The organism is Cohaesibacter sp. ES.047 (assembly GCF_900215505.1).
In the GTDB taxonomy this organism is placed as follows: Bacteria; Pseudomonadota; Alphaproteobacteria; order Rhizobiales; family Cohaesibacteraceae; genus Cohaesibacter.
This window is the reverse complement of the sequence record NZ_LT907844.1, coordinates 1,269,301-1,383,341: the sequence shown is the minus strand read 5'-3', so window position 1 is coordinate 1,383,341 and position 114,041 is coordinate 1,269,301. Positions and strand designations below refer to the sequence as shown.

General features: G+C 55.3%; 109 protein-coding genes, 1 tRNA gene, 1 other RNA gene, 4 pseudogenes and 1 riboswitch (2 of these 116 only partly in view). Of the genes and pseudogenes, 55 read left to right on the top strand and 60 right to left on the bottom strand.

The genetic code is table 11. The annotated features are described in order from the left end of the window. From CPH65_RS06230 to CPH65_RS06185, 11 genes are all read left to right on the top strand, one after another. A protein-coding gene (locus CPH65_RS06230) for an iron ABC transporter permease (protein WP_157747537.1) crosses the window boundary here: on the top strand, positions 1–378 show its 3' end. 696 nt of this gene lie to the left of the window's left edge; the window shows 378 of its 1,074 coding nt (coding positions 697–1,074); the start codon falls outside the window, past its left edge; its stop codon occupies positions 376–378. A 29-nt stretch (positions 379–407) separates the two neighbouring features. Then, positions 408–1,385 carry an ABC transporter substrate-binding protein gene (locus tag CPH65_RS06225; RefSeq protein ID WP_096172659.1) on the top strand — a complete coding sequence of 326 codons (978 nt, stop codon included), beginning with the start codon at positions 408–410 and terminating at the stop codon, positions 1,383–1,385. Further along, complete coding sequence (locus CPH65_RS06220; protein ID WP_096172657.1) at positions 1,382–2,173, top strand: ABC transporter ATP-binding protein; 792 nt, start codon at positions 1,382–1,384, stop codon at positions 2,171–2,173. The genes CPH65_RS06225 and CPH65_RS06220 overlap by 4 nt, the downstream gene beginning before the upstream one ends. After that, on the top strand, positions 2,170–2,958 hold the full coding sequence (locus CPH65_RS06215) for a trans-aconitate 2-methyltransferase (protein WP_096172656.1): 789 nt from the start codon (positions 2,170–2,172) through the stop codon (positions 2,956–2,958). The genes CPH65_RS06220 and CPH65_RS06215 overlap by 4 nt, the downstream gene beginning before the upstream one ends. A gap of 173 nt (positions 2,959–3,131) precedes the next feature. Then, positions 3,132–3,479: a hypothetical protein gene (locus CPH65_RS06210; RefSeq protein ID WP_096172655.1), complete on the top strand. Its 348-nt coding sequence runs from the start codon at positions 3,132–3,134 to the stop codon at positions 3,477–3,479. Between the two features lie 195 nt (positions 3,480–3,674). Then, positions 3,675–4,199 (top strand): copper chaperone PCu(A)C, encoded by a 525-nt coding sequence (locus CPH65_RS06205; RefSeq protein ID WP_096172654.1) that lies wholly within the window; start codon positions 3,675–3,677, stop codon positions 4,197–4,199. Between the two features lie 27 nt (positions 4,200–4,226). Next, a complete protein-coding gene (locus CPH65_RS23770) occupies positions 4,227–4,382 on the top strand; it encodes a hypothetical protein (RefSeq protein ID WP_157747536.1) in 156 nt (51 codons plus the stop codon). A gap of 131 nt (positions 4,383–4,513) precedes the next feature. Then, positions 4,514–4,723, top strand: a riboswitch (cobalamin riboswitch). 206 nt (positions 4,724–4,929) lie between these two features. After that, a complete protein-coding gene (locus CPH65_RS06200; protein WP_096172653.1) occupies positions 4,930–5,931 on the top strand; it encodes an ABC transporter substrate-binding protein in 1,002 nt (333 codons plus the stop codon). Between the two features lie 56 nt (positions 5,932–5,987). Further along, entirely contained in the window at positions 5,988–7,169 is a 1,182-nt protein-coding gene (locus tag CPH65_RS06195; protein WP_096172651.1) for an iron ABC transporter permease, read from the top strand. After that, positions 7,166–7,939 carry an ABC transporter ATP-binding protein gene (locus CPH65_RS06190; RefSeq protein ID WP_096172650.1) on the top strand — a complete coding sequence of 258 codons (774 nt, stop codon included), beginning with the start codon at positions 7,166–7,168 and terminating at the stop codon, positions 7,937–7,939. Before CPH65_RS06195 ends, CPH65_RS06190 begins: the two co-directional genes overlap by 4 nt. A gap of 114 nt (positions 7,940–8,053) precedes the next feature. Next, positions 8,054–9,120 (top strand): IS630 family transposase gene (locus CPH65_RS06185; protein WP_096171592.1). Its coding sequence is split into 2 segments (ribosomal slippage): positions 8,054–8,558 and positions 8,558–9,120, totalling 1,068 coding nucleotides; the frame shifts between segments, so codons are not numbered across the junction. Here CPH65_RS06185 and CPH65_RS06180 read toward each other — a convergent pair. The 7 genes from CPH65_RS06180 to CPH65_RS06150 all read right to left on the bottom strand — a co-directional run bounded on the left by CPH65_RS06180 (position 9,079) and on the right by CPH65_RS06150 (position 16,185). Next, a complete protein-coding gene (locus CPH65_RS06180; protein WP_157747535.1) occupies positions 9,079–9,498 on the bottom strand; it encodes a hypothetical protein in 420 nt (139 codons plus the stop codon). The genes CPH65_RS06185 and CPH65_RS06180 overlap by 42 nt on opposite strands. A gap of 92 nt (positions 9,499–9,590) precedes the next feature. Next, positions 9,591–10,640 carry an NAD(P)-dependent alcohol dehydrogenase gene (locus CPH65_RS06175; protein ID WP_096172648.1) on the bottom strand — a complete coding sequence of 350 codons (1,050 nt, stop codon included), beginning with the start codon at positions 10,638–10,640 and terminating at the stop codon, positions 9,591–9,593. A 112-nt stretch (positions 10,641–10,752) separates the two neighbouring features. Then, entirely contained in the window at positions 10,753–11,529 is a 777-nt protein-coding gene (locus CPH65_RS06170; RefSeq protein ID WP_096172647.1) for an SDR family NAD(P)-dependent oxidoreductase, read from the bottom strand. Positions 11,530–11,558: 29 nt separating this feature from the next. Next, entirely contained in the window at positions 11,559–12,512 is a 954-nt protein-coding gene (locus CPH65_RS06165) for an ABC transporter permease (RefSeq protein WP_096172645.1), read from the bottom strand. Beyond that, positions 12,509–14,014, bottom strand: a complete 1,506-nt coding sequence (locus CPH65_RS06160) for a sugar ABC transporter ATP-binding protein (protein ID WP_096172643.1) — start codon at positions 14,012–14,014, stop codon at positions 12,509–12,511. The genes CPH65_RS06165 and CPH65_RS06160 overlap by 4 nt, the downstream gene beginning before the upstream one ends. Then, complete coding sequence (locus CPH65_RS06155; RefSeq protein WP_244574550.1) at positions 14,011–15,018, bottom strand: ABC transporter permease; 1,008 nt, start codon at positions 15,016–15,018, stop codon at positions 14,011–14,013. Before CPH65_RS06155 ends, CPH65_RS06160 begins: the two co-directional genes overlap by 4 nt. Positions 15,019–15,102: 84 nt before the next feature. Further along, entirely contained in the window at positions 15,103–16,185 is a 1,083-nt protein-coding gene (locus CPH65_RS06150) for a sugar ABC transporter substrate-binding protein (protein ID WP_096172642.1), read from the bottom strand. Positions 16,186–16,414: 229 nt separating this feature from the next. Here CPH65_RS06150 and CPH65_RS24965 point away from each other — a divergent pair. The 3 genes and pseudogenes from CPH65_RS24965 to CPH65_RS06140 form a co-directional block, all read left to right on the top strand. Next, positions 16,415–16,558: pseudogene (locus CPH65_RS24965) on the top strand (LacI family DNA-binding transcriptional regulator); the annotation flags it as partial. Positions 16,559–16,609: 51 nt separating this feature from the next. Continuing rightward, positions 16,610–17,437 carry a substrate-binding domain-containing protein gene (locus CPH65_RS06145; RefSeq protein WP_244574549.1) on the top strand — a complete coding sequence of 276 codons (828 nt, stop codon included), beginning with the start codon at positions 16,610–16,612 and terminating at the stop codon, positions 17,435–17,437. Positions 17,438–17,685: 248 nt separating this feature from the next. Then, entirely contained in the window at positions 17,686–17,931 is a 246-nt protein-coding gene (locus CPH65_RS06140) for a hypothetical protein (protein ID WP_096172639.1), read from the top strand. 100 nt (positions 17,932–18,031) lie between these two features. Here CPH65_RS06140 and CPH65_RS06135 read toward each other — a convergent pair whose 3' ends face one another. From CPH65_RS06135 to CPH65_RS06110, 6 genes and pseudogenes are all read right to left on the bottom strand, one after another. Continuing rightward, on the bottom strand, positions 18,032–18,604 hold the full coding sequence (locus CPH65_RS06135; protein WP_096172637.1) for a GNAT family N-acetyltransferase: 573 nt from the start codon (positions 18,602–18,604) through the stop codon (positions 18,032–18,034). Between the two features lie 91 nt (positions 18,605–18,695). Continuing rightward, positions 18,696–18,884 (bottom strand): annotated as a pseudogene (locus CPH65_RS24470) (transposase); the annotation flags it as partial. A gap of 95 nt (positions 18,885–18,979) precedes the next feature. Then, a complete protein-coding gene (locus CPH65_RS06125; protein ID WP_096172635.1) occupies positions 18,980–19,888 on the bottom strand; it encodes an amidohydrolase in 909 nt (302 codons plus the stop codon). Next, a complete protein-coding gene (locus CPH65_RS06120) occupies positions 19,885–21,360 on the bottom strand; it encodes a tripartite tricarboxylate transporter permease (RefSeq protein ID WP_096172634.1) in 1,476 nt (491 codons plus the stop codon). The genes CPH65_RS06125 and CPH65_RS06120 overlap by 4 nt, the downstream gene beginning before the upstream one ends. Next, on the bottom strand, positions 21,357–21,815 hold the full coding sequence (locus CPH65_RS06115; RefSeq protein WP_096172633.1) for a tripartite tricarboxylate transporter TctB family protein: 459 nt from the start codon (positions 21,813–21,815) through the stop codon (positions 21,357–21,359). The genes CPH65_RS06120 and CPH65_RS06115 overlap by 4 nt, the downstream gene beginning before the upstream one ends. 60 nt (positions 21,816–21,875) lie before the next feature. Beyond that, positions 21,876–22,844 (bottom strand): tripartite tricarboxylate transporter substrate binding protein, encoded by a 969-nt coding sequence (locus CPH65_RS06110; protein WP_096172631.1) that lies wholly within the window; start codon positions 22,842–22,844, stop codon positions 21,876–21,878. Between the two features lie 85 nt (positions 22,845–22,929). Between CPH65_RS06110 and CPH65_RS06105 the strand changes: the two genes are divergently transcribed. Continuing rightward, positions 22,930–23,271 carry a hypothetical protein gene (locus CPH65_RS06105; RefSeq protein WP_157747533.1) on the top strand — a complete coding sequence of 114 codons (342 nt, stop codon included), beginning with the start codon at positions 22,930–22,932 and terminating at the stop codon, positions 23,269–23,271. Positions 23,272–23,313: 42 nt separating this feature from the next. On the opposite strand, the gene CPH65_RS06100 is transcribed toward CPH65_RS06105, so the two are convergent. Beyond that, positions 23,314–24,396, bottom strand: a complete 1,083-nt coding sequence (locus tag CPH65_RS06100) for a 4-hydroxythreonine-4-phosphate dehydrogenase PdxA (RefSeq protein ID WP_096172629.1) — start codon at positions 24,394–24,396, stop codon at positions 23,314–23,316. 416 nt (positions 24,397–24,812) lie between these two features. Here CPH65_RS06100 and CPH65_RS06095 point away from each other — a divergent pair, with 416 nt between their 5' ends. Beyond that, positions 24,813–25,190, top strand: a complete 378-nt coding sequence (locus CPH65_RS06095; protein WP_096172628.1) for a transposase family protein — start codon at positions 24,813–24,815, stop codon at positions 25,188–25,190. 279 nt (positions 25,191–25,469) lie between these two features. Here CPH65_RS06095 and CPH65_RS06090 read toward each other — a convergent pair whose 3' ends face one another. The 3 genes from CPH65_RS06090 to CPH65_RS06080 form a co-directional block, all read right to left on the bottom strand. Continuing rightward, positions 25,470–27,017 carry an IS66 family transposase gene (locus CPH65_RS06090; RefSeq protein ID WP_096172627.1) on the bottom strand — a complete coding sequence of 516 codons (1,548 nt, stop codon included), beginning with the start codon at positions 27,015–27,017 and terminating at the stop codon, positions 25,470–25,472. Positions 27,018–27,085: 68 nt separating this feature from the next. Then, the gene (gene tnpB, locus CPH65_RS06085; protein ID WP_096172626.1) at positions 27,086–27,439 is read right to left on the bottom strand and encodes an IS66 family insertion sequence element accessory protein TnpB; all 354 of its coding nucleotides are present in this window, start codon (positions 27,437–27,439) and stop codon (positions 27,086–27,088) included. Then, positions 27,436–27,840, bottom strand: a complete 405-nt coding sequence (locus tag CPH65_RS06080; protein ID WP_096172625.1) for a transposase — start codon at positions 27,838–27,840, stop codon at positions 27,436–27,438. Before CPH65_RS06080 ends, tnpB begins: the two co-directional genes overlap by 4 nt. A 423-nt stretch (positions 27,841–28,263) precedes the next feature. Here CPH65_RS06080 and CPH65_RS06075 point away from each other — a divergent pair, with 423 nt between their 5' ends. Further along, positions 28,264–28,599 (top strand): hypothetical protein, encoded by a 336-nt coding sequence (locus CPH65_RS06075; protein WP_157747531.1) that lies wholly within the window; start codon positions 28,264–28,266, stop codon positions 28,597–28,599. Between the two features lie 330 nt (positions 28,600–28,929). On the opposite strand, the gene CPH65_RS06070 is transcribed toward CPH65_RS06075, so the two are convergent. The 6 genes from CPH65_RS06070 to CPH65_RS06040 all read right to left on the bottom strand — a co-directional run bounded on the left by CPH65_RS06070 (position 28,930) and on the right by CPH65_RS06040 (position 34,157). Then, complete coding sequence (locus CPH65_RS06070) at positions 28,930–29,433, bottom strand: type II toxin-antitoxin system VapC family toxin (protein ID WP_096172622.1); 504 nt, start codon at positions 29,431–29,433, stop codon at positions 28,930–28,932. Between the two features lie 6 nt (positions 29,434–29,439). Then, on the bottom strand, positions 29,440–31,929 hold the full coding sequence (locus CPH65_RS06065) for a class I SAM-dependent DNA methyltransferase (RefSeq protein WP_096172621.1): 2,490 nt from the start codon (positions 31,927–31,929) through the stop codon (positions 29,440–29,442). Then, complete coding sequence (locus CPH65_RS06060; protein WP_157747529.1) at positions 31,926–32,408, bottom strand: hypothetical protein; 483 nt, start codon at positions 32,406–32,408, stop codon at positions 31,926–31,928. The genes CPH65_RS06065 and CPH65_RS06060 overlap by 4 nt, the downstream gene beginning before the upstream one ends. A 641-nt stretch (positions 32,409–33,049) precedes the next feature. Beyond that, positions 33,050–33,448 carry a type II toxin-antitoxin system VapC family toxin gene (locus CPH65_RS06050; RefSeq protein WP_096172618.1) on the bottom strand — a complete coding sequence of 133 codons (399 nt, stop codon included), beginning with the start codon at positions 33,446–33,448 and terminating at the stop codon, positions 33,050–33,052. Then, the gene (locus CPH65_RS06045; RefSeq protein ID WP_096172616.1) at positions 33,448–33,684 is read right to left on the bottom strand and encodes a type II toxin-antitoxin system Phd/YefM family antitoxin; all 237 of its coding nucleotides are present in this window, start codon (positions 33,682–33,684) and stop codon (positions 33,448–33,450) included. The genes CPH65_RS06050 and CPH65_RS06045 overlap by 1 nt, the downstream gene beginning before the upstream one ends. A gap of 125 nt (positions 33,685–33,809) precedes the next feature. Then, positions 33,810–34,157 carry a hypothetical protein gene (locus CPH65_RS06040; RefSeq protein WP_157747528.1) on the bottom strand — a complete coding sequence of 116 codons (348 nt, stop codon included), beginning with the start codon at positions 34,155–34,157 and terminating at the stop codon, positions 33,810–33,812. Positions 34,158–34,195: 38 nt separating this feature from the next. Here CPH65_RS06040 and CPH65_RS06035 point away from each other — a divergent pair, with 38 nt between their 5' ends. From CPH65_RS06035 to CPH65_RS24960, 7 genes and pseudogenes are all read left to right on the top strand, one after another. Further along, on the top strand, positions 34,196–34,657 hold the full coding sequence (locus CPH65_RS06035) for a ribbon-helix-helix protein, CopG family (RefSeq protein WP_157747527.1): 462 nt from the start codon (positions 34,196–34,198) through the stop codon (positions 34,655–34,657). Positions 34,658–34,745: 88 nt separating this feature from the next. After that, positions 34,746–36,773, top strand: a complete 2,028-nt coding sequence (locus CPH65_RS06030; protein WP_172891467.1) for a relaxase/mobilization nuclease domain-containing protein — start codon at positions 34,746–34,748, stop codon at positions 36,771–36,773. Between the two features lie 141 nt (positions 36,774–36,914). Further along, positions 36,915–37,463: a hypothetical protein gene (locus CPH65_RS06025; RefSeq protein WP_096172612.1), complete on the top strand. Its 549-nt coding sequence runs from the start codon at positions 36,915–36,917 to the stop codon at positions 37,461–37,463. Between the two features lie 103 nt (positions 37,464–37,566). Further along, on the top strand, positions 37,567–37,977 hold the full coding sequence (locus tag CPH65_RS06020) for a hypothetical protein (RefSeq protein WP_096172611.1): 411 nt from the start codon (positions 37,567–37,569) through the stop codon (positions 37,975–37,977). 133 nt (positions 37,978–38,110) lie between these two features. Next, positions 38,111–38,590 carry a hypothetical protein gene (locus tag CPH65_RS06015; protein WP_096172609.1) on the top strand — a complete coding sequence of 160 codons (480 nt, stop codon included), beginning with the start codon at positions 38,111–38,113 and terminating at the stop codon, positions 38,588–38,590. 582 nt (positions 38,591–39,172) lie between these two features. Then, complete coding sequence (locus tag CPH65_RS06010; protein WP_157747525.1) at positions 39,173–39,397, top strand: hypothetical protein; 225 nt, start codon at positions 39,173–39,175, stop codon at positions 39,395–39,397. Continuing rightward, positions 39,394–40,431: pseudogene (locus CPH65_RS24960) on the top strand (recombinase family protein); the annotation flags it as partial. The gene CPH65_RS06010 and the pseudogene CPH65_RS24960, both read left to right, overlap by 4 nt. A gap of 567 nt (positions 40,432–40,998) precedes the next feature. Here CPH65_RS24960 and CPH65_RS05985 read toward each other — a convergent pair. Both CPH65_RS05985 and CPH65_RS05980 read right to left on the bottom strand, forming a co-directional pair. After that, positions 40,999–41,073, bottom strand: a tRNA-Glu gene (locus tag CPH65_RS05985). A 75-nt stretch (positions 41,074–41,148) separates the two neighbouring features. Further along, entirely contained in the window at positions 41,149–41,538 is a 390-nt protein-coding gene (locus CPH65_RS05980) for a hypothetical protein (protein ID WP_096172604.1), read from the bottom strand. Here CPH65_RS05980 and CPH65_RS05975 point away from each other — a divergent pair. The 3 genes from CPH65_RS05975 to CPH65_RS05965 all read left to right on the top strand — a co-directional run bounded on the left by CPH65_RS05975 (position 41,537) and on the right by CPH65_RS05965 (position 44,335). Beyond that, positions 41,537–42,559, top strand: a complete 1,023-nt coding sequence (locus CPH65_RS05975) for an RluA family pseudouridine synthase (protein WP_096172602.1) — start codon at positions 41,537–41,539, stop codon at positions 42,557–42,559. The genes CPH65_RS05980 and CPH65_RS05975 overlap by 2 nt on opposite strands. A gap of 126 nt (positions 42,560–42,685) precedes the next feature. Further along, positions 42,686–43,576: an RNA polymerase sigma factor RpoH gene (rpoH, locus tag CPH65_RS05970; protein ID WP_096172601.1), complete on the top strand. Its 891-nt coding sequence runs from the start codon at positions 42,686–42,688 to the stop codon at positions 43,574–43,576. A gap of 144 nt (positions 43,577–43,720) precedes the next feature. Further along, complete coding sequence (locus CPH65_RS05965; protein ID WP_096172599.1) at positions 43,721–44,335, top strand: TetR/AcrR family transcriptional regulator; 615 nt, start codon at positions 43,721–43,723, stop codon at positions 44,333–44,335. A 91-nt stretch (positions 44,336–44,426) separates the two neighbouring features. Here CPH65_RS05965 and CPH65_RS05960 read toward each other — a convergent pair whose 3' ends face one another. The 5 genes from CPH65_RS05960 to CPH65_RS05940 form a co-directional block, all read right to left on the bottom strand. Further along, on the bottom strand, positions 44,427–46,085 hold the full coding sequence (locus tag CPH65_RS05960) for a hypothetical protein (protein ID WP_096172598.1): 1,659 nt from the start codon (positions 46,083–46,085) through the stop codon (positions 44,427–44,429). 77 nt (positions 46,086–46,162) lie between these two features. Continuing rightward, positions 46,163–47,458 carry an adenylosuccinate synthase gene (locus CPH65_RS05955; RefSeq protein WP_096172597.1) on the bottom strand — a complete coding sequence of 432 codons (1,296 nt, stop codon included), beginning with the start codon at positions 47,456–47,458 and terminating at the stop codon, positions 46,163–46,165. Positions 47,459–47,953: 495 nt separating this feature from the next. After that, positions 47,954–49,543: a phosphoglycerate dehydrogenase gene (gene serA / locus CPH65_RS05950; protein WP_096172595.1), complete on the bottom strand. Its 1,590-nt coding sequence runs from the start codon at positions 49,541–49,543 to the stop codon at positions 47,954–47,956. A 97-nt stretch (positions 49,544–49,640) separates the two neighbouring features. After that, complete coding sequence (locus CPH65_RS05945; RefSeq protein WP_096172594.1) at positions 49,641–50,804, bottom strand: phosphoserine transaminase; 1,164 nt, start codon at positions 50,802–50,804, stop codon at positions 49,641–49,643. A gap of 378 nt (positions 50,805–51,182) precedes the next feature. Next, positions 51,183–51,926, bottom strand: coding sequence for an outer membrane protein (locus CPH65_RS05940; RefSeq protein ID WP_157747524.1), 744 nt, complete (start codon positions 51,924–51,926; stop codon positions 51,183–51,185). A gap of 416 nt (positions 51,927–52,342) precedes the next feature. Between CPH65_RS05940 and CPH65_RS05935 the strand changes: the two genes are divergently transcribed. Then, positions 52,343–53,275, top strand: coding sequence for a DMT family transporter (locus CPH65_RS05935; protein WP_096172591.1), 933 nt, complete (start codon positions 52,343–52,345; stop codon positions 53,273–53,275). 90 nt (positions 53,276–53,365) lie between these two features. Here CPH65_RS05935 and glmM read toward each other — a convergent pair whose 3' ends face one another. From glmM to ruvC, 13 genes are all read right to left on the bottom strand, one after another. After that, positions 53,366–54,709, bottom strand: coding sequence for a phosphoglucosamine mutase (glmM, locus tag CPH65_RS05930; protein WP_172891582.1), 1,344 nt, complete (start codon positions 54,707–54,709; stop codon positions 53,366–53,368). A 348-nt stretch (positions 54,710–55,057) separates the two neighbouring features. Continuing rightward, complete coding sequence (gene ftsH, locus CPH65_RS05925; RefSeq protein ID WP_096172590.1) at positions 55,058–56,977, bottom strand: ATP-dependent zinc metalloprotease FtsH; 1,920 nt, start codon at positions 56,975–56,977, stop codon at positions 55,058–55,060. 183 nt (positions 56,978–57,160) lie between these two features. Further along, positions 57,161–58,477 (bottom strand): tRNA lysidine(34) synthetase TilS, encoded by a 1,317-nt coding sequence (tilS, locus tag CPH65_RS05920; protein ID WP_172891466.1) that lies wholly within the window; start codon positions 58,475–58,477, stop codon positions 57,161–57,163. Positions 58,478–58,508: 31 nt separating this feature from the next. Next, positions 58,509–59,564 carry a tol-pal system protein YbgF gene (gene ybgF / locus CPH65_RS05915; RefSeq protein ID WP_096172587.1) on the bottom strand — a complete coding sequence of 352 codons (1,056 nt, stop codon included), beginning with the start codon at positions 59,562–59,564 and terminating at the stop codon, positions 58,509–58,511. Positions 59,565–59,835: 271 nt separating this feature from the next. Continuing rightward, the gene (gene pal / locus CPH65_RS05910; RefSeq protein ID WP_096172585.1) at positions 59,836–60,315 is read right to left on the bottom strand and encodes a peptidoglycan-associated lipoprotein Pal; all 480 of its coding nucleotides are present in this window, start codon (positions 60,313–60,315) and stop codon (positions 59,836–59,838) included. A 240-nt stretch (positions 60,316–60,555) separates the two neighbouring features. Continuing rightward, positions 60,556–61,842 carry a Tol-Pal system beta propeller repeat protein TolB gene (gene tolB / locus CPH65_RS05905; protein ID WP_197704045.1) on the bottom strand — a complete coding sequence of 429 codons (1,287 nt, stop codon included), beginning with the start codon at positions 61,840–61,842 and terminating at the stop codon, positions 60,556–60,558. Between the two features lie 221 nt (positions 61,843–62,063). Next, the gene (locus CPH65_RS05900) at positions 62,064–63,011 is read right to left on the bottom strand and encodes a cell envelope biogenesis protein TolA (RefSeq protein WP_096172583.1); all 948 of its coding nucleotides are present in this window, start codon (positions 63,009–63,011) and stop codon (positions 62,064–62,066) included. Positions 63,012–63,017: 6 nt separating this feature from the next. Continuing rightward, positions 63,018–63,470 carry a protein TolR gene (tolR, locus tag CPH65_RS05895; protein ID WP_096172581.1) on the bottom strand — a complete coding sequence of 151 codons (453 nt, stop codon included), beginning with the start codon at positions 63,468–63,470 and terminating at the stop codon, positions 63,018–63,020. A gap of 3 nt (positions 63,471–63,473) precedes the next feature. Then, complete coding sequence (gene tolQ / locus CPH65_RS05890; RefSeq protein ID WP_096172580.1) at positions 63,474–64,184, bottom strand: protein TolQ; 711 nt, start codon at positions 64,182–64,184, stop codon at positions 63,474–63,476. Positions 64,185–64,403: 219 nt separating this feature from the next. Next, positions 64,404–64,868, bottom strand: coding sequence for a tol-pal system-associated acyl-CoA thioesterase (gene ybgC, locus CPH65_RS05885; protein ID WP_096176260.1), 465 nt, complete (start codon positions 64,866–64,868; stop codon positions 64,404–64,406). Beyond that, positions 64,861–65,913 (bottom strand): Holliday junction branch migration DNA helicase RuvB, encoded by a 1,053-nt coding sequence (gene ruvB / locus CPH65_RS05880; RefSeq protein WP_096172578.1) that lies wholly within the window; start codon positions 65,911–65,913, stop codon positions 64,861–64,863. Before ruvB ends, ybgC begins: the two co-directional genes overlap by 8 nt. Next, positions 65,910–66,527 carry a Holliday junction branch migration protein RuvA gene (ruvA, locus tag CPH65_RS05875; protein WP_096172577.1) on the bottom strand — a complete coding sequence of 206 codons (618 nt, stop codon included), beginning with the start codon at positions 66,525–66,527 and terminating at the stop codon, positions 65,910–65,912. Before ruvA ends, ruvB begins: the two co-directional genes overlap by 4 nt. A gap of 35 nt (positions 66,528–66,562) precedes the next feature. Beyond that, positions 66,563–67,066, bottom strand: coding sequence for a crossover junction endodeoxyribonuclease RuvC (gene ruvC, locus CPH65_RS05870; RefSeq protein WP_096172575.1), 504 nt, complete (start codon positions 67,064–67,066; stop codon positions 66,563–66,565). Between the two features lie 125 nt (positions 67,067–67,191). Between ruvC and CPH65_RS05865 the strand changes: the two genes are divergently transcribed. Next, a complete protein-coding gene (locus CPH65_RS05865; protein ID WP_096172574.1) occupies positions 67,192–67,824 on the top strand; it encodes a LysE family translocator in 633 nt (210 codons plus the stop codon). A 63-nt stretch (positions 67,825–67,887) separates the two neighbouring features. On the opposite strand, the gene CPH65_RS05860 is transcribed toward CPH65_RS05865, so the two are convergent. The 6 genes from CPH65_RS05860 to CPH65_RS05835 all read right to left on the bottom strand — a co-directional run bounded on the left by CPH65_RS05860 (position 67,888) and on the right by CPH65_RS05835 (position 71,420). Continuing rightward, a complete protein-coding gene (locus CPH65_RS05860; protein ID WP_096172572.1) occupies positions 67,888–68,637 on the bottom strand; it encodes a YebC/PmpR family DNA-binding transcriptional regulator in 750 nt (249 codons plus the stop codon). Positions 68,638–68,772: 135 nt separating this feature from the next. Next, complete coding sequence (locus tag CPH65_RS05855; RefSeq protein WP_096172571.1) at positions 68,773–69,606, bottom strand: TIGR00282 family metallophosphoesterase; 834 nt, start codon at positions 69,604–69,606, stop codon at positions 68,773–68,775. A gap of 19 nt (positions 69,607–69,625) precedes the next feature. Further along, positions 69,626–70,219, bottom strand: coding sequence for a 5-formyltetrahydrofolate cyclo-ligase (locus CPH65_RS05850; RefSeq protein ID WP_096172570.1), 594 nt, complete (start codon positions 70,217–70,219; stop codon positions 69,626–69,628). Positions 70,220–70,397: 178 nt separating this feature from the next. Beyond that, a non-coding RNA gene (gene ssrS / locus CPH65_RS05845) (6S RNA) lies at positions 70,398–70,559 on the bottom strand. 99 nt (positions 70,560–70,658) lie between these two features. Next, positions 70,659–71,018, bottom strand: coding sequence for a cell division protein ZapA (locus CPH65_RS05840; RefSeq protein ID WP_096172569.1), 360 nt, complete (start codon positions 71,016–71,018; stop codon positions 70,659–70,661). 120 nt (positions 71,019–71,138) lie between these two features. Next, complete coding sequence (locus CPH65_RS05835) at positions 71,139–71,420, bottom strand: DUF4164 family protein (protein WP_096172567.1); 282 nt, start codon at positions 71,418–71,420, stop codon at positions 71,139–71,141. A gap of 554 nt (positions 71,421–71,974) precedes the next feature. Between CPH65_RS05835 and tkt the strand changes: the two genes are divergently transcribed. The 11 genes from tkt (at position 71,975) to CPH65_RS05780 (ending at position 84,012) form a co-directional block, all read left to right on the top strand. Next, a complete protein-coding gene (tkt, locus tag CPH65_RS05830; protein ID WP_096172566.1) occupies positions 71,975–73,966 on the top strand; it encodes a transketolase in 1,992 nt (663 codons plus the stop codon). A gap of 335 nt (positions 73,967–74,301) precedes the next feature. Then, entirely contained in the window at positions 74,302–75,309 is a 1,008-nt protein-coding gene (gene gap / locus CPH65_RS05825) for a type I glyceraldehyde-3-phosphate dehydrogenase (protein WP_096172565.1), read from the top strand. A gap of 170 nt (positions 75,310–75,479) precedes the next feature. After that, positions 75,480–76,679 (top strand): phosphoglycerate kinase, encoded by a 1,200-nt coding sequence (pgk, locus tag CPH65_RS05820; protein WP_096172564.1) that lies wholly within the window; start codon positions 75,480–75,482, stop codon positions 76,677–76,679. A gap of 147 nt (positions 76,680–76,826) precedes the next feature. Then, positions 76,827–77,468, top strand: coding sequence for a thiamine phosphate synthase (locus tag CPH65_RS05815; protein ID WP_096172562.1), 642 nt, complete (start codon positions 76,827–76,829; stop codon positions 77,466–77,468). A 116-nt stretch (positions 77,469–77,584) separates the two neighbouring features. After that, entirely contained in the window at positions 77,585–78,688 is a 1,104-nt protein-coding gene (locus CPH65_RS05810; protein ID WP_172891465.1) for a tetratricopeptide repeat protein, read from the top strand. A gap of 232 nt (positions 78,689–78,920) precedes the next feature. Further along, entirely contained in the window at positions 78,921–79,484 is a 564-nt protein-coding gene (efp, locus tag CPH65_RS05805; RefSeq protein WP_096172560.1) for an elongation factor P, read from the top strand. Positions 79,485–79,660: 176 nt separating this feature from the next. Further along, the gene (locus CPH65_RS05800) at positions 79,661–80,458 is read left to right on the top strand and encodes an inositol monophosphatase family protein (RefSeq protein WP_096172558.1); all 798 of its coding nucleotides are present in this window, start codon (positions 79,661–79,663) and stop codon (positions 80,456–80,458) included. Between the two features lie 202 nt (positions 80,459–80,660). After that, a complete protein-coding gene (locus CPH65_RS05795; RefSeq protein WP_096172557.1) occupies positions 80,661–81,077 on the top strand; it encodes a YeeE/YedE family protein in 417 nt (138 codons plus the stop codon). 28 nt (positions 81,078–81,105) lie between these two features. Continuing rightward, positions 81,106–81,588, top strand: a complete 483-nt coding sequence (locus tag CPH65_RS05790) for a DUF6691 family protein (RefSeq protein ID WP_096172556.1) — start codon at positions 81,106–81,108, stop codon at positions 81,586–81,588. 272 nt (positions 81,589–81,860) lie between these two features. Then, complete coding sequence (locus tag CPH65_RS05785; protein WP_096172555.1) at positions 81,861–82,889, top strand: flagellar motor protein MotA; 1,029 nt, start codon at positions 81,861–81,863, stop codon at positions 82,887–82,889. A 94-nt stretch (positions 82,890–82,983) separates the two neighbouring features. Next, the gene (locus CPH65_RS05780) at positions 82,984–84,012 is read left to right on the top strand and encodes a peptidoglycan -binding protein (RefSeq protein WP_096172553.1); all 1,029 of its coding nucleotides are present in this window, start codon (positions 82,984–82,986) and stop codon (positions 84,010–84,012) included. Between the two features lie 22 nt (positions 84,013–84,034). On the opposite strand, the gene CPH65_RS05775 is transcribed toward CPH65_RS05780, so the two are convergent. Then, positions 84,035–85,807, bottom strand: coding sequence for an ABC transporter transmembrane domain-containing protein (locus tag CPH65_RS05775; RefSeq protein WP_096172552.1), 1,773 nt, complete (start codon positions 85,805–85,807; stop codon positions 84,035–84,037). Between the two features lie 420 nt (positions 85,808–86,227). On the opposite strand from CPH65_RS05775, the gene rpmE reads away from it, so the two are divergent. After that, positions 86,228–86,452, top strand: coding sequence for a 50S ribosomal protein L31 (gene rpmE, locus CPH65_RS05770; RefSeq protein WP_096172550.1), 225 nt, complete (start codon positions 86,228–86,230; stop codon positions 86,450–86,452). A 102-nt stretch (positions 86,453–86,554) separates the two neighbouring features. Here the strand turns inward: rpmE and CPH65_RS05765 are convergent, their stop codons facing one another. Further along, positions 86,555–87,406, bottom strand: coding sequence for a DUF6544 family protein (locus CPH65_RS05765; RefSeq protein WP_096172549.1), 852 nt, complete (start codon positions 87,404–87,406; stop codon positions 86,555–86,557). A gap of 165 nt (positions 87,407–87,571) precedes the next feature. Here CPH65_RS05765 and CPH65_RS05760 point away from each other — a divergent pair, with 165 nt between their 5' ends. Next, positions 87,572–88,180 (top strand): TetR/AcrR family transcriptional regulator, encoded by a 609-nt coding sequence (locus tag CPH65_RS05760; RefSeq protein ID WP_157747522.1) that lies wholly within the window; start codon positions 87,572–87,574, stop codon positions 88,178–88,180. A gap of 83 nt (positions 88,181–88,263) precedes the next feature. Here CPH65_RS05760 and CPH65_RS05755 read toward each other — a convergent pair whose 3' ends face one another. After that, positions 88,264–88,809 (bottom strand): DUF1465 family protein, encoded by a 546-nt coding sequence (locus tag CPH65_RS05755; RefSeq protein WP_096172547.1) that lies wholly within the window; start codon positions 88,807–88,809, stop codon positions 88,264–88,266. Positions 88,810–89,648: 839 nt separating this feature from the next. Here CPH65_RS05755 and CPH65_RS05750 point away from each other — a divergent pair. After that, positions 89,649–90,647, top strand: coding sequence for an NAD(P)H-quinone oxidoreductase (locus CPH65_RS05750; protein WP_096172545.1), 999 nt, complete (start codon positions 89,649–89,651; stop codon positions 90,645–90,647). On the opposite strand, the gene CPH65_RS05745 is transcribed toward CPH65_RS05750, so the two are convergent. Further along, positions 90,644–91,594, bottom strand: coding sequence for an IS481 family transposase (locus CPH65_RS05745; protein ID WP_096172544.1), 951 nt, complete (start codon positions 91,592–91,594; stop codon positions 90,644–90,646). The genes CPH65_RS05750 and CPH65_RS05745 overlap by 4 nt on opposite strands. A gap of 250 nt (positions 91,595–91,844) precedes the next feature. Here CPH65_RS05745 and CPH65_RS05740 point away from each other — a divergent pair, with 250 nt between their 5' ends. Both CPH65_RS05740 and CPH65_RS05735 read left to right on the top strand, forming a co-directional pair. Further along, positions 91,845–93,437, top strand: coding sequence for a TadE/TadG family type IV pilus assembly protein (locus tag CPH65_RS05740; RefSeq protein WP_172891464.1), 1,593 nt, complete (start codon positions 91,845–91,847; stop codon positions 93,435–93,437). Between the two features lie 203 nt (positions 93,438–93,640). After that, positions 93,641–94,366 (top strand): DUF1013 domain-containing protein, encoded by a 726-nt coding sequence (locus tag CPH65_RS05735; protein WP_096172541.1) that lies wholly within the window; start codon positions 93,641–93,643, stop codon positions 94,364–94,366. 96 nt (positions 94,367–94,462) lie between these two features. Here CPH65_RS05735 and CPH65_RS05730 read toward each other — a convergent pair whose 3' ends face one another. Next, positions 94,463–96,364 (bottom strand): propionyl-CoA synthetase, encoded by a 1,902-nt coding sequence (locus tag CPH65_RS05730; RefSeq protein WP_096172540.1) that lies wholly within the window; start codon positions 96,362–96,364, stop codon positions 94,463–94,465. A gap of 332 nt (positions 96,365–96,696) precedes the next feature. On the opposite strand from CPH65_RS05730, the gene CPH65_RS05725 reads away from it, so the two are divergent. Next, the gene (locus CPH65_RS05725) at positions 96,697–97,452 is read left to right on the top strand and encodes a sulfite exporter TauE/SafE family protein (RefSeq protein ID WP_096172538.1); all 756 of its coding nucleotides are present in this window, start codon (positions 96,697–96,699) and stop codon (positions 97,450–97,452) included. Between the two features lie 119 nt (positions 97,453–97,571). Further along, a complete protein-coding gene (locus CPH65_RS05720; protein ID WP_096172537.1) occupies positions 97,572–99,200 on the top strand; it encodes an acyl-CoA synthetase in 1,629 nt (542 codons plus the stop codon). Positions 99,201–99,240: 40 nt separating this feature from the next. Here the strand turns inward: CPH65_RS05720 and CPH65_RS05715 are convergent, their stop codons facing one another. After that, positions 99,241–99,747 (bottom strand): DUF2059 domain-containing protein, encoded by a 507-nt coding sequence (locus CPH65_RS05715; protein WP_096172536.1) that lies wholly within the window; start codon positions 99,745–99,747, stop codon positions 99,241–99,243. Positions 99,748–99,975: 228 nt separating this feature from the next. Beyond that, entirely contained in the window at positions 99,976–100,146 is a 171-nt protein-coding gene (locus tag CPH65_RS05710) for a YdcH family protein (RefSeq protein ID WP_096176259.1), read from the bottom strand. A gap of 212 nt (positions 100,147–100,358) precedes the next feature. Between CPH65_RS05710 and CPH65_RS05705 the strand changes: the two genes are divergently transcribed. The 5 genes from CPH65_RS05705 (at position 100,359) to CPH65_RS05685 (ending at position 103,986) form a co-directional block, all read left to right on the top strand. Next, positions 100,359–100,565, top strand: coding sequence for a YdcH family protein (locus CPH65_RS05705; protein ID WP_096172534.1), 207 nt, complete (start codon positions 100,359–100,361; stop codon positions 100,563–100,565). Between the two features lie 192 nt (positions 100,566–100,757). Next, positions 100,758–101,255, top strand: a complete 498-nt coding sequence (gene purE / locus CPH65_RS05700; protein ID WP_096176258.1) for a 5-(carboxyamino)imidazole ribonucleotide mutase — start codon at positions 100,758–100,760, stop codon at positions 101,253–101,255. A 42-nt stretch (positions 101,256–101,297) separates the two neighbouring features. After that, complete coding sequence (locus CPH65_RS05695) at positions 101,298–102,380, top strand: 5-(carboxyamino)imidazole ribonucleotide synthase (RefSeq protein ID WP_096172533.1); 1,083 nt, start codon at positions 101,298–101,300, stop codon at positions 102,378–102,380. A gap of 158 nt (positions 102,381–102,538) precedes the next feature. After that, positions 102,539–102,766 carry a 30S ribosomal protein S21 gene (gene rpsU, locus CPH65_RS05690; RefSeq protein ID WP_096172531.1) on the top strand — a complete coding sequence of 76 codons (228 nt, stop codon included), beginning with the start codon at positions 102,539–102,541 and terminating at the stop codon, positions 102,764–102,766. A gap of 374 nt (positions 102,767–103,140) precedes the next feature. Beyond that, the gene (locus CPH65_RS05685) at positions 103,141–103,986 is read left to right on the top strand and encodes a tetratricopeptide repeat protein (protein WP_096172530.1); all 846 of its coding nucleotides are present in this window, start codon (positions 103,141–103,143) and stop codon (positions 103,984–103,986) included. A 12-nt stretch (positions 103,987–103,998) separates the two neighbouring features. Here the strand turns inward: CPH65_RS05685 and CPH65_RS24955 are convergent. From CPH65_RS24955 to CPH65_RS05665, 4 genes and pseudogenes are all read right to left on the bottom strand, one after another. Further along, positions 103,999–104,950 (bottom strand): annotated as a pseudogene (locus CPH65_RS24955) (IS630 family transposase). Positions 104,951–105,185: 235 nt separating this feature from the next. Further along, positions 105,186–105,320 carry an aa3-type cytochrome c oxidase subunit IV gene (locus tag CPH65_RS05675; RefSeq protein ID WP_096172529.1) on the bottom strand — a complete coding sequence of 45 codons (135 nt, stop codon included), beginning with the start codon at positions 105,318–105,320 and terminating at the stop codon, positions 105,186–105,188. A 103-nt stretch (positions 105,321–105,423) separates the two neighbouring features. Next, a complete protein-coding gene (locus CPH65_RS05670; RefSeq protein WP_172891463.1) occupies positions 105,424–106,854 on the bottom strand; it encodes an AarF/ABC1/UbiB kinase family protein in 1,431 nt (476 codons plus the stop codon). A 41-nt stretch (positions 106,855–106,895) separates the two neighbouring features. Then, on the bottom strand, positions 106,896–108,776 hold the full coding sequence (locus tag CPH65_RS05665) for a M3 family oligoendopeptidase (protein WP_096172528.1): 1,881 nt from the start codon (positions 108,774–108,776) through the stop codon (positions 106,896–106,898). A 429-nt stretch (positions 108,777–109,205) separates the two neighbouring features. Between CPH65_RS05665 and CPH65_RS05660 the strand changes: the two genes are divergently transcribed. The 3 genes from CPH65_RS05660 to CPH65_RS05645 form a co-directional block, all read left to right on the top strand. Further along, on the top strand, positions 109,206–110,876 hold the full coding sequence (locus tag CPH65_RS05660; protein WP_096172527.1) for a sigma-54 dependent transcriptional regulator: 1,671 nt from the start codon (positions 109,206–109,208) through the stop codon (positions 110,874–110,876). Between the two features lie 153 nt (positions 110,877–111,029). After that, complete coding sequence (locus tag CPH65_RS05655; protein ID WP_172891462.1) at positions 111,030–112,796, top strand: murein L,D-transpeptidase; 1,767 nt, start codon at positions 111,030–111,032, stop codon at positions 112,794–112,796. A gap of 372 nt (positions 112,797–113,168) precedes the next feature. Then, positions 113,169–114,041 carry the start of a DUF882 domain-containing protein gene (locus tag CPH65_RS05645; RefSeq protein WP_096172523.1) on the top strand. The gene runs 1,095 nt beyond the window's last position, so only the first 873 of its 1,968 coding nucleotides appear in the window; it begins with the start codon at positions 113,169–113,171; the stop codon falls past the right edge of the window.

Genomic DNA, 114,041 nt, shown 5'->3' with positions numbered 1-114,041 from the left:
GGGCGGCACCTGGATGCGATGGCATCGGGGGATGACACGGCTCTGGCTGTCGGCATCAAGCCTGAACGGGTGCGCCTCTATGTCATGATCATCGTCTCACTGAGCGTGGGTGTGATGGTCGCCGGGTCTGGAATCATCGGCTTTGTCGGCCTCGTCTCCCCCCACATCGGACGCATGCTGATCGGATCGCGTCACCGCATCCTGATCCCCGCATCCGCTGGCATTGGCGCCGTCTTCCTCGTCATCGCCGACATCGGGGCACGCAGTCTTTTCCCACCGCAGGAACTGGCCATTGGCGTGGTGACGGGCGTCACCGGGGCCCCCTTCCTGATTTTCCTTCTAAGCCGGATGCGTCGACGCTTCTCGGCCACGTCTTGAACCAATCGATCTCATGAGAGGAGACAAACATGCCCCACACAAAGATCGCTGCATTATGCGGTCTCGCCCTGATTGCTTTTTCTGGCAACTTTGCGACGCCTGCAAGCGCAGATGAGTTCCCTTACAGTTTTGACAATTGCGGCTCCGAGGTCACCATCAAGGCGGCGCCAAAGCGTATCCTCCTTGTCAACAACAGTGTGCTTGGAACATTGATATCGCTTGATGCTCTCGACCTGCTGGTCGGTCGGACCGCAGAACCGGTCGAAGGCGTCTATGTCGACGAGGTTGTCGAACAATTCAAGACCATTCCCCTTCTGTCAAAAAGCAGGAATAGCACAGGCGGATCTGTCATCTCGTTCGAAACCATTCTGGCAACAAAACCAGATCTGGTTCTGGCGCCTGAAAATGCGGCCGACCGTGAGTTGTTGGCCAAAAGCGGCATTCCTCTTTACAGCCCCCCGGCCTATTGCACGGACAAGTCAACGAGCCCGCAGGGCCGCGCGAACTTCGATTTTGTCTATGACGAATTGCTTGCCTTTGGTCAGGCCATCGGGCGCGCTGATCTGGCCAAGGATAAAGTTGCAGAGTTGAAAGCCAGTGTTCAGGCACAAGCCCCCGCAAAGCCGGGCGTCAATGGCACGGCAGTGGCTCTTTATGCGAGCGCGGGAGGAAAGGTACTCTACCCTTACGGTGCGCGAAGCATGGTCACGCCTGTGTTCGAAGCCGCTGGCCTCACCAATGTGTATGGCGAGACGGATGAGCGCGTGTTCGAAGGCAATGTTGAAGATCTGATCGCCAAGGATCCCGAAACAATCGTGATGCTCTATTCCTTCGGAGCACCGGAAGAATCAACGAAAACGCTCAAGATGATCCCGGCGCTGGCCGGTCTCCAAGCGGTTCGGAATGACCGGGTCATCGCCTTCCCGTTTGCCTATACCGATCCGCCGACCCCCATGTCGGTCAAAGGCGTCTCTGTTCTGCTTGACATGCTCAAAGAGCTTCAATGATCAGCGCGCGCAATCTGCATTTCAGCCGGGACGGGCACGTCATCCTCGACGATGTTGATCTTGACGTGCCCGACGGCGAAACGGTTGGCCTCGTCGGGCCAAACGGCAGCGGCAAGACAACATTGTTGCGTCTTCTTTATGGAGCAAGTGCACCTGATGAGGGGACGATCCGGCTGGATGGCACCGACATCACCGAGTTTCGTCAAAGGCAATTGGCGCGGCGCATTGCCGTGGTTCCACAAGAACGCCCCACGACCTACAGCCAGACACTGGCAGACATGGTCATGCTCGGTCGGATGCCTCATCAGGGTTTGATCAGCTCTCACACAAAGTCCGACTATAAAGCCGTGATCGACGCGCTTGATGAGGTCGGCTTGCTGCCCCTTGCAGAGCGTCACATCAATTCGCTGTCAGGGGGCGAAATGCAGCGGGCTCTTATTGCCCGCGCCCTCTGCCAACAGACGGATCATCTGTTGCTCGACGAGCCAACCAACCATCTCGATCTGCGCTACCAGCTCGATGTCCTCGCCATGATCCGCAATCTGGAAGGCACCAAGGTGGTCGTGTTGCATGATCTCAATCTGGCGGCGCGCTTTTGTGACCGGATTGCCGTGATGGCCAATGGCCGCATCGTGGCATCGGGGAAACCGGATCAAGTACTGCACGGGGATCTCATCCAATCTGTCTATCAGGTCTCGATGGTTCGCCTTCGTGCACCCGGTGGACAGGTTCATCTTTCTTTCGACAGGCTTTCTCAAGCCGCACCTAAAACGGAGCTACACTCATGACTGAAACAAAAGAACCTGTTCCTTCTGAACGGATGAACCAGGCTCAGTCTCTGCTCAAACGCTGGGATGCACAGCAGACCGGATTTATCCGCCACCGCGATTTGCGGTTCGAATCCATGGTCACCGTTATTCGGAGCATTTGCCAGAACAAGAAACCGCGCGTTCTCGATCTGGCCTGTGGTCCGGGCTCGCTCATCGGATTGCTGCTGAAGGCATTTCCGGACATCGAGATCATTGGCGCCGACAAGGATCCTCTGCTGATCGCAATTGCAAAGGATGTCTTTGGCGAGGATGATCGCGTCACCCTGCTGGAAGTCGATCTCGATTCACCTAGCTGGATGACTGAGATTTCGGGTGAATTCGATGCCGTGGTCAGCACGACCGCTCTGCATTGGCTCGAGCCCCCTATTCTCTCCCGCGTCTATTTCGAGATCGCAGATCTGATCCGGCCGGGCGGCGTCTTCATGAATTGCGATCACCTGCAATATGATGACCATGCCCAATCCACCTTCAAGGCGATCGCCAAACAGGACGACAAGGAAGCACAATCGGCCTCCTTCGATCATGGCGTCGACAATTGGGATCAATGGTGGCAAGCGGCAGAAGCGGTGCCTGATTATGCGTGTGCCGTCAGCAAGCGCAAAGTGATCTGGGAGAACAAGAACGACGCAAAACCCAAGGTGACGCTCGGCTATCACCTTGAAACCTTGCGCAGCGCAGGCTTTTCGCAAACAGGAACCGTCTGGCAATATCTGGACGACTATGTGCTTGCGGCCTTCCGGTAGTTTTTAAGTCCAGACACCGAGCCGCCACACTGCAAGGGTTTCCTTGCTTTGTGGCGGTTCGCTTACAATGCTTCACATGGTTTGCGGTTGGCGGCTGCTGTCTTTCTGGCAAAGATAAGCATTTGCACGTAAATTTGATTGCACCTTGTTTTGGTCACAGCTAAAACAGGAGAATGACGAGACTTGCACCACGCCTCATTCTTTTAGCCAGCCTGTTGATGGGATTCCTGATCCCACAGGTTTCGGCAGGTCTGGTCGGACTGGGACTTGTTCAGGCTCAGACCATCGTCATCTGCACCGGCAACAGCATTGAAACCATCACCATCGATGCAAATGGCAATCCGGTCAAAGCGAGTGAAAAATCACAGCATTGCACCATCTGTTGTGCATTGGTCGTCGCCTTTGCCCATCATGAGACACCAAGGCATCAAGGCGAAAGTGTTGTCGCTGGCCTGCTTGAGTTCGGCCATGCCTCCAGTCATGTCGCCACGCGCCTTGCCCGTGCTCCTCCCCTCGCATAACGCCTCCTATCCTTGAAATGAACCGCCAGACCATCGCACTTTTTGTGTGACGTTTGGCAAGAGACAGTTGCGCCTCAGCCAGAGACCGACCCGCATGCCTTATATGCAGATGGGCGACCGTGGCACTGAGCGCATATGCGAGACTTCCGCGCCCCAAACCAACTTGAAAGCGCGCCGGAAGCCTGGAGAGAGACCATGAAAACGACCTTGAAATCCGCTGCACTCACCGCATTCCTCGCCATTGCGGCAACCTCTGCATCCGCCCACGGTTACAAGCTGGGAGACATTTCCGTCCATCATCCCTATGCCATCGAAACCCCCAAGGTGGTTAAATCCGGTGGCGGCTACATGACCATCACCAACAATGGCGAGAAAGACGACGCCCTCGTTGCAGTCAAGGCGGACTTCCCGCAGGTCATGTTGCACAAGACCGAGATCAAGGATGGCGTCGCCACCATGCCGCATATGCCCAAAATCGTGGTGAAGGCCGGCGAAACCGTCACCTTCAAGCCCGGCAGCCTGCATGTCATGTTCATGGGCCTTAATGGAGACCCGTTTGAAGTGGGCGAAAAAATCCCTGCGACGCTGGTGTTTGAAAAAGCCGGTGAATTGGATGTCGTATTCAATGTTGAAGCCCGCAACGGCAAAGCCGAAGAGATGTCCATGGACCATTCTGGACATGACAAGTCCGATCCCCACGCTGAGCACAAGCACAAATAGGATCGGTCATGACAAACATTGATACGAATGCCGCGTGAGCTTCCCTTCTGGAAAGGAGCGGCACTCTTCGGGCTCGCCATTTCCCTGTTCTTCCCGCTTGCAGGGTTGGCACTGATCGGCGCGTTGTTGATCGACCTTGTCGTGGTGTCAAATCTGCCCCGGCTGAAGGCAGTGGTGAGTTAACCCGACATAACAGGACCGCTCGCGACAGGCGTTGCGGGCGGTCTCATAGAACCAAGAGTTTCAGCCAGAGCATGAAAATGGATGGGCTGGGTTATGCGTCTGAGTTGCTTGTTTGTTTTGGGTGCCTTTGCTAGGGTGCGCGGGCATGTGGTTCCGCAAGTAGAAGCGGATCAAAAGGGAACCCGGTGCGGACTACCCAACAGGGGCCAAAACCGGGGCTGCCCTCGCAACTGTAAACGGTGAGCAATCCTTCATTGCCACTGAGATCTTTGGATCTTGGGAAGGGAAGGAAAGCGCATGAACCGTAAGCCAGGAGACCTGCCACAGCGTCAAACCACGCAACCCGGACGAGGGAATCCGGCAGGAGAATATTTGGTGTACACCAAGCCGAACGCCAGCGCTCTTTAGGATACTTTCATTCTGGATAGACCCAGTGCCTATGTCACTGTGCTCCACCCAGCTTCGCCATCTTGATCAGTTAGCCAGCGTTCCACTGTTTCTTTGCCAGATTCAAGGTCTCGACTTCTTTTGACTTTGGATATCAAAAATGAATCTCAAATTTCAAACCCCATACGCTGCTGTCTTTGCCGTCGCTGTTCTGACATCAGCCCCTTTTTGCTCGGTGTCATGGGCTGAGGACACGCAATACCCGGTCACGATCGAGAATTGTGGCTATGAAACCACCTTCGAGGCAGCTCCAACCCACGCGGTTACCTTGAGCAACAACGCGACGGAAATGATGCTGGCACTCGGCCTTGAAGATCACATGGCCGGCACATCCTACATGGCCAATCTGACGATCAGCCCGAACTATGCCGAAGCCTACAAAAAAGTACCGATCCTTTCGCCTCTCGTGGCGACCACAGAACAGCTGATCGATGCTGAGGCTGATTTCGTTTATGCCGGTTACCCCGACGGCTTCAGCAAGAAGCGCCATTCGCGCGAGCAGCTTCAGGATCTGGGCATGAAGACCCACATGAACACCGAAGGCTGTAATCTGGGCAAATATGGCTTCGAGCAGCTCTATGCTGAGATCCGCACCATTGCCAAGATCTTCAACGTCAAGGATCGTGGCGAAGCACTGATCGAGAATCTGTCTGCCCGCGTCGCCGATATCGAAGAGAAGCTCAAGGACGTCGAGCCCGTTTCGGTCTTCATTTTCAATGGTGGCGAATCCGCTCCCCGCGCTGTGTTGGGCAACACCATGCACTCCACCGTCGTTGAGCTTGCCAAGGGAAAGAACATCTTTGGCGAGATGCCCAAACGCTATGGCACCGTCGCCTGGGAGCAGATCGCGGAGCGCGACCCGACCTTCATTGACGTTTTCTATTCCGGAACGGCAAGCGGCAAGGTCGTCGACAATCCGACCAAGGATTTGGGCGACGTGCGCATCAGCATTCTAAAATCCAATCCCACGATTGCCGAGACGACCGCCGTCAAGCAAGACAATTTCGTCACAATTGACTCCGTCATGGGACAGCCCGGTCCCAGCTCCGTTCGCGCATTGGAGCGTCTTGCCAAGGCGTTCCACCCTGAAGCCTTCAAATAAGGGCTGAATTAGCGGTGGCCTGATATCGGGCCATCGCCAATCCCTTGAAGAAAATCATGTCGATTTTTCCAACAAAAAGCGCCGCCGAAACCGACCGGCAAGCCCAATTGATTGCCGCATTGCAAACGCCAGCATCAGCGGCTCAGATCGGGGCAAAAGACCTGTCTGCGTCTGCTCAATCTGAGCGTCGGTCGATTGCCCGGCGGCAGTATATTGTTGTCCTTTTGGGGCTTTGCTTGTTGTTGGTGCTCATGGCCCTTGCGGGGCTCATGCTCGGCTCGGTTCATATCCCGGCAACGACAGCGATCAAGATACTGGCCAATGCACTCTTGGGCGATAGCGTGATCACCCCTGACTGGCGCCACGCCCACGAAGTCATCGTCATCCAGTCCCGCATCCCGCGCGTCGTCTTGGCAGCCATTGTTGGCGGAAGCCTTGGGGCGACCGGCATGACCATTCAGGCAATCGTGCGCAATCCCCTGGCTGGCCCGAGCATTCTGGGGGTGTCTTCGGGGGCTGCGACCGGGGCGGTGATTGTCATGCGCTGGGGCCTGATCGGCTTTGGCGTCTTCACCCTTCACATATCCGCGTTTCTGGGCGGCTTGATCACTTTGGCGATTGTTTTCTGGGTGGCCAGAACCGGCGGACAAATCACGCCGACGCGCCTTGTTCTGGCAGGGGTCGCCATGAGCGCCATCCTCTCGGCACTAACGAGCATGATCGTCTTGACCTCGCCCGACCCGCAATTGGCCTCACGGGTTTTGTTCTGGACACTGGGTGGCTTTGGCACGGCGCAGTGGAAGCTCCTGCCTTTGCCAACCATCACGCTGTTCGTCGGCCTCATCATCATGCTGCTGCAAGCAAGACGCCTCAATCTCCTATTGGCCGGAGATGAGAGCGCCATTGCCTTAGGACTTGATGTTGCCCGGTTTCGTAAAGTGATGTTTCTGCTGACCGCAGCTCTCACCGGCATCATGGTCTCGCTGGCAGGTGTGATCAGCTTCGTTGGCCTCATCATGCCCCATATCGTTCGGTTTCTGGTGGGCGCTGACCATCGGCGGGCCTTGATCGCGGTGACCTTGACGGGGGCGAGCTTCACGGTGGCCGCAGACCTTCTTGCCCGCACGATCATCTCACCGCTCGAGCTACCGGTTGGCATTGTCACGTCTCTGGTCGGAGGGCCATTTTTCATCTGGCTGCTGCGCCGGGACGCAAGATCACAGGGACTGCCGAAATGACGATTGAACCCGGCACTCTACTGATGGACAAGGTGACCTACGAGGTCGGCACTGCCAAGCTTGTCGACAATGTCTCGCTTGAGGTGTACGCAGGCGAGATCGTCGGCATTCTGGGCCCCAATGGCGCCGGGAAATCGTCGCTGCTTGGCACCATCTATCACCTCAATCGCCCTTCGGCGGGAAGTATCACGGTCAACGGCAAGGATGTCTGGCAACAGTCAACCGAATGGGTCGCGCAGAATATCGGCGCGGTGTTGCAGGACATGCCGACGGACTTTCCCCTGACGACACGGGACATCATCGCAATGGGGCGCTCAGCCCACAAACGCTTGCTGTCTCCTGACACACCCCATGATCACAGGCTCATCGACAGTGCGATCGAGTTGCTCAATCTCGGCCCCATGCAAGACCGGTCTTTCTCGACCCTGTCGGGCGGAGAGCGTCAACGCGCCCTGCTCGCCCGGACGCTTGTGCAGCAGCCGCGCATCCTTGTCCTTGACGAGCCCACCAACCATCTCGATATCCACCATCAGCTACAGTTGCTGCAGCTTGTGAAGTCATTGAAAACAACGGTCATCGCAGCCCTGCATGACCTCAATCTGGCTGCCGTCTTCTGCGATCGATTGTGTATCCTGAACAAAGGCCAGTTGGTCGCATCGGGCACGCCCGAAGCGGTGCTGACGAAAGAGCTTTTAAGGGACATCTATCGGATCGACGCCACAATCGATAGGCACCCGACAACAGGGCACCTCTGGATTTTCCCCTACTAGCATTAGCCGCGCTGGTCCTTGCCGAAGCGTAATACCAAGGGCGTGAAGTTCTGACTCTTTAGGGATTCCATTTTTAGCACTGGCGTGATTCAACATGGCAAAGGAGATTTTGCCATGTCTGCCGCTTTGATTCTTAGCGATGCTTTTGACGCCGATAGTTTGCGCCGTCTTGCCAAAGGATGCCGCAATGCCAAACAGAGCCGCCGCCTACTGGCCATTGCGGCTGTCTATGACGGCATGAACCGTGCTGATGCCGCCAAAGTCGGCGGTATGGACCGCCAGACTTTGCGAGATTGGGTTCTTCGCTTCAATGAGCAAGGCACCGATGGTCTTGTCGACATCAAAGCAACCGGCGCTCCCATGCGCTTGAGCCCAGAACAGCTCGAAGAGTTTGTTGCTATCGTTGAAACCGGTCCTGATCCTGAGAAGGACGGCGTCTCTGTCTGGCGTAGCCAGGATCTGGTGCGTGTGATCCAAGAGCGGTTTGGGGTCTCCTACAAGGAACGTGGAGTACGGGATCTTTTGCGCCGCATGGGGTATGTGCGCATATCTGGTCGACCTCAACATCCAGAACAAAAGCCTGAAGTCATTGATGCTTTCAAAAAAACTTCTCCGCAACGTTGGCAGCGCATGTAGGCCATTTGCCAAAGAACAAGCCCATCGAGATTTGGTGGCAAGATGAGGCTAGGCTTGGTCAGAAGAATGGACTGGCCCGACTATGGGCAAAAAAGGGAACCAGACCACGTCTGCCAGCCGATCAGCGATATAAAAATGCCTATCTGTTCGGTGCAATATGTCCAGCGCGTGGCGTTGGCGCGGGATTGATGATGCCTTTTGCAAATACACAGGCCATGCAAATGCACCTCGAAGAAGTCTCAAGGACAGTGGCGCGCGGCGCTCATGCCGTGGTGCTGATGGATCGTGCCGGATGGCATACGACAAGCAGACTCAACGTGCCCAAGAATATCACCATCCTCCTGTTGCCTTCCAAATCACCGGAACTGAACCCAGTTGAGAATATTTGGCAGTATCTGCGCGGTACCTTCCTGTCCAATCGGGTCTTCGAAGACTATGCCGCCATTCTTGATGCTGGTTGCCAAGCATGGAAGAGCCTCTCCGCCAACCCAACCATCATCCATTCAATAGGTATGAGAAAATGGGCTCAAGAAGGTCAGAATTAAATGCCGTTGGTATGAGGTCAAAAGTACGACCGATGATGGGCTGCTGGCGGGTGCCGCAAAAGCACCTAGACATCGCAGCCCCGGGCACCGGCCCGGCGCAATGGTGAAGTCCGCCCACAGAGCTTCGGCCAGATCGTAACGCGTCTGATGCATCACGCTGCCCGCACCCAGAACGATGTCTAGGTGGGCCTCACGACAGGCCTCCAGTGCCTTGGGTGAGATCTCGGTGTGCAAGGTGATTTGGATGGCAACAGCCCCGCCAGTGACAAGTGCATTTAGGGCTTCGAGGCAGGACGCAACGGACTTTGAACCACTCACTGGAATGACCAGGCCGAGGCTTTCAAACCACGCCAGAAATTCTTCTTTATCGGTCGGCAAGCATCTCAGTCATAGGTCATCCAGTGTTGGGACAATGAAAGGGCCCGCCATATAAAGGTAGCTGCTGGCGGGCCCTTCTGGGAGGAGGAGCTTTAACCCTTGACCTCGTTTTCGACCTTGATCTGGATTTTGACGTCGGTCGGGCGACCTTCCGCGGCGCGGTCAAACGCTGCAATGGCATCTTCAAAAACATAGGTTTCCGAAATCAGCGGCTTGAGATCGACTTTGCCCGAAGCGATCAACGCCAGGGCACGGTCAAATACATTGGCGTAACGGAACACTGTTTTGATGCTGATTTCCTTGGCAATCGCCGCGTTGACATTGAACTGTACGCGGTCGGGTGGCAGGCCTACGAGAACCAGTGTGCCACCGGGCCGCACGGCCCTGATTATGTCATCGTAAACTTTCGGACTGCCCGACGCCTCAAAAACAACATCAGCACCCCAATTGTCGGTCTTCGCGTTCACCGCCTCTTCAAGGCTCTGCTTGGCAACATTGACCGGCTCGATGCCGTTATAGCCTGCAGCGATGGCGAGCTTGTGGTCGGAAACATCGGAAATGATCACCTTCGAGCAACCGCCCGCAAGAGCCGCCAAGGCAACCATCACGCCGATGGTGCCTGCACCAATAACCACCGCAACGTCACCCGGGTTGATCGAGGCCTTCGCAGCAGCCTGCATACCGATGGCGAAAGGTTCGACAAGGGCGCCTTCCTCAAAGCTGACATTCTCGGGCAGCTTGTAGGTGAAGGCTGCCTTGTGCAGTGCGTAGGGCGCAAGGATGCCATGGTCCGGCGGGGTGGCCCAAAAGGTTACGGCTGGATCGACATTGTAAATACCAAGCTTTGAGGCACGCGAAGAAAGATCCGGCACGCCTGGCTCCATGCAGACACGATCTCCAACTTGGAAGTTGGTGACATTCGCCCCCACTTCCACCACGGTTCCCGAACCTTCATGGCCCAAAACCATCGGCTCACGGACGATATAGTCGCCAATGCCGCCATGGGTGTAATAGTGCACGTCACTCCCACACACGCCGACCGTATGAATGGCAATCTTGACGTCGTCCGGCCCCGTCACGGTCGGCAGATCAATATCCCTTATGGACAGCTCGTCTTTCTTTTCCAGAACGAGTGCACGCATGGTTTCCTCCCAAAAGGCTGAATTCTGAGTTTGGACTTGGACGCAAAGGAGCAAGCGTGCCTTTGCGAAACATCTTGCGGAGCCGGCATCACCGGCCCCGCGTGCTAATTGACTAGACGGTCATCTTCATGCCGCCATCCACATAGTAGGTGGAGCCTATCGAATAGCTGGCACGGTCGGAACACAGGAATACATAAAAATCGGCCAGTTCCTGCGGTGAACAGAAGCGGTTGATGGGCGCATGTTCTTCTGCGACTTCTTGCAGATACCCCTGCCAGTCACCGCCCTTGTCGGCCGTCAACTCGCGAGCTGTATTTTCCCAATCCGGTGTCTGCACAAGACCTGGATTGACGCAGTTCACGCGGATGTTCTTGCCCACAACCTCGGTTGCAAGGGTGCGCGAGAACATCATCAGCGCTGCTTTGGTCACATTGTAGATCGGCTCGTACCACAGTGGCTGCGCTGCGCAGATAGAACCGGTGTTGAGCACAATGCCGGCGCCTTTCTTCTCCATATGCGGCACAAGCCCGCGCGACAGGCGGATTGCGGCCATCACGTGCAGATCCCAATAGGCTTGCCACTTCTCGTCGCCCGCCTCCATGATGGTTTCATTCGAACCGGTACCCGCATTGTTGATGAGAATATCGGCTCCGCCTGCTTTCTCTGCCGCTTCGATGACGGCAGCAACGCCTTCAAGCGTCGAGACATCGCCAACGGCGGGCACAGCAAGCGCACCGATCTTGTCGCAAGCTTCCTTGACCTTGTCGGCGCGGCGGCCATTGATCAGAACGCACACGCCTTCGGCCGCAAGGCCTTCCGCGACAGCAAGCCCGATACCCGCAGATGCGCCGGTGATGACTGCGACTTTGCCTTTGAGATTGAGATCCATTTTTCTTTCTCCAGGGAGTTTGAATTTTCCTATTTCACGACCTGCAGCAAATCCCGGTTCAGCGTCAATGCGATGGCGCAGATCAGAACACTACCGAACAGGATTTGTTGTGCGAAGGCGTCGACGCCCATGAACGTCATGCCGATACGCATGACAATGACGATGAGCGTGCCGACCACTGTATGGCCCACACCACCGGTCCCGCCGGTGATTGCCGTACCGCCCACGAGTACTGCTGCGATCGCAGGCAGCAGCAATTGATCGGCACCCGCAGGATTGCCGCTTGTCATGCGTGCTGCGAGCAACGCCCCGCCCGCAGCTGCAAAGGCTGACGCCATGACAAAGGCCAAGAGCTTGTTGTTCCCCACATGGATGCCTGATGCCCGCACAGCGCTTTCACCCGCGCCGATGGCGCGAATGGCACGCCCAAACTTTGTGTAGCGTTGGATATACATGCCGATCAGGCAGATAACCGCACCAATGATGATGATATTGGGAAAGCCCGCTGTGGAGCTGATCACCGGCGTCAACACGCCCCGATAGGCCGCCTCGATGGTCACGGTCTGCGAGCCAGACACGAACAGCGCCAGCCCGGTCACCACACCGCCCGTTGCGAGGGTTGCAATGAAGGATGGAACGCGCAGATGCACATGCACCATGCCCGACATCAGACCGGCAAGCGCCCCGACCGCAATCGCAACCGGATAGGCGGCGAAACCAAGCGTTGGGATGGTCAGCGCGACAATCACCCCGCCGAGCGAGGCGACCGCGGGAACCGACAGATCAATCGACCCCAAAAGGATCACGAAAGAAAGCCCCGCCGCAAGGGTGAAAAGCACCACCGCATCCGCCAGCACCACCAAAATGGTGCTTCCGCTGAAAAAGCCTGGCGAGGCCATGATAATGAGAACAGAAAGGATGATGAGAAACAGCGTCGGCGCTGCCTCAAGCATAAGCTGACGGGAGAATTTGAAACCGCTCATACCATGTGCTCCACAATACTTGTCTGAGATGGCTTGTTGCCGGCGGACGCATCGATTTCGGCCTGCAATTCGCCATCGCGCATCACAAGCACGCGGTGCGACAGGCCAATGGTCTCTGCAAGCGTGTCGGCCAGCAGGAGAATAGCATAGCCTTCCTCGCAAAGATCGCGAATGAGGCTGAACACCTCATGCTTGGCTCCCACATCGACCCCGCGTGTGGGGTGGTCGAGGATAAGAACCTTCGATTGCGCATTGAGCCATTTGGCGATCACAACCTTTTGCTGGTTGCCGCCCGATAACGAACGGATCGGGGCTTCTGGGCCCGGAGCCCTGATGCTCAGACGCTCGATCCAGCGTTTGGCAAGCGAGGTTTCCTTCCCCTTGCTCAGACCAAGCGGCCCTTTTACGCTATCAAGATTGGCAAGCGAAATGTTCTCCGAAATCGACAGCATGGCCACCATGCCTTCCGTGGCACGTTCCGAGGGCACAAAACCGATGCCATGCTTGACTGCGATCGAGGGGTCGGGAATATCGACCTTCTTGCCATGCAGAAGAATATCGCCGCTTTTCGCAGGCTCCATGCCAAAGACGGCCCGCACGAGCGCCTCCCGGCCTGAGCCGATCACACCGGCAATCCCCAGCACTTCGCCGAGATGAATTTCAAGGCTGACATCCTTGAACGCATTGTCCCGACCAAGATGACGCAATTCCAGCGCGACCGTGTTTTGCGGCGCCACCTGCCGGTCCTCGAGATAGAAATTATGCTCAAGCGTGCGCCCCACCATGATTTCGTGCAGCTTGGTTTCATGGGACTCTGATACAGGCATTTCGGCGACGACTTCGGCATCCTTCATCACATAGATGCGGTCCGAAATCGCCAGAACCTCATCAAGCCTGTGCGACACGAATATAAAGCTCGCTCGGCTCTTGAGGTCGCGGATACGCGCAAACAGCACGTCGATTTCTGCCTGCTCAAGCACCGATGTCGGTTCATCGAGGAGAACGATCAGCCGGTCCGATGTGCGCTCCTCAAGGGTCAGTGCCTTGGCAAGTTCAACCATCTGGCGCTGGGCAAAGCTGAGATCGCCCGCGATCATCGCCGGGTCGACATCAACACCAACTTTTTCAAGGTTGCGTTTTGCTGCCTTGCGCATGGCATCATGGTCAACAAGGCCATGCTTCAAAAAACGCCCTTCCTGACCGAGATACATGTTCTCGGCAACAGACATGGTCAAAATCAGCGATTGCTCCTGATAGACCATGGCAATGCCCGCGTCATTGGCGTCGAGCGGGCCATTGAACTGAACCGGCTCGCCATCGATGAGATAGGTACCCGACGTGGGCTTTGTACCCCCGGCAAGGACACGCATCAGGGTTGACTTGCCCGCGCCATTCTCGCCCACGAGACCAACCACTTCTCCGGGATTGATTTCTATGTTCGCCTTTTTGATCGCAGTAACCGGTCCATAGATTTTTGTAATATTCTCAAGCCGAATGGTCATTTGCAGATCCCCTCGCGCTTGCGGGCAGTCGATGATGCCACCGCGATGATGATCAAAACACCCAGAACGGCCTGCTGCAGATAGGGAGGCACCCCCATCAGGATCATGCCATTGGTCAGAACGACCACCAGAAGCACGCCGAGAATGGCGTTGACCACACCGCCAACACCGCCACTGAGCGCCGTACCACCAAGCACCACCGCGGTAATTGTTGTGAAAAGACGACCCTCGCCGATATCGACATTACCCTGCCCCAGCTGGGCAACAGCAAGTGCCGCAGCCAGGCCATAAAAGCCGCCAGCTATGGCAAACACGGCCGCGCGCGTGCGTTTAATGGGCAGGCCGGCAAGCTGCGCAATGGATTCTTCGCCGCCAATAGCCATTACATGGCGTCCGAAGCGAGTCCTTGAGTGCATCACTATTGCTATCAAGACAACGACCAGCGTCACCCAGACGGTGAGCGGCAGACCAAGGAAACGGTTCATTATCAGGACGCGCAAATCGGCGCTGCGCACGGCAATCGTACCACCACCAAGCAGCAGCGTTGCGAAACCGGCGGAGACGAACCACATGCCAAGCGTCACCATGAAAGACGGGATTTTTAAAACCGTATGCAGCAGGCCGGTGACGGTTCCGGTTGCCGCTCCGGTCAGGACGGCAACAACAAGAGCGATAATGCTACCAGTTGGGCCGGGATCGATCTGCAGAACCAAAACGGTTGTCGTCGCAGAAAGAGCAAGCACCCCCTCAATCGACAAATCGATACTGCCCATCAGAATAACAAAGGTTACCCCGACCGCCAGCAACAGCGGGATTGCCGAAGAAGCGGCAAGACGACTGAGATTGGCCCCGCTCATGAAGTTGGGGTTGTAGATAGTGACAGCAATGATCGCCACAACAAGTGCGATCAGCGTCGGTGCCAGACGCACAAGGGGAGATCTCGACTGCATCCAGGCAGGCAAACGTTGCGAAAGCAACGAGGTCCCGGCGGCTTCGGTGACCATGCGGCAAACTCCTAAACACTTAAGGCTTTTCGAAACTGTGCGGAAAGACTGCGCCCGCAAAAGCGGGCGCACTTCACTCAAGCGCTATGACTGGGGAATGCCGCTGTCATAACGTGCCCAGATGTCATCCACATCGAGACTGGGTTCAGAAGCAAAATTGTTGTCAAAGAACTCCTTGGCATTGCTGGAATCGACCAGCTTGCCTTTGGCGTAATATTCACGCTTCTCTTTGCCAAGGCTTGCCACATCAAGCTTACCCATACGTGCCAGAAGCGGCACAGCAAGACCGTAAGATCCTTGCCAGAAAGGATCCCAGGAGACCGTCGCGGCCAGTTCCCCGTCAACGACGCCCTGAACGGCGGTTTCAATGCCATCGATACCCGAAATGGCGATCCGCCCGCCAAGTCCATTCACACGCAGAGCTTCAAGCGCACCGATCGCCATGTCGTCATTGGCGCACCAGATACCCTGGAATTGTCCCGCGAAACGGGTGAGCCACGTATTGACGATGTCATAGGCTTTCGAGGCCTGCCAGTCAGCAACCTGGAAATCGAGCAGCTCGACATCAGGAGATGCTTCAATAGCCATTTCAAGCCCGGCGCGGCGCTGGATGGCAACCGTGTTCGAAAGCGTGCCGCCGAGAGCCAGAATTCCACCCTTGCCGCCCATCACGCGGATGACTTCAAGTGCGGTCAGGCGACCATAGTCGGTGCCGTTGTAGCTCATATGGGCAACATAGTTGGGGCCCAAATCCCATGGATGCAGGTCATCGGGCTTGTTCCACTGAGTGAAAACGTGCGCGCCAGCTTCAACGCATGCTTCAGCGATAGGTCGCGCGTCCGCTGCGTCGTTAGGGTCGACATTCACGACCGCATTTCCTCCAGTGCGGGCGAGAATACCGCGAATGTCAGCAACGCCTTTCTCGCTATCCCCTTCGGTAACCAGCGTCACATAGTCGAGGCCAACAGACTTGGCAAAGGCTTTGCCACCAGCGTTCCATGCCGCATGGTAAGGGTTGGATAGCGAGCGTATGGAGTTGACAAGCAGGGGCTTGCCTGTTTCAGCAAATGCACCGCGTGTGAACGGAACCGCAGAGATGGCAGCGACTGAGGCCAGAGACCCCAAGAACGCACGACGCGACTGTTCGTACTTTAGCAACTTAGTCATTTTTTCCTCCCAAATGGCTTTGACTTGCTATTCATAAGTCATGAATAGCTATGCATAGTATGAAATAAAGGTCAATGAGAAAATTCCTGTTTTGAAAAACCGGCGGGTGTGGCGTTATATTGACGTTATGAGATTCTCAGGGATAATCGCTCCGCGTGATCAATGCTCCGGGCGATTTGAGTGTTTTTAGAAGTGATAAGTTTTTGAAAGTGATAAGGTAGGGCAGAGTGTGAGAAAACGATATGCATCATCCACCGACGTAGCCAATTTGGCCGGGGTGTCACAGTCAACTGTCTCAAGGTGCTTCCGTGGAGACACAAAAGTTTCCCCCGAAGTCAAGGCTCGGGTAATCGCGGCAGCCAAAAAACTTGCCTACCGACCCAACCTGTTGCCTCGTATCATGCTAACCGAGCAATCCCGAATTGTGGCTTTTGTCACAGGTGGTTTGCACAACCCCTTCTATTCGCGAGTGCTTGAAGAATTCATTATTCGGCTGCAGGATATTGGCTGCCAAGTGATGGCTTTTCACGTTAACGGCGATGACACGCTCGATGCAGTGGCGCCTAAATTGTCCGGCTATCGCGTCGACGCGATCGTGTCGGCTCTTTCAGTTCTCACCGATGCGGCGCTCGAGCAATTTACGACGCTGGGCGTTCCTCTCATTTCGTTCAATACCCACTTGCAGAAAAAGGGCCTGTATTCGATCAGCAGTGACAACTTTCTGGCAGGGCAACTTGCCGCTCGCCACCTCTTGGAGCAAGGGGGAAAGCGTGTGGCCTTCCTCGGAGGCCCGGCGAACAATCCGGCAAATATTGATCGCTGCCGAGGCTTCACGGAGGAATCTCGCAAGCATGGCAAGATCCCCGTCATTTTGAATGACGAATTTTCTTTCGCTGGTGGTGTCCGCCAAGCTCTTCAACTCCTTGAAATGCCGGCGCTTCCTGACGCGATATTTTGCGCAGACGATTTGATTGCAATCGGGTTGATAGACACTTTTTGGCGCACGCCCGTTAAAAACGCGCCTGATGTCCTGCGCATCATCGGCTGCGATGATATCCCGCAGTCGGCATGGGCACCATACGACCTGACAACCATCCAACAGGATGAAAATGTGATGATTGACCGCGCCATCTCGATCCTGGAGAGCATGTATGCAGATACTCTTGAAGAAGAGGAAGGCCAATATATCGTGAAGTGCAATATGGTCTTGCGAAGCTCCACAAATACGGGGGTTTATATACCCAGCCAATAAACCATCGCGCTTCAAAGAGGCCAATTTCAAAGCTTTCTAGATGATGCGCTATAATTGGGGTCTAGAGCAATTATGAAACCGAATTTGTAGATCTCGGTGAGACCGTTGAGCTTAAGATTGAAGACGCCCGCTGCATGGTGGCATTGCGAAATGCGTCTCGTGAGGGGAGTTCTGATTTAGGCCGCGTGGACGCATTGGTACACAAAAAGGATTCGGGCCTCTCTGCACGGGTCCGCAATGAAAGTGCCATGAAGCGCGAAGGCTTTGATATTGCTCGTTCTACAGTAGAGCGCTTGATGCGTTCCATCAGTTTGCAAGGCATCATCTGCCAGGTCAAATCAGATGCAGGCAGCTCCGAGTTTGAGGTTATGACGTTCCTCGGGCACAGAAGCCCGCAGGAAGCCCGCAAATATGTAAGGGCAACGAGACTTCGAATTACGCAGACAGAATTGGCTCTATTAACTCGTATTGATCGTCATTCATTTTATCGGTGATCTACTTTGCGCAAACTGGATGAAGCAGTTAGCCCATTAATGCGTAGTCTCACGAGAACAACCGAAATGACTGGATCTGATCAGCGCGCGGCTCTTTGGTTTAAGCATCAACCAATTCTTGGTTGGGCCGGAAAAACTGCGTTCGCGCTGCTTCCCACTCCCACCGCAGGATGGCAAACTGCATGGTGTTTTCGTAGATCGGCTTGCCGGCCTCGTCATTCTTGAATGAGACATATTCGAGGAAGAGCCCTTCTTGCCGCATCCCAAGCCGCTCGCAAAGCCGTTGTGAAGGCAGGTTGTGGTCCTCGACATAGGCATAGATGCGGCGGGCCTGCGCATTGTCAAACAGATCCACAAAAAGCGCCCGCGCCGCCTCCAGCGCATACCCCATGCCAAAATACGCCGGATTGAAATTCCATCCGACCGAGACCGTGTCTTCTTCGCGATGTGCGAAAAGATCGCCGATCATCAGATCGGTGTCCTTTAGACAAACAGCAATTTGCTCCTCATCTTTGCTGCGCTTTGCGGCGTCGGTCCGGGCTGCTTCCATATCCGACAGGGTCAGCGATAAAAAGCAGCTGGCCACGGGCGACTTCAGGTAGGCGAAGAGGGCGTCCGCATCGTGTTCGCGAAAGTTCCTAAGGCGAAGGCGTTCTGTCTCAATGGGCTGCATAGTGCAGATCCTTTAGGCGGTTTCTAGGGTTTTCACAGATTAGGTGTGTGAGGTCGCGACTGTTGCACGTTGCCCCGCGAGGGCAATGAACACAACCGCGGCCACCAGCATAAAGGATCGCATCTATCACATCGCGCATATTTGTGGTGCGTGGTCGCCCGCCTGACCGGGCTGGCGGCAAGAGCAGTGCAATCACTTCCCACTCTTTATCGGCTAAATCTGTTGGATAGCGCAGTTTATCCCGGTTATGTTGAACCCGAGCGGTATTGTCCCAAGGCATATGATCCTCCATCTTCTCATCAAAGACGGTTGAATCACACCCTATTGATATCCCTCAACTACTTTTAAAACCGGCTCTGAGTTGATTGTCCAGTTTTATGGGGTCACTTTACAGTGCTCTGGGCTCAATTTGTAGACTTTCGCAGCAGTAGCATAGAAGAGCGCCTCGCGTTCTGCATCGGAATAGTCTCTTGTTGCCAGATCATAACCTGAGAAGATCGTATCAAAACTCCCGCAGAGGCCATCTACGGGAAAATTCGACGCAAACATAGATCGCTCGGGCCCAAAAGTGTCGGCAGCAAAACGAATGATGTCGCGGTTATCATCCAAGCTCCACGGGCGGTCTGCCAAGCCTATGCCGGATATTTTAAGAAAGACATTGGGCAGCGATGCTGCGACTTGCAACGCGTCGCGCCACCCGGTAATTCCTTCGACACTTCGATCTGCCGGAAGTCCTGTATGATTGATAATGATTGGAATGTCTTCTGAAATGCGCCTGAGTTCCTTGAGCTCAGACAGGTGCCACCAGTTGGTCTGCAAATCGAACATGAGGCCAGAAGAGGCCAGTTGGCGGAAGCCGGATTGCCATTTCGGCTCCGACATCGCACCAACTCCCATGCCCGGGTGCGGATTCGAGCGAGGTTTGTGACGCACTGAGCGCACAACAGAAAGATCGGCATAGCGTTCAAGCACCGCACCAAGATCATCTCGATCGAGCCAGATCTGTGCCACATGTGCACCTGGACGCCCCACTTTGTTTGCGAGTTTCTGCATCCAGATTGCCTCGCCGACCGGGTCTTCTGAGCTCCATTCCCCTTCCATCGTGACCGATGCTACCACATCCCAGCCGATTGCAACCGAGTCGTAGTCTGTAGGAAGGAAAGGGCGGTTCCGGAGCGATGAGTAATCGCCATAACGGAATGGAATCATTGGTAGTTCCGTCAGCCAAGGATGTGGGTTCTGGGTTGGATCCCAGAAATGATGATGTGCGTCTATGATTTTCATGAGCGGTACCTCTTGAGCCAGCCAATGACGGGAGAGACCCAGAGCGCAAGAACCAGCAAGCAAAGCACGATCGAGATGGGTCTTTCGATAAGGATGAGGGGGTCACCCTTGGATTTGAGCATCGACGTCACAAAATTGAACTCCAACATTCCACCAAGCACGATCCCCAGAATGGCGGGAGCAACAGGGATATCGTTTTCCTCGAAGAGCCAGCCAATCAGGCCAAATGCCAGCATAATTGCCACTCCGAAGACTGTATTGTTGATCGCGAAGCTGCCAACCAAACATGAGGAAAGCACGATGGGAAGCAAGAGTGACTGTGGCACCCGAAGCAGATGACGAGCGATGCGGATTACAACCCATCCGAGAGGCAATAACAGCAGGTTTGCGAGTAGGAATGCGATAAAGATCGCATAAACCAGTTCGGGCGTCTTGACGAAAATGATAGGGCCGGGCTCGAGCCCCTTGAGATAAAGGACCCCGATGACAATGGCAGTGATGCTGTCACCGGGAATGCCGAAGACCAACGTCGGTACCCAGGCTGCCGAAAGCGCAGCGTTATTCGAGGCCCCCGCTTCGATCACCCCCTCGTCATGGCCTTTTCCGAAGCGTTCTGGTGTCTTTGATTGCTTTTTGGCTATGGCATACGCGACCCAAGCCGCGATATCGGCGCCAGCACCCGGCAGAGCACCAACGATGGCACCGGTTAAACCACCTCGCAACAGATTTCGCCAACGATGCAGCAGGCTCGTCAAGAGTCCAGCGAAGACTGGTCCCATCTGCGGCGCTTCACGCGGCGCGAAACGGCGTTTGGCGTTGCGGATGATCTCGGTCAACGCAAACATGCCGATCATTGCCGGAATGAAGCTGACACCACCCATCAATTCGAAAGAGCCGAATGTGAAGCGAGGTTGTCCGGCGACCTCGTCAATACCGATGAACGCAACGAAGAGGCCGAAGAGCAGCGATATCACTCCCTTGAGTACTGATCCCGTTGAGACAATGGCTGCACAGCTGAGTCCCAAAAGGGCGAGCCAAAAATACTCGACCGAGGAGAAGTTTGTTGCGAAGCGTGCCAATAGGGGTGCAGCGAACATTAACAAAAGAATACCGATCACACCACCGATGAGGGCAGATCCCAATGATAGGCCAAGCCCTCTTTCAGGCTTGCCTTCCAGTGTCATTGCATGGGTGTCGTCCACATAGGCCGCTGAAGCGGGGGTGCCAGGAATGCGTAGCAGCGCACCGGGAATGTCACCAGAAAAGATTGCCGTGGCGGCGAGTGCAGCAATAGCGGCAATGGCGGGCACAGGCTCCATGAAGTAGGTGATCGGCACAAGCAGGGCTACTCCCATCACCGCAGTCAGGCCGGGTATGGCTCCTATTACGACGCCGAGGGCACTGGCGGCGAGTATTGTTAGCAGCACATTAGCGGTAAAGACATAGCCGAGGGCTTCAACAATAACGCTCATGTCAGCCACCCCTCAATCAAACCGCGGGGTAGGGGTACGCGCAGCAACATGCCGAAGATCGCGTGGAGCAGAACTGGCAAACCAAGAGAGACGACAATGGCCGAAATCGGGCGAGCACCAAGTGTACTGGCCAGAAGGGCCGTCACCAATGCGGTAGTCAGAAGGAAACCCAGCGGTTCCACCGCGACAAACCAGAAAATCACCACAGCGATAACCATGAGTTTGCTTAGCGTGTCGCGACTGCGCAATTCTTCACGGATCTGGATCCAAGGACCGGGAGCGGCGGTGAAGAATTGGATCAAGCCCACTATTATTGTCGCCGCGCCAACTATGCGTGGGAAGAAAGCAGAGCCGAATTGCTGCCCTGGTATTGAACGGAACTCAAGTGTACCGACGATGATGGCAAATCCACCTAAAACAGCTAGGATGCCGATTATCCTATCATTGAATTTCATGTTTCCTCCCACATTCTGCCCGCCGGCCACGAACGGTCGACGGACAGTTTGCTCAGATTGCTATTGCGTAATGCCGAGATCTGTAAGCAACTGGTTCGCCTCGGTTGAGAAGTCGTTGGCGAAGATGGAAAATTCTTCTGGACCATCAAAGTAGGGTGTAATGCCTCGTTGGGCGAGTGCATCCTGGACCCCAGCGGAGCCATGCGCTTTTTTTGCAGCCTGAGCGAGCTTGGCCATCACATCGTCGGGAAGCCCGGCAGGAGCGCAGAGCGAGAACCAGTTCGACAAAGAAAAGTCCACTCCCTGTTCCTTGAGTGTGGGCACATCTGGGAAGGCTGAAGACCGCTCATCAGACATGATGGCGAGAATGCGGGCTTCTCCTGCATCAGCGAGTGCACGCGCTTCGATCGGAGAACCGGAGAACATCTCAAGGCCACCCGATACGAGATCCTGAAGTGCGGGTGCGCCGCCCTTAGACGGAATGAAGTCGATCTTGTTCACAGCCTCGCCCATTGCACTTAGCATGCCAGCAGTCGCCATGTGCCAAGGGCCACCAAGCCCCGAGCCCGAGGATTTGAATGTGCCAGCAGGTTTGGTCCTGATGGCCTCTGCTAGGCTCGAAAAGTCCTTGTATTCGCTGTCAGCAGCAACGGTTATTCCGGCGGGGATCAGTGCCAAACGCGAGATCAGCGAGAAGTTGTCCGGGGTGATATCTGCCAGTCCCAGCGAGGTGAAATAGGTTATTTCCGAGGTGCAAGCACCAAGAGTGTATCCGTCTGGCTTGGCACGTGAGATTGCCGTATGACCGACAACACCCGAACCACCGGTGCGGTTGACCACGTTGATTGGTTGGCCCATCGCTTCTTCGAAGCCGGTCGCGAAAATGCGGATAATCGTGTCGGTACCGCCACCTGCGCCCCATGGAACGACAATTGTGATCGGGCGATCTGGATATTCAGCCAGTGCTGTGCCTGTCATTGCAGTCAGGGCAAGGGCCATGCCGCTTAAAAGTTTGCCGAAAGTCTTCATGATTTTCCTCCTCCATGAATAAAAAGTTCAATCTAGCCTATTTATCTGCGTCTAAGCTGTGAGCTCTTGCCAGATAGTCGTTCCCTTGGTCTTTCACGGACAGCTTGCCGTTTGTGGCTGCTTTGGCAGTCCGGCGATTGCCGTGATGCACACTGGTATGCTGTCGGCGCAGATGATCAAGAGTGACAACGCACTCAGGTATCTGAGTTTGTCGAGTACTGCAGCAGTGATGATCATTTTTGAAACCCACGCAGCGATGTGCGGGGTATCCAGATTAAACCGGCCTGCCACCGCCATTGCCTGCAAGGTTGATGATTTTGATCGTATCGGCATGGAAGTCAGCGGCACAGGCCGCTCGCGCAGGCAAGAGCGAGCGCAATCATCGATGCAGGTGCGAGAAAATGTTTCACTGGTCTTCCTCCCTTAGGTTGAAACACCGAACGGGTTTCGGTGGTCAAAAATAAATCGTTTAGGCCGCCTCCCATATTCGCGTACGATCAAGCGCACGGGCCACCAGTACGGACAAAGCCTCACCACACGCGTCTCTGGATCCTCCCAGATCCATGAGAGCCAGCTTGCGACCCAGATTGACCGCATTGCGGGTCGCGCCGAGATCGGCAATGCCTTTGCCAGCAATGTCATAAGCCGTGCCGTGCGCCGGCGTCACGATGGGAAAGGGATAATTGGCTATCAGGGTCACGCCGCGATCAAACCCCATCAGCTTCATGGCGATTTGCCCCTGATCGTGATACATGGTCATGACGGCATCAAATTCACCACGGGTCGCCCGGACAAAGACCGTATCAGAGGGCACAGGTCCGGTGACAAGAATATTGGCGGCCTGCGCCCGTTCGATTGCCGGATGGATTATGTCGTCATCTTCGGTGCCGAAATTCCGCCCGTCGCCGGCATGGGGATTAAGAGCCGCAACCCCAATTCTGGGGGCTTCAAACCCTGCCGCCTTCATGGTCTTATCGGTCAGGCACAGGCTGTCAAAGACCCTGTCTTCGGTGATCCTGCTGGCCACCGCGCTCAGCGGAATATGAGATGTCACTCGAGCATTCCATACTTCATCCAGCACGTTGAATTCACGACCGCTTTCCTTGGGATGAATCGTCGCATCGATGAAGCCGATTTCGTCGACATAATCCGCCTGAGCTAAACGCATGGCAGATTTATTGAAAGGCGTGAAGAAGGCAACATCCGCATAGCCCGCATTGACTGCCAGTAGAACTGCCCGGAAATTCTGGACAGATGCCAGACCGCCTTCATAGCTGGCCTCGCCTCTCTTGACATTTGCAGGATCGCAATTTGCCAGATCAATCAGAAACGTGCCTTCCGGCAGGGGCCCATCCAGTTGGTCAATGGAAATGGTGGGAATAGTGATCTCAACGTCGGCGATCTCGGCACCTTCTTCGAGAATGCGACGGTCGGCGAAGATCATCAGATCATCTGCATTGGCGCTGGGATCTGCAACAATCTTTGCAGCCAGCTCGGGACTGATGCCACCTACATCCCCGACTGCCATTGCCACTCTTAGTCGCTTGTCCATGCGCTTCACCTTTCAAAGAGACCTGACGCTGTACCCTCCGCGAGAGGGCGAAGCCGATCTGCTCAAATTGTTAAAGGGAATGCATCTGCTCATAACCAACCATTCACCCGCATCCGGTCGCGGGATCATTGTTCGTTGTTACGCTTTGAGCCGATCAAACCGGTGCTCTCCAGTGAATCCAATTGATCGCCTCATCCTCCCTCGTGTAATGTATAATGCATAATGCATTTGAAGCGCAAGGCTCGCAATATATTTTTTCGCTACAATCCAGATGTGTTGAATGTCACTGAGAACTGGCGCTGCCTCACATTTGCTGAAGTTGTCGGGCAAACTTTGGCCGGTTCATCGGATGATCAGCTATGCATCAGCGATTTCAGCGTACGGGTCTAGCGCCAGAGGGCTTTTCAGTTAGTTGAGTGAAAATCGTTGGCAGGAGCGTGCAAATTCAGTTGCGACCACGTTCATGCTCAGGGATTTGTCCTGACTGTGGGCGGCTAAGTCGATGCGTGCAAAGCCGATACCAAAGAAGACCTGCAGACCTACCGCTGGGCCGTCGGCGCGCAGAGCTTATTATTGAGGCGCGTCGTTTCTGGTGTGATGCTGTTCTGTTTGGGCGGCGCATCTTCTGTGAACGGTTCGATGATGGTGTATTGGCTCACTATGGTCAGCGAACTCAACGTGTGGAAACAATCCTGCACCATCTCGGTTTGGCGCTTGGAGGCAGACCAGCGTCAGCCTTTTTTGAACGCCTCATAATGCCCGTGAGCAACGATACGCTACTGCGAGTGATATGAGATGTACCGCGGAGCGAAACGATGCCTGAGTTTGAAATCATGACTTTCCTGGGCCATTCGAACCCGGGAGAAGCACGGAAATATGTAAAGAAAGCAAACAGGAAGCTGATGGCCGACAATGCAATGGCAAAGCTGAAATGATGTCCAACCTATGTACCCCGGTTGGACAAAAGCCCTCGCAACTGCCTGAGCTGCAAAGGCTTTTTGTGCAAAGTGGTACGCCCTACGGGACAAAGATGGGCACTGGAATATAACGATAAATTGTAAGCGCTGTTCCGCTCACACGTTGCGCGGATAGTTCCAGGGCAGGAGCGCATCGATGTTGCTCTGCTTGTGACCATTGACGATGGCTTTGAGTGTTTGTGCCAGCCATGCATGCGGGTCAATGCCATTGAGTTTGCAGGTTTCAATGAGCGAGGCGATGATCGCCCAGTTTTCGGCTCCCGCATCATGACCGGCAAAGAGCGCATTCTTTCGATTGAGGGCAATCGGCCTGATTGTCCGCTCGACACTGTTGTTGTCGATCTCGATACGCCCGTCAGTGAGGAACAGGCAAAGACCTTCCCAGTATTTGGCGATATAGGCCAGAGCCTGGCCTAGTGGCGATTTCTTCGAGACACGAGAGCTGTGCTGACTGAGCCATGTTTGCAAGCCGGCAATCAATGGGGCTGACTTTTCCCGCCGTATCGCAAGTCTCGTATCAGCATCCATGCCTTTGATCTCAGCCTCAATGCGGTACAGAGCTGCAATCTGTTCGATGCCCTTCTGTGCAATGGGAGCTGTGCCGGCGCGCGTGATCTCGACCAGTTTGCGGCGGGCATGCGCCCAGCAATAGGCAAGGCGGATGTTCTGGCTTGTTCTCTTGAGCAACTGATTGTAACCGGCATAGCCGTCCACCTGCAGAATGCCGCTGAAGCCCTGCAATATCTGGTCGGCATAGTGCCCGCTGCGCCCCGGCGCATAGGTGAAGGCCACTCCTGGCGGGCCGCTCCCATTCCCCGTTCCTTGCCAGGGCTGGTCATCCCGGGCCAGTGCCCAGAAGTAGCCGGTCTTTGTTCTTCGTTTGCCGGGCTCAAGGACTGGAGCTCTTGTCTCGTCCATGAAGAGTTTGCCTGACCGCTTCAGATCGACAAGCAGGGCGTCAAAGACGGGCCGCAATTCAAAGGCAGCCCTGCCAACCCAGTCTCCAAGGGTAGAACGGTCAAGATCGATCCCCTGACGGGAATAGATCTGGGCTTGCCGGTAGAGAGGCAAATGATCGGCATATTTGCTGACCACAACATGGGCCACCAGTTCCTCGGTCGGCAGACCGCCTTCGATCAGATGGGCTTGAGCCTTGGCCTGAGCCACACCATCCGTGCAAGATCTGCAGGCATATTTGGGGCGCCGGGTGACGATGACCCGGAACTGGGCCGGGATCACATCAAGCCGCTCGGATACATCCTCGCCGATACAATGCAGATCAGCCCCACAGGAGCAGACCAGACTGTCTGGCTCGATCACTTCCTCAATGCGCGGCAGATGTTTCGGCAAAGCCCCGCGATTGGCTGAACGGCGCGTCTTGCGTGTGGGCTCTGTTGGAGAGGGATCGGCCTCATCGGCGGCATGAACCGCGGCAATGGCTGTTTCCAGATCTTCAAGGGCCAGTTGGAACTGATCGGGATCGGCCTTCTCCGACTTACTGCCAAAGAGAGCTTGCTTGAAGGCCTTGACCAGCGTCTCAAGCTGGGCGATCCGTTCATCCTTGCGAATGCCATGAGCCTCGCTGGCAATCACCAGCGCCTTCAGGGCTGCAATATCATCGGGAAGATCAGCTTCGGTCAACATGGCCAAAATCTAGCAGATCTCTGCCATCAAAACACAAACAACATCAGACCCGAGTCACCCTGACGCAGCTATTCCACATCCTGCGGTGCTCGCACTTCCAGACTGCGAACCCGACGCCAATCAAGCCCGGCAAAAAGGGCTTCAAACTGCGCATGATCAAGCCGCATCAGGCCATCCCGGATCTCCGGCCAGACAAAGCTCTGCTCCTCAAGACGCTTGTAGGCCAGCACAAGCCCCGTACCATCCCAATAGAGAAGCTTCAGCCGATCTGCCCGTCGGGACCGAAAGACAAACACAGTGCCAGTAAAGGGATCCTTGTTCAGCTCGTTCCTGACCAGCGCAGCGAGGCCATCATGGCCCTTCCGGAAGTCAACCGGTTTGCTGGCCACCAATATCTTCACCCGGTTCGAAGGAAAGATCATGATGAACGTGCAAGAGATCGCGCCACAGCGGCTATCCTACCTGCGCTTGCTCCTGCTTCGAGCCGGATGATCACAGAGCCCCATTCGATCTCTGGACGGTCATGGCTCGCTACCGGTTCGCTGGTCTCGGATACCACACAGCTGCGGGGGGCCTCGACAATCAGACTGGCAAACTCAATCTCGCCCTCCGGCTCCGGCAACACCAGCTTACCAAGACGAGCTTGCGTGCGCCATGCAGAGAGATGGTTTGGACGAACCCCATACCGCTCGGCAACATCACAGACACGAGCACCCGGCTGAAGACTTTCCGAGACGATCTGTGCCTTCTCCTCATCCGTCCACTTACGTGGCCTCCCGCGCGAATTCCGCGAAGGAGTGAGAAACTCCGCCGTACTCTCCATGGAGATACTCCATAAATATCAACATGAAGATCTCATCGCAGAACCGGCTGTAACCCGCAACGTGGGGCTGGAACAGCGCTTACGATAAATTACGCCCGGTAGACCGAAGTTGCCCAGATTTGGTAACACACCGCCTTTACATTGGCTGTTAGGGGCAAAGAACCTTCCATTGCGTCGCAGTATCGGCGGCAGGCGAACTTCAGCAATGCGGACGAAAGGGGCATTTGTTGCATTGCGGGAGTGCCGACAACATCGGGAATGCCAGCAGGTCTGGAGGGCAGGGATCTGAATAAAGGTTCTGAGTTGGTGGAAAATCAACTCTCCTTTAAGTGGCATAAATAGTTTTTTTACAATCTTTTTAGTCATTTTTTTAGCAACTTCTCTGCTACTCATTTCTGGACTGTTGCCAGAAGGAGTTGGATTATGGCTCGATTGAAGATGTCATTGTTAATGTTCGTTTTTTTTGCGACTCTCGCGGCCAATACAGTTTTTAGATTTGATATCAAAAGTAAGCCTTTGCATCTGCTGCAAGGCATAATCGACACGACTATGACTTCGTGGCTCGGAGACACGATTACCGGAACTGTGCTTGCGCTTCTTGCTGTGGGTGTACCTATGCTGATGATGCGTAAGAGCTACGAAGCAAAAGCACAATTCGCATTGAACAGCACTAGTGCATCTTTACAAGGCAAGGTCTACAAGCCATCCGAAGCTGAATTGAAGGCTGTAAGAAAACCGACATTTGGTAGGCGCAGATAGGCAATGTCACCACGCTGAACAGATCTCACCCAACCCACTTCCGAGTAGTTAAATCGGCACTATTCGTTCTTTGTCGGCTCGTCGAGAGCGACAAACACGAGGCAGATATTTCCCGCAATTTGGACCAATGTCTACTTTAGGCTGTGAACCCCGGCCACTTTTGTTGCATCTGCGAATACACCTTCATTTCCAATGTCCAATTTGGGCTCGAACCGGACTGGTGCAGTGCATCATCACCGGAAATAGCCCATCTGGCGCCGTGATTGGTATTCGCGGCCCTCAGCTGCCTTTCGCGGCAACAAAATTGAATGGCCGCTTTGGAAGATTCGACTAGATAAACAACAATCGAACTTCTGGATCAGCTTCAGTGATCCGTCTCATGCGCTTGTCAGCAGTTACGAATATAAGATCTCTTTCCTTTGCTTGCGAACACATCCAGAGATCATTTTCGTCGATTGCAAGCGCCTTACCACTTGATTTATCGACCCACTCTTCAAGATACTTCGGGCGGTCCTTTCGCAAAATTTTAGCCAGAAACTTCTTGGCCAGAGCCGCTTTGATTTTGGCGTAAACTATCGCCGTGTGATGAGTGACATCAAGGACGGCATAGGAATGGGCAGTTGCGATCATGGATGTCAGAACACTCATATCCTTCTTGCCGATCTGGTGCGCGATCTCGACGCCAAAACCAAGCTCAGCAAGGGCCACACAAGACACAAATCTCGGGATTTCAGTTGGCAAAGCATCAAGTGAAGCGGATTTGACCGTATGATCAGGATGCGTCGGATCAAGATAGATCGACAAGATGGTGGTATCCAGGAGGTAAGCGTCCATCTGCCCTTAGCTCCCATATTTGCGTAGCAGAGAAACCTCTTCGTCTGGCAACGGTTTGAATACTTTCGATATCCAATCTCCTTCATTGTTGAATTTTTTGGAGACAGATTCAAACAGGGTTGTCCCAGCCATCAGGTAGTTTTCCGACCAGTGTTGCCAATCATGGGCGACGGGTCTTTCCGCATCACTAAAGTACTCGATCAACTGTTTTTCGAGCCGCAGCGGTAAGTCGTAAGCCCGCAGAATTTCAGCATCCACTTTGTCGAGCGCACGAGCGAGAACAGCATCTTCGCTAATCAATGGAGACGGATCGTTAACCAAAGCCAGGTAATCGCTGATCGCATCGATAAGGGTAGTAGGAATTGTTTTGGGCAGCGGTATTTGGCCAACGACAGATACTCTGAATCGGTCTTTTGGTGAGTTGATTGCAAGATAAGCATTGGCAACCGGACCGTTCAAGATACCGCTTAACGCGATCAGATATTCCTCCGACATTGTCTTTTGTGGTCGCAGGGCAAAGAATTGCTGAGAGCAGAGTAGACCGTTAAAATCGGTTACTGCTCCGAAGCACCAGGGTCCCCGACGAAGCCTCGTAGCACTTACAAATATCTTTGGTTCAGACCAGCTTTGCGTCATTCCGCGTCGCAAACTTTCTGGGCGGAAATCCAGCCACTTTTGGGAAGGATTAACAAACTGCTTCATCCCACGAACGTTCAAATAACCTGGCCTGAAGCCCTCTTGTTTCTCATCTAGTGCGGCCTCTTCTTGTGAATAATTCCACTGAAGGCCCCAACTCGTATCGAGCTCATCTTCCAATCTTGGGTACTTGTGCAAATAATCCCACAGTTCACTCAGCGCTGATAACCAAAGCTGCCCAGAATACGGTTCAGTTGAAGAGCGTCTCGATGTTCTGCGAATACTTGTTTCGCCCGTTTTCAGGAAGGAATGTCGGTCGTTTTCCGAGACTTCGGTCGATCTCAATTCAATTTCTTTAGTGGCTTGATCGCGCAGACTGGTCGCAATAACTGCGGACGTCTCGACCTTGGAAACACCGAAAATGCCGTCGGGCAGTTTCAGGATTTCGATCTTGGCATAGTTCGCTTCGAGTTCTTTACGATGCTCCTTAAACTGATCCTCAAGAATAAAGGAACGTGGAAGAACAAATCCGAGAGCTTCTGGGCGCGCCTCAATTGCCATTTTAAAAGCTACGGAGGCCTTGGACGCGCTCGTGTTTATATTTTTGTACTTTTCCCGTTCTATTGCCTTGAATGCCTCAAAAGGTGGGTTGCAGACCACTACGTTGCTGGCGTTCAGCTTGGTTTCCAAATTGTCATCCGCAAACAAATCGAGTTCCCCGATACGCCATCCGTTGTGATTGGGATAGTCGGCCAAAATCAGGGATAGCGTAGCGACTTCACAAGCAAAAGGATCAATTTCGTCTCCAGAAATTTGCTTGATTAGATGCTTGTGACATTTTGCGTCTGACCAGTCAGACGGGAGCAGATCGCGCAAATGCCGAATGGCTGATACGAGAAATACACCGGCGCCGGCAAAAGGTTCGTAAATGCTAATTTTATTAAAGTCTAAAGTGTGCAGTTCCAGTTTTTGAACGACATACTCGGCCACTTGGCGCGGTGTGCTGTGAGTTCCAAACAGCTTACGAGCTTCGGAAGTGACCAGAGTGTTTTCATAAACGAATGCCAGATCGTCGGCAGAGATATTTGAAAAACTGATTCCGGATCGCAAGTGCTCCCAGGCTTGCTCGAAGGTGCTGAGTTCCAAGAGGTTTTGCCTGATATCTAGGGTATGGAGCGAATAATATTGTTCAATTGCTTTCAGGACGGAAGACAGATCATTGTAGTCCCAATTTTCCGAATAAGCATGCCGTCGATCCTGAAGGACTTTGGCCGCCAGCATTCGAAACACGATTCTGTATTGCGTTCTGATGTCTGTGTCGGAGAACTTATTTTTGTCAATCAACAGCTTGAGCGTATCCGACAACAACCGATCTAGCTTGAGATGAATTTCTCCCTCGATTGCCGGTAGAAGGCCAAGATCGACGAAATCCAGTTGGTGCACTCCGTCGTAACCGTCGATCGATTTGGCACGGTGAATGGCTTCGGGGTGCCACTCATTTTCGTAGATTTTGAAAAGCGCCGAAATTTTATCAAGTGTGGTTTTTTCAACAACCCGTGGCGGGTCATCGCATCGCACCTGCCACACGGTGACATCTTGACGTTCGATGACAAAAAGAAGCGGCGCACCGATTGCCCGGTAAGAACGCACGAGTTCAATTTCCGGCGCGCCATCATTTTCGACAACGGCCATCGCTGCGGATCGATATGAGGGCGGAGTGCGTGAGAAAGCGACAAGCGGGACACTTCTTGTGTCCAGTGATGTGCTCCAGACATCGGCAAATTCGAAGTCGCGAACGACCGCTTCACTTCGATATCCAACGGATGCAAACCCATCAGCGATTTTATCAATTGCGTTCATGATCGCCCTCCACTCTGGTTCGTTGCTGAACCAACTGGAGTGAGAGGAAAGCGAAGCTCGGCCTGACCAGTTGTTCCGGCGCTTGCTAGAAATCGATCTCGGAGTTGGGCGATCAGAACTTGCAGTGGCACATAAATGACGGGTTTAACAACGAGCGTTTCTTTGAATTCGCCCGAGAGAATAATTTCGTTTCCTACAATATCGATGGCCAATTTTGAACGCTCAAGAACCGGCCACGACTCGCTGTTGCAGATTTCGAATAAGTCTTCCGCCAGTGATGAAAGTGCGCTTATCTTGATACCAAGATCGTTTGTCAGACATCGAACAACGGCCACTGCCAGAATATCTCCGGAAGTGAAACAAGGGCTGTGGCCCGTGCCTTTGCAGAGTGGGCTCAGTGACTTCTTCCAATGGCGATAGGTTTCAGATTTGATCGAAATCGCACCTCTCAACTGGCCTGGCGTGTATAGAACCGACACAAATGCCCCCTCTAACTTGTTGTCAGCAACAAGTTAACCTGCATAGTCTTAACAAGCAATTGAAAAAACGACATTCACGCTCCGGGGGGCGAATGGCAGCAATCCGCCCACAGTGACCATCCCCATCAATTTTCTGCACCTGCGCCAGTGAGCTGGAAAACTCAGAGGCCAGAAACTATCTCGAACAGACTGGTTTTCGCGTGGCATCAGGTGAACTCCGCGACATGGTGAGCTACCGCCGGGCAAGCGATTTTGGTCGGGCCGTGACAGAAACATGTCTCGGAGAGCTCAACAATCGCGCCCGCGTATTTTCCGATCGCTATTGAAGGAGTTGTCTGACGCCAATCAGGAACAACCATGAGAACGGTGATGTCACTGAAAAAGCCCAGCATCGATAATCTGAACCGTAAAGGCAGCCCCGACAACGGCCTGGAGGTGGCAACGACAAACAATCTGGCCAAGCCCCCAAGGGGCATGAAGAGACAGCTCAATATGCTTGTTTCTGAGGAGACCTTGCGGGATTTCAAGATGACCTGCGCGGCACATGGCATCCCAAAAAGCCAGCTATGGCAGCTGGTTTGGGAAGAATGGCGAGCAAGAAATCCCTAACCCCGCCACACCGATTAGGCGCGGTTTCAAGTTTAGGATGATGGAACATCTTTGGCATTAATCAATGCGACTGGATAGTCGGAGAATTGACGGTCACAACTAACTATGGTCAATCCTTCCGTTTGCGCCTGCGCAATAATCATGCGATCGAAAGGATCCATATGATGAAGCGGCAGATTGGCAGCCATTTTCGCATGGTAAGGAGAAATGGGAAGCGGTTTGGCACCGAAGGCATCTATCGCTTCTTCAAGATCAAGGGGAACCGACCATTTCCCCAACGCCGATTTGATGCCAGCCTCCCAGACACTTGCCGCACTAACGTAAATTTCGTTTCCAGCATCGACCAGGAGCGACCTTGCAAACGTTCCCAGTTCAGGGTCATCCGTCAGAGCCCAAATGAAGGTGTGAGTGTCTAGAAGCAATCGTTTCATCAATCTTCCATCCCGAACATGGTCGCGATTTCGGCGTCACCATCATGGATGCCTTTGCCCATTGATAAACCGGCATTTTTGTAGAGGCCCAATTTGCGGGGAGTTGAATCGGCTTCGTATTTGACGAGTCGAGCAAGCGGCTTCCCCGCTTTTGCGATGATGACCTCTTCACCCGAGAGGCTTTTTTCGACAAGGGCCGAAAGTTTGGCCTTTGCTTCGTGTAAGTTGACTTGCATGCAGGACCTCCTGGTTGCCTTCACAAATGTCTCACTGTACACGACCCCACGATGGGTTCAACTAGGTTCAACCAACTGCTGAAGGCTCTTGGATTCCACATGAAGATCCGAAGAGCCATTAATTTTTAAATTCGATTTTTATTTTCCGAAAACGGACTCACTTCCCCTGCTGAGAGACGATCTGATCGTCTGATCCAGCAGTCCGGATTCATATTGTCGGTATCCCGTCTCTCTTCAAACGTGATTTGATCAGGAGACGATACATGCATTTCTGCTCTCGAAACCATAGCAACCAAGTCGGCCAGAATGACTCCGACAGATGGTGGCCATTTGGAAACCACCCCCGCATAATCTGCAAGTTCGGCAAGGGTTGTTGTGCCGGGCAGCAAGGTCAAATGCGATCTCAACCGGATCGCCGAAACCATCATCAGGCCGTAACGACAGCCTGCCAGCACCGCGAAAATCATATCCATCTGATCCACCAACCACACACGAGAGTGGGGACGGATGTATGAGTGAAGAGAAGACAGCAAGGATACCCGTGTCAGACACGGAGCCTTGCGAAGGGATGCAGGCCTCCCCCTCGACCCCCACCAGTCAGCCGCGGAAAGCGCAAGATGATCAGCGGATATCTGTGCGCGTTCTTGCGGCTGAAAAAGCACAGCTTGTTGCACTCGCCAAACTTCGGGACACTTCGGTTTCGGAGCTTCTACGTGATGCGTTGGGCCTCGTTCAAAGACCCAAGCGTACACTCCGACCACCTCCCAAAGTCGACCGCAAGCTTCTCATTGCCGTTAATGCTGTCGGCACCAATTGCAACCAGATTGCTCGCGCCATCAACTCTGCTCGTCGACATGGCGACATGCGCCAACTCGACGCGATCGACATCCTCACCACCCTTGTCTCTCTTGATCGGCAACTAGCATCCATCCGCTTGTCTCACTCCAAAATGGAGGAAGACAATGCTGATTGATGTCTTTGCCAAAGGACAGGGTGGCGGCGCAGGTCCCATTGATTATCTCATAGCCCTTGATGTGGTGGACTATGACAATAACCGGAACGTGTTGCGCGATGAAAATGGTGACGTGATCATCAAGCGCCGTGATCCGCCGCCAGACATTATGCGTGGCGATCCCAATATCACACGCGACCTGATCAACAGTTCCCCATTCAAATGGGCATATGTCTCAGGTGTTGTTGCCTTCGCGTTGGAAGACAAACCGACCGAAGCGCAACAGCAAGACGTGATGGAAGCCGTTGAAGGCTTGGCGTTCGCCGGCCTGCAGCCAGAGCAATATAATATTCTCTGGGTCAGGCACACGCACGAAGGCAAGGTCGAGCTGCATTTCTGTCTGCCTCGCCTCGAGCTGATATCGGGTAAATCGATCAATCCGTTCCCGCCAGGGTTTGAAAAAGCATTCAACAGCCTGCGCGACGTGCTGAACAAGCGCTATGGCTGGGCTGACCCAGAAGACCCCTCCCGCGCCAGAGAGCGCAAAAATGTCAAAGAAAGTCAAAGCCGGGCTGAAACACGGGACGAGATCCAGAACTGGATTGAGAGCCAGATAATAGCCGGAACCATCAACGACCGGTCAGAGATGATCAAAGCCCTGCAGAAATTCGGCTTAGAGGTTCCACGTACCGGCAAAAATTACATCACAGTGAAAGATCCACAAAACAAGGCCAGATGGCGCATGAAAGGAGTAATTTTCCATGAAGGATGGACCAGAGACGAAACCATTGCGCGAGAGATTGCGAGAGAACGAACAGGAGGCGGAGAACCGCCAAAAAGACTTGATGACATCAGCCTCGCAGAGCTTCAAGAAAGACTTGGACACCATATTGAACGACGCACGAAATACAATCAAAGCCGGTATCCAAGACCTCAAGAGCGAAGTCGAGACGGAATTGAACCAGGAACGGTCCGAGAAGCAACAGCATCTGACCCGATACGAGGAGTTCCAGAAGAACCTGTCGGATGTCCAGACCCAGATCTTCAAAGAACAAACGACAACTACGGAAGCTTTGGAACGATTGGAAGCGCAGATGAAGAGACAAAAGATGATGGCGGCAGCGGCGATCCTCTCAATGCCGGTGATTTTCTGGCTTCTGGTGCCGACCCAGCAGGACCATCTGCAGCAAGGCAAACCAATGTCCCTCCAGCTGCCAGGCCGATATCTGATCATGGACATCAAAACCGGCGAGATGGCCAACTGCTTGATGCTGCCGACCGGTCGACAGCCTCAATGCTCGAAAGTGGAGTTTTGACCGATGACACAAAACCATCAAGAAATCAGTCAGCCCACCTTGCTGACGCCACTCGAGCGCGAGTTGATGTCATCCATCGAAGAATTGGTGACACAATTGAACGGGCCCAACGAAGAGCAGAACAAAGCACTGCAAAATACCGTCAACTTGCTGATGCAACGGCAAGACGCGCTCGAAGCCTCATTCAAAGCCTTTCAGTCCTGCCAAATGGACTACAACAGTGCTTTGATTGGTTGGGCTGGCACCCCAAACGATCAGAAAAGTCAGGTCCGCTTGTCTCAAGCGATCAAGGCTCTGGAACAACTCGCCCAAGCCGCTTCGAACAAATGATCTTGAAAAATGCCGAGTTGCAGCAGCAACGCAAGAATGAGCAGCAAGAAATCGAAAGCGCCGAAGCCAAGACCGAACCATCACCAAGGTCAAAGGAGCAAGCCCGCTCCTTTGACCACCTCGATGCGGCCGAATTCGAACGCCGAATTGATCTGGAGACAGGTGAGTTTCTAGATGGTGACGATTATGTTGCTGACGCCAGCAACCACGACAATCGCCCACCGGTGGGACAAAAAGCAGGAAACAGTAGCGGTCACACGAACTCCGTCGCACCTGCGCCTCGTCGCGAGCCCCACGGTCGGATGACGGAGCAAATGGCACGGAATGAGGAAACTCGACCGCCACGACCTACCGCCCCGATCTCGCAACCAACGAATGACAAACGGCAGGCTCCGCCTGTCACATCATCAAGCGCTCAGGCCCAAAGCAAACCCAGCGGCGGTGAAATCACCCCTAAAAAGCGCCGCCGCGACAGTGGATATGAGCGGTGATACCGCACGAAGCGAAAGAGGGAGAAGTCGACCAATCTGCTTTCATGTGGCGATCCGGGTGACGCCACATTCAACCCGATTGGTCTGAAAAACAGATGGGAGGAATGGATAGGCGGAGCATCTAAAACCAAAGGATATTCCATGACCGATGCAATAAATCCGCAAATCACCCTTGGTGACAGTGTTCGACTGGACAGCAATGAAAAAGCTGCGCTCCCGGAACGAACACTCAAACCAGAAACATGGTCTTCAACCGTCAATGACTGGCTATCGGGCCCGATGGCCTTTTACCCGATCATTCTCATCTCGGAAGAAAACCTGTCCGACGTAAAGACAAGCAATGAGGCTGCCCTAGAGCATCTGGAAGCAGCCCTTTTGCTGATCAAGACCCTTGATCAAGGCTCTCTGCCCTCGATCGGCAAAGGAATTGCCATGATGTCGGAAGTGGTGAGAGAAAAGCGATTGTTCAACGAACAATACAGACGGTCAGCAGAGAACTTGCGGGAAACCCTGCGGGGTGGTGCAAATCTCGGCCAGAAGGATGTGCTGGATCAGATCTCGACACAGCTTCGAGAGGCACTGGTTCATTCAGAGCAGATCGACTACGCCCTGTGCCCGCTCAACAACAGCGAGCACCTCTACAGCCCGGATCATGGCGTCATGATCGATGACGTGATCCGTCATCTCTAGGCCCGCTTCTCCCAAACACCACCGTACCGGCTTTCGAACACGCCCTATCCCAGTGCGCGTTGCAGGTAATCTCAATTCATAACGACATCAGAAAGACGATCAAATGACCTCTATCCCACAGAGCTTTCGCCACAATATCTCTCTCCTGCTTGACCAGCACTCGACCGATGCCAGCCGTATCATCGATATTGGGGCGGATGCGATCCGTGCCGCGAGACAGGCGCTCGATGCCATGCCCGCAGATGTTTCGATCGGAGACATCTTTCAAGACATCGCACCTGTTCAGGCCTTGATTAAAGCTGTGCAGGCCCGCGCAGTGCTGGAACCGGAATTTTCCGACATCGTCGATGAGGTATTGGAACAACTACCTGCCGCATTTGATGAAAGGAACCCAATCGAAAGGTGCCTTGCGAGCGCGAAGGCTGATCTGCTCGAGGCCAAATACTATGCCAATCGATATCTGGATTTGATTGTCTCCGAGGCGCAACGGGCTCAAACACGCGGCTCACACTGAACGCAACATCGGCATCCATTCGATCTCGCCCATTCTGCGGGCGAGGTCGAAACGGCCACAAGCCCAGTGGCCTCACAATCCCAATACCAACAACTGCCTATATTGAGGCATGTATTTCAGGAGACAATTGGCCATGAAAGACCTTTTCATCAGCATGGGATCATTCATTTGCGTCCAGAATTTCGTCGCAGGACCGTTGCAGTGCAAACCCCTCCAACCCGACGAAGTCGCCAGCATCATCGCAACCACAAGAGCAGAGGGTGGCAAGATCAAGGGCTATTTCGATTTCAGCTCGGAACTATCGGAAGAAGAAGATCAACGCCTCCATCAGCGCCTCGTCGCATTCGAAACAGCAACGGGAACCCGGCTCAGCAAAGATGATTTCTTCTACGACTGTGACGAAGACGACGATCCTTTCCCTAGAATAAACTACGTTCCAACCGTGAATGATACCTGCAGCATGCTGGTGGTCGAATATTTCATCCCGTATAGGCCTGACAAGGACCTAAAAGGATCTGAATCGAGCAACCAATACGCAGATTCGGCGGATAGCATGTCTTTCTACCTCTTCGAAACACCACAAAAGCCAACCTCAGATCAGGTGGTGACCTGACCACATCTGCTCCTTCGGCCAGCTCGAATAACTGCAATCGCCAGAGCATCGCAGCCAGAAAACATGGATTTTAAAAATTCATGTTTTTATCGGGACGACGCCACGCCCAGAAGGCTGGACGCGTCTGCGATTGCAGCAAGCGGTCATGAACTTTTATGCAGGGGCTACTTTCTGGAGATGTGCCGGAAAGAAAATTACTCAACCATTTCAGAAGCTTGTGCAGTGGTGAAAGAATGTGTTTTGATTTCCAGCCAAACGACCCCATCTCGTGGGATTCACGCATTTTTACCAGAAGCCAAAATCTGCCAAAAAATCGATCCCTGCAGCAAAAGCAGCGGACTGCCTCGATAGCAGGATCCTGATTTGCCGAATTTCTGGCTCAACATGCGGCCTGCATGAAACTCAACCGCTTCGAATCCAGCGCAAGTGGATTGCAAGGCCCAGTTTATTCAAACAATTCAGAAGCTTGAATAAAAGTCGAAGAAAATATTTTTAAAATTTTCAAACGGACTCACTTCGTTGATGCCCTGTCGGCACCTGGAAATCGCTGCCGACAAAACATCAAACCCGGTTTGTCCTTCAATGCCATCAAGTCCGAAACCAGAAAAAATGGATTTATCACATCAGCCGACAACCATGGCGGATGCGAAGAATGCATTGAACTCGGCCGGTCGCAGAGGGCAGCCAAAGAATAACAGCCTGACCGTCACCAGTGACTGGGCTGCAGCTTTCGAAGTGACCGAAGAAGAAATTCAGTTGATTTTGAACCATCTCGATCGCGACCTTCAACGGATCATGGGAGAATGACGATGACAGATACAAAGATCAGGAACTGCGCTTTATACTGTCGAGTGTCGACCAGTCGTCAGGCGGAAAAAGACCTTTCCATCCCTGATCAAATTCGTCATGCGAGGCAGTATTGCGAGCAGAGAGACTGGGAACTGGTAAGAGAATTTATCGAACCCGGGGCTTCGGCAACAAATGACAATCGCCGGGTTTTTCAGGAACTCATCGCTTTTGCCTGTGGCCCTGACAAACCCATTGATGCAGTGCTCGTGCATTCATTCAGCCGTTTCTTTCGGGACGATTATGAGTTCGAAACTTATCGCCGTCGTTTGAAAAGGCATAAAGTTACCTTGATCTCTATGACGCAGGAAATTGCCGATGATCCGCAAGGTAATCTCATTCGCAGCGTGCTTACCGGATTTGATGCTTACCATTCCGCAGAGACCGCAAAACACACGACGCGGACCATGATGGAGAATGCCCGTCAAGGATACTGGAATGGCGGGAAGCCGCCATTCGGATATTGCACAATAGAGGCGGAGAAAAGGGGGGACCGGGTCAAGAAAAGACTCGCCATTGACGAGGACGAAGCCACATTGGTGCGTAGGATCTATGACCTCTACATAAATGGAAATGGCCTCAGTGGGCCACTGGGCGTGAAAGCCATCGTCGAACATCTCAATAGTCGCGGCATCAAGCGTCGAGGAAAGATGTTCTACGTGAGCCACGTTCACGACATCTTGCAACGAACAATCTACACCGGTACCCACTACTTCAACCGCCTGGACAGCAAGACACGGGAAATCAAACCGCGTGAGGAATGGATTCCGGTTAATGTGCCACCAATCATCGAGCAGGTTGTGTTTGATAAGGTGCAGAGGACATTGGAAGCCAAGCGTCCCCAAAACACACCGCCACGGGTGGTCAGCGGACCAACTTTGCTTTCGGGTCTCCTGAAATGCGCCACATGTGGCGGCAGCATGGTTTTGAGGACGGGAAAAAGTGGTCAGTATCGCTATTATGCCTGTTCTACATGCGCCAGAAAGGGGAAAACAGCTTGCCCGGGCAGAAGCATTCGCATGGACTTCATGGATGACATGATCCTGCAAGAACTGGCCCAAAAGCTTTTTACCCCGGAACGGCTCTACCTAACTCTTCAGGAAATCATGGATCGTTCGAAGGGTGGCAAAGAAGCCCTGAAACAGAAGCTGGCCCAACTCAAGAAAGAGCATTCTGCAAAAGCGGCTGGGCTTTCAAACCTGTATGCAGCGATCGAAGAAGGTCTCATTGACCTTACTGATCCGCAGCTCAAGGAACGCATCACCAAAACAAAAGCATACCGAGACGAGTTGGAAGAGCAGGTAGAGCTTTTGTCGCGACAGATCAGCGATGACGATCTCGCCATCACGCCCGAGAAGTTGGAGGCTTTTGCCAAACTCATGCGCGAAAAGTTTTTCGGCGGAAACCCGGGCATGCAAAAAGCATATTTGACCCTGTTCATAGAACAGATCATGCTGAATGATAATGAAGTCAGGATCACCGGATCAAAACACGCTCTGGCGCATGCCATCTGCACCCCCGAAAAACTAAACACGACTAAGGTGCCCAGTTTTGTTCGGGAATGGTACGCCCTACGGGACTCGAACCCGTGTTACCGCCGTGAAAGGGCGGCGTCCTAACCGCTAGACGAAGGGCGCTCACGATCAGTGAGGCGGTTTATAGGGAGCTTTCCTCAAAAGCGCAAGGGACGTTTTTAACGAAACTGTGAATATTCATTTCCCCTGTGGAATAAACTCCACCCGGCGGTCAATGGCCCCGGATTTCTTGTCGATCTGAATAACCGACGTCATGCCCTTGCCGTCGACCAAAAGATAGACAATTCCGTTCTCAACCAACATTGTGCGCACCTGTTCGCCCGCCTTGAGCACATGGGTGACAGGAGCACTGGGTGCAGCTGCAACAGCGGCACTTTCCTTTTTTGTCATGCTCTTGTAGATAAGAACACCAATTACACTGGAAATGCCCAGAACCATGACCATGATGGACCAGAAGACCATCTTGCGGATCTTGCGTTGCATTTCCTGCATTTCCGGGCTCAGAAAAGGATCATCCTCGACCTGAACGTCGTCGTTTGAAAGGTCGTCGGTGGATTGTTGTACCATGTCTCACTCTCGCTCTGAAGAAGACCAAATCCTCAGGTTTGATGTCGATGAATCCGAGGCAGGCAAGCGCCTTGATGCTGTCATTGCCGCCAAGGACGACCGCTTCTCTCGTTCCCGTTTCAAAAGCCTGATCAAGGATGGACAGGTTAGCCTGGCCACCTCCGATCAGCCGGATCGGACGATAGATGAGCCCAATCACAGGGTCAATGCAGGAGATCGTATCACGGTCACCCTGCCCCCAGCCGAAGACCCGACCCCACTGGGCGAGGACATTCCGCTCGACGTGGTGTTCGAGGATGACGACCTGATTGTCATCAACAAGCCCGCAGGTCTTGTCGTCCACCCGGCCGCCGGCAACTGGACGGGCACCCTGGTCAATGCCCTCATTCATCACTGCGGTGAAAGCCTGTCCGGAATCGGGGGCGTGCGCCGCCCGGGCATCGTGCACCGCCTTGACAAGGAGACGTCAGGGCTGCTGGTGGTTGCCAAGACCGACGCAGCCCACAAGGGCCTGTCCGAACAGTTTGCCGACCATGGACGCAACGGCCCCCTCACCCGGGCCTATCAGGCGCTCGTCTGGGGCGAATTGCGCAACAAGAAAGGCACGATTGACACGCAAATCGGGCGCGCTCCCCACAATCGCCTCAGGCAGAAGGTTCTGAAAGCGGGTGGCCGACAGGCCATTACACACTATCAGGTGCTTGAAGAATTCGGAGTGGGCGATGTGATCGCCTCGCGCGTCGAATGCCGCCTTGAGACAGGGCGCACCCATCAGATCCGCGTGCATATGGCCCACATCGGACATCCGCTCATTGGCGATTTGGAATATGGTCAGGGCTTCAAGTCCAAACTCAACAAGCTACCGGAGGATCTTGCCTGCTCGATCGAGAACCGCGGCCGACAATCGCTGCATGCTGGAGAGCTCGGATTTGCTCACCCGATCAGTGGAGAAGAGATGTCATTCCAATCGGAAATGCCCAGTGATCTCAACACCATAACGGAAGCATTACAAAAAATATAGTTAGTTTTTCGGGGGTTAGCCCTGTAATTGCCAGATTTCGACCTATATTGAAAAGATATATGGCAGGCCGCTCTATGGCTGCACAACGTTTCCCGCCGGTTCGGGGGAAAAGAGAAAGCTTATTTTATGACGACTGAAACTGGCAATGTCCCTGTGCTCTCCAGTGCTGAAGGAGGGCTGAGCCGATATTTGAACGAAATTCGCCGCTTTCCGATGCTGGAGCCGCAAGAGGAATACATGCTGGCCAAGCGTTACGCCGAGCATGACGACAAGGCAGCAGCGCACAAGATGGTCACGAGTCATCTCAGACTGGTTGCGAAGATCGCGATGGGCTATCGCGGCTACGGTCTTCCGGTAAGCGAAGTTATCTCTGAAGGCAACGTGGGCCTCATGCAGGCTGTCAAACGATTTGATCCTGAAAAGGGCTTCCGTTTGGCGACTTACGCCATGTGGTGGATTCGCGCGTCCATTCAGGAATATATCTTGCGCTCCTGGTCACTCGTGAAAATGGGAACCACCGCCAATCAGAAGCGCCTGTTCTTCAACCTGCGCAAGGTCAAAGGCCAAATTCAAGCGCTTGAAGATGGGGATCTGAAGCCGGATCAAGTCGATTTCATCGCCGAGAAACTGGGCGTTTCCAACGAGGAAGTCATCTCGATGAACCGGCGCCTGTCCGGTGACGCATCGCTCAACGCGCCCTTGAAGGCCGATGGCGAAAGCGGACAGTGGCAGGACTGGCTGGTCGATGATAGCGAGACACAGGAAGATGTGCTCGCGGACAAGGAAGAATACAATCACCGTATGGATTTGCTGAACGATGCAATCGGCATCCTCAACGACCGCGAACGTCGCATCTTCGAAGCCCGTCGATTGGCTGAAAAGCCCATAACGCTCGAAGAATTATCCGAAGAGTTCGAGGTCAGCCGCGAGCGCATTCGCCAAATCGAGGTGCGGGCTTTCGAAAAAGTCCAAAAAGAAGTCCAATCCGCCGCAGCCAAAGCGTTGGAAACAGCCTAAACGTCGCCAAGTTAGTCCAATTACCAATTGTGGTATTAAATTGGACTTCAATTTTGTGGTGCATTTCTCTCGAGTAAGTAATTGATCCAACCGCGTAAAGACTGTATTGCTTAAGTGGTTTTTCACAATCCGCTTTGGTTTGCTATGGGTCGCACAAGAGAATTCGACGAACAGGATATACTGGAACGAGCCACCCGTTGGGTCTGGCGCAACGGTCTGGCATCGACCTCGATGCGTGACATCGTTGCGACGACGGGTCTCGGCAAGGCCAGCATTTATAATGCCTATGGCAGCCGCGAAGCCTTCTTCCGCCGCATGCTGACCTATTACATCGAGAAACGGCAGTCGCAATCTCTCTCATTGCTTGACAACACCAGATCGGGAAGAGGCGCTCTTGAGGATTATTTCCAGGGCGTGCTCCAATCGCCGTCAGATGAGAGCTACATGTCTGGCTGTCTGATCATCAATGTCACAACCGAACAGTCGCCTCTTGATGAAGAAACGCGGGCTATCCTTGATCTGGGGATGAAAATGATCAGGGATCAACTGATTGATGCAATGCAGCGGGGAATCCGCGATGGCTCCATCAACTCCCAAATCAAACCGGAAAAGACCGTGCCATGCCTGATTGCGACCATTCTGGGCCTGTATGTCATGAAAAGGCAGGGAATATGTCAGCATCAACTGCAGGATATGATCAACGCCAGCCTTGACGCTCTCGGCCCGGACAAGCCGCGCCTTCAAGAAGCTGTAGCCTGAGCATCCTCTGAACGCTCTTTAGGCGACGGCCAAAAAATCCAAGGGGCATCCAAGGGCGTCTTCTGGCCGCCCTTTCTGGTCGCGCGAAGGACTATTCGCCACTCCATTCCTTGATTGCTGCCTTGATGACATCGTCGCCACTATCCCCTTTTTCAAGGGTCAGGATGGCACGACGCTGTGAGGCATACTGGAGGGGAATATCAATCCAGCTTCTCAGCAAGAGCAACTCGAGATTATAGCGAATTTCCCGCTCACCCGCCGTCAGCGCAATCCAGTGCATGTCATCGGAAATGCGAATTGCAGCACCGATCAGACCCTCGCCACGCGTTTGCTCGGTTGGCTTGAGAATGAGACCGGGGATGCTTTGAATCGCCTTGTCCGGCGCATCTTCATCGCGAAATATGGATATTTCGATCAGGTGAGACGCGGGCAAATCCTCGTCCGAATTCTTGGAAATGCGAATGTCGAACGTGACATCCTGTTCCGGGAACGAAGCCGTCAGCACGACAACGGCTTCATCACCCTCACCTTCAAGATCCCACACAGCTTCGCCAGCCTCGGCCGTTCCCGGCTCACCGTTGGGACCCTCTTCTTCATAGAGAATGGAGCGTTCTGCTGCGACAGCATCCGCTGGCTCTAGATTGGTCGCCTCATCGGTATCGGTTTGCGCCGTCTCGACAGCATCTCCTGATGTCTGGTCAGGACCTGCTTGTGCCGCAGCATCGGGCGCACCCTCATCGGGCGCGGTCACGGTAACGGTGCGTACGGTCTTGCTAGGAATGGTCTCCTCGCCCGTCGTCGTAGGGCCATCGCTCGCCACCTCGGACGGTCCATCGCCTGACGAAACATCATTGAGCGTCGAAACAAAGGCATCCCGATTGTCATAGAGAAGATAGCCGCCCGCGCCGATCACTCCGGCGAGCAGAACACCGCCGACAACAAACCCCAAACCTTTTTTGGGCTCCTCGTCTTCTTCCGGCAATCCTCCGATCGGGCCATCCTTGACGACAAAACCAGCATCAGTCTTGGCCTCATCGGGCTTTGCTGCAGGACGTGGAGCGCCTGCAAGAGATGGCTCGATGCGTTCATCATACTTCGGCGCTTCGGTACGCGCCTCCCGAGATAGGTAAGGCTCGGGCGCTTCACCAACAGCATCAGCCGCATCCTTGGCCGATCTGACAGCGGCATCGGTAGCAGAGCCAATCGCATTGGCATCGCGCACCGCATTCTTGAGAACATCGTGCCCTGCGCGGCGGATCACCTTGTCGGACGGAGAAACCGGTTCGACGTCCTCCTCCCGCTCGCCGCGATCGTTCGCCGGGCGGCTGGGGGAATAGTCATCTCGATTTGTGGTGCCTTCGCCAACATCACGCTCGCCTGCATCATGTTGCAAGGCATCCTCATGATCGGGACCATGGGCAGACACCTCCGGCGCCCCGCGATGATGCGGCGAGAACGAATCCGTATCATCGTGGAGATGCTCCGAGGCATTGGCATCGGAAGCAACCGCAGCAGCATCGGCTTCAGCCTGCTCCCTTTCGAGGGTAAGGTCTCGCTCGACAGACCGAACGGCCTCTTCGAGCGCCATGCGCTGTTTACTGATCTCGGAGGGAGCAAGTGGCGGATCCATACTCTGAAGCTGGGCCAACAGGGCCTTGCGTGCCTTGTCATATATGGCCTGCCGTTGCTCGCGTGTCCCTTCGGGCAACACACCAACAGCACGCTTCAAAATTACATAATAGTCCGCCATATTTTATTCCATTTACGCCTCGTCAGACCGAAATACGCGCCTCGGGTCGATCTGACAAGATTGCAAGGCGCTTCATTCTAGTCCTGATACGGATCCTGAACAAGAATCGTATCTTCGCGCTCCGGACTTGTAGAGAGTAACGCAACTGGCGCTCCAATCAACTCCTCAACGTGGCGCACATACTTAACGGCCTGTGCAGGCAAATCGTTCCAGGTGCGAGCACCTGCCGTGCTGCCGCTCCAGCCTTCCAGCGTTTCGTAGATCGGCTCCACCCGGGCCTGAGCCCCTTGCGAGGCAGGCAGATAATCGATTCGCTCACCATCCAGCATATAGCCGACGCAAATCTTGATTTCTTCAAGTCCATCGAGCACATCGAGTTTGGTCAGCGCGATACCGGTGATACCAGAGGTACAGACAGTCTGGCGCACGAGAACCGCATCAAACCAGCCACACCGGCGTTTACGGCCGGTCACCACACCAAACTCTTTGCCTTTCTCACCCAGAAACTGTCCGACTTCATCGAACAACTCTGTCGGAAACGGACCTTCTCCAACACGCGTGGTGTAGGCCTTGGTGATGCCCAGAACATAGTTGAGCGCCGAAGGGCCAATCCCAGACCCGGCAGCGGCCTGACCGGCAGATGTGTGCGAGGAGGTCACGAACGGATAGGTGCCGTGATCAACATCGAGCAGCGCGCCTTGCGCCCCTTCGAACAGGATTCGTTTCCCGGCCTTCTTGGCCTGATCGAGCAGGCGCCAGCTCTGATCAACGAACGGCAGAACCTGATCGGCAACGCTCGTCAGCTCATCATAGATATCTTTTGGGTCGATCTCAGGAACCCCAAGTCCGCGACGCAGCGGATTGTGGTGCGCAAGCAGACGATCAATCTTGGCAGGCAGGGTCTCAATGTTGGCAAGATCCAGCACCCGAATGGCGCGGCGGCCAACCTTGTCCTCATAGGCCGGGCCAATGCCGCGCTTGGTGGTGCCGATCTTGGTTCCGGCAGCAGCAGCTTCCTCGCGCATCGCATCAAGCTCGCGGTGCAGCGACAGAATGAGCGACGCATTCTCGGCAATACGCAAGTTATCCCGGGACACTTTCACGCCCTGCTCGGCAAGACGCCCGATTTCGGCAACCAGTGCATGGGGATCAACAACAACACCGTTGCCAATCACGCCCATCGTGCCTTCACGGACAACGCCAGAAGGCAGCAGGCTGAGCTTGTAGCTGACACCGTCAATAACGAGCGTATGGCCGGCATTGTGACCACCCTGAAAGCGCACCACTATATCGGCACGCTCCGACAGCCAGTCCACAATCTTGCCTTTACCCTCGTCGCCCCATTGCGACCCGACGACTACAACATTTGCCATCGATGTCAGCTCCTTTGATCTCTGTTAGAGCAATTTTCGAGACCATCACGTCGCGAAAATGCGTAAACTTCCTGAAAGATAGCGTTTAAATCCAATACGGTAACCCGATCACCCTAAAACGCTCTAGAAAAGCCGATCAGCCCTAAAAAACCCGTTTGCAAGACACCGTCCAGAACGGCAAGTGATGCAACAGTCTGGCCAAGCCAGCTGGTCTGGAGCTTGATCGCTTTGAAATGTAACCGCAGAAAAGCAGGTCACAGACTGGTTGTCGGCAATCTCTTTTCTATGGACTCGGTCTCTTCAAACGTGGCGGACTATAGACAATTCTCTTGATCCACGCGAGCAAGAAACCGCTTTTCCAACCCCTTACACGCAAACTTAGTGCAAATATCTTGCGCCAGGCCCCCAATTTGCGAAGGGAAGCAGACCTTTACACAAAAAAAGCCCGCCAGAGACGACTCTCGGCGGGCTTTTTCATGATTCTGATTTCTCCAATCAGACGGCGAAACGCAGAGCCTTGGCCTGAACCACACCTTCCAGATTGGCGATCTCTTCGATCACCTTGTCGCTGATCGAGCCATCGATTTCCAGAAGCGCGATCGCATCGGCACCCGCTTCCTTACGGCCAAGGTTAAAGGTCGCAATGTTCAGCTTGTGTTGGCCGAGCAGCGTGCCCAATCGGCCGATGAAGCCGGGTTTGTCGTTGTTGGTGATGTAGAGCATATTCTCACCCAACTCGGCTTCCATGTTGATGCCTTTGATCTGGATGATGCGCGGCTTGGCATCGCCAAAGACGGTACCGGCGACGCCCCGTTCCTGACGCTCGGTAATCAGGGTCACACGGATGTAGTTTTCATAAGCGCCCTGCTGTTCGCGGCGGGTTTCCTCGACATTGATGCCGCGCTCCTTGGCGACGGCTGGCGCGGACACCATGTTCACGGTCTGAAGCAAAGGCTTGAGAACACCGGCCAGAACCACCGAGGTCAGCGCCCGGGTGTTCATTTCGGCAACATCGCCTTCATACTCAATGCGAATGCCCTGAAGGCTCGTCTCGGTCAGCTGGCCGGCGAACGAGCCGAGTTGATCGGCGAGTTTGACAAATGGCGTCAGGCGCGGCGCTTCCTCGGCCGTGATGGATGGCATGTTGAGCGCGTTGGAAACCGCACCATTGACCAGGTAGTCGGCCATCTGCTCGGCCACCTGAATGGCGACATTTTCCTGCGCTTCCGAGGTGGAGGCCCCAAGGTGCGGGGTGCAAACCACGTTGGGCAGACCGAACAGCACGTTTTCCTTGGCCGGTTCTTGCGTGAAGACGTCAAAGCCCGCTCCGGCAACCTTGCCGCTCTTGATCGCGTCGGCCAGAGCCACTTCATCAACCAGACCGCCACGGGCGCAGTTGATGATTCGCACACCGTCTTTCATCTTGGCGATGGCTTCGGCTGAAATGATGTTGCGGGTCTTCTCGGTCAGCGGCGTGTGCAGGGAGATGAAGTCGGCGCGCTTGAACAGATCCTCAAGCTCGACCTTCTCAACGCCAAGCTGCACCGCACGTTCTGCAGACAGGAACGGATCAAACGCAATCACTTTCATCTTAAGGCCGACCGCACGGGTCGCAACGATACCGCCGATGTTGCCGCAGCCAATGACGCCAAGCACCTTGTTGGTGATCTCGACGCCCATGAACTTGGATTTTTCCCACTTACCCGCCTGTGTGGAGGTGTCGGCAGCCGGCATCTGGCGCGCCACCGCGAACATCATCGCGATGGCATGTTCCGCCGTGGTGATGGAGTTGCCGAACGGCGTATTCATGACGATGATACCGCGCTGGGTGGCTTTTTCGATATCAACATTGTCAACGCCGATACCAGCGCGACCGATCACCTTGAGATTGTCGGCGGCAGCGATCACCTTTTCGGTTGCCTTGGTGGCCGAGCGAATCGCCAGCCCGTCATACTGACCGATGATCTCGATCAGCTTGTCCTTGTCCTTGCCCAGATCGGGCAGGTAATCAACCTCGACGCCCTTGTCCTTGAAGACCTGAACGGCGGTAGGAGACAGTTTGTCGGAAATCAGAACTTTAGCCATGGGATTATCCTCATGATGCTGGATCAAGCGGCGCGCAAGTCCGAAGAGCGCACGCGCGCGAAAAGAAAAGAAACTTGGGAAAGGTTGGGGCTCTTCCTTACAGAGCCGCCTTCTCGCATGCAAAGGCCCAATCGAGCCATTCGGTCAGCGCTTCGAGGTCGGAGGCCTCAACTGTCGCACCAGCCCAGATCCGCAGACCGGACGGCGCATCGCGATAAGCTCCGATGTCAAAGGCAACGCCTTCCTTGTCGAGCCGAGCAACAAGAGCCTTGGCAAAGGCCGCCTGAGCCGCCTCATCCAGCGCAGCAACCTCAGCGTCGACAATCGTCAGACAGACAGACGTGTTGGAGCGGATGGCCTTGTCCTTAGCAAGGAAGTCGACCCACGAGGTCTTCTCTGCCCATGCCTCAAGAACAGCAAGGTTGGCATCAGCGCGAGCACGCAGGGCTTTCAATCCGCCGATTTCCTTCGACCAGTTGAGCGCATCAAGATAATCTTCGACACAGAGCATGGACGGGGTGTTGATCGTCTCACCCTTGAAGATGCCTTCGATCAGCTTGCCGCCCTTGGTCATGCGGAAGATTTTCGGCATTGGCCATGCGGGCGTATAGCTTTCGAGCCGCTCGACAGCACGCGGGCTGAGGATCAGCATGCCGTGGGCTGCTTCACCGCCCAGCACCTTCTGCCAGCTGTAGGTCACAACATCGAGTTTGTCCCACGCGAGATCCTGCGCAAAAGCAGCAGAGGTCGCATCGCAAATGGTCAAACCTTCGCGATCATCGGCGATCCAGTCGCCATTGGGCACACGCACACCCGAGGTCGTGCCATTCCATGTGAAGACAACATCACGGGAGAAATCGACTTTGGATAAATCGGGAAGCGTGCCGTAGTCAGCTTCCATCACACGGACATCATCCAGCTTGAGCTGTTTGACAACGTCGGTAGCCCAGCCTGCGCCAAAGCTTTCCCAGACGAGAATGTCCGTACCGCGGGCGCCGAGCAGAGACCATAGAGCCATCTCGACCGCACCGGTATCCGATGCAGGCACGACGCCAATGCGATAGTCGTCAGGCACACCGAGGATTTCGCGCGTCTTGTCGATCGCGTCCTTCAGTTTGGTCTTGCCGATTTTTGCGCGGTGGGAACGGCCCAAGGACGCATCTTTCAGGCTGTCTAAAGACCAACCCGGACGCTTGGAACATGGACCAGAAGAGAAATGGGGATTGTTCGGCCGTTTGGCCGGTGCAGTCATGTCGCTCATAAAGCTACCCTCACAGATAGTTGCCTCTCGTTGGGGAGAGGTGTCCCACGGAAGGGGGTAGCCCAATTCAAATTGGCCGTCAAACGGTATTTCCCTAAAGGCAGCTTTTACGCCCGGTCCATTGGGTCAGTGCGACATAAATGTCGCCGACGCATCACATCACCTTGCCATCCCGCAGGGAGCGGAAAACGACCGACACGCTCGGGCAACGGGCATAGAAACGGGGCATAGAAAAAGGCGACCATCCGTTGACGGTCGCCCTTTTCGAGAGGATTGAAATCCTGTTTGGCCCATTTCGGGCGATCTCGAACAGCCGAAGCTGTCGGTCTGCATCTCAACTTGGCAGAGCAGACAAGCCGCCCGGAGCCTTGCCGGACCCTAGTTCAGATCGTAACGCAGACCCACACGGAAGTCGTGCGCATAGAGATCCTCGAACTTGACCGAATTCTCGGCAGCAGCCGCATTCACCCGACCGGTTCTGGTCTCGCCCAGAGATACAAACCGATAGTTTGCATCCAGCTTCAGCTCATCGGTCAGATCGAACGACGCACCGGCCATAACGTTCCAAGCAAAGTTGAACTGGCCGTGATCCTTGAAGGAATAGCCCGTGTCGGTCTTGTAATCGTCCACTTTCACCCACGCAGTACCCACGCCGGCGCCGACGTACGGCGTGATGGAATTCCAGGTTCCGAAATCATAGTAACCGTTCAGCATCAGGGTCCAGGCACTGAAGGTATTGCTTTCCGTGGTATAGGTACAAAGAGACCCGCAAGGAACCTTGCCTTTGTATTTCACCTTGGTGCGATAATCGAGCGTGATGTCGGAACGGAAATATTCGTTGAAATAGTAACCGAAGCCACCACCGATAACACCACCAACATCAAAGCTGTCGTCATGCCATTTCACGACCGAACCGGTAGCCGAGGTCCAGGATCCGCGTCCGCCCTGATAGACGGCCAGACCAAGGTCTCCACGCAAATACCAGCTGGAGCCGATTTCAATCGGGCTCTCGGGTTCGTATTCGATAATCGGCGGCGCAGGCAAATCTGCTGCATAGGCAACAGTTGCTGTCATAGCGGCCCCGAACACACTCAAAAACAGATTTTTTTTGAGGCTGCTCATCTCTTTTTCCTCTCGATACAGTGTCCAAATACACATTTGAGAAATACACTCGAGAAAAAGGATCCCAGAATTTCCTTAATACTGGATTAACTACGATTTTTAAGCATAATTACGTCACAAAAATCCCAATACGATAATAGTGTTTATATAAATCATTGCAATTTGCAAATTTTATTCTTAACAATTCGTTACCAACCCTTACGCGCAATCAAACTCTCTTGCCAATGCACGAGAACATACACGTCATCAAATGCTTGCGGCGATCATCGTCACCGACCATCTGTCAAATCCTGTCCAGAAATCAGCCCCGCTATGAAGCATAGATTGATCTTTCGCTCCGGATTGACTAGTCTCGCCCCCTTCCGGTTGCGGAAATCCACAGCCCAACCAAGCCCCACACTCAAGGCCCTTCCATCATGTTTTCAAGCACCCCGCAGTTGCCGTCTCTGCGCCATTGGCTCATGTTGGCTATCCTTGTCTTCTGTTGGGGGTCAGCGATCATCCTCACCCGCGTGGCCGTTTCCGACATCTCACCGCTCTGGGTAACGGCTGGACGCCTGAGCACCGGTGCCATCGCCTTGCTGTTTTATCGTTTTGCGATCCTGAGGAAACCATGGAGCCTTGGCTGGCATCATGCACCCTGGGTGGTCTGGCTCGCCCTCATGAGCTCTGCGGTTCCCTTCCTGCTCATTGCCTGGGGCACCCAGTTCACCAGTTCCGCAATCGCCGGGATCCTGATGGGAACAGTCCCCCTGTCGGTCATGCTGATGGCACACCTATTGCTGTCCGACGAGAAGCTCACCAGGTCCAAGGCAGTCGGGTTCCTGATCGGGTTCGTTGGTGTGGTTCTGATCATCAAGCCTGACTTGTCGAGCCTGTCAGCAACGAGCAAAGCAGAAGTAATCGGCCAGATTGCCATCTTCATTGCCAGCTTCTGCTATGCCCTCAACAGTGTCTCAACACGAAGAATGCCGCCCGCCGACAATATCGACAAGGCGACCGCCGTGGTGACAACCGCAGCCACATTGCTGATCATCGCGGCCTTGGGTCTCGAGCCGAATGGTTTTGCGGTCGAGGCAAGCATCGCCAAATGGTCGATCCTGCTCTATCTCGGCCTTGTGCCAACCGCCTTTGCAACCCTGGTCCTGTTCACCCTGCTCTCTCAGACCACCGCGGGATTTGTGGCCACAAGCAACTATCTCATTCCCGTTTTCACCGCGCTTGGCGGCATAACCCTTCTGGGTGAGACCCTGTCGCCGTCGGCCTGGATTGGCTTTGCGGTGATCATGCTCGGCATCGCCATCAGCGAACGCAAGCTCCCGCTGCCCATGAGAAAAAATCTGCTCTGAAACAGACCCGCTTCAACAATTTCAACCTGACAAAAAAGGGCCACCCGAAAACGAGCGGCCCTCTGAGCATTGAAGTCGGTGCGCGAGCGATCAAAGCGTCGCCTTGCGGACCTCTTCACAGATATCATCAACAACGTCGCGCACCATATCCGGGGAATCGCCCTCCGCCATAACGCGAATGAGTGGCTCGGTGCCAGAGGCACGAATGACGATGCGGCCATTCTCGCCGAATTTCTTTTCGCCTGCCTCAATGGCCTTTTTCACATTCTCCGCTTCAAGCGGTTCTCCTTCGCTGAAACGGACATTCTTGAGAAGTTGCGGCACTGGCTCGAACCGGTTGCACACCTCGCTGACGGGCTTGCCGAGCTTGGCAACCACTGCCAGAATCTGAAGAGCCGAGATCAACCCGTCCCCGGTGGTGCAGTAATCACTAAGAACCAGATGGCCCGACTGCTCGCCGCCAACGTTGTAATTGTGCGCGCGCATATGCTCCACCACATGGCGGTCGCCCACCTTGGTGCGCACTAGAGACAGCTTCATGCCATTGAGGAAGCGCTCCAACCCGAGGTTGGACATCACCGTCGCAACAATGCCCGGAGCGGTCAGGCGGTTGTCCTTGGACCAGCGCTCGGCGACAACCGCCATCAACTGATCGCCATCAACCACTTTGCCTTTCTCATCAACGATGATCACGCGATCGGCGTCACCGTCAAGCGCAATACCGATGTCGGCCCGCACTTCACGAACCTTGGAGACCAGCGTTCCGACCGAGGTGGAACCGCAATTGTCATTGATGTTGAAGCCATCAGGCTCGACACCGATCTTGATGACCTCGGCGCCCAGCTCCCACAGCGCATCGGGCGCCACCCGATAGGCCGCCCCGTTGGCGCAATCGATCACGACGCGCAACCCGTCAAGCGACAGGGAGCGCGGTAGTGTGCGCTTGGCAAATTCGATGTAGCGGTCATGCACGCCTTCGATCCGCTTGGCACGTCCCAGCCGGTCAGGCCGCGTCAGATATTGGTTCATATCCGTTTCGAGCAGCTCTTCGATTTCCGCTTCGATCTGGTCGGACAGCTTGTAGCCGTCGGGGCCGAACAGCTTGATGCCATTGTCCTGATAAGGATTGTGCGAAGCCGAGATCATGACACCCAGATCGGCGCGTAAGGACCGGGTCAGCATCGCAACGCCGGGCGTTGGCACCGGACCAAGCAGAAAGACATCCATTCCCATCGCCGTGAACCCGGCAGTCAGAGCCGGTTCAAGCATGTAACCGGACAGACGCGTATCCTTGCCGATCACCACACGATGCCGAAAGTCGCCGCGCCGGAAGATCTTGCCCGTCGCCATACCCACTTTCATCGCGATTTCCGCAGTCATCGGGAACCGGTTCGCGTGCCCTCTAATCCCGTCTGTTCCGAAATACTTTCCCATCAATCCCATTCAACCTTTCAAGGGCCACGCCCGGAGCACCCAACGCAGCGAACAGTTTATCCGCTTCGATGCTCCCGATTTACCGGCCCGCAATCGATTCCGTCTTACCCCGTTTTAGAACAAAGCTTCTAAATCGAAGTAAATACGCTTCGTTATCTCTCTATATTGATTTGCTCGGATTTGGGCCAACTTTCTCCGCACGGGCGGTCAAACATTGTTGCCGCTTGTTACAAGGCCTTCTTGCTCAAACACCGCTGCATTGCAAGGGAATCTCACCAACAAAAGCCAAACAAACAAAAAGCGCCCCGGTTGGGGCGCTTTTCAAAATCTTGGAACGATACACGGCCATCAGCCTTGTGGCTGCGGCTCCATGCCGCCATCGGGTTCACCACCCTTCTTGACGGCGCCGGTGGAGGGAACAGCAGAGCCCTTGGTCGTGATCGGACCATCGTCATCGTCACGCACGGGAGGCTTGCCATCGAGCAGATCCCGGATTTCCTGTCCGCTCAGGGTTTCATATTCAAGCAACCCTTCAGCAATGGAGATCAGTTCATCCTTCTTATCACCCAAAATCTGCTTGGCCTTCTGATAACCTTCTTCGACAAATCGCTTCACTTCGCTGTCGACGAGTTTCTGGGTTTCATCCGAAACATTCTGCTGGCGCGCCACGGAATGACCAAGGAAGACCTCTTCTTCATTTTCCGAATAGAGCAAAGGACCCAGCTCATCGGACATGCCATACTGGGTGGCCATGGCATGTGACAGGCGCGTTGCCATCTGAATATCACCAGACGCACCCGAGGTGACCTTTTCGTAACCGAAGATCATTTCCTCGGCGACACGCCCGCCCATGGCAACAGCGAGGTCGGCATAACATTTTGCACGCGTGAGGGAGACCTGATCTTTTTCTGGCAACCGCATCACCATACCAAGCGCGCGACCGCGCGGAATGATCGTCGCCTTGTGGATCGGATCAGAGGCAGGCATATGCAGTGCAACGAGCGCATGGCCGGCTTCGTGATAAGCAGTGAGTTTCTTCTCTTCCTCGCTCATCACCAGCGTACGGCGTTCCGCACCCATCATGACCTTGTCCTTGGCATCCTCGAATTCGGACATGGAAACCAGACGGCGGTCACGACGCGCAGCCAACAGGGCAGCCTCGTTGACAAGGTTCATCAGGTCAGCACCTGAGAAGCCGGGCGTTCCGCGAGCAAGGGTCTTGAGATCCACATCCGGAGCCAACGGCACATTGCGCATATGGACCTTGAGGATTTTTTCGCGACCGGTGATATCGGGATTGGGCACCACGATCTGGCGGTCAAAACGGCCCGGACGCATCAAGGCAGGGTCGAGCACGTCAGGACGGTTGGTCGCGGCAACAAGGATCACGCCCTCATTGGCCTCGAAACCATCCATTTCAACGAGCAACTGGTTGAGCGTCTGTTCGCGTTCGTCATTGCCGCCACCAAGACCGGCACCACGATGACGACCCACCGCATCAATCTCATCGATGAAGATGATGCAAGGCGCGTTCTTCTTGGCCTGCTCGAACATATCGCGCACACGGGACGCGCCGACACCAACGAACATTTCAACGAAGTCCGAACCGGAAATCGAGAAGAAGGGCACATTGGCCTCCCCAGCGACCGCTTTACCCAAAAGGGTTTTACCGGTACCCGGAGGGCCGACGAGCAGCACCCCGCGCGGAATGCGTCCACCAAGGCGTTGGAATTTTTGCGGATCGCGCAAGAATTCAACAATTTCCTGCAGATCTTCCTTGGCTTCATCCACACCAGCCACGTCGTCAAAGACGATGCGCCCCTGTGCTTCGGTCAGCAACTTGGCCTTGGACTTGCCAAAGCCCATGGCTTTACCACCGCCCTGCATCTGGCGCATGAAAAAGATCCAGACAGCCAGAATGAGGATCATCGGGAACCAGGAAATCAGCGCATTGAGCAAAGAGAAGCTCTCTGTCGGCGGCTTGGCGGTGATCGCTACCCCGTTTTTCCTTAAGGTCGGAATGAGCGTGGTGTCGTTCTGCGGCAGGTAGGTCTGGAAGCTGCTGTTGTCGGACATCTGCCCGGTCACTTGCTGACCGGTAATGGTCACTTCTTTCACACGTCCCTGCTCAACATCGTTCACGAACTGCGAGAACGGAACTTCCTGAGAATTCGATTGCTGGGTTGGGCTCTGAAAGAGCTGAAAGAGGGCGACCAGCAACAGGCCAATGATGACCCACAAAGCCAGGCTACGGAAATTGGCGTTCATATGTAATCCCTTGGTTCCCGCGGGGGACACCGATTATCATGCTTTGGAAATTCCTCCCAGCGCGATGACATAAATCGGCAAATTTTCGAGTTCTTCTGAATTTAGGGAGTCAAGTCGGCGTTGCCAAGGCAAGGAATGCGCTTTCTTACCCAAATTTAGACCCATGGTTTAATTTATGGTCTTCTAGTCCATGAATTTCGTGTTTTTTTCCTTAAAATCAACCCCTACTCTGTTCATTCGGCCCACTTCTGGCCAATCGACCACGAAACGAGGTGCTCCACTCCACCAGATCGCGGGCAGGGCTTCGATCAGCGCAAGCGGTGGCGCCTCCCCTTCTGCACGATCAGCAGAAAAAATGAGACCATCCTGCAACAGAAGACTCCGGCCATCGGCCCCTAGCATTCTGATATACGCATCGCCCGCATGCTCGGATGCATCTTGCAATAGCTTTATATCGTAAAGTCCCTGCCAATCAGTGACCGCGTTATCCACAATCGGCTCGGTCTTCGGCGCGCGCCCCGGCTCACGATAGACCCACACTCGCCCCTTCACCCAATCAAAACAGCAGCCGCCCATTGTTCTCTTTTGAAAGGCACCACCCCCGGCACCTGCTTGGGCGAGGTCACACAAGCTGCGATCAAGAGAAATCAGACGCTCCTCGCGCGGCGGATAGCCAAGGCCCGCCACTTCGCAAAGCATCAAGCGGCCGAGGCGAAGCCGAACCTCTTCATGAAGCTTCGCATAGGCCTCAGGGTCAAAAGACAGGGCCCGGCCGGGCTCGCGTCGCAGCAGGGCATGAAAGGCGTCATCAGCAAGGCCGTTCAGCGCATCATCCGCCCTTTGCATGCGCCGGGCGGTCGCAGCGAGGCGCGCCGCATCACAGCCCTCCTGGGCCAACTGCGGCATCAGGCCGCGCACCCGAACACGCAGGTAATCGGGGCTTTGATTGCTCGGGTCTTCGATCCATTCCGCACCGCGCGCAACAAGGCTTGCCATCAATCGGGCCTTCGGCACATCAAGCAAAGGGCGCAGCAGTTTGAGATCACCAAAGGGTTGAACCGCGTGAATAGCACCAAGTCCCGTCACGCCGCTCCCGCGCATCAGACGCATGATCACGGTTTCCGCCTGATCGTTCAGATGATGCGCAAGGACGATCGCGGAACAGTCGCGCTCATCCGCATGCGCGGCAAGCAATCGATAGCGCGCATCCCGCGCCTGTGCCTGAAGGCTCGCCCCCACAGGGCGCTCCAGCCATGAAAGCGTGCTGTGCGCCAAACCATAGGTACGCGCAAGATCAGCGACATAGGCGCATTCTTTCGCAGAATCGGCGCGCAGCCCATGATCAACGCTGGCTACCATAATCTCAGGGGCCGCATCGCATCGGGTCCGCCACTCGGCGCAGAAAATCATCAAGGCGAGGGAGTCTGCTCCACCGGATACCGCCAGCAAAAGGCGATCATACTGACGCAACGGAGCAAGGACGGCGTCAATTTCATCCATTTCAAGAGGCGCAGCCGCCCCTTGCGAGGTTTCAGCATTTGGCACTTTGCATCTCGGCGCGAACTTTTTGTCTGACGCCGGACGAGGCGTTGGGAAACTTGCTCAGCAATTCTTCATAGGTTGCGCAGGCAGCATCACGCTCATTGATCTGATGCAGGGACATGCCGGTCCTGAGCAACATGTCAGGCGCTTTCTGGGACTGGGGAAACTGGGAATAGGCATCAAGGAAAACCTCGATCGCACCGCGGTAATCCCCTTGTTGGAACCGGCTTTCACCGATCCAGTAATTGGCGTTGGCGGCGAGCTCATCATTGGGATAGGCCTGAGCGAACTGGCGAAACGCCGCCTCACCCGCAGGATAGTCACCACGCAGGATGAAGCCATAGGCAACATCATAATCGGTCGCGGGATCCCCCGTGAGCGAGCTGTTCTGGATTGCGGGCGCCGCAGGATTGGTCTGGGAAGATGGCCCGGACACATTGCCGCCCAGCATCGCAGAAAGATCGATCGGGCCAGAAGAAGGCTGCTGGCCGTTGTTGAACTGCGGCGAGGCTGGCTGTTGGCCGATGATGGAGTTTTCGGCCAGATTGTTGTCCGGTGCCCGCTGTTGAGACAGGTTCCCCAGCGTTTGCGGCGGGGTCCCCAACTGTTCGAAGGTCTGCTGGCTTGATGGCGCCGCTGGCTGGTTCAGCGTGTTGCTCGAACTCTTGCGACGGCCCTTACCCTTCTCGAGATCCTGAAAGCGGAACTCGCTGTCTTCCTGAAAGCGCTTCAGCTGCTCCTGCAGCTGCCGGATGCGGAAGTTCATTTCTTCCATCTGTCCGGTATATTGACGCATCTGGGTTTCTAGCCGGTCAACCCTGACAGCCAGATTGGCAGCAGATTGAGCGACCTGAATACGCTTGCCCTGAACGGCACCTTGATCCGGAATAGGCATCGGCGGCAGTGGAACACCGCTCTCCCTTGCCTGATATTCCAGAACATTGATGCGCTCTGCCAGCCCGTCAAGCGATTCAGGACTGGACGCCAAGGCGGCTCCCCCTGCGCACCACGCGACGGCAAGCATGGCGAACAAAAATCTGATCATGGAAATCCTCTCATTATCATCTTTTGGTAATGCAACAATCTGTGATTGTCAGCAACCGCAGCTTAGCGGATTCTTCACGCAGCGTAAGCCTTTTGCGCGTATTTCGCGGCAAAATTATGAAGCAGTCACGCCAACGCCCTGCCAAGACTGTGGGTAGATCACCACCATTGTGCGGACCGGCAACAAAAAACCGGCCCCGAAAACCTTCGGAGCCGGCAAATGGCCGAATGGCATTGATGGCCGCGATCAAACGATCACAGGCAAAGCCGCCCTAGTTGGCAAGAGCCGTCACAGCACGGCGGTTCTGCGACCAGCAGGAAATGTCGTTGCAAACAGCAACGGGACGTTCCTTGCCGTAGGATTTGGTCGACATGCGGTTGGCCGACACGCCCTTGGAAACCAGATAGTTGCGAACAGAGTTCGCACGGCGGGCACCGAGCGCAATGTTGTATTCGCGGGTGCCGCGCTCATCGGCATGGCCTTCAATCGCGATGCGATAGTTGGAATACTGGTTCAGCCAGACCGCCTGTTTGTCCAGCGTCGCCTGAGACGAAACATTGATATTGGAGCTATCGGTGTCAAAGAACACGCGATCACCAACATTGACCACGAAATCCTGCGCTGTGCCAGGTTTGGCAGACATGCCCGGATTGGCCAGCTTGTCAGAATTGGAAGAACAGGCCGCAAGTACGACCATCAGCAGAAGACCAAAAGCAGCACGAACAGGAAACTTGGTGCGAAGGGATATCATCTCGATCCTCATTCTTTCGCAGAAAAAAACATCGGACCATTGTCCGAGAGACTGGTTAACACCGGGTTGGCAAAGATGGTTAACAAATCCTTTTCTTACCCAACCCCAACAACAATGAAGGCAGCCCACCCGAAAAGAGAGCTGCCTTCATTTCTAATACGAATTTTAGCGCAAAAAGATGGCCAGACTGAGGCAGACTGCATCCGCGCCTGCCCTGGTCCAGCGAACACGCCGTCGTTTCTAGTCTATCGGTGGAGACCAGGCCGGGTCGGAACCAAAGGCGGGGGTCGGCACGCGCAATTCATTCCGCCCGGTCAAATCGATCGAGTAGAGATGCGGCCCCCCGTTCGCACCCTGACTTTCGCGGAAGAACATCAGGACGCGGCCATTCGGCGCCCATGTCGGCCCCTCATTGTGATAACCGGAGACAAGGATCCGCTCGCGCGAGCCATCGGTTCGCATCACACCAATCTGGAATTCGCCCTTGTAGCGCTTGGTGAAGGCTATCAGATCACCCCGGGGCGACCAGACGGGCGTTGAGTAGCTTCCTTCGCCAAAACTGATACGCTGCACACCGGATCCATCCGCATTCATCACGTAGATCTGCTGACGTCCCCCACGGTCACTCTCGAAAGTAATCTGCTGGCCATTGGGCGAGAAGCTGGGGCTGGTATCGATGGAAGCGGAGTTGGTCAAACGGGTGATCTTGCCGTTGCGCAGATCCATCCGGTAGATATTGGCGTCCCCCTGTTGCTGCAGGCTCAAAACGATGCTGTTGCCATCTGGCGAGAAACGCGAAGAGAAGCTCATGCCGGGGAACTGCCCGACGTTGGAGCGGCGACCGGTTTCGATATCAAGCAGATACGCCCGGGGTTGCCCGTTATCGAGCTCCATGTAGGTGACTTCCTGCTTGGTGGGGGAGAAGCGCGGGGTTAGCACCAGATTGCTGCCATCAGTCAGATAGCGCACATTGGCCCCGTCCTGATCCATGATGGCCAGACGCTTGACTCTTTGATCCTTCGGGCCGCTTTCATCAACGAAAACGATGCGCGTGTCAAAATAGCCCTTTTCACCGGTCAGACGCTCATAGATGGCATCGGAGATAATGTGGGCAACCCGTCGCCAGTTCTTGGGCGTCGTGAAAAACTGCTGCCCGGTCATCTGCTCGCCGGCAAACACATCCCACAAACGAAATTCCGCCTTCAAGCGCCCATCGGCTTCCTGCGATACCGTCCCGGTGACAAGCGCCTGCGCGTTGATCACGGTCCAGTTGGCAAAGGAGGGCACTGTCGAGGAGGAGAGATTCTTCTGGATGAAGGCATTCCGATCAAGCGGGGAAAACAGGCCTGAACGCTTGAGATCGGCCTCAACCACGCGGGAGACTTCGACCGCTATTTCGCTGCCGGAAAAATCGGAGACTGCAATCGGCATAGGTTGGATGTTGCCCTGCCGGATATCAATCTCGATCAACGCAAATCCCGGCCTCACCAACGCAAGGCTGGACAGCAGGGCAAGCGCCACCACCATCAGGGCGTTGCGAATCGGCACAGAACGGGCCGGTACATCCGAAAACCGGAACGGCACGAAGGAGCGTAGCTGTTTCATCTCGAATTTCTTCCTGTCTGGTCCAGACCCCATGAGGGTCCAATCTGATCCATTTTTTCCAACTCGGCCTGGTCCGGCAATACCCAGACCGCAAATTTGTGCTGCAATCGGCAGCAGAGCGGCACTTCAAACTCGGTCGTTCCTCAGAACATTTCGCTTGGGTCGAAGGTGATCCGCACCCGTCGCCATGCGTCATATTTGTCCAGCGGCAGGTTGCTGTAAGGAGCACAGCGACGCACGGCCCGCATGGCGCTCTCCACAGCAGCCAGACCAAATTGGTTGGCTGGGAACTCGACAGGCTCGGGCCCTGAGGAGACATTGCCCTGTCGATCAAGCCCGAATTCGATCCTCACACGCAATTGTGACGCATCGGCGGCACCAACCGGAGGCGACCAACAACGGGAAATCTGCGAGCGGAGCGCATCAAGCTCGCTCTGGGTCATCGCCGCGGCTTGTGTTCCTGTCCGCGACCCGAACGAAGCGCTCTGATCATCGACCCCGGGGGTGATGTTCGTCGCTGGCTCGGCTTTGTTGGCGAGTGCCTTCAAGGCATCGGCATCAAATGAACGCTCTTTCTTTGGCGGTGTTTTTACCGGCGGACGCGGGCGCACCTTCGGCAAGGCAGCAACTGGCTGCGGCGGAGCCGGCTCAGCCTGCTTCACTTCTGGCTCAGGTGTCGGCTCTGGCTCGGGTTGTGGTTCCGGCTCGGGAACAGGCTGTGGCTTTGGTTCCGGCTCGGGCTTTGGTTCCGGCGCAGGCTCAGGTTCAGGCGGTGTGGGCTCCGGTTCTGTCGCCGGAGCAGCTTCCTGTGGTTTTGGCTCGGGCTTGGCATCGGGAACCGGCGGTTTGGGGTCCGGCTTGGGCTCCTCGGGTTCGGGCGCCTTGACGGTTTCTTCCTTGATCTCGTCCTGAACTTCGGCGTTGGCCTCACCTTTGACCACATCCGTCACATCCGAGACAGACACCAGCTCGACAGGCAGGATTTCAAGTTCGGAAACGTCATGCGTCTCCGCTGCCGGCAGGCTGATAAGCCCCCAACCGAGAAGGACAACATGCCCCACACTCGATGCAATCAAGCCGACATTCCGCATAAGCGCTTAACGAAGCTCCTCGGTGCTGACCAGACCGATTTTGGTAAACCCGGCACGGTTCATCGCGCCCATCACTTTCATGATGCTGCCGTAATCGGCATTGGTATCGCCACGAACAAAAATGCGTTCGTTGTAGCCATTCTCGGCCACAGCCAGCAGTTTTTCGATCAGATTCTCAGCCTCAACCGGCTGATCCTGAAGAAACAGCGATCCGTCTGCGCGGATGGACAAGGTCAGGGGTTCGGTCTGGCTCGAAAGCGCATTGGCCTGACTTTCAGGCAGATCGAGCGGCACGCCAACGGTCATCATTGGTGCAGACACCATGAAAATGATGAGCAGCACCAGCATGACGTCAACCAATGGCGTAACGTTGATCTCGGCAACCGGTCTGTGGCGCATGGCGCGACGTGCACCGCGCCTACGACCACCACCGGGTGTTCCCATGGATCCCATTCCCATGCGTTATCCCCTTTCATCCATCAAGCGAGAGAGAATGGCGGAGAATTCATCCGCAAACCCTTCCAGCCGCAAAGCATGCTGGGACGCCATGGACGCAAGTTTGTTGTAGGCGACAACAGCCGGAATAGCAGCTAGAAGGCCGATGGCCGTCGCAAACAGAGCCTCGGCAATACCGGGTGCGACAACAGCCAGTGAGGTACTCTTGGAAGCAGCAATGCCCTGAAAAGAGTTCATAATCCCCCAAACCGTGCCGAACAGACCAACAAACGGCGCAGCAGAGCCGACCGATGCAAGAAACAGCAAACGCTTTTCCAGACGATCAACCTCGCGGGCCAGCGTCACATCAAGCACCTTTTCGATCCGGGTCGGCAGACCGGCAACCGATCGCGCCTGCCCTTCGAAACTTCGCTTCCATTCCCGCATCGCGGCAACAAAAAGCGCCGCCATCGCATGGTTGGGTCGTCCCGACAGGGTCCGGTAGAGCTCTTCAAGCGACTGCCCCGACCAGAACACCTTTTCGAAACGATCCATCTGGCGTTTCGTTCGGGCATAAAGCAGGGATTTGTCGATGATGATCGCCCAAGACCAGACAGACGCCGCCATCAAACCGATCATGACAATCTTGACCACGATGTGGGCCTGAAGAAACAACGAGATCAGCGACAGTTCAACGTTGACGTTGGCTAGGGCTGTCTGGGCAACCTCATTGGGCATGGAGCTATGTCCTTTCTTGACCGAAACACACAAACAAACCGTCCGGTCCCATCTTGCAAAAGTCGCGACAGGTCATGTCAGCAGATTTTGTCAAAACTAGGATCAGAGGGTTTCGTCACGCAAAGCATATTAAGGACGAGAAGGCAACATTATGGTTAATGAATGCTTAAATCACGAAATTTGTTTTCGTATTCTCTCCTGAACGACCGGACATCGGGCTCAGGATTGCAGCGCGTCAACCATCAATTTGGGCAACCGGCGCGGCTTGCCCTCGCGATTGATGACCACAACGGTCACGCAGGCCGTGAACAGCAATTCGCCGTCCGTCTCTCTCAGAATAGCCTGATCAAGCACCAACCGAGCGCCTCTGATCTCACCGACGCGGGTTTCCACCACGAGAATATCGTCAATACGGGCCGACTTGATGAAATTGATATCCATATGGCGCACGGCCATCGCCAGCCGCTCGCCATTTTCCTCCGAATCGAGATCGCTGTGATGCACGCCCAGAAGACGGATATAGTCGGACCGCCCCCGTTCGATGAACTTGAGATAATTGGCGTGATAAACGATGCCGGAAAAATCTGTGTCCTCGTAATAGACCCTGACTTTCTGGCAATGGCCGAAGGGTGCCAGTCGACCCGACAGGTCGCACCATTCTGCATTCTCATGATGCTCAGGCATCATCCGTTCCTTCCGCAAACAATCCCATTTGCGGTGGAGTGTCTCTTTGGGGCACGGCCATTCCCAAATGGGCAAAAGCCTTGGTTGTCAACAGGCGTCCACGCGGCGTACGCTGAATGAAACCCTGCTGGATCAGATAAGGCTCGATGATTTCCTCAATGGCATCCCTTGGTTCCGACAGGGCGGCGGCAATCGTTTCGATGCCAACGGGCCCGCCCCCGAAAGATGAAGCGATGAGGCTAAGATACCGTCTGTCTAGGGCGTCCAGACCTTCATTGTCAACTTCCAACATCCGCAATGCCCTGTCCGCAACGTCGCAGTCAATCCGGCCTCCAGCCTGCACAATGGCGACGTCGCGCACCCGGCGCAAAAGCCGTCCCGCGATCCTTGGCGTACCGCGTGAGCGGCGAGCAATCTCGGTTGCCCCTTCCTTGGTGATGGCAACCCCCATCAGGCGAGCACCACGGGTGACAATGAATTCCAGCTCTTCGGTGGTATAGAAATTCAGCCGCACCGGAATGCCGAACCGATCCCGCAAAGGAGTGGTCAGAAGCCCCAGACGGGTCGTTGCAGCAACGAGCGTAAACTTGGCCAGATCAATCTTGACCGAACGGGCCGCAGGCCCCTCACCGATGATAAGATCAAGCTGAAAATCCTCCATGGCGGGATAGAGGATTTCTTCAACAGCCGGATTGAGCCGGTGAATCTCGTCAATGAAGAGCACATCATTCTCTTCAAGGTTCGTCAACAGGGCCGCCAGATCGCCAGCCTTGGCAATCACCGGCCCGGATGTGGATTTGAAATTCACGCCAAGCTCGCGGCTGACGATCTGCGCAAGGGTGGTCTTGCCTAGCCCCGGAGGGCCGACGAACAGCACATGGTCGAGCGCTTCCTTGCGCGACCGGGCCGCCTCGATAAAGATCGACAGGTTGGCCCGTGCCTGAGCCTGCCCGACAAAATCGTCCAGCACCTGCGGGCGCAAAGTGCGATCATTTTCTTCCTCGCCCGTCGTTGCCGAAACCAGTCGCTCTTCCTCTTCGATCATTGACTAAGCTCCTTGAGCGCATGACGAATGAGCGCAGCGGTCTGCACCCCGTCCCCTTCCCGCTTGATCACGGTGGCAACTGCCGCGCTCGCCTGAATCTGAGCATAGCCAAGATTGGTGAGCGCCGAAACCGCCTCCGCCATAGCCCTTGGCGCGCCGACGGCGTCAATCTCGGCCTGAAGTGACGCCACAGCACCATCTGTGGCGGCAAGTCCGGGGGTCTTGTCCTTGAGTTCGGAAACAATGCGCTGGGCCACCTTGGGGCCCACACCGGGCGACCGGGCCACCATCGCCTTGTCCTGCAGCGCAATGGCCGAGCTGAGCTCGGAAATCTTCAGGGTGGAAAGAATGGCCAACGCCACTTTCTGCCCAACGCCTTGCACGGTGGTCAGGAGACGGAACCAGTCTCGTTCCAGCGCTGTGGCAAAACCAAACAACTTGAGCTGATCCTCGCGCACATGGGTTTCGATCAGCACGGTTGCCGCCTCGCCAACCGGAGGCAGGGCTTGCAGAGTCTGACCTGAACAATGCACCTCGTAGCAGACACCACCAACGTCCACGAGAACATAGGTGTCTGCATATTCGTCAATCAAACCCTTGAGTTTGCCAATCATCCAGTCATCCCGCCCATTGCTAAGGCGACCGCCACTCAGGCGATCTTGTAATTCTTCTGACCCCGTTGATGGGCGTGGCATATGGCGATGGCCAGAGCATCCGCCGCATCCTCGCTGTCGAACTGCGCCTTGGGCAGCAGCATCTTGACCATCGTCTGGACTTGGTTCTTGTCGGCGTGGCCCACACCAACCACGGTTTTCTTCACCGCATTGGGCGCATATTCTGCCACTTCCAGCCCGCGCTGGGCAGGAGCGAGAAGCGATATAGCCCTTGCCTGACCGAGTTTAAGAGTGGCCGCCGCATCCTTATTGACAAAGGTCTGCTCGACCGCCACCTCATTGGGCTCATAGCGTTCGAGCACATCCATAACCCCGGTATGCAGCTGCAACAGACGGCTCGCCAGATCCGTTTTGGCATCAGACGTGACAAGCCCTGAGGCGACGAAAATCAGCCGGTTGCTGATCACGTCGATCGCGCCCCAGCCGGTGCGTCGGAGGCCGGGATCAAATCCCACGATTCGGATCGGATGCGTTTTCATGCCTTCATCCTTACCCAAGAAAAATGAACAATACCAGAACAAACTCCCAAGTCTAACAGGAATTGACTTCTCGTCACCGTGTGTAAGGATGGTAAACCGCACCGCACGTCAGGAACCCAATTCAGATGGCAGACATCAATCTTCCCCTTATCTTGGGCGCCGCCCTCATCGCAATGGCCAGCCCGGGTCCGGCAACCCTCGCCATCGCTGGCACATCCATGGCAAACGGCCGCAAGCACGGCCTGATCCTTGCCTCGGGCATCACCACAGGCTCATTTGTCTGGTCGACCGCTGCCGCGCTCGGCATGGGAACCGTGATGCTGGCGAACGCTTGGCTGTTTGAAACCCTGAAATATGCCGGTGCCGCCTATCTGTTTTATCTGGCGATCAAGTCTGCCCGCTCAGCGATGCGCCCAACCCTTGAGGATCATGCCGCCCTGCATGGCACTCGGTCCGGACTACGGCGCACCTATCTCAAGGGTCTCGCGATCCACCTGACCAATCCCAAGGCCATCCTGTTTCTGGGCTCCATCTATGCGTTGGGCCTGCCCAAGGATGCCACGCCGATGGATCTGGCCACAGTCGTCCTAGCCCTTGGGTGCCAAAGTGCCTTTGTTTGCCACCTTTATGCAGTGCTGTTCGCCAGCAAGCCAATCGTCGCCGGATACCGCAAAAGCAGACGCATTCTGGACGGCGTTTTTGCGATGTTGTTTGGCGCGGCCAGCATCAAGGTTCTGACTGCAACCGCCAACCAATAAAAAACCCCGCCTCGGCAGATGCCGGACGGGGCTTGAATTTCATTGACGAAAATCCGGAAAGGCTCAGCCTTCCAGCGAGGCCATCACTTCATCGCTCATGGTGAAGTTGGAATAGACGTTCTGCACGTCTTCGTCGTCGTCCAAAGCGTTCATGAGCTTCATGATCGTGCCTGCTTTTTCGGCATCCACATCGATCTCGTTCTGGGGCTTCCAGACGGCTTTCTGGGATTCGGCTTCCTTGCCAAACGATTCTTCAAGCGCCTTGCTGACTTCGGCCATATCTTCGAACGCGGTGTAGATGGTATGACCATCCTCATCGCTCTGAACATCGTCAGCACCGGCCTCAATGGCAGCTTCAAGCACGGTGTCCGCATCCCCAACGTCAGCAGGGTAGACAATCTCGCCAACGCGATCGAACATGAAAGCCACCGATCCGGTCTCGCCCAGCGTGCCACCATTTTTGGTGAAGGCTGCACGGACGTTGGAGGCTGTGCGGTTGCGGTTGTCGGTCAAGGCCTCGACCACGACAGCGGTGCCGGCTGGACCATAGCCCTCGTAACGCACCTCGTCGAAGTTGCCTTCATCACCCGCTTCGGCTTTCTTGATGGCCCGGTCGATATTGTCTTTCGGCATGGACTGGCCACGCGCGTTCTGGATGGCCAGACGCAGGCGAGCATTCGAATCCGGGTCCGAGCCGCCCATCTTCGCAGCAACCGTGATCTCTTTGGAGAGTTTTGAGAACAACTTGGATCGTTTGGCATCCTGAGCGCCTTTGCGATACATGATGTTCTTGAATTTTGAATGGCCTGCCATAATCCTATTTTCCGTATGTTTTGATGATCGCCGCCGGATGAGCCCATCGGAGCGCTTCAAAATTTGTTGCAGGTCATGCCACAAGAGCACAGCAAAGATCAAGCCGTCTCATGGTCCTGCCGAGCCAAAGCTGGCTCAATTGCTGCTCTTTTCCCAAAATGACGGGATATGCTGCGCCAGATGCCCACCCAAGCGCAAGGGCTCGACGGCAACGGCAAGTCCGGACGCATCGTCCGTATCGACAGCAACTCCACAAAGGGTCGGCTCCCCGAGCGCCGGTGTGAAGCGCCCGGAAGGAATCTTGGTGACGAACCGGCGTACCGGCTCTTCCTTCTCCATACCAAGCACCGAGTCGTAATCGCCGCACATGCCAGCATCGCTCATATAGGCAGTGCCACCTGGCAACACGCGATAGTCCGAGGTGGGCACATGGGTGTGCGTCCCGACCACCAGACTAACCCGTCCGTCCAGAAAATGCCCCATCGCTTCTTTTTCAGAGGTCGCCTCGGCATGGAAGTCGACGATGGTGGCATCTGCAAACTCGCCCATCGGGCACGCCGCCAGTTCCTTTTCAATCGCGTTGAAGGGACAGTCCATCGCATCCATATACACCCGCCCCATGGCATTCATCACCAGAACGTTGGCACCATTGCGGGCGGTGTAGAGATTGGCGCCTTTGCCGGGAACGCCGGATGGATAGTTCACCGGACGCAGAAATGCGGGCTGACGCTCACAAAAAACAAGGGCATCACGTTGGTCCCAGACGTGGTTTCCGGTGGTGATGGCATCGCCACCCGCATCGATAAGATCCTGCAGGATGGCCTCTGTGATGCCAAAACCAGCAGCAGAATTCTCGCCATTGATCACCACGAAATCGATGCCGTACTGCTCAACCAGACCGGGAAGCCTGTTCAGTACGATGTTTCGCCCGGCTCGCCCGACTATATCTCCAATAAACAGCAATCGCATGTAGTCACTCAAAATCCGCCTAATCGCCCATAGGCGCACGGATCACGTCCTTGTCAGTCACAATTATATCCAGTGGCAGGTCATAACCACCAATGGGCACCTTGTCCAGTTGCTGAAAGGAAAAGGCCAGCCCCACAAGCGTCGGCCTGCCGCCTGAAAGGATCCGTTCGGAGATATAGCGATCGTAATGCCCTGCCCCATATCCGATGCGATTACATTGACCATCGAACGCCAATAGCGGCATGACAAGCAGATCCGGAACGACTTCAGGTGCCCCCGGAGCCGCAGCACGGGTGCCAAAACCGACATCCACAAGTTCGGCTCCCTCCTTGTAGGCGCGGAACATCATCCCGGTCCGCCCGATGGGGACAGGAAGGGCCAGTCCCAGACCTTTCTCCCGTAGCTCCGGGACAAGAAAAGTGGGATCGATTTCAGACTGGATGGGCATGAAGAGACCGACGATCCGGGCTCCCTCCAAAGGCACATGGGTGACAAGGTTGGCGCATGCAAGCCGCGACATGTCCGCCCGCGTTTCCTCAGGCACGGCATCTCGTCTCGCCCGCATCGTCTTGCGCGTTTCGGCCTTTTCAGCCTTCAAAGCAACACTGTCCATTCGTCCCCCATTGCGCAGACATGACGTTCAACGCGCCTGCCACCCCGCCTTATCGTTCGCCCAGTTTTGCCGAATTCCGCCCGGCTCAACATCGGCCGTTACCAAACTGCGCCGATTCAAGCCCAGAGCCAACCAAAAAAAAGCGGCCCACCCTAAAATAAGGAGGACCGCTTTTGAATGGTATGCCGCATCGACCGTCGAAGCTTTTTCAGATCCTGGGACACCTTAAGTTAAGGTGGGCGCCGGTTGAAGAGGACCACGATCCCTATCAGTGCCAGCTCCCGTTCGGATCAGTAAGGCCCCGAGGATAAGTTGCTTCTAACGCGAAGTGCAGCAGACGTTCATATATATAGGAGCCGAAAACGAAATTCCAGCACCACTTTGCTCATCAACCGACATGTTGGCTTAAAAAATGGTTTTGCAGACCAGCTATGCAAGATCAGTTGTCCAGAAGAACCTTCGAGAGCCGTTCCAGTTGCTCTGCCGCCTTGTCAATTCGATCGGCGAGCGCTTCCTGATCGCCTTCGTTCTTTTCCTTGATGGCATAGCGCGCGTCTCTGAGCGTCTTGATCTCTTCGGACAGGGTTTCGACCTTGGACGACATCTCCGACATTTGGTCCATGGCCATGATTCCGGCCATTACCGTGAGGCGCTGGTCCCCGATCTCTCCGAAATTCTCTCGCAACTCTGCAATGATACCGTCGAATTGACGCGCCAAAGACAACAGATGATCTTCCTGACCATCTTCACAGGCCATGCGGTAGGCACGCCCGTTGATGCTGACGCTGACCTGCACCATATAGTTCTCCGGTCACTTCCCAAAGTGCGCCTTTTCGCGGTTTGATCACCGCGAAATCGCTCGTCATTCCTGCCCGCCCCGTGTATCGGCGCGGATCACCGCATTGTTGCTCTGTAACCTCTATCCGCCATGTTGTTCCAACACGGCCCGGACCGATTCCATCGCAGCACCCAGACGGCGCGATACTTCCACATTGGCGCTCTCGAGTTTATCCGAGCGCGACTTTGCCTGTTCCAGAGATGCGGACAGCTCCGACCGCTCCGTGCTGAGCCGCTGCAGATCTCCCCGCAATGTCTGGATCGACGAAGCCTTTTCTTGATGCTTATCGACCGCCTCTTCAAGGGCTGCAATGGCCCGATCCAGTCGGACCAAGGCTTCGCTCACCCCAGGCTTTTCACCCATCTTACCCCCAAGTTGACCAACAGCCCGGTCCCACACCAGTCAGCGTCGACCCTGCACTCCGCAACCGGACGCATCGGATCGGCGACCAGAATGTTTCGGGCTAAACCATAATCCCAAAGCAGATATCGCGCGAGAAGCCTTACACGTCCCCCCCGTGCGCGGCTTTCCGGCTCTCTCGATTTTGGACACCAAAACCACCCGAAATCGCAGAACATCAGCCGAATGAGTCGCCAAGCGCGTTCTGTTGAAATGAACCTAGGTGACTTCCATATAGCGCGTCAATGGGCCCCATTCGTCAACAGGCCCCGTCCACAGAGGATTGGTTCCTTAGTCGAAAGTCGAAGTTTTAGCCCTAAGACCGGTATGTTCACGTTGACTTACGCCCCACGAATGCTAAATGTCAGGCGTTTGTATCAGCCCCTGTCTGCCGGGCTTGCGACGTGGCAAGGCAGTTCCTGTTTAACCTGATAGAATTCGAAGGCGAGAGAAGGCGTGGGTAGAATGAAAAGACGCACTTCCGATCTTGTCTGTCCGATATCCCAGAAGCAGAGTTCATGAGCAACATGGAAAAACAGACCCGCATGGCACATGCCATTCGCTTTCTCGCGATGGACGCCGTTGAGAAAGCCCAATCCGGTCACCCCGGCCTCCCCATGGGGGCTGCAGATATTGCGACCGTACTCTTCACCAAATTCATGAAATTTGATCCCAAGGCGCCCAAGTGGGCAGACAGAGACCGTTTCGTCCTGTCCGCAGGGCACGGATCCATGCTGCTTTATTCGCTGCTGCATCTGCTTGGATACGAAGACATGACCATGGACGACCTGGCCAACTTCCGCCAGCTCGGCAGCAAAACCGCAGGTCACCCGGAATATGGTCATGCCTCTGGCATCGAAACCACCACTGGTCCGCTCGGTCAGGGTCTTGCCAATGCCGTTGGCATGGCGATCACCGAAAAATTGATGGCGGCACAGTTTGGTGACGATCTGGTTGATCACCACACCTATGCGCTGGCTGGCGACGGCTGCCTGATGGAAGGCATCAGTCAGGAAGCCATTGCGCTTGCAGGCCACCTCAAGCTCAACAAGCTGATCCTGTTCTGGGATGACAACAATGTCACCATCGATGGTGCGGTAACTGTTTCCGACTCCACCGATCAGCTCGCTCGCTTCCGGGCCTGCAACTGGAACACCGATTCCATCGACGGCCACGATCACGAAGCCATCGCCACCGCGATTGAAGCCGCTCAGAAGAGCGACAAGCCGACGATCATCGCTTGCAAAACCACCATCGGCTTCGGGTCTCCCAACAAGGCTGGCACCTCCAAGGTTCATGGAGCGCCTCTCGGTGCGGACGAAATCGAAGCAACCCGCAAAGCCCTCGGCTGGGAAGCTGGTCCGTTCGAAGTGCCGTCAGACATTCTTGATGCATGGCGGATCGCGGGCCTCAATGCCTCGCACGCCCGCAAAGAATGGCAGAAACGCCTTGAAGCCGCTGATGCCGATAAACGGGCCGAGTTCGAACGGCGCATGCGCGGCGACCTGCCCGCAGGCTTTGACGATGCAATGGCCAAGTACAAGAAGTCTCTTGCTGCCGATCCCAAGAAGGTCGCGAGCCGCAAGGCTTCCGAAATGGCCCTCACCGTCATCAACGAAGCTCTGCCCGAGACCGTTGGCGGCTCTGCCGACCTGACCGGCTCGAACAACACCAAGACCCTGGCAACCGTATCGATCACCGCTGATGATTTCTCCGGCCGCTATATGAACTATGGCATTCGCGAGCACGTCATGGCCTCGACCATGAACGGTATGGCGCTGCATGGCGGCATCATTCCTTACGGCGGCACCTTCCTTGTCTTTGCCGACTACATGCGCGGTGCAATACGCCTGTCAGCCCTGATGGGACAGCGGGTCATCTATGTGCTGACCCATGATTCCATCGGCCTTGGCGAAGACGGCCCGACGCACCAGCCGGTCGAAACCCTCGCATCCCTGCGCGCCATGCCCAACCTGCAGGTCTTCCGTCCGGCAGACGTCATGGAAACCGCAGAGTGCTGGGAACTGGCTCTGAAATCCGACGGCGCTCCAAGCGTTCTGGCTCTGACCCGTCAGGGTCTTGCACCGGTGCGCACCGAATATTCCGAGGAAAACCTTTGTGGTCGCGGTGCCTATGTGCTCTCCGATTGTGATGGGGACGCCGAAGCATCCCTGTTTGCATCCGGTTCGGAAATCGGGGTTGCCATGGAAGCGCAGAAAACACTCGAAGCTCAGGGCGTTAAAACGCGCGTGGTTTCCGTACCATGCTTCGAACTGTTCGAAGCCCAGTCCGAGAACTACAAGAAAGACACCCTTGGCTCGGCCAAGGTCAATGTTGGCATCGAAGCGGCCCTGCGTATGGGTTGGGACCGCATCATCGGCACTGACGGCATCTTCGTCGGCATGCCCGGCTTTGGTGCATCCGGTCCGGCTGAAGAGCTCTATGAACATTTCGGCATTACTGCCGAAAATGTTGTCGCTCAGGTCACCGAGAAATTGAAAAGCGCTTAACAACCCATATATGCGATAGGAGTTGGCAGGAAACTCTAATAACCTCCTGCCAATTCACTTGTCGGACTTGACAAATTGTCACACGACAAAAGTATATATTCACTCTATCATGAGATTAATCAACGCGCTTTCCTCAACCCTCGGATAACAAGCGCTCATCTATTACCATTTCCACGATTTCTTGATCGCGGAAATGCATAAAACCAACGAATGAAACGTTTTCGCCCATTCTAACAATTCAGTTTGCGTGCAAACGTTCTGGTTGATCCAAGTGGAAGCCCGGCCCCTTTGGCAAATGCCATTCAGGTGGGCTGGAGAAAATTCAGGAGAAAGTCATGACTGTTAAAGTGGCGATCAATGGTTTCGGTCGTATCGGCCGTAACGTGCTTCGTGCTATCATCGAATCCGGCCGTACCGACATCGAAGTTGTTGCGATCAACGATCTGGGCCCGGTTGAAACCAACGCTCACCTTGTGCGTTTTGACTCCGTACATGGCAAGTTCCCTGGCACCGTTACCGTTGACGGCGACACCATTGACGTTGGCCGTGGCCCCATCAAGGTAACCGCGATCCGCGATCCCAAAGAACTCCCATGGGGCGAAATGGGCATCGATATTGCGATGGAATGCACCGGCATCTTCACCGCAAAAGAAAAAGCTTCCATGCACCTTGAAGCAGGCGCAAAACGCGTTCTGGTTTCTGCTCCGGCTGCTGGCGCTGACAAAACCATCGTGTTCGGTGTGAACAACGACAGCCTGACCGCTGAAGATCTGGTTGTTTCCAACGCTTCTTGCACCACCAACTGCCTGTCTCCGGTTGCTTATGCCCTGAACAATGCCGTTGGCATCGAAAAAGGCTTCATGACCACCATTCACTCCTACACTGGTGATCAGCCGACCCTCGATACCATGCACAGCGACCTGTATCGCGCACGCGCAGCAGCCCTGTCCATGATCCCGACTTCTACCGGTGCTGCTAAAGCTGTTGGTCTGGTTCTGCCAGAACTCGCTGGCAAACTGGACGGCGTTGCAATCCGCGTTCCAACCCCGAACGTATCTGTTGTTGACCTTGTGTTCGAAGCCAAGAAAGACACCACCGTTGAAGAAATCAACGCAGCGATCCGCGATGCTGCAGACGGTAAACTCAAAGGCATTCTCGGCTACACCGATCTGCCGAACGTCTCTACCGACTTCAACCATGACCCGCACTCTTCCATCTTCCACATGGACCAGACCAAAGTCATGGAAGGCCGCATGGTCCGCATCCTGACCTGGTACGACAACGAGTGGGGCTTCTCCAACCGTATGGCTGATACCGCGGTTGCCATGGCAAAGCTCATCTAATCAGGCGGCCTTGACGCCCACCTGTCAGGCCCGCCTGACAGGATACCGACGATAAAGAAGGCGCTGTTTCGCGAGACAAAACCGGCCAACGGTTTTTGGTCCGGACAGCGCCTTTTCTATTCGAGACTCATTTTCCGATCACCCATCGGACAGACCACAGGATAGACCCAATGGCTGCTAGCAAATTCAAGACCCTCGATGATGCAGAACTGAGTGGCAAGCGCGTCCTCGTGCGTGTTGACCTCAACGTGCCAATGAAAGACGGCGTCGTCACCGACAGCACCCGCCTTGATCGCATCGTACCGACCCTGACGGAAATTTCCGAAAAAGGTGGCAAGGTCATCATCCTCGCGCACTTCGGTCGCCCCAAGGGCGAAAAAGTGCCCGAAATGTCCCTCAAGCAGGTTGTTCCGGCTCTCTCCAAAGCCCTCAACATGCCCGTTGGCTTTGCCGAAGACTGCGTTGGCGACATCGCCAAGGCGGCAATCGACAACATGGCAGACGGTGATGTTCTCGTTCTGGAAAACACCCGCTACTACAAAGGCGAAGAAAAGAACGATCCCGAATTCGCAGCACAGCTTGGTGCCAATGGCGACCTTCTCGTAGCGGACGCCTTCTCGGTTTCCCATCGCGCGCACGTCTCCACCGAAGGCCTTTGCCACCACATGCCTGCCGTTGCCGGTCGCACCATGCAAAAAGAGCTTGAAGCCCTTGACGCTGCCCTTGGCAATCCGAACCGTCCGGTTCTCGCCGTTGTTGGCGGCGCAAAAGTGTCCACCAAGATCGACCTGCTTGAAAACCTCATCACCAAAGTTGACGGCCTTGTCATCGGCGGTGGCATGGCCAACACCTTCCTCGCCGCTCAAGGCAAGGATGTCGGCAAGTCGCTCTGCGAACATGATCTGGCTGAAACGGCAAACCGCATCATGGCCAAGGCCGATAAAATCGGCTGCGAGATCATCCTGCCGGTTGACGCACTGGTCGCCAAGGAATTTGCAGCCGGTGCTGCTTATGAGGTTCTCGACGTGGACAGCGTCCCTGCCGATGGCATGATGCTTGACGTTGGACCCAAATCCGTTGAAGCCGTCGTTGCATGGATCAAGAAAGCCAACACCGTGGTCTGGAACGGCCCGCTTGGTGCCTTCGAAATCGCACCGTTCGACACCGCAACCGTTGCGGCTGCAAAAGCGGCAGCCGAAGAAACCAAATCAGGCAAACTGACCTCGGTTGCCGGCGGCGGCGACACCGTTGCAGCCCTCAACCATGCTGGCGTCTATGACGACTTCTCCTACATCTCCACCGCAGGCGGTGCCTTCCTTGAATGGATGGAAGGCAAGGAACTGCCCGGCGTTGAAGTTCTGAAAGCCTGATTTCAGCTTTCAAAAGCCAACAATCCATGCGCCGGTCGTCCGATCGGCGCATTTTTTTGTGTTCGCACAACACAGCCCTTGCACCCAGCAAGCTTTGCGCGATATCAGTGCGGCACCGATTGTCATCTCCAGGAAACAGGTCTCACCATGGAGCAAAGCCAGATTTATCTCGTCACCCCCAGACACATCGATCTGGACAGCTTTCCCGCACAGCTCGAAGCAGCAATGAACGGCGGCCCGATTGCCGCCCTCTTGATCGACTGCGATGAACAGCAGGACAGCGAGTTGCAAAAGATAGCCCAGACCATTGCACCGATGGCACAAAAGAACGACATCGCGGTGGTCCTGCGTGGTGACACCCGCATCGCAGGACGCGCCAAATGCGACGGCCTGCACATCAATGGCGACATCAATGACATTGAACTCGCGGTAGAAGATTTCTCCGAGCGGTTCATGCTGGGTGCCGAAGGTGGCAACAAGCGCCACATTGCAATGGAAATCGCCGAAACCGGTATCGACTACATCATGTTCGGACGCCTTAACGCCCCGACCGAGGAAAAGATCTACGACAAGGCACTGGAAATGGCCGACTGGTGGTCCAGTCTTTTCGAAGTCCCTGCGGTCATCATCGGCGGCAGCGATCTGTCAGAATGTGAAACGATCTCCAGCCTTGGCATCGAATTCATCGCCCTGCGCGAGGCGATCTGGGATCACGAACAGGGACCAGAAGCTGCAGTCCGCGAAGCCTCGGCGCTTATTGCCGCCGGAGCCCCACAAGAGGCAGTCTAGATCCTTCTGTCTCGAGTCCATCTAGAGGCACCACAGAATGGTCCAATTTCACTGCCATTCACCTTGCCTGCTACCCGTTTTTCATGTTTCGTCAATCGCCAGCAAGGACGCCACCCGTGAAGGTTCGTCTCATCGATCATCAATGTGATTGTCTAGGTCTGATCCGAACCGGCTTGGTCGGAAGCATTCTGGCTTTCGCACCGATCCTCGGCGCGCAGCCAGCGGGGGCTGCCGAGGCTGGCCCGGCGGACACCGGCAAGGTTACCAATACGATTGAGATCGCGCCCGGCGACGCACCTCAAGACAAGGAAATCGCGCCCCACAAAGAGCGGGAAACCCTGCCGCAGCCAACCACGCGGGACAATCCCTTCAACGTGCCGCGCCTTGAGCTTACGCGTGAGGCAGCCTACTCGGCCTATCAGCGCGGGTATTATCTCACCGCCTTTGACTTTGCCACACGTCTGGCCGGACAGGGGGACGTCGCAGCCCAGACTTTGCTCGGCGAGCTCTATTACCGAGGCCTTGGTGTCGAGCGCGACGTCAAGGAAGCGGCAAGCTGGTTCGAACTGGCAGCAGCAGAGAAAGACGCCGAAGCCGAGTTTGCGCTTGGGCTTCTCTATGCCCGGGGCCAAGGGGTGGACAAGAACACCGACAAGGCAATCGAGCTGTTCGAAAAAGCCGCCGCACAGGGACAAAAGCACGCCCAGTTCAACCTGGGACTGATCAAGCTGGAAGGGCAGTTGGCCCGTCAGGATCTGAACGAGGCGATAGATCTGCTCACCCAATCGGCCAATCAGGGCCTAGCGGACGCGCAATACACGCTGGCCAACATCTATCGATCCCAGCTGTTTCCCACCCCGGAACTTGATAAGGCCGCCTACTGGATGCTTCAGGCAGCCAAGAGCGGCTTTGCCGACGCCCAGCTCGAATACGGCCTGATGCTTTTTTCCGGCAAGGGCGTAGCCAAGAATTATGACATGTCCAGAGCCTGGATCGAGCAGGCTGCGAAGTCCGGTCACGTCCTTGCACAAAACCGTCTGGCCCGCATGTTGGCCCGCGGCTATGGCGCGCCCGCCGACCCGGTCAAGGCAGCCGAATACTATCTATTGTCAAAACGGGCCGGCAAACATGATGACTGGCTGGAGAATTTCTTCACCCAATTGCCCGATGCGGACAAGCAAAAGGCCCTCGCCGACCTCAGTGACAAGTCTCTGTGGTAGCGAACTGTGCTCGCTTCGGCTCGCTCCAGAGCATCACCGATTAACGTGTTGCGGCCTTTTTGGGCCTAAAAACCTGCCAAAAGCCTTGCAAAAGGCGCTTGAATATGGTCCTAGAAGGCACCCGTCCGCAGCGCCATGACAGATTTGGCACCAACGGATCCAATCATGAACTCAATGAAGCAGGAACGCCACAGCGCACTGCGCGCGCTTCCTGCCAGCAAGATGGCTTGTTATGAAAATCAACGGTAACGAAATCCGTCCCGGCAACGTGATCGAGCATCAGGGCACCATCTGGGTTGCAGTCAAGGTCAACGCAGTCAAACCCGGCAAGGGCGGCGCCTTCGCTCAGGTCGAAATGAAAAACCTGCTCGATGGCCGCAAACTGAACGAACGGTTCCGCGCCTCCGAAACGGTCGAGCGCGTGCGCCTTGAGCAGAAGGATTTCACGTTCCTTTATGAAGAAGGCGACAACCTCGTGTTCATGGACACCGTGTCCTACGAACAGCTCGAGTTGAACAAGGATTTTGTCGGCGAGCGCGCTGCCTTCCTTCAGGATGGCATGCCCGTGGTCGTGGAACTCTATGAAGAGCGCCCGATCGGCATCGATTTGCCGGATCAGGTAACCCTTGAAGTCACCGAGACCGAACCGACCATCAAGGGCCAGACGCAATCTTCCTCCTATAAGCCCGCAATGCTGGAAAACGGCGTGCGCTGCATGGTGCCCCCCTTCGTCGGCACTGGTGAGAAGATCGTGGTCGACACCAACGAAATTTTGTATATGAAGCGCGCCGACTGATCTGGCGCGACAGACAGACGATTGAACGGCAGGTTCCTAGCTGCCCCTAATCTGTTCATGACACGCGTGTCGGATCCTGTCCGGCACGCTCTCTTTATCTCATCTGTGCGCTTTTCGGCATCCCCCGGTTACATGGAGCCGAAACCAACAGCGCCAGCCAAGCAGGACACCTTCACATGGCCCGCTCAGCCCTTCTCAACGTCATGGTACAAGCCGCCCTCAAGGCAGGCCGCCGCCTTTCTCGCGACTTTGGTGAGCTCGAAAATCTCCAGATCTCTCGCAAAGGCCCCGGAGATTTCGTCTCCAACGCCGACATGCAGGCCGAAAAGATCATCAAGGAAGAGCTGCAGAAAGCCCGTCCGAACTTTGGCTTCCTGATGGAAGAAAGCGGCGAGCAAGTCGGCGTGGACAAGAGCCACCGCTGGATCGTCGATCCGCTGGATGGCACAACCAACTTTCTGCACGGCATTCCTTTCTTTGCCATCTCCATCGCTCTTGAACATGAAGACCGCATTATCGCGGGCGTCATCTACAACCCGGCAACCGACGACCTGTTCGTCGCCGAACGTGGTCGCGGTGCCTTCCACAACGACCGCCGTATGCGCGTTGCCGCGCGTGATGACTTCCACGATTGCGTCATTGCAACCGGCGTGCCCCATCTTGGTCGCGGCAAACACAAGCACTATCTGCCCCAGCTCGAAGGCATGATGAACGAGGTCTCCGGCCTGCGCCGTATGGGCGCGGCCTCCCTTGATCTTGCCTATGTCGCTGCGGGACGCTTCGATGGGTATTGGGAAGAATGGCTCAGCCCCTGGGACATCGCTGCCGGCGTCATCATGGTGCGTGAGGCTGGCGGCTTCGTCACCGACATCAAAGGTGGCGACAAAGTGCTCGAAACTGGCTCCCTGATCGCGGCCAACGAAGCCATCCGCCGCCACATTCAGCACACCTTGAAAAAGTCGCAAGCCAGCTGAATCTGTTCTGTTTTCCCGAACAGACCAACATAAAATTCATATCAAGAAAGCCGCGGATCGATCGATGCGCGGCTTCTTTTATATTGAACTTTCGAATTATATGGACTATTAAACTAAAGTCAAAGCAACCCCACGGAATGCTCTCTCCCATTCTTGGAAATCTCCTTCCGGTCGCACGGTCTCGTTTGCGGATTTTATAGCCATGACTGACTTTACCCCTTTCCAATCCTACGCCGGTGGTCTGATGATCGGGCTCGCTGCGGTCCTGCTGATGGCGTCATGGGGACGCATTGCGGGCATGACCGGCATTCTGACAGGCATCCTGCCCCCCTTCGGACGCGAAATGGCATGGAAGGCGAGCTTTCTCGCCGGATCGATCCTCACTCCGTTCCTCTATCACATCACAATCGGTGACGTGCCCTATACCCTGCCGATTTCGATGACCGCACTCATCATTGGCGGCATCATCACCGGCATCGGGGTGACTTATGGCTCGGGATGCGCCTCCGGTCATGGCATTTGCGGTCTTGCCCGTTTCTCGCGCCGCTCAGCTGTTGCCGTTGTCATGTTCATGAGCTTTGCTGTTTTGACCGTCTTTCTGACCCGGCACATTTTCTAAAAGGCCCCCAAGCAAAAGGAACAAGTCCATGCGCTATCTTGTAGCAGCCCTGATTGGTGGCCTGTTCGGCCTTGGTATCACCCTGTCCGGCATGGCCAATCCAGCCAAAGTCCTCAACTTCTTCGACCTTGCAGGCTCCTTCGACCCCAGTCTGGCCATTGTGATGGCTGGAGCCCTCAGTGTCGCAGCTCCCGGCTATGCCCTTGTGTTCCGAAAACAGCGCAAGCCCGTTTATGATACCGAGTTCCACCTGCCACGGTCCAACAGGATCGATGCCCGACTGGTACTCGGCTCAGCGGTCTTCGGCATCGGCTGGGGCATCGGCGGCTTCTGCCCCGGCGCGTCGATCCCGGCGCTCGGGCTTGGCCACGCCTCCAGCTTCATCTTTGTGCTCGCCCTCATTGTCGGCATTCTCGTCGCCGGACGGATGCAGCAATCGATCCTTTTGAAGCGCCTGACAGCCCGGTTCGGCAAAGCAACCGAAAACGACCTAATCGTCGACCGCCCCTAACAAAGTCCCTCACGCCCCCCCTTATTCTGGACGCCAGACCCTGAGCAGCAGGGATTAATTCACAACACCCCTTTTCCTCGGCGAGGAAATTGGGCAATGTCGTGTTGCGCATCGGATTGTTTGGTTTCTCAAACCTTTCGATCCCTGCCCGCGAAATTTTGTGATGAAGTGAACTTTTCTCGTTTGCCATCAAAAATGAGACATGTTTGCGTGCCTGATTGCTTCCTGCATGAAGGCTTTGGCCTGCCATCGCGCAACCGGAAAATCGGACAATGACAAGCGAACTGGATCCCTACAAGCTAGCAAGTCCCCAACGCTATCTGTGGCGCATGCTCATCTTCATCGGCGCTGCTGCCTTTATTCCGCTCATTCTTTATCGGCAGATTCTCGAGGCTTTCTGGAGTAACCCGCTGCTCAACGCCATAATCTTTCTGGTGCTTGCAGTGGGTATTTTTCTGGCCATCCGGCAGGTTGCACGCCTGTTTCGCGAAGTGCGCTGGGTCAACAATTTCCGGCTCGGCGATCCTGGCCTGGAAGTTTCCCGCCCTCCGATCCTGCTGGCGCCGATGGCGACATTGCTCGGGGACCGTGTGGGCCGGATGGCGATCAACACCTCGACCATGCGCTCGATCCTTGATTCGGTCGGCATGCGCCTTGACGAAGCCCGCGACATCTCCCGATATCTCACCGGGCTTTTGGTGTTCCTCGGTCTGCTCGGCACCTTCTGGGGTTTGTTGCAGACGGTGAGTTCGGTCGGCGACGTGATCCGTTCGCTGTCCGTCGCCTCAAGCGATGTCGGTGTCATCTTCGAGGATCTCAAGTCCGGCCTTGAAGCCCCGCTTCAAGGTATGGGCACGGCCTTCTCCTCCTCGCTCTTCGGTCTATCCGGTTCGCTCGTGCTGGGCTTTCTTGATCTTCAGGCCAGTCAGGCCCAGACGCGTTTCTTCACCGATCTGGAAGACTGGCTCTCCACCGTGACTGATATCCGCATCGAGGATCTTGACACCGACCATGCCGAAACGCTGGCGCAGGATAACGAACAGCTCGTTTCCGTGCTGCAGCAGCTCTCCAAAAAGATCGACAGGGTCGGCGGCGAAGGTGGCGGCGACACCCGCAGCGCTACGTCCGCGATGGCCAATCTGGCCGAAGGCATTCAGGGTCTGGTGCAGCATTTGCGCTCCGAACAGCAGTTGATGCGCGAATGGGCCGACCAGCAGACCACCCAGCAGGAAGACATCAAACAGCTATTGCAAAATCTCAACAAGGTGCTGGAGGACCCCGGTTCAACGCCCCCAAAATAGCGCCCGAGCATTGAGACCAGCATGAGAGACATCGCGCACCGCCCTTGCACTTTAAAGGTGACAGGTCAGCGCGAGTAAAGGATGAGGAAGCCAGATGGGTCTGTCCCGCAATCGACGCAGTGAACCGAAAGCCGACTACTGGCCGGGCTTTGTCGATGCCATGGCCACTTTGCTGCTGGTCCTGATATTCCTGCTCACTGTTTTCATGGTCGCGCAATTCTTCCTCACGCAGGAAATCTCCGGCAAGGACACGGTCCTCAACAAGCTCAACAGCCAGATTGCCGAGCTCACCGAACTGCTGGCGCTTGAACGCGCTGGAAAGCAAGATCTGGAAACCTCATTTGCCAGCCTACAAGCCGATCTGTCCGCCGCCGAATCCTCCCGCGACCGCCTGCTCATTCAGCTCGAAGAACAGGCTGGCGACAAGGACAGCGCCGGAGGCCAGATCGCCAGCCTGACGCGCAATCTCGAAAATGAAAAGACCATCTCACAACGGGCTCTGGCTCAGGTTGAACTGCTCAATCAGCAGATTTCCGCTTTGCGGCGCCAGATCGGCGCCCTTGAAGACGCCCTTGAGGCTTCAGAAAAACGAGATCGGGAAAGCCAGACAAAGATCGCAAGCCTTGGCAAGCGCCTGAATGTCGCCCTCGCCCAGCGGGTGCAGGAATTGTCCCGCTATCGTTCGGACTTTTTTGGCCGCTTGCGGGAAATCCTCTCTCAGCGCTCCGATATTCGCGTTGTCGGCGACCGCTTTGTCTTCCAGTCCGAAGTGCTGTTCCCGTCGGGCGGCGAACGCATGAAGGCCGAAGGCGAACAGGAGCTGGATCGCCTTGCAGAAGCGATCCTCGAACTTAGCAACGACATCCCCGAAGAAATCGACTGGGTGCTGCGCATTGATGGTCACACGGACAACCGCCCCATCAACAGCGCCCGCTTCCCCTCCAACTGGGAGCTGTCGGCAGCCCGCGCCATCTCGGTCGTCAAATATCTCATTTCAAAGGGCGTGCCGCCAAACCGCCTTGTGGCAGCGGGCTTCGGCGAATATCAACCGCTCGAAGAAGGTGACGATCCCGACGCGTGGCGCAAGAACCGCCGCATCGAGCTCAAGCTAACCCAGCGCTGATGCAATCCGCGCATCACGAGCATTATTCCTCGCCATCCCCGAATTGCAGGCTCGCCAGCCGCGCATAGAGGCCTTTTTGGGCCACAAGACTGTCGTGATCCCCTTCCTCGACCAGCCGCCCCCTATCGAGCACGAGAATCCGGTCGGCTTTCTTCACGGTCGCCAACCGGTGAGCGATGACGATTGTGGTGCGACCAGACATCATGCCATCGAGCGCCGCCTGCACATAGGTCTCGCTTTCCGCGTCAAGCGCGCTTGTAGCCTCGTCCAGCAACAGAATGGGTGCGTCCTTGAGGATCGCCCGTGCAATCGCCAAACGCTGCCGTTGCCCCCCTGAGAGCGTTACACCGCGTTCACCCACGGTCGTGTCATAACCCTCCGGCAGGCTGGCAATAAACTCGTCAGCGTGCGCAGCCTTTGCTGCGGCGATGATTTCGTCCCGGCTCGCCCCGTCCCGACCCATGGCAATATTGTCTGCGACCGTCATGGCAAAGATCACCGGTTCCTGCGGCACCAAGGCCATGGATCCGCGCAACGCTTCCAATGACAGGCGCTCAACCAGAATATCGCCAAGACTGATCACACCGCTTGTTGCATCGTAGAAGCGCATCAACACCTGAAATACGGTTGTCTTGCCCGCACCAGACGGCCCGACAATGGCGACGGTTTCCCCCTCATCAATCGAAAAGGTCAGATCCTCCAGCACCGCTTGCGCCTCGTCTTTGCCATAATGAAAACCGACATGGTCAAAGGCGACCGATAACGGCACCCCTGAAGGCAGGGCTTCGGGCGCGTCAGCTGTGCGGATAACAACCTCTTCGTCCAGGAGTTCCATCAGCCGTTCGGCCGACCCGGACGCCTGCGAAATCTCGCCCCATACTTCGCTGAGCCCGCCAAGCCCGGCGGCCGCCATGGTGGAATAGATCAGGAACTGCGACAGCGCTCCGGCAGACAGGCGCCCCGCCGCAACATCCTGCGCGGCATACCAGAGAACCCCGACGATCGACGCAAAAATGCAGAACATGGCGAAGGCCGTCAGCACCGCCCGCGCCCGAATGGAGAACCGTGCCGCCCCAAAGGCAGCCTCGATGCTCTCACCAAAGAATCCCTTGATCCGGTCTTCCTGCGTGAAGGCCTGCAGAATGCGCATCGACCCGATGGCCTCGGAGGCAAAGGCGGAACTGTCCGCAAGGCGATCCTGCGCAAAGCGCTGCTTCTTGCGAACCCAGCGTCCAAGCCCGACAAGCGGCAGCACGATAAAGGGTATCGCCCCCAGCACCAGAAGCGACATTTGTGGACTGGTCACCACCATCATCACGCCAGCCCCGACAAACAGCAGGAAGTTTCTCAGCGCCATCGAGGCACTTGCCCCCACCGCCGACTTGATCTGCGTGGCGTCGGCGGTCAGCCGCGAGACAATTTCGCCGCTTCGTGTGCGGTCAAAAAAGACAGGCGACAGTGCCGTCAGCTTTCCGAACACATCCCGGCGTAGATCATTGACGACGCGCTCGCCCAATATGATGACGAAATAGTAGCGACTGGCACTGGACAGCGCCAGAAAACCAACGGCAAGAATGAGCCAGCCGGTATAATGATCGACCAGCGCCACATTGTCCTGACTGAGCCCCTGATCAATCAGCCCGCGCACCAGCACCGGCAGCGAAAGGGTCGCAGCCGAGGCCACCACAAGCGAGACAATTGCCATGATCACCATGGAACGATATCGCAAGGCATAGGGCACAAGGCGCAAGAGTGGTTGCAGGCGAGCGGAAGCCGGAACTGGCGTATCTGTCATGATTGCTCCAAACGAGTCCTGCCATGCGTTTCGACCGTGAAAAACGGCTGCGGCAGGAGTTGAAGGCCCAATTCGAGCCCATTGGCAAAGCGATGCGTTCACATTCACCGGAAAATTCTCGATCCCGGCCGCTTTTTTCTTCTTCTAGATAAGCAACGGGCTTGTATATCGCAACGCACTGCGGTATAGGGTCCAACGAATTATTTCTACGGCTGTGTGGCCACTCGCCCGCAGCCGAACTTTATGGATCAGACAGAATGGCCGTCCTGAAGCAGGGGGCATCGCGATCCAAGGGCATTCTTTCGCTCGGCTCGACAGCTTCGGGACAGAGGCGAACGGCAGAATGCAGGAAACCAAATTTGGAGCAGGTCTGCCCTTGGTTAGGGAGAAGCGCTTGCTCTAGCGCGAAGGACGTTCAAAATGAAAAAAGATATCCATCCTGAGTATCACACGATCAAAGTCGTCATGACCGATGGCAGCGAATTCACCACCCGTTCGACCTACGGCTCCGAAGGTGACACGCTGAACCTCGATATTGATCCGACCTCCCATCCTGCATGGACCGGCAACACCGGCAACCTGCTCGACCGTGGTGGCCGTGTGTCTCGCTTCAAGGACAAATTCTCCGGCTTCCTGGGCTCCTAAGATCCAGGCGACATTGCCAGACCAATTCAAAAACCCGGCGCTTCAAAAGCACCGGGTTTTTTTCGTCTTCAGAGCAAGGCTGACCTTAAGGCCTTCGCCGGCCTACTTCTCATCAAAACTCATCGCGGTAATCCGGCCGATCCAGAAGGGATGGATTTCCCCCTTGGCGGCCCGGGATATGGTGAAGCTGTGCGGGATCATCATACGCCCTACCTGCCGGTAGTCACCGCGAGCCACATGCTCACCAGACCCATGATAGGGCGTTGTCAGATCGCCATCTTCCTCCGCCTGCATCGACGTCATCCGCCCGTCTGCATCAAAATGGGCCACCATCTTCGCGGACATGTCACCAACTGACACGATGGCCCGCGCGCTGTCCTCGTCAACCGGCTCCCACCGCACTGGTCCACCGGGAAGCAGCGCCTGAGGATAAAGCGCACTTTCCAAAAGCCACCGCCTGAGCGAAATCCGGTCCAGCTCCGGAGTCTGCTTCTCATCCACCACGGTGATCATGGACAGAAGCTTGGCCTTCATCTCCATCTCGCCATGTGCGTAGAAGTCATAGGCACGCGCCCAGGCACCCAGGAAGATTGGCGTTGTCGCAGAAAAAACCATGGCCGGGGTTGTGGTGGCGATCACCTGTTTGGCGGTGGTCGGCTCAAACCCGTCTGTCAGCGGGCGGCGAAAATCCCCTTCCTCACTGAGCCGAACGACCTTGTAATCCGGAAGCGGTCCCCGAATGCTGAAGGCAAAATAGCGCCTCACAGGCTCGGGCAGCTCCGCAACCTGGTCCGGATCAAAAGAGATCGGCTGTGCCTTGGCGCCAATCTCAGCCACGGTTTGCTGAAACGCAGCAATATCCGCTTCCGTTTGTCTCATCTGCACATAGCCATAGACCGACAGAGCTACGATCGCCGCCGCTGCTACATATCCGGTTTTCCTCAAGATCTTCATATCACTCATTTCCCCTAACTGACCTGCCACCGACTCGTGATCGCCTAAACAGGCAAACATTTCGTCTGCTCACATCGTACACATATGTACACTCAGCTTGACGATCAAGTACATTCGTGTACAGTCGAGAAAATTTTTGACAGATCCCCAAAAGGGCAACCGACTTTGACCAATCGCGAAGAGAGACAAAAGCAGATCGAAACCGCCGCCCTCGACCTGCTGCGCGAGAAGGGCTATCGCAGCACATCCATGCTGCAGATCGCCAAGAAAGCCAAAGCCTCGAACCAGACCCTCTACGCCTGGTATGGCAACAAGCAAACTCTGTTCAAATCGATCATCGAGAGAAATGGCGCACTGGTACGTCGTCATCTTCAGGACGCATTGAGTGCCAGCAGCAATCCGCTGTCGGCCCTTGAAACACTGGGACCCTTGCTTCTGGGCTACGCCTGCGGTGAGCAAGCCATCATCATCAGCCGCGCCGCCGTGACAGACGCATCAGAAACCGGCCTTCTGGGGGAAGCCGTCGAAGAGGTGGCCCGCGATACAGTGGTCCCCCTCATCAAATCGCTAATGGAACGACTGGAAAAAAGCGGAGACTTCACATTCGGCAGCGATGCACAAGACGCAGCAGAAACCTATGTCGCCCTGCTGTTTGGCGAACTGCAGATCCGGCTGGCCCGTGGCAACATAGCCCCCTTGAATGACGACGCCATCAACAAAAGAGCGGCGCGCGCCTTTGCGCTAACCTGCCGCCTGTTCGCATCCGATCCCTAGGCAAAGAAAAAGGCGCTCGAAAGCGCCTTTGATGTATCAGAGCGGACCAATCGCCGCCCGCCGTGTGCCTTTCTTGGAAAGGCCTAGTCCGCAGCTCTCATGGCAAACGCACTGGCAATCATGCCGATCTGGTCGCCAACCGGGTTGGATTGTTCGGTCACGGTTTCCGGCTCCTGCGACTTGCGCGAATAGATCACATCATCGAGATGACGAATGCGCTTTTGCAGATGCAGCGACTGATCGATCAATTCCCTCAATCGAAGAGGCAGTTCATCCCATCCGGGACCGTCCTTGGCAGTAGAAAGACCGTGCAGGCGAACCTTGTTTTTCTCCTGTCCGGCCTGCTCAAGGCTCATTTCGCCCTCATTGACAGCACGCTGCAGCAGCAACCAGGAAGCCATCTGCATGAGACGTGTCGTCAGACGCATGGATTCGGTTGCATAAGCAAGAGAGGCAACACGGGGGAGACTTTTCGCCTCCATGCGGCCATCGCCATCCAGATAGTCGGCGGCTTCTTCAACCAGAGCCATACCATCGCGGAAAAGCGTTTTGAAACTATCGGAGTCCGCCAGTTTCGCGCCGAAGAAAACTGGATCTGAGTTTTTGTTGTGCCTAGGCTTGTCGTTCATAAGACCTCCAACTGTCTGGCCTTGCCTACCATGATCGGTGTGTCATATTCAAACAGGCAATACGCCAACGCGTTATCTGTTGGACTATAAAGCACAAACTGTGCCAATCGCGACACACGCACTTTGCACGATTGACGGTCAGTGACGACATTCGCGCTGTCGCACCCTTTCTTCAGACTATCAGAAAAAGATCTGATATTCTAACACTTCATCACTCATTGACGGAGCCTTCGGCAAGGAGAGAAGGGCTCGAACGGCGCGCTCGGAAGAGCCGCATCTTGTACACAGTTGCTGTGCAAATCCCTCAACACTTGACACTCCACCCCAAAAAAGCGGCGCCAGATCCAAGGTCAACATTGCACATTGCGAAGGGGAAGCACAGTCAAACTGCATTTCTCATTCAATGATTATAGATAACCATGCGCAATAAGCGCCACCTTCAAATCGTAAACAGAACACATTCATAAAAAAAGAGCCGCGACAAGCGGCTCTCAGGAGTTAACAGGGAGGCGTCAAACAGAGTGACAGGAGCCACTCGAAATCCATAAGCTATGGATACTTAGTATTTAAACTTAACTTTATTAATAAATGGTTAATGGTAAGAAAAAGATTAAAATCAGCTCCCTAATGGATGAAAAATAGCAGACATCTACAATTAAAGGCTCACTTTCAAAACAAATCGCAAAAGATCTACTTAAGATCATCCAAAAGACCTGATCGATCACACCGCAAGCCCGCCTCTCGCTTTTCGACAACTTCTCCGCTTCACCATTGAGCCCATTTCACCCGCCGCCCGGATGGGTTAGAAAGAGGCAAATCGAACAGGAAGAGGTGCTGCTATGTCCAACCCGAACACCATGAAAGCAGTTCTGGCGCCAGAGCCCGGAGGCCCCGAAGCGCTGCAATTTGTCGACCGACCGGTCCCCGTTCCTTCTGAACATGAGGTTCTGATCAAGGTCGAGGCTGCAGGCGTCAACCGTCCCGACTGCATCCAGCGCGCTGGCGACTACCCGCCTCCCCCGGGCGCATCGGACATTCTGGGCCTTGAGGTCGCAGGGGAAATTGTCGCCGTGGGCAGCGCCGTCAGCGGGGCCAAGCCAGGTGACAAGACAACGGCTCTGGTCTCAGGCGGCGGCTACGCGGAATATTGCCTTGCCCATGAAGGAAGCCTCCTGCCCGTACCGCAAGGCTGGAGCATGGTCGAGGCGGCCAGCCTGCCCGAGACCTTCATCACGGTCTGGCACAATGTGTTCCAGCGCGGGGCGCTGCAGCCGGGTGAGCGTCTCCTGATCCATGGCGGCTCCTCGGGGATCGGCATCACCGCCATCCAGCTCGCCAAACTGTTCGGCGCCTCGGTCGCTGTCACCGCAGGCAGCGAAGAGAAATGCAAGGCCTGCCTTGACGCTGGCGCAGATCTCGCCATCAACTATCGCGAACAGGAGTTCGTCACCGAGCTCAAGACCTGGACCAACCGCAAGGGGGTTAACGTGATCCTCGACATGGTTGGCGGCGACTATATCTCCAAGAACTATGTTGTGGCCGCCGAAGACGCCCGCATCGTCCAGATCGCCTTTCTCAAGGGAGGCATCGCCGAAGCGGACTTCCGTCGCCTGATGATGAAACGGCTGATCCACACCGGATCGACCCTGCGCGCCCGCTCCGACGAGATCAAGGCCGGGATCGTCACCGAACTGAAGCAGAAGGTCTGGCCAAAACTCGCGAAAAACGAGGTAAAGCCCTATATTTTCAAAACCTTCCCATTCGATGAGGTGGTCAAGGCCCATGCGTTGATGGAAAGCTCCAATCACATCGGCAAGATCATGTTGACACTCGACTAGTTGTTCGGTCCCGGGATTTGATGGATCGGATTCATTTTGAATCTTTCCGGATCCTCTGTCCACTTTTTGCAGATAAATTCGTATGGGGTCAGGCCCCTTAGCGTCTTCAATCGTCTAGCGAAGTTGTAGGCATCTATGAAAACAGCCAGATGCTTCTGGAGTTGCTCGTGATCGTCGTAATGGAACCGTTTGACGGTGGCATCCTTAATAGTCCGGTTCATCCTCTCGACCTGACCGTTGGTCCATGGGTGCTTCACTTTTGTCAGGCGGTGTTCAATGCCGTTTCCAGTGCAGACCCGGTCAAAGATGTGCTGGAACTCATGGAGATCGCGAGACCGATTGGTGAACTGGATGCCATTGTCGGTCAGAACAGTATGGATGGTATAGGGCACAGTGGCGACCAGATTGCGCAGGAACTGTGCAGCATTCATCTTTCCTGCCTTGGTATAGAGTTCAACGAAGGCATACTTGGAAGTCCGGTCAATAGCCACAAAGAGATAGAGCTTGCCTTCAGCTGTCTGTACCTGGGCAATATCGATATGGAAATAGCCGATCGGATAGCTCTTGAAACGCTTCTTTGGCTGCTTGTCGCCTTCGACACTCGGTAGTCGCGAAACTCCGTGTCGTTGCAGGCATCTGTGCAGTGAAGAGCGCGTCAGATGCGGGATTGTCGGCTGGAGTGCATAAAGGCAGTCGTCGAGAGGCAACAAGGTATGCCTGCGGAAGGCGACAATGGTCGCTTCTTCTTGCCGCGAAAGCACAGTCGAACGTGGCTCCTTCGGTCCGGTTCTTAAGTCCGCTTGTGAGGTGCGCGTCTTCCACTTGACGACCGTTTTCTGATTGATGCCGTATCGCTTGGAAAGCACTCTCAGGCTCTCTTGACTATTTTGTATTGCTCGACGGACTGCCTCTGTCGTCGTGGCGCTGCCGTGTAGAACTTGGCCCATAGTGCTTCCCTCCATTCAAATGAGAAAGGTGCACCATCAAAGCATGGGATCAAACAACTAGGCCGAAGGGCCCGCCGACCACGGCACGCTTGTTAGGGATCTGTTCACCGCGTTTGGAGGAAGTCCGTTATTTTGACTAGCATCCTCCAAATTTGAAACAAAAAAGTAAGGCAGATCGCGTTCAATAAGGCTCTCCAATCCCTAAATGCGCCGGGATTCCCGGCACATTGTGACAGGACGAGCCAGACCGATGCCTGCGATCAAAGATCTACGACGTGCCTTTCACAAGGCCGCCACCTCGATAGCCCGCCGACCCAGCGCCAATTGCAAAGCGTTTGGCAAGGATGAGAGCGGGGCTATCGCCATCATTTTTGCGCTCGCACTGATCCCGATTCTGATGATGATCGGGGCGGCGGTCGACTATTCGCGCATAGCCCTCAATCGCTCGGAAGCCCAGGCTGCGCTCGACGCAGCAACGCTAGCCGCAGTCAAGAAGGCAGAAGTCCTGACCGATGACGAAGTGCGCGAAATGGTCGAGGACTTTGTTGCTGCCAACCTGCCCGCCGGCGTTGATCTCAACATCGATCTGGTTGAGATTTCGCGCCAGCCGAGCAACCTGAAAGTCTGGTCAAGCGGCGAGACCAAAACCACTTTCATGCGCCTTGCGGGTATCGAATCCTCCGAGTTCAAGGCCAACAGCAGCGCCATTGCGGGTGACAAGACGGTGGAAATTGCGCTCGTCCTCGACAACTCCGGTTCAATGGGTGGCAGCAGATTGAGAGCCCTCAAGGAAGCAGCCAACAGTCTCATCGATATCCTGGAAGAAAACACGGACAAGCCCGAAGACCTCAGCATTGCCGTTGTGCCATTCAATCATCTGGTGCGGATTGACACGGGCAGCAAAAATGCGAGCTGGTTGGACAAGGGGGCCAGATCCTCGATCCATCGCAAGAATCTGCCGCCCAACTCCAACCGTTTCGAGCTGTTTGAAACCCTGACCGACCCCTACACCAATCGGCCGGAGGAATGGGAAGGATGCATGGAGGCGCGCATGCACCCCTATGACATCAAGGATACATCCGCCAGTTCCACTTATCCGGACAGCAATTTTGTCCCCTTCTTCTTCCCGGACACCCATGAAGATCACAACTCCCACTACAACAGCAACAACAACTATCTGTCCTGCGACAGCGGTTACTGGGGTGGCTGGGGCGGCTGGGGCGGCTGGGGTGGAGGTTCCAACAATTGCAACACCTCAGCAGACGGGGCTCTGTGGGACAGATATGGCGAGTATTACGAGCAGAAGCTCAACTCGGGAAAGGGGCCGAACGACAGCTGTTACGTCGAGCGAATCACGCCCCTGACCACCCAAATGTCTACGGTGCGTACGAGCATCCGCAATCTGGATGCAAACGGCAACACCAACATCCACATGGGTACGATCTGGGGCCTGCGCGCGCTGTCGCCACAACCTCCCTACTCGGAAGGCCGGCCCTACTCAGACGACGAAAACCTGAAATTTCTCATCATTATGTCTGATGGTGCCAACACCTATGGCAGCTACCAGGCCTATGGCTGGTCGAGCGACGGCAGGATTAGCGGCTCGGGAAGTACGGTGCGCGAGATGAACAAGCGCACCAAGGAATCCTGCCAGGCAGCAAAAGACGACAAGGTCATTGTCTACACGATCGCCTACGGCAATCTTGACAGCGACACCACAACCTTGCTCAGAGATTGCGCCACCAGTGCGGACAACGCCTACACGCCCAAGAACACGTCCGACATGATTAAGGTGTTCAAGGATATTGCCGAAGCGCTGACCACAATCCGACTCACTGAATAGTGAGACAGCGCGTCCACGGCTAAAATCAGAGGCTTACAGCGTTAAAAAGCAAGAAAATGCGGCTCATAACCTGTTATGAGCCCTTTTCTTGTTTGCGCCAAAGCGTCATAGCAAGTATAGTCCCCCCATTCCCTGTCAATTCTTGCGAAACTGATAAGGCTGATCTGGAGAGAATTCAGGTCGAGCAACAATGAGGATGTACCATGTCGAATGCACCACTGATGCCGAAAGCAACTGCAGTTTGGCTGGTCGATAACACAGCCCTGTCTTTCGATCAGATTGCTGCCTTCTGCAAACTGCACCCGTTGGAAGTCAAAGCGATTGCCGATGGCGAAGCCGCCCAGGGCATCAAGGGCTTGGACCCGATCATGACCGGCCAATTGACCCGCGAAGAAATCGATAGGGCCCAGAAGGATCCAGCCTACCGGATCAAGCTTGCGCCGCCCAAGGTGATCGTGCCTGAGCCCAAGCGTCGCGGCCCGCGCTATACACCCGTCTCCAAGCGTCAGGATCGCCCCAACGCCATTCTGTGGCTGATCCGAAATCATCCAGAGCTGAAGGATCAGCAGATCGTCCGCTTGGTGGGCACGACCAAACCGACCATCGAGGCGATTCGCAGCCGCACCCATTGGAACAGTGCGCAGCTGACTCCCATGGATCCGGTGACACTGGGCATTTGTAAGCAGATTGATCTTGATCTCGAGGTCAAGAAATCAGCAGCTGACGCCCCTGCCCGCCCCGATGTGCAGGAAGACCAAACCCTTCTGTCTGCCGAAGAAACCGTCAGTCATGCAGATCCGTTCGGCAACTTCAAAAAAGCCGAAGAAGAGCCTGCCGACGACGAGAAAGTTCCGGACGCAGCATCCGTCTTCGCCAACTTCCAGCCATCCTCCAAGGATGACGACGAAGACGACGAGAACAACGGCTAAAGCCGCACATCTCGCTCCTTGCGATCAATCACACAAAAAAGGCCGGGACATCATCCCGGCCTTTTTAATTGTCAGCTCGGCAATCAATCCGCCCACTCAGATGCCATGCTCACGCAGGGCATGCTCGATTTCATCAAGGATCGCCGGATCATCGATGGTCGCAGGCATTCTATAGTCTTCGTGGTCAGCAATCGCACGCATTGTCCCGCGCAGAATCTTGCCTGACCGCGTTTTGGGCAGCCGATCCACCGCCACAGCGATCTTGAAAGCAGCAACCGGACCGATCTTCTCGCGCACCAGACCGATCAGTTCCTTTTCGATATCGATCGGCGCACGATCAACACCGGTTTTCAAAACCACGAACCCGGCCGGCAATTGACCCTTGAGCTTGTCGGCGATCCCGATCACGGCACACTCGGCCACATCCGGATGCGCTGACAGAACCTCTTCCATGGCGCCGGTGGACAAGCGATGGCCAGCCACGTTGATGATGTCATCGGTACGCGACATGATGTAGAGATAGCCATTCTCGTCCATATAGCCCGCATCGCCTGTCTGATAATATCCCGGGAATTCATCCAGATAGCTCGTTCTGAACCGTTCGTCATTCTGCCACAGGCCGGGAAGGTTCCCCGGTGCCATCGGCAGCTTGATCACGATATTGCCCATCTCGTTGGCAGGCACCGGATGACCATCAGCCCCCACGATCTGCACATCGTAGCCCGGCATCGCCACGGTTGGTGAGCCATGCACCACCGGCAAAAGCTCAACACCAACCGGATTGGCTGCGATTGCCCATCCCGTCTCGGTCTGCCACCAATGATCGATCACTGGAACCTTCAGCATATCTTCGGCCCACTGAACCGTGTCGGGGTCAGCGCGCTCCCCGGCAAGGAACAGGGTCCGAAGGCAAGAAAGATCGTATTTGGCAATGAACTCGCCCTTCGGATCCTCTTTCTTGATGGCGCGAAAAGCCGTCGGCGCGGTAAACAGGGCAGCAACATTATATTCGTTGATAACCCGCCAGAAGGTTCCGGCATCCGGCGTTCCAACCGGTTTGCCTTCAAACAGCACCGTTGTCGCCCCATAAATCATCGGCGCATAGACAATGTAGGAATGCCCGACGACCCAGCCGACATCCGAGGCGGCCCAGAAGACCTCTCCGGGCTTGATGTCATAGAGATATTGCATGCTCCAGTTAAGCGCCACCAAATGCCCGCCATTGTCGCGCACGACACCCTTGGGCTGGCCGGTGGTGCCGGAGGTATAGAGGATGTAGAGCGGATCGGTCGCAGCAACCGGAACGCATGGCACAGACCGCCCCTCGGCAATCACCGCGTCAACCGCACGAGCGTAGTCGACATCCCGCTCCTCGGTCAGATCGCAGGAAAGCTGATCGCGTTGAAAGATGATGAGGGCCGAGGGTTTGTGTGTTGCCAGTTCGATGGCTTCGTCAAGCAATGGCTTGTAGGCGATGGTCCGATTCGGCTCGATGCCGCAGGAGGATGAGACGATGGCCTTGGGCTTGGCATCATTGAGGCGCGTCGCCAACTCGTTTGCCGCAAAGCCTCCGAACACCACGGAATGGATGGCCCCGATTCGCGCACAGGCAAGCATCGCAAAGGACGCCTGCGGGATCATCGGCATGTAGATGATGACGCGGTCGCCCTTCTCCACGCCCTGATCCAGAAGAACCGCAGCCAACCCTTCGACCTGCTTTTTGACGTCAGAATAGCTGTAACGCGCCTTGGTGCCGGTGATCGGGCTGTCATAGATGATTGCATCCTGATCGCCTCGCCCGGCTTCGACATGCCGATCCACCGCATTGTAACAGGTGTTGCACTCGGCTCCGGCAAACCAGCGACCATAAACGCCGGCATCCTCGTCAAACACTTTATCGGCCGGCTTATACCAGTCGATTGTCTCCGCAGCCTTGCCCCAAAATCCTTCCGGATCCCGTTTCCACCCTTCATAGAGTTCTTTATACTCACCAGCCATACGTAAGCCTCCCAGCGTAAAAGCAATTTGGCTATGTCTAGCGTGCCACCCTACGTCAGGTCTATTCGGCGAAAGGAGGAAGAGAAGCCGATTTTTCTGTGACTTTCTCCCTAGTTAATACGTAAAATCCCCAAGTCACAATGACCAGACTGCCCATATTTCGTGCACGTAAAGGGAAGCGGTCTGATTCAGACACACGCAATCAAGCTCAAGCCAGCATTCTGGGCTGCGACCTAAGGCCAGCTATACAAGAGCCTTGTCAAATGCCTTTGACTTTCCCGCCCGCAACGCTCTAGACAAGACCTGACAACCCGCCAAGCGAAAGTCTTCGCATGCTCACCGATCCAATTTTCTATCTTGCAGCTGTCCCAGCTGTCATTCTGGTTGGCCTTTCAAAAGGCGGCTTCGGCGGGTCTTTGGGCATGTTGGGCGTGCCGCTCATGGCATTGGTGATCTCGCCGATTCAGGCGGCTGCAATTTTTCTGCCTATCCTGATTTGCATGGACATCGTCGGCCTCTATTCCTATCGCGGCAAGGCAAACTGGCAGGTTCTCAGGGGCATTCTGCCCTATGCCCTTGTCGGCATCACTGTTGGCTGGCTGCTTGCCGATCTGGTGGATGAGAATATCGTGAGACTGATGGTCGGACTGGTGGCTCTGGCCTTCGTGCTTGACTATGTTGTCAGAATCCTGCGCAAAAAAGAGTTCGGCACACGCGGGCCGATCTCCGCCGCAGTATGGGGCACGACGGCAGGCTTCACCAGCTTCGTAGCGCACGCCGGTGGCCCACCCTTCCAGATCCACACGCTGCCCATGGGCATGCACCGCATAACCTTCGTTGCCACATCGGTCTATTTCTTTGCCACCGTCAACACGGTCAAGCTGATCCCCTATTTCTTTCTAGGGCAGTTCTCCACCCAAAATCTATGGACAACGCTGGTGTTGTTGCCGCTGGCTCCGCTCGCCATGATCACCGGCATCAAGCTGGTTCATCTGGTCAGCCAGACCTTTTTCTATCGTCTTGCCTACATCGGCATGTTTGTCATCGCGCTCAAGCTTTGCTCGGACAGTCTGTTGTCATTCATGTAAGCGCGCCAAGTCGATCAAATCCCTTTTTCCAATTGCACTGCAGTTTCTCCTTAGCGATCATGGCAGGGAAAAGCACCTATGTTTGTCGCCTAAGATGAACCGGTGCAAGGGAGGGACGCATGTCAAACAATCCATTTTCCAAACATCTGGACCAGAACCCGGCCAATTATGTGCCGCTGTCGCCCGTGACATTTCTGGAACGTGCAGCCCTCACCTATCCTGATCACACCGCCTGGGTGCATGGTCAGACACGCGAGAAGTACGCCGATTTCTACACCCGCTGCCGCCAACTGGCCTCGGCACTCTCAAGCCGCGGCATTGGTCGAGGCGATGTTGTGTCAGTCATGCTACCCAACGTGCCCTCTATGCTCGAGATACACTATGCTGCTCCGATGATCGGCGCGGTCCTGCACGCAATCAACACGCGCCTTGATCCGCCGGTCATTGCGTTCCAGCTTGAGCACGCCCAGACGAAGCTCATCATCATCGACACCGAATATGCCGAAGCCATGAAGGACGCCCTGGCCATCGCCGAGATCGATCCTGTGGTCGTGCAATATTCGGACCCGGAATTTGCGCAGGAAGGACCATGGCTGGGCGAACTCGACTATGAAAGCCTCGTGAAAGAAGGCGATCCGACCTTCGATTGGCCCGGCCCGGTGGACGAATGGGATGCCATCGCTCTCAACTACACCTCCGGGACGACCGGAGATCCCAAAGGCGTTGTCTATCATCACCGTGGCGCCTATCTCATGGGCTATGCCAACATCGTTTCCGCCAAGCTCTCCCATCAGCCGGTCTATCTCTGGACGCTACCGATGTTCCATTGCAACGGCTGGTGTTTTCCATGGTCTCTTTCGGTTGTGGCCGGCACCCATGTCTGCCTGCGCGCCGTGCGAGCCAAGCCCATCTTCAAGGCCATCAACGAAGAAGGCGTCACGCATCTGTGTGGTGCCCCGATCGTCATGTCGACGCTGCTGAACGCCCCGGACGAAGACAAGCAGCCATTGCCACACACCGTCGAATTCATCACTGCAGCTGCCCCGCCGCCCGAAGCGATACTGGCAGGCATGACCCGGGAAGGCTTTCAGGTCACCCACGTCTATGGCCTCACCGAGACCTATGGGCCCTCTGTCATCAACGAATGGAAGGAAGACTGGAACGAGCTATCCCCACAGGAACAGGCGTCGAAAAAGGCCCGTCAGGGCGTTCGCTACCCTGCACTTGAAGGCCTCTCGGTACGCAATCCGGCAACCATGGAACCCGTCGCACCGGACGGAGACACCATCGGGGAGGTCATGTTCCGCGGCAACATCGTCATGAAGGGCTATTTCAGGAACGAAGGCGCAACCAATCAGGCCTTTTATGATGGCTGGTTCCACTCTGGAGACCTCGCCGTCATGCATCCCGACGGATACATCCAGATCAAGGACCGATCCAAGGACATCATCATCTCTGGAGGCGAGAATATCTCCTCCATTGAAGTGGAGGATGCACTCTACAAGCATCACGATGTAGAAGCGGCCGCAGTCGTCGCACGACCTGATGACAAGTGGGGCGAAACCCCTTGCGCCTTTGTCGAACTGAGCAAAGGGCACACCACAACAGAAGAAGACCTGTTCAACTGGTGTCGAGATCATCTGGCCCATTACAAGGTGCCCAAGACCATCATCTTTACCGACTTGCCCAAGACATCAACGGGCAAGATTCAGAAGTTCCTGTTGCGCAAGAAAGCCAAGTCGCTCTAGGCCAGAACGTCTCTGGGCGAATTGAAAGCCCCTTCGCAGTCTATTGCTTCCCGCGCTGCAGCAGCTTCCTGAAGCCGTTCCGGATGGCTGATGCGATCAGTTTGGGAACGGCATTCTTCATGGCATGCATGGTTTTGATATCGATTTTTTGGCGCAATTCGGTGGTCTTTTTTGCGATACTCTCACCGATGGGGCTGCCGTAGAACTCATCCAGTGCCACCAGCTCTTCATAGGTAAAGGTGTTGACGATATCATCCTCAAGCTCGCTGTAGGCCTTCTGCAATTCCTTTGCCAGAACGCCGCTGATGCCCCGCAGCATCTTTTTCTCCTGCTCCTCCGTCATCTTGGGAAAGCGCAGCCGCAACATCTTGCCGAACGGCTTCATGGCCTCGTCGATCGTGGCTTGGGCATCCATGGCATTATAGAGCTGGCGTGCCCACATCCGCGCGAGCTCTTCCTTCTCTTGTGCACTTTTGGCGTGGCAGGGAGCGGTTCCGATAAACACAAGCAGGATTGTAACAAAAACGGGATATCGTCTGATGAGCATGGTGGGCCAGCCTCCTGCATTGTGCGAGCGGTTCAAATCACCCCGCCGACACCACACATGGAGCGCACGCCCTGATCAGATGCCTGATTGGTCGATGGGCAACTTGGGAATATTATCCCATAAAGACTGGCATGTACAAAACATAAAAACAACCCAAAGTCGCAAGCAAAGACATCAAAAAAGCCGCGGGGATTGCCGCGGCTTGGTCATCTTCGGAGTAGGAGAGGATCAGCTCACGGTTTGCAAACCGCTGATCTCATCCTTCATCTGAAGTTTTTTTCGTTTCATTTCGGCAATTTGGAGTTCGTCAACGGATGGATGGGTAAATGCTTCTTCGATTTCCTTATCCAGTTCATCATGTCTGCGCTGCAGTTCCTGGATACGTGAATCTAACGACATATATGCCTCCATATGTTTGAATACGACGTAAGAAGTGTGACACATTCGCAAAAACCTGTCGATAGATTTCCTTGTGAAATTGACTTACAATATATTAAGTGCGAATGGCATAGGTTTGCCATCATTCCGCCGTTTTCACCATTCGAATCTTGCAAAGTTGATTCGAATAATGTATTGAAATTGCTGTAAATTACACGTTTGGCGGCAAAGCTATGACCGAAGAAGAAGAATCTGCAGTCCGCGCCCAGATGGCGCTGCTGAAAACCGAGCACGGCGATCTAGATCTGGCCATTCATGCCCTCGAAAGCCGGCCGGGTGGAAATGCTTTGCCCATACAGCGCATGAAGAAGAAAAAACTACTGCTCAAGGACGAAATTCAGCGCCTTGAGAACAAGCTTTTTCCGGACATCATTGCATAATCGGACCGGTCACGGTTTATTAACGCCCGACACAGGATTTGCCCGGTAGAGCGATCAACAGATTGCGACGCCACAGCCGCATTATGTCTTGTCCCCCTCATATTTCCTTCTATACTCTGCGCTTCCAACGGCGACCCCGGTCGCATGAACCATGCAAATTCGAGGCAAACCGAAGGCGAGAAGGACCCGATCATGTCGACAAAGGACACGCCGGTCGCAATCATCATGGGCAGCCAGTCCGATTGGCCAACCATGCGCAATGCTGCTGAAATTCTCGACACGCTCGCCGTGCCCTATGAGGCGAAGATCATTTCCGCCCACAGGACACCCGACCGAATGGCCGACTTCGCCAAATCTGCAAGAGACGACGGGTTCAAGGTGATCATCGCAGGCGCGGGTGGCGCAGCGCATCTGCCGGGCATGACAGCGGCCATGACGCCCTTGCCGGTGCTTGGCGTGCCCATCCAGTCCAAGGCTCTCAGCGGACAGGATTCTCTTCTTTCGATCGTCCAAATGCCTGCGGGCATCCCCGTCGGCACCCTTGCCATTGGCCGCGCAGGTGCCGTCAATGCCGGGCTGATGGCGGCTGCCATTCTGGCAACGACCGACGCGGCTCTGGCCGAGCGGCTCGATGCATGGCGCACGGCCCAGTCCGACGCGATTGCCCTTGCACCGGTCGATGAAGATTGATCAACATCCCTTACCCCGTAAAGACCCAGAAAGTGACGTGACATGCTGCAACCAGGCGATACCATTGGCATTCTCGGAGGCGGCCAGCTCGGCCGCATGATGGCCCTCGCCGCCGCCAAACTGGGCCTTCATTGTCATGTCTTCTGCCCGGATCCGCATAGCCCGGCCTTTGCGGTGACCGCCTATTCGACCTGCGCAAACTATGAAGACTACAATGCGCTTGAGCAATTTGCCGAACAGGTTGCCTGCGTTACCTACGAATTCGAGAATATCCCCGCGCCGACGGTTGAGTTCCTGCGCGGCAGAATTCCGGTGCTGCCCGGCGATCAGGTACTAAAGACCTCGCAAGATCGCCTGACGGAGAAAACCTTCTTCCAGTCCATCGGCATCCCGACAGCAGGCTTTGCAGAAATCAATTCCGCCGAAGAATTGAAGTCAGCCGCCCAGACCCTTGGCTTGCCAGCGCTCGTCAAGACCCGGCGCTTTGGTTATGACGGCAAGGGCCAGATCTTTCTCAAGCCTGAAACCGATCTGGACAGCGCATGGGAAACACTGGGTGATCTGCCTGCAATTCTGGAAGCCTACGTACCGTTCGAGCGCGAAATTTCCGTGATCACGGCCCGCAATGCGCAAGGACAGACGGCGACCTATGACATCGCCGAGAATGTACATCGCAACCAGATTCTCCACACCACAACCATTCCCGCCGCCATCTCTGCCGAGATCGCGCAGGAAGCCAGACGGATCGGCGAGACCGTCGCCAATGCCCTTGAGTATGTCGGCGTGCTTGCTGTTGAGCTGTTTCTCCTGCCTGAAGGCTACGCCCAGCGTCTGGTCGCCAATGAAATGGCCCCCCGTGTGCATAACTCAGGCCACTGGACGGAGAGCGCCTGCACGGTCTCCCAGTTCGAGCAGCATATCCGCGCCGTAGCAGGATGGCCGCTGGGTGACACGACCCGCCACAGCGACTGTGTCATGACCAATCTGATCGGGCAGGACATTGCCGACTGGCCCAACCTCACCGCTGAACCGGGCGGTGCCTTCCATTCCTATGGCAAGGCCGAGATCCGCGACGGACGGAAAATGGGTCATATCAACCGCATTTCTCCCAAGACAAATGCATGAACGTTGATTTTTGGCACATTTTCAGCAAAACAGGCCGCTTGCAGGTGGACAAGCAACCAGAGGTCTGGTAGAAACCCCTCCAAAGTTCGGGCGCTGCTCAGGCGGTGGCCGATTTTTTTCATCGAAAATCCACACATCACGAACTTAGGGAATGACGCGTGCAGGTACTCGTCCGCGATAACAATGTCGACCAAGCCTTGAAGGCGCTGAAGAAAAAACTCCAGCGTGAAGGCGTATTCCGCGAAATGAAAATGCGGAACTTCTATGAAAAGCCATCTGAAAAGAAGGCTCGTGAAAAAGCTGAAGCTGTGCGCCGTGCGCGCAAATTGGCTCGCAAACGCTTGCAGCGTGAAGGTCTGATCCCTTCCAAAGGTCGCGGTCGATAAGACCCGCTGACCCTAGGACCCTTTGGGGACTATAACGCTGGCGTTTTAAACGTCGGTCCAGACCTATTTTGATGAAAGTTCGGTGATTGTTGCTCAGGTCTCGCTTGCGGGACCTGAGGTCGTTGCATGGGCAGGTTTCTGTCAAGTGGCGATGACATTCAGGGCGGCTTCCGCAACGGATGATCAACCATTTCCAAGTCTTCATCAATTGACAGCTTGCCCGTATAGGGTAGACATGTCTATCACAGGAAATGCCGAAATATGGCAGACTTGTTCCAGTCTGCCCAATTTCTGACAGACTGCTCTGTCTTTTGTGGCATAATCCTGTAAGACGGCAATCATGCTGTCTCATGTTTTTTTGAGAGGTTTGCTTCATGCTCCGCCAGATGGTCCGATCACGCAATGTCCGGCAGCTTCTTGCCATTGCGGGTCTCTCTTTGAGCTTGGCGGCATGTCAAACTGCCGGCCTCAACGGCACCGCCGATTTCGACAGAAATGCCGGCACTGCTGATAACATCGCTTCACTCAATCAGGTCATTGCCCAGAATCCAAATGACGCGAATGCCTATAACATCCGTGGCACCGCCTATGGCCGGTCCGGACAATATTCGCTCGCCATTCAGGATTTCACCAATGCCATCGCGCTCAATCCGAATTTCCATCAGGCCTATGCCAACCGCGCGCTGATTTACAAGAAGACCAACAGTCCGCAGCAGGCCCTGTCTGACTACAACCGGTCCATCATGCTCAACCCGAGCTACGATGTTGCCTTGATCGGTCGCGGCGATCTGTTCCGCACCCAGGGTGATCCGGGGCGTGCCATTACGGACTATAATCAGGCCATCGCTTCCAAGACCCGGGATCCGCGCGCCTATTATTATCGCGGGCTGATCTTCCAGCAGCAGCGTAATCACAGCCAGGCGATTGAAGACTTCACCTATGCCCTCAGCCTTGATGCCTCCAATTCGGATGCCTTCAACGCGCGCGGTCTGAGCTACCTTGCCCAGAACGATATGCGCGGCGCCTTGGGCGATTTCTCAAACGCGGTCCGTCTTGACCGCGACAACTATCGCGCCTGGACCAATCAGGGCCTCGCTCTGGAGAAGGAAGGCGACTACAAACGCGCCTATGATTCCTTCCAGCGGGCAAAAGCAATCGAATCCAATTATCAGCCCGCCATCGACGGCATGAACCGGACACGCAAGCGGCGGTTCAACTAAAGCATATCGCAATTAATTAACCTCATACCCGGCAGCTTTGAAGTCGTTCAGACACTCCTTGGCAGAATAGAGGTCACAAATGTCACCGATCGCGTCTGAGATTGTATCGAAGCTTCTGGCTGCTCGCTTGCGCAGCAGTGTCTTGAGTTTGGAATATGCCATTTCGATGGGATTGAGGTCCGGTGAATATGGCGGAAGAAACAGCAGCCATGCTCCCTTTGATTTGACGAGCTTGTGAGCTTTCTCACTTTTGTGGAAGGCGACATTATCGAGGATGACGATGTCGCCAGCAGACAGGGTCGGCAGTAGTTGAGTTTCAATCCAAGTTTCAAAGATACGTCGGTTCATCGGAGCATTGACGATCCAGGGCGCAACCATCCCACGGGATCTCAAACCAGCGATGAAGGTCTGGGATTTCCAATGACCAAAAGAAGCGTGGGCGCGATAGCGCTGTCCTTTTGGTGACCATCCAGACCGTTTGGTCAGCTTCGTGTTGGTTGATGTCTCATCGATAAAGATCAATCGGGACAATGCTTTGTTGAAGAAAGGCCGGCGCTGATTGATCCATACATACCGATCATGAGCAATCGCGGCCCGTAGCTGTTCAGTGGCTACCAGACTTTTTTTTATGGCTCAGGCCGAGCCTGTGAAGCACGCGCCCAACGCTAGAGCGATGCACATGGACCCCGCGTTCAGCCAATTCCAGACAAAGCTCATCAAGCGTCAGATCGCCATTCTCAGACATGCGCCTTGTGATCCATTCATGATGCACACCCAACTTGCCTTTGTCTGGTCGGCCTTGCTTGCGAGGCTGCACAGAACCCGTCTCTTTCTTGAGAAGCATCAGGTTATTGACAAACCGTGGTGACACGCGGAAATGGCTGGCGGCCGCCCGATGCGAATGACCGGCATCAACAAATGAAGCAACACGTTCGCGCAATGCAATAGGAAGTGATTTGCCCATGATGATCCCCTTTTCTCAAAGGGAATCACAATTGGCAAAAAATGGGAATCCTGAATCTCATTAACTGCGACACGCTTTAGGACCGACGGCGGGATCTGATCCAAGCGCAGCCAGTGCGTGGATCAAAAAGTTCGACATAAAAAAGCCAGCCGCAACACGCTTGCGGCTGGCTTTTTGTTGTCAATGTCTGCTCATAAACGACGATTCGGTTTTTACCGAACCACCATTGCCACTGCTAAAGCAGGAAAATGGCCATCAGGATCAGCAGCAGAACAACGCCACCAGCACCATACTTGACCAGATTCATAAACAGATCATAGGTCTTGTTGTGTTCTTCATAGTCCATGACGGGATTGAGTTTGTCTGCCATCGGATCCTCCAGCGTTCACTCTCGGCCCTCATCCAAGGGGTTCTTCTGCGACAACATAGCGCAGGCAATCCATCAAGGCAATTGTCCCTCTGACGGAGTTGGCTCAGTCTGTGGCGCCAAATGACGGATCGAACTCGTTGGGTGCCTTGGGCAGAAGCCGACGGGCCGCTGACACGCGGTCTACACTGAAATCCTCGATCTGCTCATTGAACATCTCGTAGAAATTCAGTTCTGCCTTGAGATGCAGGAAGACACCGCCAAGACCAACCGCAGCACGGTTCATGAAGACGAACTCCCGAGGAACCCTCACAGGCCCCAAGCGCTTGAGGTCCTGACCGACACGAAATGCCTGCTTGCGGCCATACTCCAGCGGACTGATGCCATCGGCGATGGACCGCACCCGGTCATCCAGCATCGGGCCATAGATGAACTCGGCCCAGACATTAAGGGCATCAACCAGCTCCTTACTGAGATTGGTAAAGCCCCACGTCTCATAGGCATGGACAACCTGTTGGCGATCCCCCTTCTCAAGACCGTGATAGAGGTTGACCACCCCTTGCACGAATTCAGGAGGGAAGATGCGGATACAGCCATAATCAAAGAGATTTATGCCACCGACCCGGCCCTCTTCTTCAAACACCGTGTAGTTCCCCAAGTGCGGGTCGCCATGGATGAGACCATGATGCGCAAAGGGATACCACCAGGCATGAAACAGGCATTTGGTGATGTAATTCCTGTCTTCCTGACTGTGTTCGCGATAGTTGAGCAGCTTGCTGCCATCCAACCAGCTCATGGAAAGAAGGCGCGGCGTTGACAGATCGGCATGCAACTTGGGGACCCGGATATAATCCGTATCGCGGAAAATGGCGTGGTAAAGCTCCATATGCCAGGCTTCGCGGATATAATCGAGCTCCTCGCGCACCCGCTCGCCCAATTCCTTGCCGACCTCGCTGTTATCGATGGCCTTCTGGATGTTGCGATGAACCGCAAACAACATATCAAGCTGCTTGAGATCAGCCTCCACGGCGGACGCCATATCAGGATATTGCAGTTTGCACGCTAGCTTTTCGCCGTCTTCCAGAAAGGCCTTGTGCACCTGCCCCAGCGAGGCGGCAGCAGACGGTTCATGCTCGAAAGTGGCAAAACGCGTGCGCCAGTCGGCCCCGAGCTCGGTACGCATGCGCCGTTTGACGAACGCCCAGCCCATTGGCGGCGCGTCAGCCTGCAACTGGGCCAGCTCGGTTGAATATTCCGGTGGCACGAGATCCGGCACAGTTGCCAGCATCTGCGCCACCTTCATCAGTGGTCCTTTGAGATTGCCCAAGACCCGAGCGAGATCCGCCGCTTCCTTGACGACATCATCGTCACCCCCACGCCTCATCAGGCGCGATCCGGCGGCGCGCGCAACAAATCCGCCCATGCCCGCATTGACGCGGGCATAGCGCTTCATCCGGCCGCCGAACCGGTTCTCTTCGGCGTAGGATTCTGTATTATCCTCATTAACCGGGCGATCAGCAGTTTCTTCATCCGCCATGGACTAAACACACTCCACATCTTTTGCCCGACCAGACGACATCAGTCATTTTCCAATGCTTCAAGTTCGTCGATCAGACCCTCAACAACTGAAAGTCCCTTGGACCAGAAATCCGGATCCTTCGCGTCCAGCCCGAACGGAGCGAGCAGCTCCGAATGATGCTTCGTGCCGCCTGCGCTGAGCATGTCGAAATACTCCTGAACAAAGCTCTCGTCACTGTTCTGGTAGACAGAATAAAGAGAGTTCACCAGACAGTCGCCGAATGCGTAGGCGTAGACATAGAAGGGCGAATGGATGAAGTGCGGGATATAGGCCCAATAGGTCTCATACCCCTCACCCAACCGAACCGATGGCCCGAGACTATCTGCTTGTACGCTCATCCAGAGCTCGCAGATCTGATCGGATGTCAATTCTCCCTCGGCCCGCGCCGTGTGCAGCTTGCGCTCGAACAGATAGAAGGCAATCTGCCGAACCACCGTGTTGAGCATATCTTCGACCTTGCCAGCCAGCATTGAGCGACGCTCCTCGACCGAGGTCGTCTTGGCCAGAAGGGATCGGAAGGTGAGCATCTCGCCAAACACACTGGCCGTTTCAGCCAGCGTCAGCGGGGTCGGTGCCATCAAGGCACCCTGCTTGCCAGCCAGCACCTGATGCACCCCATGGCCCAGCTCGTGGGCAAGGGTCATCACGTCGCGCGGCTTGCCCATATAGTTGAGCAACACATAAGGATGAACGCTTGGCACCGTCGGATGAGCAAAAGCCCCCGGCGACTTGCCATCGCGGATGGCCGCATCGATCCAGCCCTTGGAGAAGAACTGTTCGGAAATCTCCGCCATCTCCGGCGCAAAACCGGCGTAGGCATCCTGCACGATCTGTTTGGCCTCCGGCCAGTCGATGCTGCGGGTCGGCACCTTGGGCAGTGGTGCGTTGCGATCCCAGTGATCCAGCTTGTCTTTCTCAAACCATTTTGCCTTCAGCGCATAGTAGCGATGGGACAGACGCGGATAGGCATCCTGAACCGCATCAACCAGCGCATCCACGACTTCTCGCTCAACGCGGTTGGCAAGATGGCGGCCATCCGCAACGTCTTCAAAGCCGCGCCAGTTGTCAGAGATGGATTTGTCCTTGGCAAGGACGTTCGAGATCAGCGAGAAAATCGAAATATTGGACTTGAACGTGGCAGCAAGCGCATCAGCCGCTGCCTTGCGTTTGGCCTCATCGGTATCAGTGAGGTAATTCAGCGTCCGCTCGATCGGCAGGCTCTCAGTTTCGCCATCAATCTCAACGGAGAAACGCAGCCCGGCCATTGTCTCGTTGAACAGACGATTCCAGGCCATCGCGCCGGTGACGGACTTCTCGTAGAACAGTTTTTCCAGCTCATCAGAGAGCTGATAGGGCTTTTCCTTGCGCAGATCATCCAGCCAGGGCTTGTAGTGAGCGAGCGCCGCACTGCCTTCCATGGCACCATCCAGCATAGAATCCTCAATGCGGTTCAATTCCAGCTCAAAGAACAGCAACTGGGTAGAAATCGTGGTCAGGCGGTCTTGCGTGTCGCCATAGAATTTGGCCCGCGCCGTGTCTGTTGTATTGCCGTTGTACATCAGTCCCGCAAAACTGATCAGCTTGCCCATCTTCTCCTGCACGGCCTCATAGCGCTTGAGCGCATCGGCCAGAGGGTCACCGCCCTTCTCGGTCAGCATGCTTTCAAGCGTGCCCTGATAGTCAGAGGCAAAGGCTTCAGCATCCTGTTTGCAGGCGGCAAAATCCGCTTCAATCGCCGGATCATCGAGACCCTTGTAAAGATCGTCGAGATTCCATTCGGGAAGCCCCTCAAGCGACGCCCCCGAACTGGCTTCGGCGGTTGCGAAGGCAAAGGAGTGAGAAACATCGGGCGAAGCGAACAAGGAGCGTGCTGTAAACATCAAATCTTTCCGGCAATTGCTAGGTCTGGTTGCGGTTTGGAATGCCACCAACAAGCATCATGGCTCGGGTGGCATCGATCAACAAATCAGGAGAGCGGTCCGGCTCGAAACCGGTGCTTTCTCTTAAGATAGGTAGTCGTGCTGAGATCTGCAAACATCTCCTCAACACAATAGGGCCTGCCCCTGTCCTTTGCACAGATGAAACCGCACGGATCAGGGACGCGCCCACCTGCCAATTCACACAATTTTTCATCCCGCCCATGGCGGCAATTAAGCCTACATTAACGGATAGGGCGCATCGTGGCTCAAAATGACACAGATTCGCCTGTTTTCGCCTCTTCTATCTTGATCCATCGACAGACAAGATCATGGATAGGCGAGCGGGACAGGCGACGAGGCTCCCGTATCAGGGACCAGTTCGGAACGCACATGACCGAAACCATTCTGATTGTAGACGATGATCCGGTACAGCGCCGATTGCTCGAGGCAATTGTCGAGAAGAGCGGCTTCGCTTCGGTGAGCGCGGAAAATGGCGAACATGCCCTTTCGATTCTCAAACAGCATCAGCCCGGCGCCTTTGATCTGATCATTCTCGATCTGGTCATGCCCAATCTCGATGGTATGGGCGTGTTGCAGGCCCTCCAGAAAACCGACATCAAGGCACCGGTCATCGTCCAAACTGCCCATGCAGGCATCGACACCGCCGTAAACGCCATGCGGGCCGGTGCGTTTGATTTTGTCATCAAACCCGTCGCCCCCGAACGGCTTCAGGTGGCCATGCGCAACGCCCTCAAGGTCAATGCCCTTGAAGAGGAAATTACCCGCATTCGGTCCAAGAACGAAGGCAACTACAGCTTCAAGCATATCATCTCGTCAAGTGAGGCCATGGCGCGGGTGCTCAATCTGGGCCAAAGGGCAGCCAAGTCCCACATCCCCATCCTCATTGAAGGGGAGTCAGGGGTCGGCAAGGAGTTGATCGCCAAGGCCATCCAAAACGCATCGGACAGATCATCCAAGCCGTTTGTAACCGTCAACTGCGGTGCGATCCCTGACAATCTCGTCGAAAGCATCCTGTTCGGCCACGAAAAAGGGGCCTTCACCGGAGCCAACGAAAAGCACACCGGCAAGTTCGTCGAGGCCAACGGCGGCACGCTGTTTCTTGACGAGGTCGGCGAGTTGCCGCTGGAAACACAGGTCAAGCTCCTGCGCGCCCTGCAGGAAGGGGAAATCGATCCGGTCGGCTCCCCCAAACCGGTCAAGGTTGATTTCCGCCTTATCTCAGCCACGAACAAGGATCTCATCCAGCAGGTCAAGGATGGCAAGTTCAGGGAAGATCTCTACTATCGCCTCAATGTCTTCCCCATCCGCATGCCCCCTTTACGGGACCGCAAGGATGACATCCCAGCATTGGCACACAATTTTCTCACCCGTTTTGCTGCCGAAGAGGGCCGCAAGGGACTGGCCGGCATCGCCGACGACGCCATGACCCTGTTGCAGAGCTATGACTGGCCGGGCAACATTCGACAGCTGGAAAACACCATTTTCCGCGCCGTCGTCTTGTGCGACGGAGATCGCCTGACTGTCGAGGAGTTCCCGCAGATTGCCAGCCAGCTCAGTGCCTTCAGCGCCTCGGTGCTCAAGGCTCGGGCGCCGTTTGAAAACGGCACCCCGGAAAACGAGGATCTGACACGGATCGCTTCGGACGGTGCCCAAAGACATCAATCAACAATTGGCAGCGGCCAACCGGTGGAAAATATCCACCAGTTTCAACAGCACGCCCCGCTGTCGAACGTCTCGCTCAACGAGACCTACGCCCAGATGACGACGTCGGTCATGGAGCCCACCTCCCCGCCTGTACAAGCAGAAACCGAGGATCCCTGGGGCTTTTTGCGCATTCTCGATGACCATGGCAACATTCGCCCCTTGGCCGAACTGGAAGCCGAAATCATCGCCCGCGCCCTCAAGCATCATGATCATCGCATGTCAGATGTTGCCCGGCGATTGGGCATCGGACGCTCCACACTTTACCGGAAACTCAAGGATTATGGCCTTGAGCAAGACGGAACGTCATCAGCCGATGACGACGCCAAAGCCTGTTGATCGGCGGCGCGAGACCCTGAACGTTGCAGGACTGCTACACAGAAGCCCTGATCTCCTATTTGTGATTCAATTCCTGTTGCACAAAGGCGCAAATCAGGTTTCTGTGTCGAGCATTCCGTTTTCAACTTGAGCACAGGACACCGCATGACCGCGATGACAAAGAATCTTTCCATTGCCCTGATCGTGCTTGGTCTCGCAGGCCCTGCCTGCGCATCCGAATCTGCGCTCTCGTCGCCAGCAACACCGCATGCATCCTTTGCCCAGTCCCAAACGCCGGTTTCTCTGATTGGCGAGACGACCGAAGCGGCCATGCACGAAGAAATCGACTCTCTGGCCAGTATGACGCGGATCCTCGACAATCTGCACAGTGTCCGCACCGGCGGCATCGATCAGCAGGCGGATCAGGATGTCTTTGACGCGCTCGCAAGCGCCATCGATACGATCCCGAGCAGCAAGGACTTCCTCGAAAAACGCGACAATGCAGCCCTTGTTGCCTTCTACAAGGAGCGCAATTTCCGCACGGCCTGGTTTGAGAATGGCGAACTGACGCCATCGGCTCGCAAGCTTGCCTTTGCCCTGTCCCGCGCCGATCGTGATGGCCTTGATCCGGCTGACTTTACCACCCCTGCCCTGACTGTTTCGCGCACGCGCGGCTCGAAGCCCGCAGACATTGCCGCATCGGATATCGAGCTGTCCCGCGCCATTACCCGCTACACCCGTCAGGCCTACGCAGGCCGCGTGGACCCACGCATCTTCTCCAAGAAGGTCGTGACGATCAAACCGCATTATCCTGATTCGATCGAAGCCCTTAAAAAGATCACACGCGCCAAAAACCCGCGCGTCGTCATGCGCGGTTACAATCCCGACCATCCCGGATTTGTAGCCTTGCGCAAAGAATACAATCGCCTGCGCCTGACCAAATCCGACACCACCACACCTGACGTGCCTGAGGGGAGAAGCATGAAAGTGGGCATGCGCGATACGCGCGTAGCCCTTCTGCGCAAGAAGCTCGACCTTCCCGTCCCTGCCGAGAATGCGGACCTCTACAGCAAGGCGCTGTCCCAGAAGGTCAAGGACTATCAGGCCGCCAATGGATTGATCGCCGATGGCATCGCTGGCAAGGCCACCCTTGCTGTGCTCAACAAGAACCCGGCTGATCTGATCCCCGACATCATTGCCAACATGGAACGCTGGCGCTGGCTACCGCGCGATCTGGGTAAATTCCATATCATGGTCAACATTCCCAGCTTCCACGTCGAGGTGGTGAACAACGGCAAGAAGATCCACGAAACGCGCGTCGTCGTGGGCAAGTCTCGCCACAAGACACCGATCTTCTCAGACGAGATGGAATATGTGGTGGTCAATCCCTATTGGAACGTGCCGCGCTCCATCGCCACCAAAGAACTTCTGCCGCAGATCAAGTCGGATCCGGGGTCCTTCTTCTCCAAAAGGAACTATCAGGTTCTGGCAAGCGTCAAGGGACGCACGCGTGTGGTCGACCCCTACAAGCTTGACTGGGAAAAGGTCGAGCCGGGCATGGTCCGCCTGCGTCAAACCCCGGGAACCCGCAATGCCCTTGGCAATGTCAAGTTCTTGTTCCCCAACCAGCATGCCGTCTATTTGCACGACACCCCCTCGCGCAGCCTGTTCAATCGCGACTATCGGGCCTTCAGCCATGGCTGCGTCCGGGTCCAGAATCCGATGGACTTCGCCGATGTCATTCTGTCCAGAACCGAAAAATGGGGTGCGGGTCGTCTCAAGTCGATGATTGGTGGCGATGAAAAGTGGGTCAGCCTCAGCCACAAGGTCCCTGTCCATATCGTCTATTTCACGACCTGGATGGCCGAGAATGGAACCTTGCAGCTGCGCTCCGATATTTACGGCCACAATGCCAAGGTTAAAAAGGCCCTCGGCCTTTAGCATCAAGTCATGATGAATGAGTGAAATGGCCCTTTTCGGGGCCATTTCGCCTTCTTTTGCCCCCATTTTTCCCCTATCACGTCTTCCATCATCGCTGTATCGGTGACCCTCAGTTCATTGTGGCGGCGTATTCTTCTTTCGTTAACCTTATGCAAAGCATAATGGACTCGAAGAAAGTCGTGGAATCTGCTATCAATGAACCATCGTTGCAGGCAGTTTTGACCAGTTGAAGGGCTGTGGAATCGGGAGCAATGTCCGATCCCGCAGCAAGAAGCATGTCGGCACAGTTGCCGACGCGTGATTGGACAACCAGTGGCCAGACAAGAAGCTCTCCAGTCCCGGCATTTGTCTGCTTTGCAGGCATGCCTCCTGATGCGACGCATCCTTGTTGCAGGTCTGCTCGGGATCATCCTGACAGGCTTTACGGTCGGAGTCCCGCTTCTGACGAGTGAAGCGCATGCCTCCTCGCGCTCCCTTACCCTTTACAACACCCACACCAAGGAAAAGGCCACCATCGTCTACAAGCGCAATGGCAAGTTTGACGCCGATGGTCTGCGCAAGATGAACCGGTTCCTCAGGGATTGGCGCCGCAACGAAAGCACCAAGATGGATCCGGCCCTGTTCGATCTCATCTGGCAGGTTGTACAGAAAACGGGTGCCAAAAAGCCCATTCACGTGGTCTCGGGTTATCGCTCACCGGCTACCAACAACATGCTGCGCCGCCGCAGCCGCGGTGTCGCCAAGAAAAGTCGCCACATGCGCGGGCAGGCCATGGACTTCTACCTGCCCGGCGTCTCCCTTGCCAAGATCCGCAAGGCCGGCCTGCGCATGCAGTCCGGCGGGGTCGGCTATTATCCGCGCTCCGGATCGCCCTTCGTACATATCGACACAGGCAACGTTCGACATTGGCCCCGCATGACACGCAAACAGCTGGTACGGGTCTTCCCCGACGGCAAGACAGTTCATGTCCCCAGCGATGGCAAACCCTTGCGCGGCTATAAGCAGGCCAAGGTACAAGTGGCCCGCCACAAGGCGGAAATGATCCGCGAAGCCAAGAATGCAACCCGCTTCACCCGGATCGCAAAGGCAGCACCAAGCAGCCCCACGCGCACCCTGCCGCTGGCCAGCAAGTCTGCAAGCACAACAGCCGAAAGCCCGACGCTTTTATCCCGACTTCTGAATCGGACACCGAAGGAACGGCCCAAGCCCGCGTTCGCGGCCGCACAGACGCCTGCCGCCCCCGAA

Bases quoted from the DNA above. Each gene is read 5' to 3' on its own strand.
- CPH65_RS05725 (WP_096172538.1), top strand. From the start codon at position 96,697: ATGCTCACCGATCCAATTTTCTATCTTGCAGCTGTCCCAGCTGTCATT.
- CPH65_RS06165 (WP_096172645.1), bottom strand. From the start codon at position 12,512: ATGAGCGGTTTCAAATTCTCCCGTCAGCTTATGCTTGAGGCAGCGCCG.
- CPH65_RS05945 (WP_096172594.1), bottom strand. From the start codon at position 50,804: ATGAGCGACATGACTGCACCGGCCAAACGGCCGAACAATCCCCATTTC.
- CPH65_RS06120 (WP_096172634.1), bottom strand. From the start codon at position 21,360: ATGAGCGTTATTGTTGAAGCCCTCGGCTATGTCTTTACCGCTAATGTG.
- CPH65_RS05815 (WP_096172562.1), top strand. From the start codon at position 76,827: ATGGAGCAAAGCCAGATTTATCTCGTCACCCCCAGACACATCGATCTG.
- CPH65_RS05935 (WP_096172591.1), top strand. From the start codon at position 52,343: ATGTTTTCAAGCACCCCGCAGTTGCCGTCTCTGCGCCATTGGCTCATG.
- CPH65_RS06155 (WP_244574550.1), bottom strand. From the start codon at position 15,018: ATGGTCACCGAAGCCGCCGGGACCTCGTTGCTTTCGCAACGTTTGCCT.
- tolB (WP_197704045.1), bottom strand. From the start codon at position 61,842: ATGGTGGTGGCGCTTGCCCTGCTGTCCAGCCTTGCGTTGGTGAGGCCG.
- CPH65_RS05960 (WP_096172598.1), bottom strand. From the start codon at position 46,085: ATGGCGGACTATTATGTAATTTTGAAGCGTGCTGTTGGTGTGTTGCCC.
- rpoH (WP_096172601.1), top strand. From the start codon at position 42,686: ATGACGACTGAAACTGGCAATGTCCCTGTGCTCTCCAGTGCTGAAGGA.
- CPH65_RS05730 (WP_096172540.1), bottom strand. From the start codon at position 96,364: ATGGCTGGTGAGTATAAAGAACTCTATGAAGGGTGGAAACGGGATCCG.
- CPH65_RS06175 (WP_096172648.1), bottom strand. From the start codon at position 10,640: ATGCGTGCACTCGTTCTGGAAAAGAAAGACGAGCTGTCCATAAGGGAT.
- ruvC (WP_096172575.1), bottom strand. From the start codon at position 67,066: ATGAAAACGCATCCGATCCGAATCGTGGGATTTGATCCCGGCCTCCGA.
- CPH65_RS05840 (WP_096172569.1), bottom strand. From the start codon at position 71,018: ATGGTGCAGGTCAGCGTCAGCATCAACGGGCGTGCCTACCGCATGGCC.
- CPH65_RS05835 (WP_096172567.1), bottom strand. From the start codon at position 71,420: ATGGGTGAAAAGCCTGGGGTGAGCGAAGCCTTGGTCCGACTGGATCGG.
- CPH65_RS05775 (WP_096172552.1), bottom strand. From the start codon at position 85,807: ATGACAGATACGCCAGTTCCGGCTTCCGCTCGCCTGCAACCACTCTTG.
- CPH65_RS06205 (WP_096172654.1), top strand. From the start codon at position 3,675: ATGAAAACGACCTTGAAATCCGCTGCACTCACCGCATTCCTCGCCATT.
- CPH65_RS05655 (WP_172891462.1), top strand. From the start codon at position 111,030: ATGACAAAGAATCTTTCCATTGCCCTGATCGTGCTTGGTCTCGCAGGC.
- CPH65_RS06195 (WP_096172651.1), top strand. From the start codon at position 5,988: ATGTCGATTTTTCCAACAAAAAGCGCCGCCGAAACCGACCGGCAAGCC.
- CPH65_RS06140 (WP_096172639.1), top strand. From the start codon at position 17,686: ATGAAGCGCGAAGGCTTTGATATTGCTCGTTCTACAGTAGAGCGCTTG.
- CPH65_RS06020 (WP_096172611.1), top strand. From the start codon at position 37,567: ATGACCTCTATCCCACAGAGCTTTCGCCACAATATCTCTCTCCTGCTT.
- CPH65_RS23770 (WP_157747536.1), top strand. From the start codon at position 4,227: ATGCCGCGTGAGCTTCCCTTCTGGAAAGGAGCGGCACTCTTCGGGCTC.
- CPH65_RS05780 (WP_096172553.1), top strand. From the start codon at position 82,984: ATGGGTCTGTCCCGCAATCGACGCAGTGAACCGAAAGCCGACTACTGG.
- CPH65_RS05735 (WP_096172541.1), top strand. From the start codon at position 93,641: ATGTCGAATGCACCACTGATGCCGAAAGCAACTGCAGTTTGGCTGGTC.
- CPH65_RS06115 (WP_096172633.1), bottom strand. From the start codon at position 21,815: ATGAAATTCAATGATAGGATAATCGGCATCCTAGCTGTTTTAGGTGGA.
- CPH65_RS05965 (WP_096172599.1), top strand. From the start codon at position 43,721: ATGGGTCGCACAAGAGAATTCGACGAACAGGATATACTGGAACGAGCC.
- CPH65_RS06045 (WP_096172616.1), bottom strand. From the start codon at position 33,684: ATGCAAGTCAACTTACACGAAGCAAAGGCCAAACTTTCGGCCCTTGTC.
- CPH65_RS06215 (WP_096172656.1), top strand. From the start codon at position 2,170: ATGACTGAAACAAAAGAACCTGTTCCTTCTGAACGGATGAACCAGGCT.
- CPH65_RS06190 (WP_096172650.1), top strand. From the start codon at position 7,166: ATGACGATTGAACCCGGCACTCTACTGATGGACAAGGTGACCTACGAG.
- CPH65_RS05660 (WP_096172527.1), top strand. From the start codon at position 109,206: ATGACCGAAACCATTCTGATTGTAGACGATGATCCGGTACAGCGCCGA.
- CPH65_RS05715 (WP_096172536.1), bottom strand. From the start codon at position 99,747: ATGCTCATCAGACGATATCCCGTTTTTGTTACAATCCTGCTTGTGTTT.
- ftsH (WP_096172590.1), bottom strand. From the start codon at position 56,977: ATGAACGCCAATTTCCGTAGCCTGGCTTTGTGGGTCATCATTGGCCTG.
- CPH65_RS06070 (WP_096172622.1), bottom strand. From the start codon at position 29,433: ATGGACGCTTACCTCCTGGATACCACCATCTTGTCGATCTATCTTGAT.
- CPH65_RS05980 (WP_096172604.1), bottom strand. From the start codon at position 41,538: ATGGTACAACAATCCACCGACGACCTTTCAAACGACGACGTTCAGGTC.
- gap (WP_096172565.1), top strand. From the start codon at position 74,302: ATGACTGTTAAAGTGGCGATCAATGGTTTCGGTCGTATCGGCCGTAAC.
- rpmE (WP_096172550.1), top strand. From the start codon at position 86,228: ATGAAAAAAGATATCCATCCTGAGTATCACACGATCAAAGTCGTCATG.
- CPH65_RS05765 (WP_096172549.1), bottom strand. From the start codon at position 87,406: ATGAAGATCTTGAGGAAAACCGGATATGTAGCAGCGGCGGCGATCGTA.
- CPH65_RS05865 (WP_096172574.1), top strand. From the start codon at position 67,192: ATGGCAGACATCAATCTTCCCCTTATCTTGGGCGCCGCCCTCATCGCA.
- CPH65_RS05745 (WP_096172544.1), bottom strand. From the start codon at position 91,594: ATGGGCCAAGTTCTACACGGCAGCGCCACGACGACAGAGGCAGTCCGT.
- ybgC (WP_096176260.1), bottom strand. From the start codon at position 64,868: ATGCCTGAGCATCATGAGAATGCAGAATGGTGCGACCTGTCGGGTCGA.
- pal (WP_096172585.1), bottom strand. From the start codon at position 60,315: ATGATATCCCTTCGCACCAAGTTTCCTGTTCGTGCTGCTTTTGGTCTT.
- CPH65_RS05695 (WP_096172533.1), top strand. From the start codon at position 101,298: ATGCTGCAACCAGGCGATACCATTGGCATTCTCGGAGGCGGCCAGCTC.
- CPH65_RS05720 (WP_096172537.1), top strand. From the start codon at position 97,572: ATGTCAAACAATCCATTTTCCAAACATCTGGACCAGAACCCGGCCAAT.
- CPH65_RS05675 (WP_096172529.1), bottom strand. From the start codon at position 105,320: ATGGCAGACAAACTCAATCCCGTCATGGACTATGAAGAACACAACAAG.
- CPH65_RS06100 (WP_096172629.1), bottom strand. From the start codon at position 24,396: ATGGACAAGCGACTAAGAGTGGCAATGGCAGTCGGGGATGTAGGTGGC.
- CPH65_RS05955 (WP_096172597.1), bottom strand. From the start codon at position 47,458: ATGGCAAATGTTGTAGTCGTCGGGTCGCAATGGGGCGACGAGGGTAAA.
- CPH65_RS05795 (WP_096172557.1), top strand. From the start codon at position 80,661: ATGACTGACTTTACCCCTTTCCAATCCTACGCCGGTGGTCTGATGATC.
- efp (WP_096172560.1), top strand. From the start codon at position 78,921: ATGAAAATCAACGGTAACGAAATCCGTCCCGGCAACGTGATCGAGCAT.
- CPH65_RS06090 (WP_096172627.1), bottom strand. From the start codon at position 27,017: ATGTTGACCGAAGCTGATCTTCCCGATGATATTGCAGCCCTGAAGGCG.
- pgk (WP_096172564.1), top strand. From the start codon at position 75,480: ATGGCTGCTAGCAAATTCAAGACCCTCGATGATGCAGAACTGAGTGGC.
- CPH65_RS05800 (WP_096172558.1), top strand. From the start codon at position 79,661: ATGGCCCGCTCAGCCCTTCTCAACGTCATGGTACAAGCCGCCCTCAAG.
- CPH65_RS05855 (WP_096172571.1), bottom strand. From the start codon at position 69,606: ATGCGATTGCTGTTTATTGGAGATATAGTCGGGCGAGCCGGGCGAAAC.
- CPH65_RS05900 (WP_096172583.1), bottom strand. From the start codon at position 63,011: ATGCGGAATGTCGGCTTGATTGCATCGAGTGTGGGGCATGTTGTCCTT.
- tnpB (WP_096172626.1), bottom strand. From the start codon at position 27,439: ATGATCTTTCCTTCGAACCGGGTGAAGATATTGGTGGCCAGCAAACCG.
- CPH65_RS06110 (WP_096172631.1), bottom strand. From the start codon at position 22,844: ATGAAGACTTTCGGCAAACTTTTAAGCGGCATGGCCCTTGCCCTGACT.
- glmM (WP_172891582.1), bottom strand. From the start codon at position 54,709: ATGGGAAAGTATTTCGGAACAGACGGGATTAGAGGGCACGCGAACCGG.
- tolQ (WP_096172580.1), bottom strand. From the start codon at position 64,184: ATGCCCAATGAGGTTGCCCAGACAGCCCTAGCCAACGTCAACGTTGAA.
- serA (WP_096172595.1), bottom strand. From the start codon at position 49,543: ATGGCTAAAGTTCTGATTTCCGACAAACTGTCTCCTACCGCCGTTCAG.
- CPH65_RS06210 (WP_096172655.1), top strand. From the start codon at position 3,132: ATGACGAGACTTGCACCACGCCTCATTCTTTTAGCCAGCCTGTTGATG.
- CPH65_RS06170 (WP_096172647.1), bottom strand. From the start codon at position 11,529: ATGGATCTCAATCTCAAAGGCAAAGTCGCAGTCATCACCGGCGCATCT.
- tkt (WP_096172566.1), top strand. From the start codon at position 71,975: ATGAGCAACATGGAAAAACAGACCCGCATGGCACATGCCATTCGCTTT.
- CPH65_RS05705 (WP_096172534.1), top strand. From the start codon at position 100,359: ATGACCGAAGAAGAAGAATCTGCAGTCCGCGCCCAGATGGCGCTGCTG.
- CPH65_RS05710 (WP_096176259.1), bottom strand. From the start codon at position 100,146: ATGTCGTTAGATTCACGTATCCAGGAACTGCAGCGCAGACATGATGAA.
- CPH65_RS06065 (WP_096172621.1), bottom strand. From the start codon at position 31,929: ATGAACGCAATTGATAAAATCGCTGATGGGTTTGCATCCGTTGGATAT.
- ruvA (WP_096172577.1), bottom strand. From the start codon at position 66,527: ATGATTGGCAAACTCAAGGGTTTGATTGACGAATATGCAGACACCTAT.
- CPH65_RS06010 (WP_157747525.1), top strand. From the start codon at position 39,173: ATGCCATCAAGTCCGAAACCAGAAAAAATGGATTTATCACATCAGCCG.
- CPH65_RS06075 (WP_157747531.1), top strand. From the start codon at position 28,264: ATGGCTCGATTGAAGATGTCATTGTTAATGTTCGTTTTTTTTGCGACT.
- CPH65_RS06025 (WP_096172612.1), top strand. From the start codon at position 36,915: ATGACCGATGCAATAAATCCGCAAATCACCCTTGGTGACAGTGTTCGA.
- CPH65_RS05860 (WP_096172572.1), bottom strand. From the start codon at position 68,637: ATGGCAGGCCATTCAAAATTCAAGAACATCATGTATCGCAAAGGCGCT.
- CPH65_RS06015 (WP_096172609.1), top strand. From the start codon at position 38,111: ATGAAAGACCTTTTCATCAGCATGGGATCATTCATTTGCGTCCAGAAT.
- CPH65_RS06135 (WP_096172637.1), bottom strand. From the start codon at position 18,604: ATGCAGCCCATTGAGACAGAACGCCTTCGCCTTAGGAACTTTCGCGAA.
- CPH65_RS05850 (WP_096172570.1), bottom strand. From the start codon at position 70,219: ATGGACAGTGTTGCTTTGAAGGCTGAAAAGGCCGAAACGCGCAAGACG.
- CPH65_RS05685 (WP_096172530.1), top strand. From the start codon at position 103,141: ATGCTCCGCCAGATGGTCCGATCACGCAATGTCCGGCAGCTTCTTGCC.
- purE (WP_096176258.1), top strand. From the start codon at position 100,758: ATGTCGACAAAGGACACGCCGGTCGCAATCATCATGGGCAGCCAGTCC.
- CPH65_RS05785 (WP_096172555.1), top strand. From the start codon at position 81,861: ATGACAAGCGAACTGGATCCCTACAAGCTAGCAAGTCCCCAACGCTAT.
- CPH65_RS05790 (WP_096172556.1), top strand. From the start codon at position 81,106: ATGCGCTATCTTGTAGCAGCCCTGATTGGTGGCCTGTTCGGCCTTGGT.
- CPH65_RS06050 (WP_096172618.1), bottom strand. From the start codon at position 33,448: ATGAAACGATTGCTTCTAGACACTCACACCTTCATTTGGGCTCTGACG.
- CPH65_RS05750 (WP_096172545.1), top strand. From the start codon at position 89,649: ATGTCCAACCCGAACACCATGAAAGCAGTTCTGGCGCCAGAGCCCGGA.
- CPH65_RS05665 (WP_096172528.1), bottom strand. From the start codon at position 108,776: ATGTTTACAGCACGCTCCTTGTTCGCTTCGCCCGATGTTTCTCACTCC.
- CPH65_RS06200 (WP_096172653.1), top strand. From the start codon at position 4,930: ATGAATCTCAAATTTCAAACCCCATACGCTGCTGTCTTTGCCGTCGCT.
- CPH65_RS06220 (WP_096172657.1), top strand. From the start codon at position 1,382: ATGATCAGCGCGCGCAATCTGCATTTCAGCCGGGACGGGCACGTCATC.
- CPH65_RS06080 (WP_096172625.1), bottom strand. From the start codon at position 27,840: ATGGAGAGTACGGCGGAGTTTCTCACTCCTTCGCGGAATTCGCGCGGG.
- tolR (WP_096172581.1), bottom strand. From the start codon at position 63,470: ATGGGAATGGGATCCATGGGAACACCCGGTGGTGGTCGTAGGCGCGGT.
- ybgF (WP_096172587.1), bottom strand. From the start codon at position 59,564: ATGATCAGATTTTTGTTCGCCATGCTTGCCGTCGCGTGGTGCGCAGGG.
- CPH65_RS06040 (WP_157747528.1), bottom strand. From the start codon at position 34,157: ATGGATATGATTTTCGCGGTGCTGGCAGGCTGTCGTTACGGCCTGATG.
- CPH65_RS06125 (WP_096172635.1), bottom strand. From the start codon at position 19,888: ATGAAAATCATAGACGCACATCATCATTTCTGGGATCCAACCCAGAAC.
- CPH65_RS05940 (WP_157747524.1), bottom strand. From the start codon at position 51,926: ATGAGCAGCCTCAAAAAAAATCTGTTTTTGAGTGTGTTCGGGGCCGCT.
- tilS (WP_172891466.1), bottom strand. From the start codon at position 58,477: ATGGATGAAATTGACGCCGTCCTTGCTCCGTTGCGTCAGTATGATCGC.
- ruvB (WP_096172578.1), bottom strand. From the start codon at position 65,913: ATGATCGAAGAGGAAGAGCGACTGGTTTCGGCAACGACGGGCGAGGAA.
- CPH65_RS06160 (WP_096172643.1), bottom strand. From the start codon at position 14,014: ATGACCATTCGGCTTGAGAATATTACAAAAATCTATGGACCGGTTACT.
- CPH65_RS06225 (WP_096172659.1), top strand. From the start codon at position 408: ATGCCCCACACAAAGATCGCTGCATTATGCGGTCTCGCCCTGATTGCT.
- CPH65_RS05755 (WP_096172547.1), bottom strand. From the start codon at position 88,809: ATGAACGACAAGCCTAGGCACAACAAAAACTCAGATCCAGTTTTCTTC.
- CPH65_RS06035 (WP_157747527.1), top strand. From the start codon at position 34,196: ATGAGTGAAGAGAAGACAGCAAGGATACCCGTGTCAGACACGGAGCCT.
- CPH65_RS05740 (WP_172891464.1), top strand. From the start codon at position 91,845: ATGCCTGCGATCAAAGATCTACGACGTGCCTTTCACAAGGCCGCCACC.
- CPH65_RS05975 (WP_096172602.1), top strand. From the start codon at position 41,537: ATGTCTCACTCTCGCTCTGAAGAAGACCAAATCCTCAGGTTTGATGTC.
- CPH65_RS05670 (WP_172891463.1), bottom strand. From the start codon at position 106,854: ATGGCGGATGAAGAAACTGCTGATCGCCCGGTTAATGAGGATAATACA.
- CPH65_RS06150 (WP_096172642.1), bottom strand. From the start codon at position 16,185: ATGACTAAGTTGCTAAAGTACGAACAGTCGCGTCGTGCGTTCTTGGGG.